This window comes from Sodalis sp. C49, assembly GCF_046352915.1.
GTDB lineage: Bacteria > Pseudomonadota > Gammaproteobacteria > Enterobacterales > Enterobacteriaceae > Acerihabitans.
In genome coordinates this window covers 3,630,421-3,744,317 of record NZ_CP163303.1, presented here as the reverse complement: position 1 = coordinate 3,744,317, position 113,897 = coordinate 3,630,421, and the positions used below count along the sequence as shown (strand labels likewise).

At 57.9% G+C, this 113,897-nt stretch carries 114 protein-coding genes (2 of these 114 only partly in view); 60 read left to right on the top strand and 54 right to left on the bottom strand.

Annotated elements, in window-relative coordinates; all coding sequences use genetic code 11:
* Positions 1 to 285 carry the 5' portion of a chromosomal replication initiator protein DnaA gene (gene dnaA / locus ABUK12_RS16875; RefSeq protein WP_410012934.1) on the bottom strand. 1,110 nt of this gene lie to the left of the window's left edge, so only the first 285 of its 1,395 coding nucleotides appear in the window; its start codon is at positions 283 to 285; the stop codon falls past the left edge of the window.
* 644 nt (positions 286 to 929) lie between these two features.
* On the opposite strand from dnaA, the gene rpmH reads away from it, so the two are divergent.
* From rpmH to ABUK12_RS16845, 6 genes are all read left to right on the top strand, one after another.
* On the top strand, positions 930 to 1,073 hold the full coding sequence (gene rpmH / locus ABUK12_RS16870) for a 50S ribosomal protein L34 (RefSeq protein ID WP_162368595.1): 144 nt from the start codon (positions 930 to 932) through the stop codon (positions 1,071 to 1,073).
* A gap of 17 nt (positions 1,074 to 1,090) precedes the next feature.
* The gene (rnpA, locus tag ABUK12_RS16865; RefSeq protein ID WP_162368594.1) at positions 1,091 to 1,450 is read left to right on the top strand and encodes a ribonuclease P protein component; all 360 of its coding nucleotides are present in this window, start codon (positions 1,091 to 1,093) and stop codon (positions 1,448 to 1,450) included.
* Complete coding sequence (yidD, locus tag ABUK12_RS16860; protein ID WP_410012933.1) at positions 1,414 to 1,671, top strand: membrane protein insertion efficiency factor YidD; 258 nt, start codon at positions 1,414 to 1,416, stop codon at positions 1,669 to 1,671. Before rnpA ends, yidD begins: the two co-directional genes overlap by 37 nt.
* A gap of 2 nt (positions 1,672 to 1,673) precedes the next feature.
* A complete protein-coding gene (gene yidC, locus ABUK12_RS16855) occupies positions 1,674 to 3,320 on the top strand; it encodes a membrane protein insertase YidC (RefSeq protein ID WP_410012932.1) in 1,647 nt (548 codons plus the stop codon).
* 95 nt (positions 3,321 to 3,415) lie between these two features.
* Positions 3,416 to 4,780 (top strand): tRNA uridine-5-carboxymethylaminomethyl(34) synthesis GTPase MnmE, encoded by a 1,365-nt coding sequence (mnmE, locus tag ABUK12_RS16850; RefSeq protein ID WP_410012931.1) that lies wholly within the window; start codon positions 3,416 to 3,418, stop codon positions 4,778 to 4,780.
* A gap of 16 nt (positions 4,781 to 4,796) precedes the next feature.
* Positions 4,797 to 5,081: a CopG family transcriptional regulator gene (locus ABUK12_RS16845; protein WP_410012930.1), complete on the top strand. Its 285-nt coding sequence runs from the start codon at positions 4,797 to 4,799 to the stop codon at positions 5,079 to 5,081.
* Between the two features lie 60 nt (positions 5,082 to 5,141).
* Here ABUK12_RS16845 and ABUK12_RS16840 read toward each other — a convergent pair whose 3' ends face one another.
* Positions 5,142 to 6,008: a LysR substrate-binding domain-containing protein gene (locus ABUK12_RS16840; protein ID WP_410012929.1), complete on the bottom strand. Its 867-nt coding sequence runs from the start codon at positions 6,006 to 6,008 to the stop codon at positions 5,142 to 5,144.
* Positions 6,009 to 6,116: 108 nt separating this feature from the next.
* On the opposite strand from ABUK12_RS16840, the gene ABUK12_RS16835 reads away from it, so the two are divergent.
* The 3 genes from ABUK12_RS16835 to ABUK12_RS16825 all read left to right on the top strand — a co-directional run bounded on the left by ABUK12_RS16835 (position 6,117) and on the right by ABUK12_RS16825 (position 8,103).
* Complete coding sequence (locus ABUK12_RS16835) at positions 6,117 to 6,716, top strand: LysE family translocator (RefSeq protein WP_410012928.1); 600 nt, start codon at positions 6,117 to 6,119, stop codon at positions 6,714 to 6,716.
* A gap of 193 nt (positions 6,717 to 6,909) precedes the next feature.
* Positions 6,910 to 7,287: an Rpn family recombination-promoting nuclease/putative transposase gene (locus tag ABUK12_RS16830; RefSeq protein WP_410012927.1), complete on the top strand. Its 378-nt coding sequence runs from the start codon at positions 6,910 to 6,912 to the stop codon at positions 7,285 to 7,287.
* A gap of 450 nt (positions 7,288 to 7,737) precedes the next feature.
* Positions 7,738 to 8,103 (top strand): hypothetical protein, encoded by a 366-nt coding sequence (locus ABUK12_RS16825; protein WP_410012926.1) that lies wholly within the window; start codon positions 7,738 to 7,740, stop codon positions 8,101 to 8,103.
* 147 nt (positions 8,104 to 8,250) lie between these two features.
* On the opposite strand, the gene ABUK12_RS16820 is transcribed toward ABUK12_RS16825, so the two are convergent.
* Entirely contained in the window at positions 8,251 to 9,111 is an 861-nt protein-coding gene (locus ABUK12_RS16820; protein WP_410012925.1) for an aldo/keto reductase family oxidoreductase, read from the bottom strand.
* Between the two features lie 96 nt (positions 9,112 to 9,207).
* Between ABUK12_RS16820 and ABUK12_RS16815 the strand changes: the two genes are divergently transcribed.
* Entirely contained in the window at positions 9,208 to 10,101 is an 894-nt protein-coding gene (locus tag ABUK12_RS16815; RefSeq protein WP_410012924.1) for a LysR family transcriptional regulator, read from the top strand.
* A 400-nt stretch (positions 10,102 to 10,501) separates the two neighbouring features.
* Positions 10,502 to 13,228, top strand: a complete 2,727-nt coding sequence (locus tag ABUK12_RS16810) for a cation-transporting P-type ATPase (protein ID WP_410012923.1) — start codon at positions 10,502 to 10,504, stop codon at positions 13,226 to 13,228.
* 209 nt (positions 13,229 to 13,437) lie between these two features.
* Here the strand turns inward: ABUK12_RS16810 and ABUK12_RS16805 are convergent, their stop codons facing one another.
* Positions 13,438 to 14,757 (bottom strand): ferric reductase-like transmembrane domain-containing protein, encoded by a 1,320-nt coding sequence (locus ABUK12_RS16805; protein ID WP_410012922.1) that lies wholly within the window; start codon positions 14,755 to 14,757, stop codon positions 13,438 to 13,440.
* Between the two features lie 474 nt (positions 14,758 to 15,231).
* On the bottom strand, positions 15,232 to 16,140 hold the full coding sequence (locus tag ABUK12_RS16800; protein WP_410012921.1) for an alpha/beta fold hydrolase: 909 nt from the start codon (positions 16,138 to 16,140) through the stop codon (positions 15,232 to 15,234).
* An 89-nt stretch (positions 16,141 to 16,229) separates the two neighbouring features.
* On the opposite strand from ABUK12_RS16800, the gene ABUK12_RS16795 reads away from it, so the two are divergent.
* The 8 genes from ABUK12_RS16795 to ABUK12_RS16760 all read left to right on the top strand — a co-directional run bounded on the left by ABUK12_RS16795 (position 16,230) and on the right by ABUK12_RS16760 (position 23,413).
* Positions 16,230 to 16,616, top strand: coding sequence for a MerR family transcriptional regulator (locus ABUK12_RS16795; protein ID WP_410012920.1), 387 nt, complete (start codon positions 16,230 to 16,232; stop codon positions 16,614 to 16,616).
* Positions 16,617 to 16,880: 264 nt separating this feature from the next.
* Positions 16,881 to 17,771 (top strand): glycine betaine ABC transporter substrate-binding protein, encoded by an 891-nt coding sequence (locus ABUK12_RS16790; protein WP_410012919.1) that lies wholly within the window; start codon positions 16,881 to 16,883, stop codon positions 17,769 to 17,771.
* Positions 17,772 to 17,790: 19 nt separating this feature from the next.
* Positions 17,791 to 19,365: a histidine ammonia-lyase gene (gene hutH / locus ABUK12_RS16785; protein WP_410012918.1), complete on the top strand. Its 1,575-nt coding sequence runs from the start codon at positions 17,791 to 17,793 to the stop codon at positions 19,363 to 19,365.
* Positions 19,340 to 19,987: an ABC transporter permease gene (locus ABUK12_RS16780; protein ID WP_410012917.1), complete on the top strand. Its 648-nt coding sequence runs from the start codon at positions 19,340 to 19,342 to the stop codon at positions 19,985 to 19,987. The genes hutH and ABUK12_RS16780 overlap by 26 nt, the downstream gene beginning before the upstream one ends.
* Positions 19,984 to 20,628: an ABC transporter permease gene (locus ABUK12_RS16775; protein ID WP_410012916.1), complete on the top strand. Its 645-nt coding sequence runs from the start codon at positions 19,984 to 19,986 to the stop codon at positions 20,626 to 20,628. The genes ABUK12_RS16780 and ABUK12_RS16775 overlap by 4 nt, the downstream gene beginning before the upstream one ends.
* A 5-nt stretch (positions 20,629 to 20,633) precedes the next feature.
* Positions 20,634 to 21,584 carry an ABC transporter ATP-binding protein gene (locus tag ABUK12_RS16770; RefSeq protein WP_410012915.1) on the top strand — a complete coding sequence of 317 codons (951 nt, stop codon included), beginning with the start codon at positions 20,634 to 20,636 and terminating at the stop codon, positions 21,582 to 21,584.
* Positions 21,585 to 21,605: 21 nt separating this feature from the next.
* Complete coding sequence (locus ABUK12_RS16765; protein WP_410012914.1) at positions 21,606 to 22,610, top strand: ornithine cyclodeaminase family protein; 1,005 nt, start codon at positions 21,606 to 21,608, stop codon at positions 22,608 to 22,610.
* The gene (locus ABUK12_RS16760; protein ID WP_410012913.1) at positions 22,607 to 23,413 is read left to right on the top strand and encodes a phosphate/phosphite/phosphonate ABC transporter substrate-binding protein; all 807 of its coding nucleotides are present in this window, start codon (positions 22,607 to 22,609) and stop codon (positions 23,411 to 23,413) included. The genes ABUK12_RS16765 and ABUK12_RS16760 overlap by 4 nt, the downstream gene beginning before the upstream one ends.
* Here the strand turns inward: ABUK12_RS16760 and ABUK12_RS16755 are convergent.
* The gene (locus tag ABUK12_RS16755; RefSeq protein WP_410012912.1) at positions 23,402 to 23,623 is read right to left on the bottom strand and encodes a DUF1127 domain-containing protein; all 222 of its coding nucleotides are present in this window, start codon (positions 23,621 to 23,623) and stop codon (positions 23,402 to 23,404) included. The two genes, ABUK12_RS16760 and ABUK12_RS16755, sit on opposite strands and share 12 nt — an antisense overlap.
* 193 nt (positions 23,624 to 23,816) lie before the next feature.
* Between ABUK12_RS16755 and ABUK12_RS16750 the strand changes: the two genes are divergently transcribed.
* Complete coding sequence (locus tag ABUK12_RS16750; RefSeq protein ID WP_410016680.1) at positions 23,817 to 25,232, top strand: PLP-dependent aminotransferase family protein; 1,416 nt, start codon at positions 23,817 to 23,819, stop codon at positions 25,230 to 25,232.
* A 13-nt stretch (positions 25,233 to 25,245) separates the two neighbouring features.
* Here the strand turns inward: ABUK12_RS16750 and ABUK12_RS16745 are convergent, their stop codons facing one another.
* Positions 25,246 to 25,770 carry a GNAT family N-acetyltransferase gene (locus ABUK12_RS16745; protein WP_410012911.1) on the bottom strand — a complete coding sequence of 175 codons (525 nt, stop codon included), beginning with the start codon at positions 25,768 to 25,770 and terminating at the stop codon, positions 25,246 to 25,248.
* A 162-nt stretch (positions 25,771 to 25,932) separates the two neighbouring features.
* The gene (locus tag ABUK12_RS16740) at positions 25,933 to 26,388 is read right to left on the bottom strand and encodes an ester cyclase (protein WP_410012910.1); all 456 of its coding nucleotides are present in this window, start codon (positions 26,386 to 26,388) and stop codon (positions 25,933 to 25,935) included.
* 102 nt (positions 26,389 to 26,490) lie between these two features.
* On the opposite strand from ABUK12_RS16740, the gene ABUK12_RS16735 reads away from it, so the two are divergent.
* Entirely contained in the window at positions 26,491 to 27,405 is a 915-nt protein-coding gene (locus ABUK12_RS16735) for a LysR family transcriptional regulator (protein WP_410012909.1), read from the top strand.
* Positions 27,406 to 27,467: 62 nt separating this feature from the next.
* Entirely contained in the window at positions 27,468 to 28,118 is a 651-nt protein-coding gene (locus ABUK12_RS16730) for an NUDIX hydrolase (protein WP_410012908.1), read from the top strand.
* A 57-nt stretch (positions 28,119 to 28,175) separates the two neighbouring features.
* Here ABUK12_RS16730 and ABUK12_RS16725 read toward each other — a convergent pair whose 3' ends face one another.
* On the bottom strand, positions 28,176 to 29,369 hold the full coding sequence (locus ABUK12_RS16725) for an MFS transporter (protein ID WP_410012907.1): 1,194 nt from the start codon (positions 29,367 to 29,369) through the stop codon (positions 28,176 to 28,178).
* A gap of 135 nt (positions 29,370 to 29,504) precedes the next feature.
* Between ABUK12_RS16725 and ABUK12_RS16720 the strand changes: the two genes are divergently transcribed.
* Positions 29,505 to 30,407: a LysR family transcriptional regulator gene (locus ABUK12_RS16720; RefSeq protein WP_410012906.1), complete on the top strand. Its 903-nt coding sequence runs from the start codon at positions 29,505 to 29,507 to the stop codon at positions 30,405 to 30,407.
* 18 nt (positions 30,408 to 30,425) lie between these two features.
* Here the strand turns inward: ABUK12_RS16720 and ABUK12_RS16715 are convergent, their stop codons facing one another.
* Positions 30,426 to 31,238, bottom strand: coding sequence for an NAD(P)H-dependent oxidoreductase (locus ABUK12_RS16715; protein ID WP_410012905.1), 813 nt, complete (start codon positions 31,236 to 31,238; stop codon positions 30,426 to 30,428).
* An 85-nt stretch (positions 31,239 to 31,323) separates the two neighbouring features.
* Here ABUK12_RS16715 and ABUK12_RS16710 point away from each other — a divergent pair, with 85 nt between their 5' ends.
* Positions 31,324 to 32,217, top strand: coding sequence for a LysR family transcriptional regulator (locus ABUK12_RS16710; RefSeq protein ID WP_410012904.1), 894 nt, complete (start codon positions 31,324 to 31,326; stop codon positions 32,215 to 32,217).
* A 208-nt stretch (positions 32,218 to 32,425) separates the two neighbouring features.
* A complete protein-coding gene (locus tag ABUK12_RS16705; protein ID WP_410012903.1) occupies positions 32,426 to 32,641 on the top strand; it encodes a DUF378 domain-containing protein in 216 nt (71 codons plus the stop codon).
* 117 nt (positions 32,642 to 32,758) lie between these two features.
* On the opposite strand, the gene ABUK12_RS16700 is transcribed toward ABUK12_RS16705, so the two are convergent.
* Entirely contained in the window at positions 32,759 to 35,101 is a 2,343-nt protein-coding gene (locus ABUK12_RS16700; RefSeq protein WP_410016679.1) for a TonB-dependent receptor domain-containing protein, read from the bottom strand.
* Between the two features lie 521 nt (positions 35,102 to 35,622).
* Here ABUK12_RS16700 and ABUK12_RS16695 point away from each other — a divergent pair.
* Genes ABUK12_RS16695 through ABUK12_RS16680 form a run of 4 tightly spaced genes read left to right on the top strand, consistent with a single transcriptional unit; the run spans position 35,623 to position 39,242 of the window.
* Complete coding sequence (locus ABUK12_RS16695) at positions 35,623 to 36,657, top strand: hemin-degrading factor (protein ID WP_410012902.1); 1,035 nt, start codon at positions 35,623 to 35,625, stop codon at positions 36,655 to 36,657.
* Entirely contained in the window at positions 36,654 to 37,469 is an 816-nt protein-coding gene (locus ABUK12_RS16690; RefSeq protein ID WP_410012901.1) for a hemin ABC transporter substrate-binding protein, read from the top strand. The genes ABUK12_RS16695 and ABUK12_RS16690 overlap by 4 nt, the downstream gene beginning before the upstream one ends.
* Entirely contained in the window at positions 37,469 to 38,470 is a 1,002-nt protein-coding gene (locus ABUK12_RS16685; RefSeq protein ID WP_410016678.1) for a FecCD family ABC transporter permease, read from the top strand. The genes ABUK12_RS16690 and ABUK12_RS16685 overlap by 1 nt, the downstream gene beginning before the upstream one ends.
* Positions 38,463 to 39,242 (top strand): heme ABC transporter ATP-binding protein, encoded by a 780-nt coding sequence (locus ABUK12_RS16680; RefSeq protein ID WP_410012900.1) that lies wholly within the window; start codon positions 38,463 to 38,465, stop codon positions 39,240 to 39,242. Before ABUK12_RS16685 ends, ABUK12_RS16680 begins: the two co-directional genes overlap by 8 nt.
* Before the next feature lie 160 nt (positions 39,243 to 39,402).
* Here ABUK12_RS16680 and tldD read toward each other — a convergent pair whose 3' ends face one another.
* From tldD to ABUK12_RS16655, 5 genes are read right to left on the bottom strand one after another with little or no spacing between them, the layout of a single operon-like run.
* Positions 39,403 to 40,860: a metalloprotease TldD gene (gene tldD / locus ABUK12_RS16675; RefSeq protein ID WP_410012899.1), complete on the bottom strand. Its 1,458-nt coding sequence runs from the start codon at positions 40,858 to 40,860 to the stop codon at positions 39,403 to 39,405.
* A 17-nt stretch (positions 40,861 to 40,877) separates the two neighbouring features.
* Positions 40,878 to 42,227, bottom strand: coding sequence for a TldD/PmbA family protein (locus tag ABUK12_RS16670; protein ID WP_410012898.1), 1,350 nt, complete (start codon positions 42,225 to 42,227; stop codon positions 40,878 to 40,880).
* Between the two features lie 27 nt (positions 42,228 to 42,254).
* A complete protein-coding gene (gene trxA, locus ABUK12_RS16665) occupies positions 42,255 to 43,508 on the bottom strand; it encodes a thioredoxin (RefSeq protein ID WP_410012897.1) in 1,254 nt (417 codons plus the stop codon).
* 18 nt (positions 43,509 to 43,526) lie between these two features.
* Entirely contained in the window at positions 43,527 to 45,242 is a 1,716-nt protein-coding gene (locus ABUK12_RS16660; RefSeq protein WP_410012896.1) for an ABC transporter ATP-binding protein/permease, read from the bottom strand.
* Between the two features lie 12 nt (positions 45,243 to 45,254).
* Positions 45,255 to 47,699 carry a TonB-dependent siderophore receptor gene (locus tag ABUK12_RS16655; protein WP_410012895.1) on the bottom strand — a complete coding sequence of 815 codons (2,445 nt, stop codon included), beginning with the start codon at positions 47,697 to 47,699 and terminating at the stop codon, positions 45,255 to 45,257.
* A 574-nt stretch (positions 47,700 to 48,273) separates the two neighbouring features.
* Here ABUK12_RS16655 and ABUK12_RS16650 point away from each other — a divergent pair.
* From ABUK12_RS16650 to ABUK12_RS16630, 5 genes are all read left to right on the top strand, one after another.
* Complete coding sequence (locus tag ABUK12_RS16650) at positions 48,274 to 48,792, top strand: sigma-70 family RNA polymerase sigma factor (protein ID WP_410012894.1); 519 nt, start codon at positions 48,274 to 48,276, stop codon at positions 48,790 to 48,792.
* Between the two features lie 18 nt (positions 48,793 to 48,810).
* Positions 48,811 to 49,770, top strand: coding sequence for a FecR family protein (locus ABUK12_RS16645; protein ID WP_410016677.1), 960 nt, complete (start codon positions 48,811 to 48,813; stop codon positions 49,768 to 49,770).
* A gap of 135 nt (positions 49,771 to 49,905) precedes the next feature.
* Positions 49,906 to 50,757, top strand: a complete 852-nt coding sequence (locus ABUK12_RS16640) for a TonB family protein (RefSeq protein WP_410012893.1) — start codon at positions 49,906 to 49,908, stop codon at positions 50,755 to 50,757.
* A 59-nt stretch (positions 50,758 to 50,816) separates the two neighbouring features.
* Positions 50,817 to 51,572 (top strand): MotA/TolQ/ExbB proton channel family protein, encoded by a 756-nt coding sequence (locus ABUK12_RS16635; protein ID WP_410012892.1) that lies wholly within the window; start codon positions 50,817 to 50,819, stop codon positions 51,570 to 51,572.
* A 21-nt stretch (positions 51,573 to 51,593) separates the two neighbouring features.
* Positions 51,594 to 52,019, top strand: a complete 426-nt coding sequence (locus ABUK12_RS16630; RefSeq protein WP_410012891.1) for an ExbD/TolR family protein — start codon at positions 51,594 to 51,596, stop codon at positions 52,017 to 52,019.
* Positions 52,020 to 52,030: 11 nt separating this feature from the next.
* Here the strand turns inward: ABUK12_RS16630 and ABUK12_RS16625 are convergent, their stop codons facing one another.
* Positions 52,031 to 52,822 (bottom strand): AraC family transcriptional regulator, encoded by a 792-nt coding sequence (locus ABUK12_RS16625; RefSeq protein WP_410012890.1) that lies wholly within the window; start codon positions 52,820 to 52,822, stop codon positions 52,031 to 52,033.
* A gap of 181 nt (positions 52,823 to 53,003) precedes the next feature.
* Between ABUK12_RS16625 and ABUK12_RS16620 the strand changes: the two genes are divergently transcribed.
* Positions 53,004 to 53,792 carry a sulfite exporter TauE/SafE family protein gene (locus ABUK12_RS16620; protein WP_410012889.1) on the top strand — a complete coding sequence of 263 codons (789 nt, stop codon included), beginning with the start codon at positions 53,004 to 53,006 and terminating at the stop codon, positions 53,790 to 53,792.
* A 15-nt stretch (positions 53,793 to 53,807) separates the two neighbouring features.
* Here the strand turns inward: ABUK12_RS16620 and ABUK12_RS16615 are convergent, their stop codons facing one another.
* Positions 53,808 to 54,527, bottom strand: a complete 720-nt coding sequence (locus tag ABUK12_RS16615) for an ABC transporter ATP-binding protein (RefSeq protein ID WP_410012888.1) — start codon at positions 54,525 to 54,527, stop codon at positions 53,808 to 53,810.
* A gap of 31 nt (positions 54,528 to 54,558) precedes the next feature.
* The gene (locus ABUK12_RS16610) at positions 54,559 to 55,338 is read right to left on the bottom strand and encodes an ABC transporter permease (RefSeq protein ID WP_410012887.1); all 780 of its coding nucleotides are present in this window, start codon (positions 55,336 to 55,338) and stop codon (positions 54,559 to 54,561) included.
* A gap of 277 nt (positions 55,339 to 55,615) precedes the next feature.
* Here ABUK12_RS16610 and ABUK12_RS16605 point away from each other — a divergent pair, with 277 nt between their 5' ends.
* The 3 genes from ABUK12_RS16605 to ABUK12_RS16595 are packed head-to-tail and all read left to right on the top strand — an operon-like array spanning position 55,616 to position 58,610.
* Positions 55,616 to 56,563: a glycosyltransferase family 2 protein gene (locus ABUK12_RS16605; RefSeq protein WP_410012886.1), complete on the top strand. Its 948-nt coding sequence runs from the start codon at positions 55,616 to 55,618 to the stop codon at positions 56,561 to 56,563.
* Between the two features lie 4 nt (positions 56,564 to 56,567).
* The gene (gene rfbB, locus ABUK12_RS16600) at positions 56,568 to 57,626 is read left to right on the top strand and encodes a dTDP-glucose 4,6-dehydratase (RefSeq protein WP_410012885.1); all 1,059 of its coding nucleotides are present in this window, start codon (positions 56,568 to 56,570) and stop codon (positions 57,624 to 57,626) included.
* A gap of 45 nt (positions 57,627 to 57,671) precedes the next feature.
* Positions 57,672 to 58,610: a glycosyltransferase family 2 protein gene (locus ABUK12_RS16595; RefSeq protein ID WP_410012884.1), complete on the top strand. Its 939-nt coding sequence runs from the start codon at positions 57,672 to 57,674 to the stop codon at positions 58,608 to 58,610.
* Positions 58,611 to 58,658: 48 nt separating this feature from the next.
* Here ABUK12_RS16595 and ABUK12_RS16590 read toward each other — a convergent pair whose 3' ends face one another.
* The 5 genes from ABUK12_RS16590 to ABUK12_RS16570 all read right to left on the bottom strand — a co-directional run bounded on the left by ABUK12_RS16590 (position 58,659) and on the right by ABUK12_RS16570 (position 63,057).
* Positions 58,659 to 59,939: a glycosyltransferase gene (locus ABUK12_RS16590; RefSeq protein WP_410012883.1), complete on the bottom strand. Its 1,281-nt coding sequence runs from the start codon at positions 59,937 to 59,939 to the stop codon at positions 58,659 to 58,661.
* Between the two features lie 6 nt (positions 59,940 to 59,945).
* Positions 59,946 to 60,812, bottom strand: coding sequence for an SDR family oxidoreductase (locus tag ABUK12_RS16585; protein WP_410012882.1), 867 nt, complete (start codon positions 60,810 to 60,812; stop codon positions 59,946 to 59,948).
* Between the two features lie 4 nt (positions 60,813 to 60,816).
* A complete protein-coding gene (gene rfbC / locus ABUK12_RS16580; RefSeq protein ID WP_410012881.1) occupies positions 60,817 to 61,380 on the bottom strand; it encodes a dTDP-4-dehydrorhamnose 3,5-epimerase in 564 nt (187 codons plus the stop codon).
* Complete coding sequence (gene rfbA, locus ABUK12_RS16575; protein ID WP_410012880.1) at positions 61,377 to 62,258, bottom strand: glucose-1-phosphate thymidylyltransferase RfbA; 882 nt, start codon at positions 62,256 to 62,258, stop codon at positions 61,377 to 61,379. The genes rfbC and rfbA overlap by 4 nt, the downstream gene beginning before the upstream one ends.
* 199 nt (positions 62,259 to 62,457) lie before the next feature.
* Positions 62,458 to 63,057: a DUF3313 family protein gene (locus tag ABUK12_RS16570; RefSeq protein WP_410012879.1), complete on the bottom strand. Its 600-nt coding sequence runs from the start codon at positions 63,055 to 63,057 to the stop codon at positions 62,458 to 62,460.
* Between the two features lie 293 nt (positions 63,058 to 63,350).
* On the opposite strand from ABUK12_RS16570, the gene ABUK12_RS16565 reads away from it, so the two are divergent.
* From ABUK12_RS16565 to ABUK12_RS16465, 21 genes are all read left to right on the top strand, one after another.
* The gene (locus ABUK12_RS16565) at positions 63,351 to 63,656 is read left to right on the top strand and encodes a PTS sugar transporter subunit IIB (protein WP_410012878.1); all 306 of its coding nucleotides are present in this window, start codon (positions 63,351 to 63,353) and stop codon (positions 63,654 to 63,656) included.
* Positions 63,657 to 63,684: 28 nt separating this feature from the next.
* Entirely contained in the window at positions 63,685 to 65,004 is a 1,320-nt protein-coding gene (locus tag ABUK12_RS16560; protein ID WP_410012877.1) for a PTS sugar transporter subunit IIC, read from the top strand.
* Between the two features lie 92 nt (positions 65,005 to 65,096).
* On the top strand, positions 65,097 to 66,491 hold the full coding sequence (locus ABUK12_RS16555; RefSeq protein ID WP_410012876.1) for a glycoside hydrolase family 1 protein: 1,395 nt from the start codon (positions 65,097 to 65,099) through the stop codon (positions 66,489 to 66,491).
* The gene (locus tag ABUK12_RS16550) at positions 66,488 to 66,823 is read left to right on the top strand and encodes a PTS lactose/cellobiose transporter subunit IIA (protein WP_410012875.1); all 336 of its coding nucleotides are present in this window, start codon (positions 66,488 to 66,490) and stop codon (positions 66,821 to 66,823) included. The genes ABUK12_RS16555 and ABUK12_RS16550 overlap by 4 nt, the downstream gene beginning before the upstream one ends.
* On the top strand, positions 66,807 to 67,736 hold the full coding sequence (locus ABUK12_RS16545) for a LacI family DNA-binding transcriptional regulator (protein WP_410012874.1): 930 nt from the start codon (positions 66,807 to 66,809) through the stop codon (positions 67,734 to 67,736). Before ABUK12_RS16550 ends, ABUK12_RS16545 begins: the two co-directional genes overlap by 17 nt.
* A 297-nt stretch (positions 67,737 to 68,033) precedes the next feature.
* Positions 68,034 to 68,423, top strand: coding sequence for a hypothetical protein (locus ABUK12_RS16540; RefSeq protein WP_410012873.1), 390 nt, complete (start codon positions 68,034 to 68,036; stop codon positions 68,421 to 68,423).
* A 272-nt stretch (positions 68,424 to 68,695) separates the two neighbouring features.
* The gene (locus ABUK12_RS16535; RefSeq protein WP_410012872.1) at positions 68,696 to 69,418 is read left to right on the top strand and encodes a beta-ketoacyl synthase chain length factor; all 723 of its coding nucleotides are present in this window, start codon (positions 68,696 to 68,698) and stop codon (positions 69,416 to 69,418) included.
* 73 nt (positions 69,419 to 69,491) lie between these two features.
* The gene (locus ABUK12_RS16530) at positions 69,492 to 70,223 is read left to right on the top strand and encodes a lysophospholipid acyltransferase family protein (protein WP_410012871.1); all 732 of its coding nucleotides are present in this window, start codon (positions 69,492 to 69,494) and stop codon (positions 70,221 to 70,223) included.
* An 18-nt stretch (positions 70,224 to 70,241) separates the two neighbouring features.
* Entirely contained in the window at positions 70,242 to 70,505 is a 264-nt protein-coding gene (locus ABUK12_RS16525; RefSeq protein WP_410012870.1) for a phosphopantetheine-binding protein, read from the top strand.
* 39 nt (positions 70,506 to 70,544) lie between these two features.
* Positions 70,545 to 70,790 (top strand): acyl carrier protein, encoded by a 246-nt coding sequence (locus ABUK12_RS16520; protein WP_410012869.1) that lies wholly within the window; start codon positions 70,545 to 70,547, stop codon positions 70,788 to 70,790.
* A 4-nt stretch (positions 70,791 to 70,794) separates the two neighbouring features.
* A complete protein-coding gene (locus ABUK12_RS16515; RefSeq protein WP_410012868.1) occupies positions 70,795 to 71,391 on the top strand; it encodes a hypothetical protein in 597 nt (198 codons plus the stop codon).
* A gap of 5 nt (positions 71,392 to 71,396) precedes the next feature.
* Positions 71,397 to 73,148 (top strand): AMP-binding protein, encoded by a 1,752-nt coding sequence (locus tag ABUK12_RS16510; protein WP_410012867.1) that lies wholly within the window; start codon positions 71,397 to 71,399, stop codon positions 73,146 to 73,148.
* Positions 73,139 to 74,878, top strand: a complete 1,740-nt coding sequence (locus tag ABUK12_RS16505; protein WP_410012866.1) for a glycosyltransferase family 2 protein — start codon at positions 73,139 to 73,141, stop codon at positions 74,876 to 74,878. Before ABUK12_RS16510 ends, ABUK12_RS16505 begins: the two co-directional genes overlap by 10 nt.
* Positions 74,879 to 74,882: 4 nt before the next feature.
* Positions 74,883 to 75,302, top strand: a complete 420-nt coding sequence (locus ABUK12_RS16500; RefSeq protein ID WP_410016676.1) for an acyl-CoA thioesterase — start codon at positions 74,883 to 74,885, stop codon at positions 75,300 to 75,302.
* Complete coding sequence (locus tag ABUK12_RS16495) at positions 75,302 to 75,913, top strand: LolA family protein (RefSeq protein WP_410016675.1); 612 nt, start codon at positions 75,302 to 75,304, stop codon at positions 75,911 to 75,913. Before ABUK12_RS16500 ends, ABUK12_RS16495 begins: the two co-directional genes overlap by 1 nt.
* Positions 75,885 to 78,215 carry an MMPL family transporter gene (locus ABUK12_RS16490; RefSeq protein ID WP_410012865.1) on the top strand — a complete coding sequence of 777 codons (2,331 nt, stop codon included), beginning with the start codon at positions 75,885 to 75,887 and terminating at the stop codon, positions 78,213 to 78,215. The genes ABUK12_RS16495 and ABUK12_RS16490 overlap by 29 nt, the downstream gene beginning before the upstream one ends.
* On the top strand, positions 78,215 to 78,781 hold the full coding sequence (locus ABUK12_RS16485) for a DUF3261 domain-containing protein (RefSeq protein ID WP_410012864.1): 567 nt from the start codon (positions 78,215 to 78,217) through the stop codon (positions 78,779 to 78,781). Before ABUK12_RS16490 ends, ABUK12_RS16485 begins: the two co-directional genes overlap by 1 nt.
* A gap of 3 nt (positions 78,782 to 78,784) precedes the next feature.
* A complete protein-coding gene (locus tag ABUK12_RS16480) occupies positions 78,785 to 79,969 on the top strand; it encodes a beta-ketoacyl-[acyl-carrier-protein] synthase family protein (RefSeq protein WP_410012863.1) in 1,185 nt (394 codons plus the stop codon).
* A 10-nt stretch (positions 79,970 to 79,979) separates the two neighbouring features.
* Positions 79,980 to 80,441, top strand: a complete 462-nt coding sequence (locus ABUK12_RS16475; RefSeq protein ID WP_410016674.1) for a 3-hydroxy-fatty acyl-ACP dehydratase — start codon at positions 79,980 to 79,982, stop codon at positions 80,439 to 80,441.
* A 4-nt stretch (positions 80,442 to 80,445) separates the two neighbouring features.
* The gene (locus ABUK12_RS16470; RefSeq protein ID WP_410012862.1) at positions 80,446 to 81,177 is read left to right on the top strand and encodes a 3-ketoacyl-ACP reductase FabG2; all 732 of its coding nucleotides are present in this window, start codon (positions 80,446 to 80,448) and stop codon (positions 81,175 to 81,177) included.
* On the top strand, positions 81,174 to 82,406 hold the full coding sequence (locus tag ABUK12_RS16465) for a beta-ketoacyl-ACP synthase (protein WP_410012861.1): 1,233 nt from the start codon (positions 81,174 to 81,176) through the stop codon (positions 82,404 to 82,406). The genes ABUK12_RS16470 and ABUK12_RS16465 overlap by 4 nt, the downstream gene beginning before the upstream one ends.
* Here the strand turns inward: ABUK12_RS16465 and ABUK12_RS16460 are convergent.
* The 5 genes from ABUK12_RS16460 to ABUK12_RS16440 form a co-directional block, all read right to left on the bottom strand.
* Positions 82,387 to 83,157 (bottom strand): hypothetical protein, encoded by a 771-nt coding sequence (locus tag ABUK12_RS16460; protein ID WP_410012860.1) that lies wholly within the window; start codon positions 83,155 to 83,157, stop codon positions 82,387 to 82,389. The genes ABUK12_RS16465 and ABUK12_RS16460 overlap by 20 nt on opposite strands.
* A gap of 165 nt (positions 83,158 to 83,322) precedes the next feature.
* Complete coding sequence (locus ABUK12_RS16455; protein ID WP_410012859.1) at positions 83,323 to 83,625, bottom strand: DNA-binding protein; 303 nt, start codon at positions 83,623 to 83,625, stop codon at positions 83,323 to 83,325.
* A 39-nt stretch (positions 83,626 to 83,664) separates the two neighbouring features.
* Complete coding sequence (locus ABUK12_RS16450) at positions 83,665 to 84,120, bottom strand: PTS sugar transporter subunit IIA (RefSeq protein ID WP_410012858.1); 456 nt, start codon at positions 84,118 to 84,120, stop codon at positions 83,665 to 83,667.
* Between the two features lie 2 nt (positions 84,121 to 84,122).
* Entirely contained in the window at positions 84,123 to 85,496 is a 1,374-nt protein-coding gene (locus tag ABUK12_RS16445) for a PTS galactitol transporter subunit IIC (protein ID WP_410012857.1), read from the bottom strand.
* 4 nt (positions 85,497 to 85,500) lie between these two features.
* Entirely contained in the window at positions 85,501 to 85,782 is a 282-nt protein-coding gene (locus ABUK12_RS16440) for a PTS sugar transporter subunit IIB (protein ID WP_410012856.1), read from the bottom strand.
* Between the two features lie 337 nt (positions 85,783 to 86,119).
* On the opposite strand from ABUK12_RS16440, the gene yieH reads away from it, so the two are divergent.
* On the top strand, positions 86,120 to 86,803 hold the full coding sequence (gene yieH, locus ABUK12_RS16435; protein ID WP_410012855.1) for a 6-phosphogluconate phosphatase: 684 nt from the start codon (positions 86,120 to 86,122) through the stop codon (positions 86,801 to 86,803).
* Between the two features lie 13 nt (positions 86,804 to 86,816).
* On the opposite strand, the gene phoU is transcribed toward yieH, so the two are convergent.
* The 25 genes from phoU to viaA all read right to left on the bottom strand — a co-directional run.
* Positions 86,817 to 87,581, bottom strand: coding sequence for a phosphate signaling complex protein PhoU (gene phoU / locus ABUK12_RS16430; RefSeq protein WP_410012854.1), 765 nt, complete (start codon positions 87,579 to 87,581; stop codon positions 86,817 to 86,819).
* A 14-nt stretch (positions 87,582 to 87,595) separates the two neighbouring features.
* Positions 87,596 to 88,372, bottom strand: coding sequence for a phosphate ABC transporter ATP-binding protein PstB (gene pstB / locus ABUK12_RS16425; RefSeq protein ID WP_410012853.1), 777 nt, complete (start codon positions 88,370 to 88,372; stop codon positions 87,596 to 87,598).
* A 44-nt stretch (positions 88,373 to 88,416) separates the two neighbouring features.
* The gene (gene pstA / locus ABUK12_RS16420) at positions 88,417 to 89,310 is read right to left on the bottom strand and encodes a phosphate ABC transporter permease PstA (RefSeq protein ID WP_410012852.1); all 894 of its coding nucleotides are present in this window, start codon (positions 89,308 to 89,310) and stop codon (positions 88,417 to 88,419) included.
* Positions 89,310 to 90,269, bottom strand: a complete 960-nt coding sequence (gene pstC, locus ABUK12_RS16415) for a phosphate ABC transporter permease PstC (protein WP_410012851.1) — start codon at positions 90,267 to 90,269, stop codon at positions 89,310 to 89,312. Before pstC ends, pstA begins: the two co-directional genes overlap by 1 nt.
* A 62-nt stretch (positions 90,270 to 90,331) precedes the next feature.
* A complete protein-coding gene (gene pstS / locus ABUK12_RS16410) occupies positions 90,332 to 91,372 on the bottom strand; it encodes a phosphate ABC transporter substrate-binding protein PstS (protein WP_410012850.1) in 1,041 nt (346 codons plus the stop codon).
* A gap of 156 nt (positions 91,373 to 91,528) precedes the next feature.
* Positions 91,529 to 92,761, bottom strand: a complete 1,233-nt coding sequence (locus ABUK12_RS16405; RefSeq protein WP_410012849.1) for an anaerobic sulfatase maturase — start codon at positions 92,759 to 92,761, stop codon at positions 91,529 to 91,531.
* 60 nt (positions 92,762 to 92,821) lie between these two features.
* Entirely contained in the window at positions 92,822 to 93,439 is a 618-nt protein-coding gene (locus ABUK12_RS16400) for a Crp/Fnr family transcriptional regulator (protein WP_410012848.1), read from the bottom strand.
* Positions 93,414 to 94,928, bottom strand: coding sequence for a sulfatase-like hydrolase/transferase (locus ABUK12_RS16395; RefSeq protein ID WP_410016673.1), 1,515 nt, complete (start codon positions 94,926 to 94,928; stop codon positions 93,414 to 93,416). The genes ABUK12_RS16400 and ABUK12_RS16395 overlap by 26 nt, the downstream gene beginning before the upstream one ends.
* Positions 94,925 to 96,616, bottom strand: coding sequence for a solute:sodium symporter family transporter (locus ABUK12_RS16390; protein ID WP_410012847.1), 1,692 nt, complete (start codon positions 96,614 to 96,616; stop codon positions 94,925 to 94,927). Before ABUK12_RS16390 ends, ABUK12_RS16395 begins: the two co-directional genes overlap by 4 nt.
* A 557-nt stretch (positions 96,617 to 97,173) precedes the next feature.
* Positions 97,174 to 99,006 (bottom strand): glutamine--fructose-6-phosphate transaminase (isomerizing), encoded by a 1,833-nt coding sequence (gene glmS / locus ABUK12_RS16385; RefSeq protein ID WP_410012846.1) that lies wholly within the window; start codon positions 99,004 to 99,006, stop codon positions 97,174 to 97,176.
* A 277-nt stretch (positions 99,007 to 99,283) separates the two neighbouring features.
* Positions 99,284 to 100,663: a bifunctional UDP-N-acetylglucosamine diphosphorylase/glucosamine-1-phosphate N-acetyltransferase GlmU gene (gene glmU, locus ABUK12_RS16380; protein WP_410012845.1), complete on the bottom strand. Its 1,380-nt coding sequence runs from the start codon at positions 100,661 to 100,663 to the stop codon at positions 99,284 to 99,286.
* Between the two features lie 338 nt (positions 100,664 to 101,001).
* On the bottom strand, positions 101,002 to 101,424 hold the full coding sequence (locus tag ABUK12_RS16375) for a F0F1 ATP synthase subunit epsilon (RefSeq protein WP_410012844.1): 423 nt from the start codon (positions 101,422 to 101,424) through the stop codon (positions 101,002 to 101,004).
* Positions 101,425 to 101,444: 20 nt separating this feature from the next.
* Positions 101,445 to 102,827, bottom strand: coding sequence for a F0F1 ATP synthase subunit beta (gene atpD, locus ABUK12_RS16370; RefSeq protein WP_410012843.1), 1,383 nt, complete (start codon positions 102,825 to 102,827; stop codon positions 101,445 to 101,447).
* 33 nt (positions 102,828 to 102,860) lie between these two features.
* Positions 102,861 to 103,727 carry a F0F1 ATP synthase subunit gamma gene (gene atpG, locus ABUK12_RS16365; protein WP_410012842.1) on the bottom strand — a complete coding sequence of 289 codons (867 nt, stop codon included), beginning with the start codon at positions 103,725 to 103,727 and terminating at the stop codon, positions 102,861 to 102,863.
* A gap of 50 nt (positions 103,728 to 103,777) precedes the next feature.
* Complete coding sequence (gene atpA, locus ABUK12_RS16360; RefSeq protein WP_410012841.1) at positions 103,778 to 105,319, bottom strand: F0F1 ATP synthase subunit alpha; 1,542 nt, start codon at positions 105,317 to 105,319, stop codon at positions 103,778 to 103,780.
* A 12-nt stretch (positions 105,320 to 105,331) separates the two neighbouring features.
* Complete coding sequence (gene atpH, locus ABUK12_RS16355; RefSeq protein WP_410012840.1) at positions 105,332 to 105,865, bottom strand: F0F1 ATP synthase subunit delta; 534 nt, start codon at positions 105,863 to 105,865, stop codon at positions 105,332 to 105,334.
* 14 nt (positions 105,866 to 105,879) lie between these two features.
* Complete coding sequence (atpF, locus tag ABUK12_RS16350; RefSeq protein ID WP_410012839.1) at positions 105,880 to 106,350, bottom strand: F0F1 ATP synthase subunit B; 471 nt, start codon at positions 106,348 to 106,350, stop codon at positions 105,880 to 105,882.
* 63 nt (positions 106,351 to 106,413) lie between these two features.
* Positions 106,414 to 106,653 (bottom strand): F0F1 ATP synthase subunit C, encoded by a 240-nt coding sequence (gene atpE, locus ABUK12_RS16345; protein ID WP_132924133.1) that lies wholly within the window; start codon positions 106,651 to 106,653, stop codon positions 106,414 to 106,416.
* Between the two features lie 49 nt (positions 106,654 to 106,702).
* On the bottom strand, positions 106,703 to 107,524 hold the full coding sequence (gene atpB, locus ABUK12_RS16340; RefSeq protein ID WP_410012838.1) for a F0F1 ATP synthase subunit A: 822 nt from the start codon (positions 107,522 to 107,524) through the stop codon (positions 106,703 to 106,705).
* An 8-nt stretch (positions 107,525 to 107,532) separates the two neighbouring features.
* Positions 107,533 to 107,913, bottom strand: a complete 381-nt coding sequence (gene atpI, locus ABUK12_RS16335) for a F0F1 ATP synthase subunit I (protein WP_410012837.1) — start codon at positions 107,911 to 107,913, stop codon at positions 107,533 to 107,535.
* 634 nt (positions 107,914 to 108,547) lie between these two features.
* Complete coding sequence (gene rsmG, locus ABUK12_RS16330; protein ID WP_410016672.1) at positions 108,548 to 109,168, bottom strand: 16S rRNA (guanine(527)-N(7))-methyltransferase RsmG; 621 nt, start codon at positions 109,166 to 109,168, stop codon at positions 108,548 to 108,550.
* Between the two features lie 42 nt (positions 109,169 to 109,210).
* Positions 109,211 to 111,100 carry a tRNA uridine-5-carboxymethylaminomethyl(34) synthesis enzyme MnmG gene (gene mnmG, locus ABUK12_RS16325; protein WP_410012836.1) on the bottom strand — a complete coding sequence of 630 codons (1,890 nt, stop codon included), beginning with the start codon at positions 111,098 to 111,100 and terminating at the stop codon, positions 109,211 to 109,213.
* 374 nt (positions 111,101 to 111,474) lie between these two features.
* Positions 111,475 to 111,933 carry an FMN-binding protein MioC gene (mioC, locus tag ABUK12_RS16320; RefSeq protein ID WP_410012835.1) on the bottom strand — a complete coding sequence of 153 codons (459 nt, stop codon included), beginning with the start codon at positions 111,931 to 111,933 and terminating at the stop codon, positions 111,475 to 111,477.
* An 89-nt stretch (positions 111,934 to 112,022) separates the two neighbouring features.
* On the bottom strand, positions 112,023 to 112,484 hold the full coding sequence (gene asnC / locus ABUK12_RS16315; RefSeq protein WP_410012834.1) for a transcriptional regulator AsnC: 462 nt from the start codon (positions 112,482 to 112,484) through the stop codon (positions 112,023 to 112,025).
* A gap of 43 nt (positions 112,485 to 112,527) precedes the next feature.
* A protein-coding gene (gene viaA, locus ABUK12_RS16310; RefSeq protein WP_410012833.1) for an ATPase RavA stimulator ViaA crosses the window boundary here: on the bottom strand, positions 112,528 to 113,897 show its 3' portion. 100 nt of this gene lie beyond the right edge of the window; the window shows 1,370 of its 1,470 coding nt (coding positions 101-1,470); the start codon falls outside the window, past its right edge; the stop codon is at positions 112,528 to 112,530.

The following is a 113,897-nucleotide window of genomic DNA, read 5'->3' as shown; positions in this document are numbered from 1 at the left end:
GCTGACCGGCTGCTGATGGGCGACCACCACCGATAACGGCGGCTTGCTGCCGACTTCAAAACGCAGCAAAGGCGCATCGGTGCCGCAAAAATCGTTTAACAACCCATTGATATTATTCAGATATTTATCGCGCACCCAATCCAGGACAAAACGATTCGGAGCATATAGCGCCAGCGTGTTGTCGTTGAGCTCCGCCTGCAAAGGGCGAATCCACATACTGAATTCTGTGGCAGGTAATTCATCCTGTAGTCGGGCAAGGCATTGCTGCCAAAGCGAAAGTGACACGGCGGACTCCAATCGAACAAGATCAACAAAAGAAAAGAAACACAACTGTATGATTCAGGATCATCTTTTTGACACCGGCTACCGCGATGGCAGCCCGCGAACCGCCTTTAACGGTTTACCGCGACGAAATCCCCGGAGGATCCCCGTCAGGGACTGCGGATCATAACGCAAAGCGCGTCCAAGATCCTCCTCTTCTACACAGTTTTGATCCTTTTTATCCACAGGCTCCCAGGGGCGCGAAAGAGTGTAACCGATTCTCCATTCGCTGGATAAAATGTAACTCTTATATCAGTGAAATTAAGCATAGTCTGATTTCCGACCACTGCCCGCCGCCGCGGGATCCTAATAATAATGCGCTTGATCCCGGCAGATCCTTGCGCTTTGCCCCGGAACCCGTATAATTCTCAGCCCTACGCGTGACACCTGGTCAGCTTGTCTGGTTAAGTTTGATTTTCAGACGGGGTTGCCGGGATGGACACGGGTATCCAGGTGGGTAAAACGTGATGAGAATTGACTCAGGACTGTACAATTATTACAATCCCCGCCTCTTTGTCCTTTGATGCGATTGAGGCGTCGGTCTTTTTCACGCCGAGTAGCCAAACGCGTTTACTGTGAAGTCACACATTTGTTAGGTATAAATCGCTATGAAACGCACTTTCCAACCGTCCGTCTTGAAACGCAACCGTACCCACGGTTTCCGTACTCGTATGGCAACGAAGAATGGTCGTCTGGTTTTGGCACGTCGTCGTGCTAAAGGCCGTACACGTCTGTCCGTATCTTCTAAGTAATAAAGCTAACCCCCCCGGTGGTTAAGCTAGCATTTCCCAGGGAGTTACGGTTGTTAACTCCCAATCATTTTACTTTCGTCTTCCAGCAGCCACAACGGGCCGGCACGCCGCAAATCACCATCCTCGGCCGCCTGAATACGCTGGGGCATCCCCGCGTCGGTCTGACGGTCGCCAAAAAACATGTCAAACGGGCCCATGAACGCAACCGGATCAAGCGGCTTACCCGCGAAAGTTTCCGGACGCACCAGCACGCCCTGCCCGCCATGGATTTTGTCGTCATCGCCAAGAAAGGGGTGCAGGATTTGGATAACCATGCCTTGACGGAAGCGTTGGAAAAATTATGGCGCCGCCATTGTCGCCAGTCTCCTGGTTGTTAATCGGGTTGATACGCGGGTATCAACTGTTTATCAGCCCGTTGCTGGGATCTCACTGCCGGTTCCAGCCCAGTTGCTCGCAGTACGGTATTGAGGCGATACGCCGGTTCGGAATGTTAAAAGGCAGTTGGTTGACATTGAAACGCGTATTAAAATGCCATCCTTTGAACCCAGGTGGCGATGACCCCGTGCCGCCGAAAACCAACGATAACAGAGAACATTAAAGATGGATTCGCAACGCAATCTTCTTGTCATCGCTCTGCTGTTCGTGTCTTTCATGATCTGGCAGACCTGGCAGACGGACCACAATCCGCAGCAGCAGGCCGTCACGACAACGCAACAGACAGCGAACACGGCAACCGGTGACGCAGCAGTAACTCAGGGACTACCCGCCAGCGGGCAGGGGCAACTGATCAACGTGAAAACCGATGTGCTTTCACTGACCATCAATACCCGCGGCGGCGATATCGAGCAGGCCCATCTGCTGACTTATCCGGATAAACTGGGTTCCGATCAGCCGTTCCACCTGCTGGAAACCTCCCCCGAGTTTGTCTACCAGGCGCAAAGCGGCCTGACCGGCAAAAACGGCCCGGACAACCCGGCCAACGGCGAGCGCCCGCTGTATAACATCAACCAGGACACCTATGTGCTGGCCGATAACCAGGGCGAGCTGCGCGTGCCGCTGACCTACACCGGCGCCGACGGCGTGGTGTACACCAAGACCTTTATCCTGAAACGGGGCGACTACGCGGTGGGCGTCGAGTACGCTGTTAAGAACACCGGCGATAAGCCGCTTGAACTGGCCCTGTTCGGCCAGCTGAAGCAATCCGTCGATTTACCCAAGCATCGCGATACCGGCAGCAGCAACTTTGCCCTGCACACCTATCGCGGCGCGGCCTACTCGTCCAGTGACACCAAATATAAGAAATACAGCTTCAGCGATATTAAAGACGGGCCGCTGAGCATCAATACCCAGGGCGGCTGGGTAGCCATGCTGCAACAATATTTCGCCACCGCCTGGATCCCGGGCACCCAGGGCACCAATACGTTTTTTACCACCCATATGGATAACGGCCAGGCCGCGGTGGGGTTTAAATCCTCGCCGGTCACCGTTGCCCCGGGCGGTGAAAGCACCCTGGACGCCACGTTATGGGTCGGCCCCGAAATCCAGGACAAGATGGCGGCCATCGCCCCGCATCTGGATTTGACCGTGGACTACGGCTGGCTGTGGTTTATCAGCCAGCCGCTGTTTAAGCTGCTGAAGTTTATCCACAGCTATGTGGGTAACTGGGGCTTCTCGATCATCGTCATCACCTTTATCGTCCGTGGCATCATGTACCCGCTGACCAAGGCGCAGTACACCTCCATGGCGAAGATGCGCATGCTGCAGCCGAAGCTGGCGGCCATGCGCGAGAAAATCGGCGACGATAAGCAGCGCATGAGCCAGGAAATGATGGCGCTGTATAAATCCGAGAAGGTCAATCCGCTGGGCGGCTGCCTGCCGCTGGTGGTGCAGATGCCGATATTCCTGGCGCTGTACTATATGCTGATGGGCTCCATCGAGCTGCGCGGCGCGCCGTTTATCCTGTGGATACAAGACCTGTCCGCCCAGGACCCGTACTATATCCTGCCGATCCTGATGGGCATCACGATGTTCTTCATTCAGAAGATGTCGCCGACCACCGTCGCCGATCCGATGCAGCAGAAAGTGATGACCTTCATGCCGGTCATCTTTACGGTGTTCTTCCTGTGGTTCCCCTCCGGCCTGGTGCTGTACTATATCGTCAGCAACATGGTGACCATTATCCAGCAGCAGCTGATTTATCGCGGCCTGGAAAAACGCGGCCTGCACAGCCGGGACAAAAAGAAATAACCCCAGTCGGTTTTCCGGACGCTAAACCCTGCCAAGGCGGTCATCTGACCGCCTTGGTTTTTTTAAGCGCGCCAGCGGCGCGAAGAGAGAACAGTATGAGCCAAATGGATACCATCGTTGCCCAAGCGACGCCGCCCGGACGCGGCGGGGTAGGCATGCTGCGCGTTTCCGGGCCCATGGCCGCGGAGGTGGCGCGCCAGGTGCTCGGCACGTTGCCCAAGCCCCGTTATGCCGATTACCTGCCGTTTCGCGCGGTGGACGGCACCACGCTGGACCAGGGCATCGCACTGTTTTTTCCCGGCCCCCATTCCTTCACCGGCGAGGACGTGCTGGAGCTGCAGGGCCACGGCGGCCCGGTAATACTGGATATGCTGTTAAAACGCATCCTGGCCCTGCCAGGGCTGCGTATCGCCCGTCCGGGAGAGTTCTCCGAGCGCGCGTTTCTCAATGATAAGCTGGATCTGGCCCAGGCCGAGGCCATTGCCGACTTAATCGACGCCAGCTCCGAGCAGGCGGCCCGTTCGGCGGTAAACTCATTACAGGGCGTATTTTCCCAGCGCGTGCATCATTTGGTGGAAGCACTTACTAACTTGCGCATCTACGTCGAAGCGGCCATCGACTTCCCGGATGAGGAAATTGATTTCCTTTCCGATGGCAAAATCGAAGGCAGCCTTAACCGCGTCATGGACGACCTGCGCCAGGTACGCTCAGAGGCCCGCCAGGGCAGCCTGCTGCGCGAGGGCATGAAGGTCGTCATCGCGGGGCGGCCCAACGCCGGCAAATCCAGCCTGCTGAACGCCCTGGCCGGGCGCGAGGCGGCTATCGTCACCGCCATCGCCGGCACTACCCGCGACGTGCTGCGCGAACATATCCTGCTCAACGGCATGCCGCTGCATATTATCGACACCGCCGGCCTGCGCGAAGCCGGCGACGAAGTGGAGCGCATCGGCATTGAACGCGCCTGGAGGGAAATCGAGCAGGCCGACCACGTATTGCTGATGGTGGACGGCGCCCGCACCGCCGTTAACGACCCTGACCAGCTGTGGCCGGAACTGATTGCCCGCCTTACGCCGGCCATGCCGCTGACGGTAATCCGCAATAAGGCCGACCTGACCGGTGAAGCACCGGGTATCACCGAAGTAAATGGCCACTCACTTATTACCCTTTCCGCCCAGTCCGGCGATGGCGTTGATCTGCTGCGCGCGCATTTACAGCAGAGCGTGGGCTTTAACGGCAGCCTTGAGGGCGGGTTCCTGGCCAGGCGGCGGCATTTACAGGCGCTGGATATCGCTGGCGCGCATCTGGTACAGGGTAAAGAACAGTTAGTAAGTGCTTACGCGGGGGAGTTGCTGGCGGAAGAACTGCGGCTGGCGCAGCAGGCGCTGAGCGAAATTACCGGGGAATTCAGCTCGGATGATTTGCTGGGGAGGATATTTTCGAGTTTTTGTATCGGGAAGTGAGAACGGAAAGGTAATCTTGGAAAAAATAACATCTTTTGCTTTGTTGGACGCCATCATGTCAACACCCGCTATCCCTCTCAAAATCGACGACAGGCTTAAAACGCGTGTCAAAGAGTGGGCGGATGCACGCGAGAGTTTTAAGCGGGAAGCCATCGACTCTTGGCATCACTACCAGGAGAGCGGTTTGCATCTGACCGGTGATGAAATCAACGCCTGGCTGCGTGATTGGGGAATAGAAGCGGGCAAGGATAGTCCTGAATGCCACAACTCATCATCGCAGAGCGAACCGCAACCCCGTTAATTCGCCGCCGTAAGTTTATTACCCGAAAATAAACTTTTAAATCAATTGCATATACATTTTTTAGCTTCTGTAAGAGGGGACGCCCACGCTATGGCGTATTTGCTGCGCGAGTTCGCTCACTGCACGTGGAAGCTGTCCTTTCGCGTGGTAAAGATTAATGGCGAACGGGGGAAGTTTGGGCAGGTTCTCGCCAAAGGGCAGGATGCTGAGATCGTTCGGAACGGTCGAGGCCAGCCACACCGTTACCGCCAAATCAGCCTGAACCGTGGCCCGTGTCGCATCAATGCTGCCGCTCTCGAACATCGTTCGCCAGGCAAGATCGCATGCGCTGAGCGCCTGCAAAACAACGGGGCGAAAAGCGCAGGTTTCCGCGACCATGGAAACCGGAAGCGGGTTCTTCAGATACGCCGCGCCGCCCTTCGCGCCGACCCAGACCAGACGATCCACCGCCAGGCATTCTCCCCCCGACGTCCCGACCGGCTCCTCGATCAGGGCGAGATCTATTGCGCCATCAGTAATGGCGGTCAACAGTTCAGGGGAAGCAAGACAAACAAGTTTGATATCCACCTGCGGATACGCTTGCGAAAAAGCCTTCAGGATCGGAGGTAGCCAGGTTCCGACCAGATCATAAGGCGCGCCAAGGCGGACGAGGCCATCTATGGGTCCTTCCGCCATCTCGGCCCACAGCTCGTCATTCAAAGTGATAAGGCGCCTTGCCTTTGCCAGGAACCGCTCTCCGTTTGAGGTCAGGCGAAGAGCCCTGTTCTGACGTATAAATAATGCGCCGGATAAGTCCTCCAGCCGGGCAATCTGCTGGCTGACCGCGCTCTGCGTAAGATGCAAAGCATTACCGGCCGCTGTCATGCTGGCGTGATCGGCGACGGCGACGAAGGTGCGAAGTAGAACGATATCGAGATTGCGAGCCATGGCATGCATTATGACTTGTAATGCATGCCATGCACAATATGAGATTCAATTATGCATGGCGCCGCGATAGAGTTCCCCAATACGTTTGAGATGCGTGGGGAGAATTGCATGTCCATCGCTGAGTTTCTGCCATTGGTTCTGTTTGTCATGGTCTCGACGATAACGCCGGGCGGCGCCACGACGTTAGCTACCGCGTCCGGCGCCCATTTTGGCTATCGCCGCTCCTTGCCATTGATGTGCGGGATCGCGGTGGGTCTTGCCGCCATGGCCGCCGGTGCCGCTGCCGGACTAGGAAGCGTTATTTTGGCGTTTCCATCTCTCCAGCTTGCCATGAAGCTCGTCGGCACCCTTTACCTGTTATGGCTCGCATGGAAAATGGCGCGCAGCGGCCCGCCACACCTGCATTCGAACATTGCCAGGCCCACGGGATTCTTCGGCGCGGTCTGGCTGGTCTGGCACAACCCGAAAGGCTGGGCGATGACCTTAGGCGCCGCCGCCTCCTTCGCCTCGCTGGCGGCCGGGCCAATTCATCTCGCTCTCACCCTCGGAGGTTCGTTCGGGCTGGCGGCGATCCTTTCCCTGTCCCTTTGGTGCATCGCCGGCTTGCTACTCGCCCGCCTGCTTCGGACAGATACGCAATGGCATGCGCTCAACGCTTTATTGGGCATTCTGCTCGCTGTGTCCATTATTCCGATGTGGCTAGAATGAATAATACTCTTCGCCTTGAGCGGCGCGGCAAAACACGAGCGGAATAACACTGTCTGTGTTACCGATGAAGAAATGACAAACCCACTAAAATCAAAAAAGCCGATCGAACGACGAAAGTCAGCTATTAAATAATGGCATTATCGCATTAATTTAAAAAATAATTATCAAACATAAAGGGGCGTTGCTGGAGTATGTGCAAAAGCATATCCGGGACAGGGATATTAACCTTCGGCTGCGGGATATCGCCTTATTGCTGGAGTTGGCGCCTCCCGGCAAAGAGCTGGTGGTATGCCTGATGCACTACCTGGCGCAGGAAGCGAATAGCCTTGACCCGGAGATTTTTTTCCGTAATCTGGGAAAAAATACGCCACGCTACAAGGAGGAGATGATGACCATCGCAGAGCACTGGGTATTGAAAGGACGACAGGAAGGACGAAATGAAGGACGCAGCGAGCGAGATAAAGAAATCGCCCGTAACATGCTGGCCATGGGCCTGGATCGGGCCACGGTATCACAGGTTACCGGCTTGAGCGACGCGGAACTTGATGCCCTGGTGGATTCAGCGGCATAACAATGAAAACCCTAAGCCAGACATAAGCGTAGAAAATCCTAATGGGATAAACAAGTCCCAGCGGCCTTACTAAACAACACAAGGTTTGTAATGCCACTCTGGGACTATAATTTAAGAATAATCAATATGCAGTATTTTAATTCGAGGGATTGTGCTTTTTTTAAATACCCTTTGCTGAAAATAACGCTGCGTAAACAGCACGCAATGATTGATGAAAAAATTTCAATGTAATACGGATATCAAATTCCTAATAACAACCTACTGTTACTTTGCTGGTGTAAACTTATTAGCTTTAAGGATAAAACGGCACAAACAAGTGCGTTCCATTAAAATGCGCACCTCCCCCAAAATTTATATCGGCCTCCCTCCCCCCGGAATAGCGTTTATATCCTGTATACCATAACGCCGCTACAGTACGCCGATGAAATCAAAACCCACCGTAAAGCGGCGTTGCTGGAGTATGTACAAAAGCATATCCGGGACAGGGATATTAACCTTCGGCTGCGGGATATCGCCTTATTGCTGGAGTTGACGCCTCCCGGCAAAGAGCTGGTGGTATGCCTGATGCACTACCTGGCGCAAGAAGCGAATAGCCTTGACCCGGAGATTTTTTTCCGTAATCTGGGAAGAAATACGCCACGCTACAAGGAGGAGATGATGACCATCGCAGAGCACTGGAAATTGAAAGGACGCAACGAGCGAGATAAAGAAATCGCCCGTAATATGCTGGCCATGGGCCTGGATCGGGCCACGGTATCACAGGTTACCGGCTTCGGCGACGCCGAGCTTGATGCCCTGGCGGACGCCGGGGCATAAAAGCGACATTTCCGCCCCGGGAACATGCCGCCAGCAGTCTGCCGCTGCCTCTTGATACAACTTATCATGGCGGCTCAATAACGTGAAAACGCCCCACGACCTATCCAGTAGTAAGATAAGCACAAGCCGCGTTTAGCCGTCGACCGCCTACTGCTCCAGCAGCGCGACATCTTCCGCCGATAGCCGCACTTCGGCCGCCGCCAGATTTTCCCGCAGATGCGCCGGCGACGACGTGCCGGGGATCAGCAAAATATTCGGCGAGCGCTGCAACAGCCAGGCCAAAGCCACCTGCATGGGGGTGGCATTCAGCCGGCGCGCGACATCATTGAGCGCCCCGGATTGCAGCGGCGAAAATCCGCCCAGCGGGAAAAACGGCACCAGGGGAATACCCTGGGCGGCAAGCGTATCAATGAGGGCGTCGTCCTGGCGATTAGCGAGATTATAGAAATTCTGTACACAGGCGATGGGGGTGATCTTCCGGGCATCGTCTATCTGCGTTGGCGTGACGTTACTCAGGCCGATATGGCGAATCAGGCCGCGCTGCTTTAACTCGGCCAGCGCGGTAAGCGGCGCTTCCAGGGAGCCTTCCACCGGATGCTGGATATCCAGCATACTGCGCAGGTTGACCACCTCGATCACATCCAGCCCAAGATGACGCAGGTTATCTTCGACCGCTTGAGTGAGCTCTTCCTTTGAAGAGGCCGGGTGCCAACCCCCCTTGTCATCCCGGCGCGCGCCTACCTTGGTAACAATACACAGATCGGCGGCATAGGGGTGGAGCGCGTCTTTGATCAGCCGGTTGGTGATGTGCGGCCCATAAAAATCGGAGGTATCAATATGGTTGACGCCGGCGGCCACCGCGTCTTGCAGCACGCGCAGGCACATGGCGGGATCCTTGGGTGGGCCGAATACGCCCGGCCCCGCCAGTTGCATGGCCCCATAGCCGATACGGTTGACCTGGCGGTGGCCGAGTTGATAAGTGCCGGCGGCGGTGTTGTTGTTTGTCATAGTGGCTCTCCTGTGCAATATATCCACCATTGTAGGCGCTGCGGTCCTGTGCGACTATAGGGTTAAATAGAGACGGGCTGTGCGGGATTCTGGACAATGCAAATCGATCTTGGGCTGCTGAACGCGGTAATGGCAGTGGCCAAAGCCGGCGGTTTCCGGGAAGCGGCCCGGGCCATCAACAGCAATCCCTCGCGCCTGAGCGATGCCGTGCGCCGCGCCGAGCAGCAGCTCGGCGTGCGGTTGTTTAATCGCACTACCCGTTCCGTGGCGCTGACCGCCGCCGGAAAGATGTTATTGGATCGGTTGCTGCCGGCAATGAACGAAGTGGAATCGGCGCTTGATGCCGTCAACGCCTTTCGCGATACCCCCAGCGGCACCCTGCGGCTGAATGTGCCCGTCAGCGTGGTGCGTTTGGTCTTACCCGGCATCATCCCGGCGTTTCTGGCCCGATATCCTGAAATACAGCTCGAAATAATGGCAGACAGCAATGTGGTGGATATCTTTTCCGCCGGCTGCGACGCGGGCATACGCTACGACGAAAAGCTGGAGCAAGATATGATTGCCGTCCCCATCGGCCCCAGGCGACAGCGTTTTGCCGTCGCCGCGGCGCCCGGCTACCTTGACCGCCGGGGCCGGCCGGCGCATCCCCGGGACCTGCTGCGCCACGCGTGCCTGCGCGGTAAATATGCCAGCGGCATCATGCCGGAATGGGAATTTGCCAAAGATGGCGAAAGGGTCAGGGTGCAGCCCTCGGGACCGCTTATCGTAAGCGTAGGGGCGGCGGTGGATCTGGCGGTGGAAGCGGCGGTGGCGGGCATCGGGGTGATCCAGCTGTTCGAAGAGTGGCTGCGTCCCCATCTCGCCAGCGGCGCGCTGGAGCCGATACTGGAATCCTGGTGGACGGATTTCTCCGGTCCTTATCTGTATTACCCGGACCGGCGGCTGGTGCCGGCGCCGCTGCGCGCCTTTATTGATTTTATTCGCGAGTAGCAACAGTAACTCTATATAGCGACATAATAAGTCAGACCATTAATTAATAAAAATTGATATTTAAGAGACTAAAGAATAAATTTATTTAATAAACAGCCGCCCATTTAATATTAATTGTGCTTTTACCGGCAAGCACCGTCCCCGTTCAACCAGGCTCACCGAAAAATATCCGGCCAATTAATTATTACACTCCTGTTAATAAGCTGACCGATCTCTCATTGATAACGGCATGAGGCTGTTATTATTAGGTTACTTTTCATCGCCTTTTTACTACCCAAACGCCGCCGTCGGCTGGGTGTGGCCACGCGGCGGGTCAATGTTATTTCGCTGCGGAATAAAACAACGCGTCATTGTCTTGTAAACATAATCTATTATTTGTTTGCCCTTTGGAGGTCATTACATGGCTACCGCACCGGTAAAACCATCTGTTTCACCAACGAACCCGGACCAAGCCTGGTACAGGCTGGATACGAAGGAAACGTTGCGCCAGCTTGACACCACCGATGCCGGATTAAGCGCGCACGAGGCCGCCGAACGCCTGCGCCGCCATGGCGCCAATGAACTGCCCGCGCGCAAAACCCGGCATCCGTTATTACAATTCCTGGCGCACTTTAATGATGTGCTGATTTATATACTGCTGATTGCGGCGGTATTAAAAGGGATTATGGCGCAATGGGTCGATATGGTCATTATCCTGGCGGTGGCGGTGATTAATGCGCTGATTGGTTTTGTGCAGGAAAGCAACGCTGAAAAATCGCTGAAAAGCATTCAGGGCATGCTGTCCAGCACGGCGGTGGTGATTCGCGCGGGGATTACCCAAACCATTGCAGCCCGGGATTTGGTGCCCGGTGATATCGTCACCCTGCGCCCGGGCGACAAAATTCCGGCCGACCTGCGGTTGTTGGAGGCCCATAACCTGCTGGTGGAAGAGGCCATTCTAACCGGTGAATCGACGGTGGTGGCCAAACATATCGGCGCGATTGATCGGGAGGTGACGATTGGCGATCGCGTTAATTTGCTGTTTTCCGGCACCACCATCAGCGCGGGCACGGCCAAAGGCGTGGTGATAGCCAGCGGCGGCGATACCGAGTTAGGCCATATTAACCAGATGATGGCCGCCATCGATCCACACCGCACACCGCTGTTGACGCAAATGGATCGCCTGGGCAAAGGCATTTTCATGCTGATCCTGGTGATGATGGGGCTGCTGTTTATCTTCGCTTTTTTCCTGCGCGATATGCCGTTCACCGACTTGCTGCTGGCGCTGATAAGCCTTGCCGTCGCCGCGGTGCCCGAAGGATTGCCGGCGATCATCTCCATTATCCTGTCGCTGGGCGTACAGTCCATGGCGCGGGCGCGGGCGATTATCCGCAAGCTGCCGACGGTGGAAACCCTGGGAGCCATGACCGTGGTCTGCTCCGATAAAACCGGCACGCTGACGATGAATGAAATGACGGTAAAAGCGGTGGTGGTGGCGGATCGCAGCTATCGGGTGGCCGGGGAAAGTTATGAGCCGGTGGGTAAAATTTACCCGCAGGAAAGCGAGCAGGCGGTGGCACTGAGCGAGGATGCCGCCCTGGCGCGCTTTATTACCGCGGTGGAATTGTGTAATGACAGCCAAATCCGGCAGGACGAACGGGGCCTGTGGGGCATTACCGGCGGGCCGACGGAGGGCGCGCTGAAGGTACTGGCCGCTAAGTCCGGCCTGCGGCTTGGCGAGGTCAGCCTGCTGGATAAAATCCCCTTTGACTCCGCGTATAAATATATGGCGACCCGCCATCAGATCGGCGATGAGACCCTGGTTTTCCTTACCGGCGCGCCGGACGTGCTGTTTACCTTCTGTCACCAGGAACTGGCGCAAGAGGGATTACGCCCGTTTCGCCGTGATTTCTGGGAAGAGGAAATGGCGCGCTATGCCAGGCAGGGATTGCGGATGGTGGCCGCCGCCTTTAAACACCCCATACCAGGAGAGACGGGCCTGGAGCATGCGGATATCCAGCGGGGCATGGTATTTGCCGGCATCGCCGGCATGATGGATCCGCCGCGTCCCGAGGCCATCGAAGCCATCGCCCTGTGCCAGCGTGCCGGCATCCGCGTGAAAATGATTACCGGCGACCATCAGGAAACCGCCATGGCCATCGGCGCCATGCTTGGGATCGGCAATGGGGTTGAATCCATTACCGGCAGCCAGCTGGAGCATATGGATGACAACCAGCTGGCCGGCGCCGCGGTGCATTATGATATTTTTGCCCGCACCAGCCCGGAGCATAAGCTGCGGTTGGTCAAAGCGCTGCAGGACAAAGGCGGGGTGGTCGGCATGACCGGCGACGGCGTTAACGATGCACCGGCGCTGAAACAGGCCGATGTGGGTATCGCCATGGGAATTAAGGGTACCGAGGTCACCAAGGAAGCGGCGGACATGGTATTAACCGATGATAATTTCGCCACTATCGCCAACGCGGTTAAAGAAGGGCGACGCGTTTACGACAACCTGAAAAAAACCATCCTGTTTATTTTGCCCACCAACCTGGCGCAAGGGCTGTTGATTATCTTCGCCATCCTGGCCGGCGCGGTGATCCCCCTGACCGCCCTGCAAATATTGTGGGTGAATATGGCCACGTCCACCACGCTGTCGTTCGGCCTGGCCTTTGAACCGGCGGAAAAAGGCGTGATGCTGCGCCCGCCGCGCGATCCCGCCCGGCATGTGCTGGACGGCCATGCCATCTGGCGTATCGCTTTTGTCGGCACGCTTATCGCCTGCAGCGCCTTTTGGCTGGAATCATTGCTGCTGCCGCGCGGCTACAGCGGCGAATTTATCCGCACGCTGGTCATGCAAACGCTGGTCACCGCGCAATGGATTTATATGTTCAATTGCCGGGTAATGGACCGCTTCCCATTGAACCGGGAAATATTCCTCAACCGGGGATTATGGCTGGTCACCGGCGTGCTGATAGTGCTGCAACTGGCCATTATCTACCTGCCGTTTATGAATCGGGCGTTCGGCACCGAGCCGCTGCCGGCTTTTTACTGGGGCGTTACCCTGCTGGTCAGCATCGGTATATTCATTATTGTTGAAATTGAAAAATGGGTGTTTGCCCGGTTAAGAACCACGGCTAACGCGGCCTAAGTCCAAAGGCCCGGCCATCGGCGCCGGGCTGGCATACCAAACACAGGATTAATCGGATCTTTTCGTCCCGGCCGTCACTGTAAAAGGGGCGTGCCGGGCAATCATCCATAGACCCGTAAACAGGCGAACAGTAGCGCCAGCATCACGATAATAAGCCCGCTGATCAAAGCCAACTGTTCGGCGACACGTCGTTGCATAATCTATGTTCCTCAAGCGAAGTTATAGCGTTCGGTATGGTATTTGGCCATCGGCACATCCATCTCGGACAAGGCGTGTTCAATGGCATCCATCATCACGTTCGGCCCGCAAATAAAGTATTCATGCAAATTATACGGCGGCGGCAGGTGACGCCTGAACAAGGCGGCGTTAATAAAGCCGGTCTCTCCCGTCCAGCCCTCATGGGGGTGGGACAGAACATGCACCAGCGTCAGATCAAGCCGTGCCCGCAAGGCGTCCAGCTCCTCGCGAAAAGTAATGGATTCCCAGTCCTTGCTGCCGTATATCAGTACCACCGGGCGTTTATCGCCACGATCGGCCAGGGTGCGCAACATGCTCATCATGGGGGTAATACCCACGCCCCCGGCAATCAGCACATGCATGTCGGCCGGGTTGCCGATGGTGAATGCTCCGTACGGACCGTCGAGATACACCCGTTGTCCGGCGGTAACCCGGGCGATTTTAGCGGTGAAATCGCCCAAGTTGCGGATCGACATCTCTACGCGTCCGCCTTCCGCCTCCGCGCTGGAGGAGAACGAGAAGGGATGGCCAGTAATATTAAACGGACCCTTCCACAGCGTCAGCCAGCCGAACTGGCCCGGCGTAAAACCAAACCCCTTATGTCCCTCCGGCATCATCACCAAGGTGGTGGTGGCGCCGCGTTCGGCTTTCACCTGCGTTACCCGGTAGGGCCGGCGTAGCATAAAAAGAGGTTTTACCAGGCGGACATACAGCAGCAACGCCAGCCAGAACAGCATCAGCCCGCACCACAACGCTTTTTTTACCGGGTCATTAAGATAAAAGCCCCATGCGGCCATATGCAAAAGTCCCGCCGCCACGGCCGCCACAGCCAGGATGATATGGGTGAGGTGCCACACCTCATAGCTGAGCCTGAGTTTCACCCGCCATAGCGCCATGACGATCAGGGCAATCAGCGAATAGGTGGATATCGCCGCCAGCCTGGCGCGCCAGGGGGCCGCGAAAAAATTAAGCAGCGCGAGCAGCTCCGGGCGGATAATAAACAAAATCAGCGGATGGGCCAGCACCAGGCCAAGGGCGATTAACGAGATGCGCCGGTGGAAATGATAGATAACATCCTCGCCCCAGGGTTTGGTTACCCAGCGAAAGCGCGCCGTCAGGCCGAATTGCAGCCCCATGATCGCTAATCCCGAATATCCCAGGGCCATGGATAACTCGGTCCAGAAATCACGCGCGGGCGGCAGCGAGCCTAACAGCAGGACAAACAGCGGAGCCGAAATAAAGAACAGATAAACCAGCAGCCACAGGCTATTACGCAGCGCAAAGGTAAGCATGGTTAACTCCCCGCACAGATCATTATTATCAGATTTCGGTCAGTATAAGCCTGTTTAACCTGGCAAAAATTGCGTCAGCTCTCCGTTTGTAAATAATCTCTATTAAAAAATAGAGTTCATCTCGAGTAAAAATTAAATTGTGATCGCGGTACGGAATAAGAGTAATTATTCTTAATATTCCAATGGCAGAGAGAGTTAAATAAATAACCTTGTTATTAATATTCCATTGATCATTTTATTTATAAGCTTTTTTTATCGTTTATCCGGGTGGCATAACGCATTTTTTATAATATTACCGCCGGACGCAATGATGGCGTCAGACGTCCCCGGCCAGCGCCGTTACCCGCTGGTAAATAACGAAGATACTTGCCGCTGAGCCAGAAACTAATACATGCCGCCGGGCATTTTAGCCCCGCGGCATGGCAGAACGTAATCACCCGCGCGTTGTTCATGCGGCCATCCCGTCAAACGGGCTTAGCGCGGCAACGTCTTATCGGTAAAGGCGGACAGATCGCGGTTAAAGCGCTCCGGCTCCTCGATAAAAGGCGCATGGCCCGAATTGGCGTAAAGCTTCTTTTGTATCGCCGGATTCAGCGCCTGCGCGCGGGCCATGGTCGTCGTTGGCCGCACCAGCGCGTCCCGGGCGCCATAAATCAGCAGCACCGGCACCCGGACCTTGCCCAGGGCCCTGGCCGCATCGACCGTTATCGACATCACGGCTCGCTGCATATCCCATGAGGCCATGGCGGCATTGGCGTATAGACGCCCGAAAGTGGCCGCGTCCGGCTGGGTATAGAAGCACAGGCTGAGGAAATCACGTACGGCGTCGAGGTGGGTCTTTAAATCAGGCGCATTCAAATCGCGATAGACCGCAGGATGCGGCGGTAGCTGATCGGGCTTAAGTTCAATCACACCGTCAACATAAACCGCGCCGGCGATAGGACTATCGCCGTACTCTTCCAGATAATTGGAGATAACGACCCCGCCCAGCGACCACCCCACCAGCACCGGTTTTCGCGCATGCGACGTTTTGATGACCGCGGCGAGATCTTCCGCCCAGCGCCGTCCGTCGGTGTAAGATGCGGCGTCGGTGGGCTTACCGGACAGGCCGTGGCCGCGCATATCGTAGGTAATCAGACGATAGCGCGCAAGCTGCGGGCTGTTGATTTGCCCCTCCCAGTTAAGATGGCTGCCAAGCAGGCCATGGATAAAAATAATGGCGGCGCCGTCGGGATTGCCCGCTTCCTGGACGGCTATTTTTACGCCGTCCGGCGCGGTAATAGTGTAGTTTTTCGTGTCGGCAAGCGCTGCCGGGGAAAAAGTGAACAGCGTGGCGGTCACCACCAGCGCGGACAAGATGCGGCTAAACGTAAATGTGGACATAAGCAATGCTCTTCGGTTGGACATGAGCCCACAGACTCAACCCTCACACTGATGTCAGGGTCAAGGTAAAAATGTGCTATGCTGTTGCCATGAATAAAACGATTCCGCCAGACTCGCTGACCGTTGGCCAGCTCGCGCGCGCAACCGGCGCCAGCGTCCGCTCTATCCGCCACTACGATGAGCAGGGGTTGCTCACGTCCATCCGCACCTGTAACGGCTACCGGTCATTTCCCCCGGCGGCGGTGGCTCAGGTCAGGCAGATCCAGCGCATGATCGCCACCGGCTTTAGCCTGGCGGAGATCCGCGCGTTCCCCGACTGCATGCGGATGATCGAAGGGGCGAGCGCCTGCCCCCAGACCACCGAGGTCCAGCGCAAGCGCCTGGATTCCATCGAGCGCCAGATAGCCGACCTCGAGCGCCGCCGCGCGCGCCTGCTCAAGACGCTGGCCGAGGGCGTTATCCCTCCCCTGGACTGATTTTCTTGCGGCTGGTCATCCCGACCGATCCGATCTGTCTTTGCTACTAACGCTATAACTTATGGCGAAAACGAATTTCACCCGCGCGGTGTTTATGCGCTACTTTCGAAGGGCCGTTCTCATATGCTGGTGCAATTGCGCGTGTTTACTCCGCGACAATAGCGGCTGATGGGCCTAAGCCAATGAGTATTGATGTTTTATATTGTTGGCATAGAAATTGTATATACCTGTCTATTCACACAACTCATTCTACTCTGGAAAAAAATGCGCATAACCCCCCTTAAGCAGATGGTATTTTTCATTGCCGGATTAAGCGCCTTAGCGTCAGCGGCCCAGGCAGCGGATTTTATCGTCGGCAGCAAGAGCTTTACCGAACAGTATATTCTGGCGGAAATCTATGCCTCGGCATTGGAGCAGGCGGGCATTCCGGTTGAACGCAAAATTAACCTGGGCGGCACGCTGATAGCGCAGGCGGCGCTGGTAAAAGGCGATATCGATATGTATCCCGAATACACCGGTACCGCCCTGAGCGCGGTGGTGAAAGGTGAATTGTCATCCGACCCGGACAAAGTCTACCAGCAGGTCAAAACCGCCTACGCCGAGAGATATCAGCTTACCTGGCTGGCCCCGGCCAGGCTGAACAATGGCTATGCTCTGCTGGTCAGTAAAGCCACCGCCGATAAATATCGCTTAAAAACCCTCTCCGATCTCGCCAAGGTGGCGCCGCAACTGACCATCGGCGCGGGGGCGGAGTTCGGCGATCGCCAGGACGGCCTGAAAGGACTGGAGCAGGTTTACGGCATTAAATTCAAATCCTTCCGCCAGTTCGCTAAAGTCGGCCTGCGCTATGATGCACTGGCCGCCGGACAGATCGATGTCGCCAACGGTTTCGCCACCGACTGGCAAATCGCCGATGGACAATATGTCTCGCTTGCGGACGATAAGCATCTCTTCCCACCGTATTTCGTCGCCCCGGTGGTCCGCGACCAGGCGCTAAAGGCCTATCCCAACGCGGAAGCGGCGCTTAATAAGGTCAGCGCGCTGCTTGATAACGCCACCATGCAAAAACTTAACGCCGCGGTGGAAAAAGACAAAGAAGAACCGGCCGACGTCGCGCAAGCGTTTCTGCGTGAAAAAGGCATTGTGAAACCCTGACAACCGGGCAAAAGTGATCATGACGTTTCATCTCGGTGGCGACAGTGCTTTAACCGTGGCAACGCTTGCGCGCATAGCGCGGGAAAATCAGCCGGTGGCGTTTAGTCCGGCGGCGCTTGAGCGCATAAAAAACGGCTTTTCTTTTCTTTACCAGCGCATAGACGCCGGCGATCGGATCTACGGCGTGACCACCGGCCTGGGCGCCGGCGTGGATACCGCGGTGCTCAATGGCGCCGACGGGCGCCAGGATAGCGCGCGCCTGCACGCCATCCAGCAGCGTATTCCACTGGCGCGCGCGGTAGGCGTCGGCCCGCTTGCCGATAGCGTACAGGTCAGGGCAATGATGCTGGCGCGGCTTGCCGGCATTGCCGAAGGGTATTCCGGCATCTCATTGCCGAGCGCGCAGGCCTTACTTAATTTATTAAATCTTGGCGTGCATCCGCAGGTGCCATTGCTGGGTTCGATCGGCGAAGCCGATCTGGCGCCGCTGGCGCATATCGGCTGCGCGCTGGCGGGCGACGGAGAGGCGGAATACCGGGGACAGGTCACCGATATCCGCGCGCTGGCGCGCACCCTGGGTTTCACCCTGCCGGCTCTGACCGGCAAGGATGGACTGGCGCTGGTTTCCTCCAATGCGGCAAGCGTCGGCCTGGCCGCCTTGCTGCTGGCCGATATTGCCCAACTGGTTAACGTCCAGGCCGGCGCCATTGCCCTGTCGTTTGAAGCGTTCCGCGCCAACATCTCCCCGCTGTCGTCATGGGCCAGCCGTATCCGCCGGCTGCCGGGAGGAGCGGAATGCGCGGCCCATCTGCTGTCGCTGCTGGCCGGCGGTGTTTTATGCCAGCCCGGCGGCGCGCGTCTGCTGCAAGACCCGCTGAGCTTCCGTTGCGCGGCGTCGGTGCTGGCAAGCGTCTATCAGGCCTTCAACCTGGCCCGGCAGGCGACTGAACTTGAGCTGAACAGCGCTGATGATAATCCGGCCCTGATAGCCGAGGCCGGGATGGTGTTGGCCAACGCCAATTTTGACGCCACGCATTTGGCGCTGGCATTTGAAGCCCTGGGTTTGGCGCTGGCGCGCCAGGCCAGCTGCGCCGCTGAACGCATGATGAAACTGATGTCCGAGGGGGCCAGCGGGCTGCCGCGCTTCCTGACGCCGCACCGCGGGCAGACGGGGTTTGCCACGCTGCAAAAAACCATTTCCGCGCTGACCGGCGATATTGTGCATCAGGCCAATCCGCTGTCCGCTATCACCATACCGGTGGCCGATCGGGTGGAGGACTACGCCTCGCAGGCCATGGCCGTCATCAGTAAAACGGCGCGCCTGGTGGAAAGCCTGCGCTATCTGGTAGCCATTGAATTGATGGTGGCGGCGCAGGCCGTCGATTTGCGCCAGGACCCACAGGCGCGGCTTGGCCAGGGCAGCGCGGCCGTTTATGCCCGCGTGCGCGGACGGGTCGCCGTATTGGATCAGGATCGCTCCACCGCCCGCGATATTGAAAATCTGGCTAAGGCCATTACCGCCCCCGGCTGGCTGAACGCCGGCGAACAGCTTCTGGAGACTGAGTGCCATGCGTTGGGCTCCCAAACACCTTGATGATATCGGCCTGGCCTTATGGCAACATCTTTACCTGGTGGGCATATCGATAAGCGGCGCCTTCATCATCGCCATGATATTAGGCATCTGGAGCGCCCGCCGGCCCAAAACCTATGCGCTGGTGCTGACCTTCACCGGCATGCTGTTTTCCATTCCCAGCCTGGCGCTGTTCGCGCTGTTTATTCCATGGCTGGGAATTGGCCTGCTGCCGGCGATTGTCGGCCTCACCGCCTACGCGCTGATGATCATGGTGCGTAATATCGCTACCGGCTTTCACGCCATTGCGCCCGACGTGCTGAATGCGGCGCGCGGTATGGGTTATGGCTACTGGCGCATGCTGTGGGAGATTGAGCTGCCGCTGGCGCTGCCGTTTATTATCACCGGGCTGCGCATCGCCACCACCACTCTTATCGGCATCGCCACGGTGGCCGCCTATATTAACGCGGGCGGTCTGGGCACCATTATTTTCGCCGGGCTGGACCAGCGTTATCCGGAAAAAATCCTGGTGGGCGGCGGCCTGACCTCTTTGCTGGCCATCGGTGTCGACGCGCTGTTCCTGCTGCTGCAACGGCGCCTGGCGCGACGCGTCCATGCCGTCGTTCGCGTGGAGGCAAACGCATGATTTTTTTGGATGCGTGGCGCTGGATTGCGGCTAATCCGGATCAGTTCCTCGACGCCCTGCGCCAACACCTGGTGATGTGCGGGCTGGCGCTGTTGTTTTCGCTGCTGCTGGCTATTCCGATTGGGGTGAAAGTGGCGGCCTCGCCGCGCGCCACGTTTATCGCCACCAATATCGCCAGCACCCTGAGAACCATTCCCAGCCTGGCGATCCTGGCGGCGGCGCTGCCGTTTTTGGGCATCGGGCTGCTGCCGTCGGTGGTGGCGCTGGTGATTCTCGCCCTGCCGCCGATCCTGCTGAATACCTGCACCAGCATTCAGGCGGTGGATAACGACACGCTCTCCGCCGCCAAGGGAATGGGGCTGACGCGCGCGCAAACAACGCGCCGGGTCATTCTGCCGCTGGCGGCGCCCGGCATTCTGGCGGGCGTGCGCACGGCCGCCGTGCAGGTGATCGGCGGCGCGGCGCTGGCCTCCTTTATCGGCGGCGGCGGGCTGGGTGATTTTGTCACCACCGGCATCGCCATTATGGATATGTCGCGCCTGCTGGTGGGCGCTATCCCCATCATCCTGTTGGCCATCGGCGCCGAACTGCTGTTCGGCGCCGTTGAAAAAATCGGGTTCAAACACGTCCCTAAAGGGTAAACCCCATGATCAGACTGGAAAATATTACCAAGATTTATCCCGGGACAACGGCAAAAGCGGTATTTGACCTGACGCTTGAGATTCCGGAAGGTTCCACCACCGCGCTGATTGGCCCCTCCGGCTGCGGAAAAACCACCACCATGCGGCTGATTAACCGGCTGGAGGACGCCACCCGGGGACGCGTCTTCGTTAATGGCGAAGATGTGACCGCCGTCGATCCCGTGCAACTGCGCCGCCAGATCGGGTATGTTATCCAGAACGTCGGCCTGTTTCCGCATATGAACATCGCGGACAATATCGCCACCGTGCCGCGTCTACTGGGCTGGGATCGCCGCAAAACCGACGCGCGTGTCGATGAGTTGCTGCATCTGGTCGGTCTCGATCCCGTCGATCGCGGCCGCTATCCGGCGGAACTGTCGGGCGGACAGCGCCAGCGCGTCGGGGTGGCCAGGGCGCTGGCGGCCGACCCGCCGGTCATGCTGATGGATGAGCCCTTCGGGGCCATCGATCCGCTGGTACGCGGCCGGTTGCAAAACGAATTTAAGCAAATCCTGCAGCGGGTTAAGAAAACCGTGGTAATTGTGACCCACGATCTCGACGAAGCCATCAAGATGGGCGATCGCATCGCCATTATGCGCGACGGTAAACTCTGTCAGTACGACACGCCCGCGGCTATCCTCAGCAAACCGGCCGATGACTTTGTCGCCGCGTTTATCGGCAGCGACGCGTCGTTAAAACTGCTGGCGCTGACGCCGGTCGGTCATGCGATGACGCCCGGCGCCCAAAGCGGCTATACCCTCTCGGTCAACGCCCGGGCGAGCCTGAAAGACGTGCTGGCCCTGATGCTGGCCCAGGATGCGCCAGGCGTGCGCATTACCGATGACCAACACCAGGTGCTGGGGGAATTAAACCGTCAGCAGCTTTTTCATTATCAGCAAACATTGCTTGCGGCCTGAGCGCCGGACTAAGGGAATTAAATGACTGCACACGTCAATATCAGTTACCTCAATGGCCCGGACATCCAGCAACTGGCGATGACCGACAGCGAAATCCTCGCCGCCGTCGAAGCCGGACTGCTGGCGCAGGGGCAAAACCAAACGGTCATCGAGCCCCGCATGCACCTGATCCCCGATCCGGCGTTTAACGGCCATTTCAACGTACTGCGCGGCTATATCGCGCCGCTTAACCTGGCGGGCGTGAAGGTGGTGGGCGACTACGTGAATAACTACCAACTGGGCCTGCCGTCCGAGATGGCGATGCTCAATCTATTTAACCCGCGCACCGGCATGCCGGTGGCCATCATGGACGCATCGGCCATTACCGATATGCGCACCGGAGCGATTACCGCGCTGGGCGCCCGCCATCTGGCGCGTAAAAACAGCAAAATACTCGGGCATATCGGCGCGCGCGGCACCGCTTACTGGAATGTACGCCTGCTGGACAGTCTGTATGACTTCGATGAAATCCGCGTTCACTCCCGCCGTCCGGAAAGTCGCAACGCCTTCGCGCAGCGCCTGGAACAGGATTTGGGCAAAAAGATTATCGTCACCGCCGATTGGGAAAGCTGTGTGCGCAATGCGGATATCGTGGTCGAGGCGTCACGGCTGGAAAAGCCGGCGCCCATGCTGAAAACCGCCTGGATCAAACCCGGCGCATTGGTCGTGCCCTACGGCACGATGAGCGCGGTTGAGCTGTCGCTGACCGACATCATGGATAAACTGGTGGTGGATGATTGGGGCCAGTGCAAAGGCGGCATGTTTGGCTCCCTGCGGGCGCACGTTGAAGCCGGCAAGCTTAGCGGGGAAACGCTGCATGGCGAATTGGGCCAGATCGTCGCCGGTGTTAAAAGCGGACGCGAGAACGACGATGAAACTATCCTGTTCTGGCATCGCGGTCTGTCGCTCAGCGATATTGCCCTGGGTCATGCGATGCTGGAAAAGGCGCGCAGGCTTGGTATCGGACAGGAGTTACGCTACGCATGATCGCCAACGGACGTATGTATTCGGTCACCGCGGCGGCGGCGGCGGGCTGGAAAACGCTGCTGCAGGCGGTCTACCGGCGCGCCGGCATCTCTGGGGAAGTGATTGATTATCCGGCCCCTGCCCCGCTGGAAGCGCTATGGCAACGTCCGGATCTGGCCGGGGTATTTATGTGCGGCCTGCCGTTTTCGCTCGGGCTGTTTCCCGTCGTGGCCATTGCCGCGCCGGTTCCGCTGCATTCGCTGCCCGATGGCCCCGGCAGCTACCGCAGCCGCCTGATCGTCGCCCGCGATGCGCCCTACCGGCAATTGCGGGATACCTTCGGCGGGCGCCTGGCGTTTACCAACCCGGAATCGCACTCCGGCTACAGCGCCCTGCGCTTTCACCTGCTGCCGTTCCTGCGCCCCGGGCAAACCACATTGTATCGCGAAACCACCGGCCCGCTGGTGACCCCGCGCCGGGTCGTGGAGGCCGTCGCCGGCGGCGACGCCGATATCGGCCCGGTGGACAGCTATGCCTATGAACTGCTGGCGCGCGACGAGCCGGCGCTGATAGAAAAAGTACGGGTGATAGATCACACCGCGCCGGCTCCGATGCCCCTGCTGGTGGCGTCGGCTTCACTGCCGCCGGCCGCGCTTGCCGCCCTGCAACGCGCGTTTATCGCCTTAGCCCAGGACAGTAACGGCTCCGCGCTGCTGGCGGCCCTGCAGCTGCAAGGATTTAAGATCCCCGACCCACGCGACTATCAGTTGCTGGCGCGGCGGGCAGCCGCCGCTGAACAGGCGGGATACCGGCTACTGCGCTGACGGGCCGCGCTCATCTTTATACGGCAGGTCATCACGGGTAAGGCCGATGTCCCGCAATTGCGCGTCATTAAGCGACCTCAGCGCCTTGCGGCTGCGGGAGTGTCGCCGCCACTGTTGATACCGGCCATATAACCGCCGCCACCAGCCGGTATTGCCGCAAGCGATGCGCTCAGGCGCGTTATCAGGGTCCGCCGTAATAAGATTCTTCATGGCTGTCGTCCATCCGCAATTGATGGCAACAGCATGAATCCTTTGCCTAAAAACGAGTAGATTCAACCGATTAATGGTTTGTCATAGACAGATGGCGTCACCATGACACATTATGTTATTTATAGAGGCCATCTGTATCCTTTTCCTGGCTGACCGCTACCAACATGGGTTAATTGACGACACGCATATGGCTATGACCCGCTACCACAATCTGGCCGCCCTGCTGGGCCAGCGTATTGAACAAGGTTTATATCCCATCGGTGTTCGCCTGCCCTCTATCAGGGTGCTCAGCAAAGAGCACGGGGTCAGCATCACCACCGTACAGCAGGCTTACCGCGAGCTTGAAGAACAACAGCTGGTCGAGGCACGGGCTAAATCCGGCTATTTTGTCGCTCACCGCAAACTGCGCCCCGGCCTGCCCGCCGGTTGTGATATGACCCAATGCTCGCTGGCCATCCCGCAGTGGGACCTGGTGCTTGGCATGGCCGGCCCGGCGCAGGCGGGCGAGACGGCCTTTGGGACCGCCGCGCCCGACGTTACCGCCAGTAGCCTCAAGCCGTTAACCCGGGCGTTGAGCCATGTGAGCCAGCGGCAACACCTGCGGACGTTCGATGACGAGGATATCCGGGGTAGCGTTGAGCTGCGCGGGCAAATCGCCCGGCTGATGATTGACGGCGGCAGCCGCATGGATGCCGGCAACATCCTGATTACCGACGGCGGCCGGGAAGCGCTGTCGATTGCGATTCGCTGCGTCTGCAAGCCAGGGGATCTGGTGGCGGTGGAAAAACCTTGTTTCCCGGCCGGTTTGCAACTGTTGCACGGACTGGGCATGCATATCCTGGAAATCCCCACCGACCCGGTAACGGGCATCAGCGTCGAGGCGCTGGAACTGGCGCTGGAGCAATGGCCGGTAAAAGCCATCCTGGTCACGCCCACGGGGCAAAACCCGCTGGGCTGCCATATGCCGATCGCGCGCCGCAAGGCGCTGCTGGAGCTGGCTCAGGGACATGATGTGGCCATCGTTGAAGACGATGTCTACGGCGAGCTGTCTTATCCCTATCCCCGGCCGGCCACGATTACGTCAATGGATTTTTCCGGCAATGTGCTGTTATGCAGCTCCTTTTCCAAAACCCTTGCGCCGGGCTTAAGGGTCGGCTGGCTTGCCCCCGGCAGCTATATGAACCGAGCCGTCCATATGAAATATATCGGCACCGGCCCCACCGCCAGCCTGCCGCAGCTGGCCATCGCCGATTTTATCAGGCAGGGGCATTACCTCAAGCATGTCAGGCGTATGCGTGGCCAGTACCAGCATAATCGGGATGTGATAACCGGATGGGTGACGGATTATTTTCCCTGCGGTACGCGGGTAAGCCGCCCGCAGGGAGGCTTTTTATTATGGATTGAGCTGGATCGCCGTATCGATGCCCAGCGACTGAACCAGGCATTATCAGACCAGGCGGTTTCCATAGCCATCGGCGCGGTGTTTTCCGCCGCCGGTAAATATGACAACTGCCTGCGGATAAATTACGCGCGCCCGCTTTCAGACGAGATAAAGCAGGCCATACGGCAGATCGGTATGAAGGTTCAGCAGTTGCTGGAGCACCCCTGATTTCGTCCGGACCTTAAACAGCCAATGATTTAGTCAGCGTGATAAGCGCCAGATCGTCGCGTAAAGGCACGCCCACGTTGGGATCATTATAGGGAAATGGCTCCGTATCACCGGTTTTGGCAAAACCGCGCCGTTCGTACCACGCAATCAGCTTATCCCGCACATTGATAACGGAAATCTTGAGGCTCCCGGCACCCGCGTCGCGGGCAAATTTCTCCGCGCCCGCCATGATGCTTTTGCCGAGACCGGCGCTTTGCGCATGCGGGCTTACGGCCAGCATCGAGAGATACCATTCGCCTTGATCCAAGGGCGTGAGCGCCACGCACCCGCATAATTCGCCGCGAGCGGGCTCCACCGCCAGCAGAATGATCGACGCGCCATTCTCTATCATGTCGGCCAGGTCGCGCCGGCTGGTGCGCGGCCCGTCGATCAGCCCGACTTCAGTGGTCCAATCCGGCGCCGAGAGGCCTCTGTAGGCCTGGTTAACCAGTTCCGCCACGCTGTCCAGTTCTTGTGCCCCTGCGATGGATAGCTCCATGTTTTCCTCTGCTTTCTGGCCATTTCCCAGTGCTTATTAAAGCCGCATTATCACCGGCCCGTCAATAAGCAGAGGCCGTCATGACGGCGCGCCCACCCGGTATGACGCCCCCTAGGCGGTCACATCAGCGCAGGCGCGCGGTTTTGCGCATTGTCGCCTGACTTACGGCTGTTCAGGCGTGGGAAACCGGCCCAACTGCTGAAACAAACCGAACCAGTCCTCGAGATGCCAGGTCCTCTTAATGCGCGCCCCTTCGAATTCGTGGAATTCATGGATAGCAAAACCGACCTGTTTGCCCGTCGCCGGAATGCCGAACAAAGGCCCTAGATGGGTGCCGGTAATCTCCGCCCGCACCCCCATGCGCCCGGCCGTCTGGATGACATCGAGGATAGTGATTTTGACGTCGGGCATCGCCGCGATAAAGGCGCGGATAATCGGCTTAAGACCATCGGGGCCGGGACCCTGGCCGGGCGCCAGGGGAATATCGTCCCAGTCGGCGGTGACGGCGATATCCAGCAAATCCGGGTTCTGGTCGTTAAACGCACGGTAGAGCATGTCGACCGTTTGCCGTTCAACACGCAGTTGTTCTGTTTCAGCGAGCGCGGTAGAGGATGTCATTTGCGGCCGTTCCTTTCTGATAAGTGGAAATATAAGGTTGGAGTCTGATGAATCCGCTATTATTTGTCCAACAGATATAAGATATGAATGAGTATTTGATTTATGGATTTCCACGGTATCGATCTGAATTTGCTGGCCGCCTTTGACGCGCTGATGGACGAGCGGAACGTCACCCGCGCGGCGGCGCGCGTAGGGGTAAGCCAGCCGGCGATGAGCGCGGCGCTGTCGCGTCTGCGCGCGTTATTTGGCGATCCGTTGTTCCTGCGCAGCGCCGAGGGGCTGCTGCCCACGCCGCGCGCCAGGGATATCGCGCAACCCATCGCTCAGGCGCTGCGGCAGATAGAAGCGGCCCTGGTGGCCAAACCGGCGTTCATGCCGGCGAAGGCGTCGCTGGCCTTTACCCTCGGGGTGCCCGACTATCCGGCCTTTGTGCTGCTGGCGGCCCTGGTCACGGCGCTGGAAAAGCAGGCGCCGGGCGTGTCGTTAAACGTGCGCGCCTTTACCGGCCGGGATAGCGCCGTCGATCTGCTGGACGCGGGCACTATCGACGTCGCGGTCGGGGTCATGCCCACCCGTCCGGAGACCCGGATAATGACCCGGCCCATCCTGCGGGACGAGTTTGTCACCATTACCCGCCGCGCCGGCGCGGCGGTGGAAGACGCGATGACATTGGAACGCTTCCTGGCCCTGCGCCATGTCCTCGCGTCCCCGGAGGACGACCGGCACGGCCTGGTGGACCAGGCGCTGGCGCAGATGGGCAGGCAGCGTATCCTGGCGCTGACGCTGCCCCAGATGTTCGCGGTGCCCGGCGTCGTGGCGCGGACCGCATTGACGGCAACCCTGCTGCGGCGGGTCGTGCTGAATTCGCCCGTCCGGCACGAACTGGCCTTGTTTGCGCCGCCGGTGGTATTGCCGCCGATAGAATTCCACCTGATCTGGCACCGGAAAAGCGATCAGCACCCGGCCCAGCGCTGGTTCAGGGAACTGATCGCGTCACATGCTTTAGCGTTGCAATAACCATTTGCCTGGCGGGCAAACCGGCGTTACGGTAATTCAGCGATTATTTTTCCCGCGAGGACATGATGACGGCAAAAAACAGTGAAAACGACAACCCCGCTTCCTTATCGGCCATCGCCCTGGCGCAAAAATTACAGGCTTTGGCGCAAACCGGGCTGACCTATACCAAAGATCGTTATGATATCGAGCGTTACCTGGAGCTACGGAATATCGCCGCGCAACTGACAGCCGACGTATTGGCGTTAGATAAGCCGCCGGTATTGGACATGTTCAAACAACAGGAAGGGTATGCCACGCCAAAGGTCGACACCAGGGCGGTAATTCTGCGCCAGGGTAAAATACTGCTGGTGAAAGAGGCCGATGATCGGCTGTGGAGCCTGCCCGGCGGCTGGGCCGATGTCGGCGATAGCCCGTCCGACGCGGTGTGTCGTGAGGTCTGGGAAGAAACCGGCCTTACCGCCAGCGTGGAGCGCTTGCTGGGCGTATGGGACCGTAATCAGCATGGCCATCCGCCTTATCCCTGGCATGTCTATAAGCTGATATTTCATTGCCGGGAACTGGGCGGCGAAATCCGCTTAAGCGAGGACTCGCTGGACGTTGATTTTTTCGACCCCCTCGACCTGCCGCCGTTATCGTTAACCCGCATCGTGCCGGTAGAAATTGCAACCAGCCTGGAGATTATAAAAAACAATAAAAGCACCTGGTTTGATTAGCGCCAGGGGAAGAATATCCGCGGGTAAACATCGCCACGGATTTCTTCCGGCGGGATATTATTCCCTATTTTCAGCGGTATTCCCGGCTTTGCGTTGCGATATTTTACCCGCCGGTTTCCGGCCCGTCTTCTGCCAATAAGGCGGTAGCAGAAAGCTGGCCACGGCAATAACGCCCAGCCCCGCCCCCGCCAGCAATAATGTTTGGGCGCCGTAATGGTCCATCCAGATTCCGCCCGACATGGCGCCGGCGCCGATGCCGATATTAAAGGTCATCACGTACAGCGCCGACGCCGCCTCCGCCTGCCCGGGCGCCAGCTCTATTACCCAGCTCTGCAGGCCGATAATCAGCATGGCGATGGATGCGCCCCATAGCGCCATTACCAGCCAGGAAATACCCGGCAGCCCGGCGAAGCACAGCATCAGCAGTTGGCTGATAACAATACCGATGGCGGAAACCACCGCCAGGCGCATCGGCCGCGGCCCCAGCCAGCCGGCCAGCAGCGTACCCGCGGCACCCGCCAGGCCGAAGACCAGCAACGCCAACGGCAGGCGCGCGCCGCGCATCCCCAGGGTCTCGGTCACCAGCGGGGTGATATAGGTATAGCCGTTAAAATGGGCGGTAATTATCAACAGCGTTATCGCGGCGGCCCCGTAGAGCGGCCAGTTGCGACGGGGAAACCCCGCGCCCTCGCCGCGCGCCGCCACGGCCATCGGCGGCAGCCAGAAATAGCCCATGATAAGGATTATCAGCCCGAACGCGCCGAAGATCGCGAAGCCCTGCTGCCAGTTAAAAGCCTGCCCCAGGGCGGTTGATAACGGCACGCCGGCCACGATGGCCAGGGAAATTCCCGAGAACACCCAGGCGGTGGCGCGGCTGGCCGCCATGCTCGGCGCAATTCTGACCGCGTAGGACGCCAGGCTGGACCAGAAGACGCCATGCCCCAATGCCGCCACGATCCGCAGTCCCATCAGCTGTCCCCAGGAATGGGTTATCAGGGCCAGGCCGTTGCACAGGGTAATAATCCCCAGCAGGACCAGAAATAGCGGCCGGCGATCAATGCGGTTGGTCGAGAGCGTCAGGGGGATTACCGTCAGGGTAATGATCCAGGCATACCCCGTCACCAGCGAGCCGACCGCGGCGTGGGAAACCCGCAGATCCGCGGCAATGCGCGACAGCAGTCCAATAGGCAGGTACTCGGTGGTTTGGGAAACAAACGCGCCCAACATCAATACCAGCAACGCACGTATCATCTTTTGGATATCCAGTAATGCACGGGAGGTGCGTAAAGACCGACGGATGGCGTTAACCATAACCGCTAAAGGATTAAAGAAAAATACGATACTATTCACTTCTCAGATGACATTTAAGTCATGAATGGAGGGAGCATGGGCTCTTTAAACGGCCTGGAACTTTTTGTCCAGGTGGTCAGAGCGGGCAGTTTTGTCGAGGCGGCCCGTCTTTGCGGCCTGTCGCCCTCGGCGGTGAGCAAAGGCATCGCCCGGCTGGAGGCGCGTTTAAGCGTCCGTTTGCTGAACCGAAGCACCCGCAGCGTCGCCCTGACGGCGGAAGGCGCCCGCTTTTACGACAGCAGCCAGACTATCCTGCGCGCTGTTGAAACCGCGGAAAATGAGCTGACCCAGATAAAGGAATATCCCCGGGGCAAGCTTAAGGTCAGCCTGGCGGATGAAAGCATGGTATTGCCCCGCCTGGCCGACTTTGCCCTGGCCTGGCCGGCGATAGAGCTGGAACTGGATTTTTCCGATCGCATGGTGAATGTTATCGCGGAAGGCTTCGACGTGGTGGTGCGCAGCGGCGCTATCCGTGATTCCCAATTGATGGCCAAAAAACTGGCGGTCTTCAGTTCAAAAGTGGTCGCCTCGCCCGCTTATCTTGCCAGGGCCGGCATTCCGCTGCATCCGGATGATTTACAGCGCCATGCCTGCCTGCATTACCGTTTCCCCCACAGCGGCAAACTTGAATCCTGGCAGTTGCTGGGCGTGGATCCGGCATCGGCCAACCCGCTGCCTGTCGCCATGGTGTGCAATAACATTCAGGGACGGCTGAGCTTTGCCCGGCGCGGCGCGGGGCTGGCATGGCTGCCGGATTATATTGTCCGCCCCGCGCTGGATGAGGGCGCCCTGGTCAGCGTACTGGATGAGTATGCCGTCAGGGCGGAGCCGTTATGGCTGTTATGGCCTTCCGGGCCGTACCTGCCGTTAAAGACCCGGGTTTTTATCGATTATCTGGCCGGGTGTTTCCAGCCCGGCGCGAACCTAGCCGGCGGATAGCGCTGTAATGCGCCAGGCTCAGGCCGCGCCGGGCTCGGAATCACCCGCCACGGTCGGACGCCGGTGCGCGGCAAAACCGGACTGCCCCGGCGCAATCTCAGGCCGCAGCGTCAGTTCGGGGATAATATACTCGCCGCCGTTCTGCGCACGAAAAGAGAGGGGCGGGGTGCGCCACAGGTTGTCCAGGCGTTGCGCGAGCGTGTCGCTGATAGCCGAAAACCGCGCCTCGTCCATGCGGCCGGTGCGATAGACCAGGAAGGGCGGCAAGACGTCGAACCCGGGATAATAGAGGATCCCGTGTTGGATCGGGAACAAAATATCCTCCATCGGGCCATTGATGCCGCGCGGGCTATAATGCGGCTCCCATCCCCCCGTGGTCACGATCAGCATCGCCCGTTTTCCCGCCATGGCGCCTTCCCCGTAGCGATCGCCCCAGCGCGCGTCGGAGTGTTCTCCCACACCGTAAGCGAAGCCATACGCATAAACGCGCTCCACCCAGCCCTTCAGGATGGCCGGCATCGAGAACCACCACAGCGGAAACTGCAAAATCACCGCATCCGCCCAGCGCAACTTGTCCTGCTCCTGGGCGATATCCGCGCTTTGCCGGCCGTTTTCGAAGGCGAGCCTGGAATCCAGCGAGGGATCGAAGCGCGCGCCGGCCGGTCCGTCCAGGCTATCGTTGGCATCAAGCGCGGCTTTCCACTTCATGGCATAGAGGTCCGATACCTGGACCCGGTGGCCCGCCTGTTCTAAATGGGTAACCGCGAAATTTTTCAGCGCGCCGTTTAAGGATTGAGGCTCGGGATGGGCATAGACGATCAGGATATTCATAGCAGGACCTTGGTGATGGCAAAAAGGCAGAATAGGCCGTATTCAGGTATAGTAGAAATTAATTTATTCTATTCCGGGTATAGCGATGATTAATCTCCAACGGCTGGATCTTAACCTGCTGGTGACGCTGGATGTGCTGCTCGCGGAACATAACGTTACGCGCGCGGCGCGGCGGCTGAACCTGTCGCAGCCCTCGGTCAGCGTCCATCTCGCCAAATTAAGGGAAACCTTTGGCGATCCCCTGCTGCTGCCGGGACCCAGGGGCATGATCCCCACGCCAAGGGCCGAGGAGCTGCGCGCGCCGTTACGGCAAGCGCTTGACGCGCTTTCGCATGCGATGTCGCCCGGCGCGCCCTTTGACCCCGCCACATCCAGCCATACCTGGCGCGTCGCCGCCTCCGACTACAGCGAATCGACGGCGCTGCTGCCCGCGCTGCCGGGATTACGCCTGATGTCCCCCGGCAGCAGGCTGGCGGTGCTCGCGCCGGTGCCGTCGCTTATCGCCCGGCAAGCGGAACAGGGTGAAATTGACCTGGCCTTTCATACCAGCGAAGGATCGCCGCCCGGCCTGCATCGCCGGGTGCTGTTCGCGGAGCGCTATGTACTGGTCGGCCGCGCCGGTCATCCGCGCTTGAAAAAACCGCCGACCCTGGCGCAGTTCTGCGAACTCGATCAGGTGATCGTATCGCCGGACGGCGGGGGATTTTACGGCATTACAGACAAAACGCTTGCCGATCTGGGGCTGGCGCGCCGGGTGGTGTTGTCGGTTCCCCATTTCCTGCTGGTGATGGCGGTGCTGGCCCGCACCGATCTGGTGGCCATGCTGCCTTCGCGCCTGGTGCGCGACGCCACCGCGCTGCGGGTGACCGAACCGCCGGTGGAGGTCGAAGGATTCGAACTGGCCATGCTATGGCACGATCGCGCCCATCACGACCCGGCGCATCAATGGCTGCGCGGCCATATCGCGGCGTCGGTGTAAACAAGGGCCTCGTCTCATCCGGCCGGATGTTTAGGGGGTTTATATCCCGCTGAAAAGTGATCTGTCGCAAAGGTTATTATGGCGATGGTTAAAGAATGTATACTGTAAATATAATCTATTAAATATAGATATTTTATTGAACCAACCCTATCTAGCCGTTTATTTATAAAAATTGTATTAGCCACAGTATTTACTTTTTTGCGGAGGAATGATGAAAATATTAACCACTGTTGTGCTGGTCCTGTTAATCATTGGTGGATTGAACTGGCTACTGGTCGGACTGTTTCAATATGATCTGGTCGCCGCCCTGTTCGGCGGACAGGCCGCCGTCGTATCACGGATTATTTATGCGCTGGTGGGGCTATGCGCTATTTACACGATCGCGCTGTTGCCGAAATTGCGCACCGCCTGCCACCACGCATAACAACACCGCCTCCCGTCCGCGGCGGGACGGGAACAATAATGACTCTCCCGCCGCGCAGGATGGAAAAACCGATAAATACCCCCGCCCATTCCGGGCCGGGGATATTATTATCACGATTTAAAAATCGACGTTGACCCCCACTTGGAACGAGCGTCCCGGCTCGACGGCCAGCGCCTGGTTGGCGAAATCCTGCCGGGTGACATTGGTTAACTGGCGGCTGCTCAGATAATCCCAGTATTTGCGATCGGTCAGGTTATAAATGCCGCCGCTGAGTTTGACGTTTTTCGCCACCTGCCAATAGGCGGTAAGATCCACCAGGCCGTAACCGGGAATACGCATATAGTCCGTGGTGGCGTCGGTTAATGCGCCACCGCTATTGGTATAGCTTTGGCGGTTGGTGGCGGTGGCCTTTTTCCCCTTCTGGAATGTCGAGGTAATGGCGGTGCCGTAGCGCCGGCCCGGATCGTCCCAGGCCAGTCCCACAATGGCTTTCATCGGCGCGACGCTGTCTAAATCGACATAGTCGTCGCCCATATAGCTGGATTTGGACTTGCCCTTATTATAACCGAACGCGACGGTGGCGCTTAAGCCATTGACCGATTCAAACCAGGTGCCGAAATTAAATTTGCTGCTGAATTCTCCGCCGTAGATATAGGCTTTGTCGCGGTTCTCAGCTTTATAAGCGACAAAAATATTACCCGGAACGCGGGTAAATTCCCCCGGATTGGCGCTACGGGTATAGCGGGTATTGGCAATAAAGTTTTTATAGGTGTTGTAGAACAGCGCACCGTTAAAGGTCACGCCGGGAGTAATATCGCCTTTCAGGCCCCATTCAAAGTTATTACTGGTCTCCGTTTTCAGATCGCTATTGCCAATCAGGGCATATTGCTGGCTGCCGGCATAGCTCGAGCCGAGATTCCACGACCCATATAACTGGCTGGCGTCGGGGAATTGCGCGCCGCGTTTATATTGCAGGTAGGTGGTCATGGCCGGGGTGAGATCGTACAGGAAACTCAGGGACGGCAGTATCTGGGTATCGCTGTTGGTCTTGCCGTACAGGGATTCCACTTCGCCCGGAGTGAGCACCGCGCTGCCCGAGGCCAGGCTGGACAGGTTGGTGGGTTTACTGTTCTGGTAGACCGCCCGCGCCCCGGGCACAATGGCAAAGCCGTGCCCGGCCAGGTCAAGGCTGATGCGGTCCTGAACAAAACCGCCCAGGGTGTAGGTGCGGCTGTCGGCCTCGGGCTGCATAATGGCGGTATAGATGCTCGGGGCCGGGAATTGCGCGAACGGCCGCTCTGTTTCTGATTGACGCGCATTAAGGCCGGCGCTCAGCGCATGAATGCCGACGGTTTTCAGCCAACGGCTATCAAAGCCCCAGGTATCGACATTGTAATCCGACTGCACCCGCTCGCGCGTGGCGGCGGTCAGCGGCATGTCGGTGTTGTCGTGGGCCTCGGCGTTCTGGTAATAGAGCTGCGTATCCAGCTGGTCTACCCAGCCCACGTCAATCGGCGTCCAGCGATCCTTCACGCTCAGGCTCCAGCGGCGGGTATCGCTTTGCTGCCGGGACGTGCCGATCACGCTGCTGCCCGCGCTGTTCCAGGTATCAAAGTGGGTATGGTTGGTCTTATCGTAATATTCCGCCGTCCCGGTGAACTGATGCTCTTCGTTGGGTTGCCAGATGCCGCTGGTCATGATGGCGGTGGAATGCCAGTTGGCCGGGAAGGCGTCGGCGCTGTCGCTATTGGTCCGCGTCTCCTGTCCGTCCCGGCGGCTTATCACCACCAGGCCCCGCAGCTCCTCATCGCCCGCCGCGGCGGTAATGCCGTTGTGCCAGGCGCGGTTGGCCGAATCATAATCGCTTTGATAACCAAAATAGGTGTTCTTTTTATAGCTCAGGTAATCGTCAGGCGACTTGGGCAGAAAGGATACCGCGCCGCCGATGGCGGTGTTGGCGCGCTCGGTGGGCGTGGCGCCGGAGGCGATATCCACCTGGCCGTACATATAGGGGTCGATATAGTCGCGGCCGATGCCGAAGGTTCCCAGGCCGGCGCGGCTGGCGTAGGCGCGGCCGGTGGCGTTGGGCAAGGGGATGCCGTCCACGTCGATGGCGACGCGGTTGCTTTCCAGTCCGCGGATGTTATAGCCGGTATAACCGCTGCGATCGAAGCCGCTTTTACCCGACGACGAACCGGCGCTTGAACCGGTGGCGCTGATTAACGGCTGGTAGCGCATAAGGGTACCGAAATCATTACCGCCGTGGCGTTGCATATCCTCCGCGCTGATGCGCGTAGCGGTGCCGGCCTGTTTCACCAGGCGAGGCGCATTGACCTTCATGACATCTTCAACGGCGGCCGGTTCTTTTGCCGGCTGCCCCTTGGCGTCATTATCCGAAGCGGCCGGCGGCATTTTGTTTTCCACGGCGCTTGCATGCCAGGCCGGCAGGATAAATAGCATCGCCGAAATAAGGGCGTTAAAAGGCCTGTTTCGCCTTTTTTCAGTGAACATAATAGAGCCTCAAAGCGGTCAAATTATAAGTTAATGCTCAACCATTGCCGGAGTATTAGTAAGGGAATAGCTATCCCAATTATTATTATTGCTAAAACGCGCTGCATTTAATGACGTAAAAACCCTACGGAAATAAGCAGTATTAGTCTGGCTACCCGTTATAAAAGTCAGGTTTTTGCTTTCCTATTCGCTGACGATAACATTATTTTAATTACGGTTATCTGACGGCTTCAGGCGTTGACGCTTGCTGGCGTGGTGTTATATCCCTAATAAAAAGTGGTGAGCCGAAGGCATATTCACAATTGATAACGATAATCTTTACGATAACAGAAATCATTATCATCTTTATACATTTTTAAGTTATATTTGCAACAGTTTCACTGCGAATGATTTACACGCCCGTTAAGCAGGCCCATTCGCAGCCGTATCCCGCTAACATCCGCTTTCGCCGGCACAAAAAGGAACCCTGAATGAACCAGCGTTATCAGCATTACCTTGAGCTAAAACAGCAGCATCCGAAAAAATATGCCCGGGAATTGGCGCAGTTGCTGAATATCAGCGAAGCGGAGCTGGCCTGGGCCAGGGTCGGGCATGACGCGCGGCGCCTGGACGGCGATATGCCCGCGCTATTGCAGGCGCTGGCCGCCGTGGGCGAGACAAAATCCATTACCCGTAATGAATATGCGGTACATGAACAGATCGGCCATTACGACAACCTGCGTCTCGGCGAGCACGGCGGCCTGGTGTTAAACCCGCGGGCGTTGGATCTGCGCCTGTTCGTCGGCCAGTGGAACTGCGCCTTTGCACTTATCGAATCGGGTCCGCGCGGCGAGCGCCAAAGCCTGCAGATTTTTGATCATCAGGGCGACGCGGTACTGAAAATCTATGCCACGGAGCAAACCGATCGCCATGCCTGGGAACAGCTTATCGCGCGTTTCGTCAGTGAAGATAATGCGGCGCTGGCGCTGGCGGCGGCGGCGGATAAACCGGCGCACAACGACAGTCCGGATAACCGGCGCATCGAACTGGACTGGCGCGCCATGACCGATGTGCATCAGTTTTTCCCCTTGCTTAAACGCCACAACATTACCCGGCAGCAGGCGTTTCGCGCGGTGGGCGACGACCTGGCCATACGTGTGGATAACCGGGCGCTGAGCCGGGTATTGCAAGCGGCGCTTGCGGATGCCAACGAAATCATGGTGTTTGTTGGTAACCGCGGCTGCGTGCAGATATTTACCGGCGCCATAGAGAAAGTGGTGCCGATGGAAAAGTGGATCAATATCTTTAACCGCCGGTTTACGCTGCATCTGGTGGAAGACGCCATTGCCGAAACCTGGGTAACGCGCAAACCGACCCGGGACGGCATGGTCACCAGCCTGGAACTGTTTGCCGCCGACGGCACGCAAATCGCCCAATTGTTCGGTCAGCGCAGCGAAGGGCAACCCGAGCAGACCGCCTGGCGCGGACAAATGGCCCTGCTGACGCAAAAAGGCCTACCGGCATGAAAAAATGGCTTATCGTATTGCTGGCCCTGCCGATGGCGGCGCTGGCGCAAACGCGGGTGGTCAGCATCGGCGGCGATGTAACGGAAATCATCTATGCCCTCGGCGCGGGCGACCAACTGGTGGCGCGCGACAGCACCAGCCAGCATCCCGCCGCGGCCGTCGCCTTGCCCGACGTGGGTTATATGCGCATGCTCAACGCCGAGGGCATCCTGGCCATGCACCCCGGGATGGTATTGGCCAGCGATCAGGCCAAACCGTCGGTGGCGCTGCAACAGGTAGCCGATAACGGCGTCACGGTGGTTACGGTGCCCGGTACGCCCGATATCGCCGTCATCGACAGTAAAATCGCCCGCATCGCCTCGGCGCTGGGCCGGCAAACGCAGGGCGAGACGCTGCGCGCGGATATCCGCCGCCAGATGGCGGCCATCCCCGCCACGCCGCTGCCGGTAAAAGTCCTGTTTATTTTCAACCATAGCGGCATGACCACCATGGCCGCCGGCCAGGAAACGGCGGCCGATGCGGCCATTCGCGCCGCCGGCCTGCAAAATGCCATGCAGGGATTTAAACATTACCAGCCGCTGTCGCAGGAAGGCGTCATCGGCAGCGCGCCGGATCTGGTGCTGATTACCACCGACGGGGTAAAAACCCTGGGCGGCGAGGAGAAGGTCTGGGCGCTGCCGGGGCTGGCATTGACGCCGGCGGGCAAGGCGCGACGGCTGTTGGTGCTGGACGATATGGCGCTGCTGGGGTTCGGCCTTGAAACGCCGGCGGCCATTGCCCGCCTGCGCCAGACCGCTGAAACGCTGCCATGATGCGCCAAGCCCGACCGGGACGGTTTTTACTGTTGCTGGCACTGGTGCTGCTGGCCATGGCGGCGCTGGCGGTAAATGTCGGCGCGATGCATTTGTCGCTGGTTAGCCTCTGGCGCCGGCCTTTTGACGCGGCGCTCTGGCATATCTGGTGGCATATCCGGCTGCCGCGCATCCTGCTGGCGGTGATCATCGGCGCGGCGCTGGCGCTGTCCGGCGGCGTGATGCAGGGGCTATTCCGCAATCCGCTGGCCGACCCGGGCCTGCTGGGCATCAGCAGCGGCGCGGCGCTGGCGGTGGCCCTGTCGGTGGTCCTGTCCGTGACGCTGCCGCCGCTGCTGGCGCTTTATTCTCCCATGCTGGCGGCTTTTATCGGCAGCCTGGCGGTGACGCTTATTATTTTTTCCCTCGGACGTCCCGGTCATCGCTCTTTGTCGCGCCTGCTGCTGCTGGGCATTGCCATTAACACCCTGTGCGGCGCTGCCATCGGCGTCTTGTCCTGGATAAGCGACGACCGGCAGCTGCGGCAGTTGTCGTTATGGGGCATGGGCAGCCTGGGGCAGGCGCAATGGCCGACGGTACTGGCCTGCGCCTCCCTGGTGCTGCCCGCCGCCCTGCTGGTGCAGCGTCAGGCGGCGCGGTTAAACCTGCTGCAACTGGGCGACGAGGAAGCTCATTATCTTGGCGTGGACGTGAAACGCACCCAGCGGCTGTTGCTGATGCTCAGCGCGCTGCTGGTGGCGGCGTCGGTGGCGGTCAGCGGCATTATCGGCTTTATCGGCCTGGTGATCCCGCATCTGGTGCGCATGTGCCTGGGGGCCGACCATCGCTGGCTGTTGCCGGGCGCCACCCTGGCCGGCGCCGCCCTGCTGCTGCTGGCCGATACCCTCGCCCGCACGGCGGTGGCGCCGGCGGAAATGCCGGTGGGATTGCTCACCAGCCTGCTGGGCGGCCCCTGGTTTTTGTGGCTTATCCTGCGCCGGCGCGGAGGCGAAAATGAATAAGGGCTTAACCGCCGAAGGCGTGGGCTATCGCGTGCCCAACCGGACGTTATTAGAGGATATCTCGTTATCGCTGGCCCCCGGCGAGCTGGTTGCGCTGATAGGCCCCAACGGCGCCGGAAAATCCACCCTGCTGCGCCTGTTGACCGGTTACCTGACGCCAAGCGTTGGGGAATGCCGCCTGCTGGGCCGCCCCCTGCGCCAATGGCCGGCGCAGGAACTGGCACGGCAGCGGGCGGTCATGCGCCAGCAAAGCCGTCTCTCCTTTCCGTTTACCGTGGCCGAAGTGGTGGCCATGGGCCGCGCGCCCTGGCAAACGCAGCCAAACCGCGACCGCGTGGCGGAAATCATGGCGTTTACCGGCTGCGATGCCCTGGCGGGGCGCGATTTCCGTCGTCTGTCCGGCGGCGAGCAGCAGCGGGTGCAGCTGGCCCGCACCTTGGCGCAGCTGTGGCAGGACGACGGCCCGGCCGGCTGGCTGTTTCTGGATGAACCCACCTCCGCGCTGGACTTATATCATCAGCAGCATATCCTGCGCCTGCTGCGCCGGCTTACGCAGACCGGCCGCCTGACGGTCTGCTGCGTACTGCACGATCTGAACCTGGCGGCGCTGTGGTCCGATCGGATTTTGCTGTTGCATGAAGGCAGGCTGGCGGCAAGCGGCGCGCCGGGCGATGTCCTGACCGAAGCGCGGCTAACGCGGTGGTATCAGGCGGATCTGGTGGTGCGGCCCCATGCGGAGTATGGGGTGCCGCAGGTTTCGCTGAAACGGTAAATAAGAACGCTCTGGCATCTATGACCAGTCATGACTCGCGCACAGATCCTGCGCCCTGTGCTCTACGATGTTTTCCCCTGCAAACGCTGCGTTATGAAAGCTCCGGCGACCAGCCGCGATGCCGGAGCGTTAGTCTGGACATCATAGCCGTCGCCTATCGTCAGCCCTGGCGGGTACCGCCCACCACCAGGTTATCCACCTTAAGCGTCGGCTGTCCCACGCATACCGGCACGTTTTGCCCCGCCTTGCCGCACACGGCGGTGCCGCGATCCAGCGCCAGGTCGTTGCCGACCATGCTGATTTGTTGCAGGGTTTCCGGGCCATTACCGGTCAGGGTGGCGCCCTTGACCGGCGCGGTGATTTTGCCATCCTCAATCAGGTACGCCAGGGCGGTCTGGAAACTGTATTGCCCGCTGACGATATCCACCTGCCCGCTGCCCAAATCAGCCAGATATAATCCGCGTTTGACCGAGGCGATAATCTCACCGGGATCATATTGCCCGCTGCGCATAAAGGTATTGGTCATGCGCGGCATCGGCAAATGCGCATAGGACTGGCGGCGGCCGTTGCCTGTGGGCGGCAGCTTCATCAGGCGCGCGCTCAGGCTGTCGTGCATATAGCCTTGTAAGACGCCATCTTCGATAAGGGACGTGCACTGTGTCGGCTGTCCCTCGTCGTCCACATTCAGCGACCCGCGTCGTCCCGCCACCGTGCCATCGTCGACGATATTGACCCCCGGCTGCGCCACCCGTTCGCCGATGCGCCCGGAATAAACCGAGGTACCCAATCGGTTAAAATCGCCCTCAAAGCCGTGCCCCATGGCTTCATGCAGCAACATGCCGGGCCAGCCGGCTGCTATCACCACCGGCATGCTGCCGGATGGTGCCGCTACCGCCTCCAGGTTAATCAATGCCTTTTCAACCATAGCGCGCAATGAGACCTGCAGCGCGACGTCATTGAACATGCCGAAATCCCCGCGCCCGCCTATGCCGGTACCGGCCGATTCCTTATTGCCGCGCTGCTCGACCACCACGCCGACATGCAACACCAGCATCGGCCTGATATCCGCTGCCTGATGGAAATCATGACGCAGAATATAATTGACAGAATGGGTTAATTCCAGGCTGGCGGTAACCTGGACGACCCGCGGATCGAGAGCCCTGGTCATGCGGTTAATTTTTTGCAGCAAGCCGATTTTCTGCGCCGCGTCGCACGCCAGCAGCGGGTCATCGTCGATAAAACGCAGCCGTGCCGGGGGGTAAGCCGCAGGCGCTGGCAAAGAGAGCCGGCCCGGCACCGCGATACTTTTTACCGAGCGGGCGGCCTCTTGCAAATACTTAAGATCAATATGCTGAGAATAAGCGAACGCGGTCTGGTCATGTTCGACCGCACGCAGGCCGAAGCCCTGGTCGACGTCAAAAGAGCCGAAATTCACCACGCCGTTCTCCATGGCCCAGCTTTCACGTCTCAGACTCTGTACAAAAAGATCGGCGTAATCCACCCGGTGCGACAGCACCTGATCCATCACCTCCTGTAGTTGCCCATCGGATATGCCATGCGATTCCAGCAACTGCTGTTTAGCCGGCGCCAGATGGGAGGTGGCTAGTGTTTCAATCATGATAAAACTCCTTTGGCTTAGCGTCCTGCCACCTGCAGGCTGTTGATTAACACGGAACCGCTGGTAAAGGCGCCCTGGGTGAAATTATCGGTGCCGACAGCGGCAATATCGCGGAATATATCCGCCAGGTTGCCCGCCACGGTCACTCCATCGACGGCATGGCGTATTTCACCGCCCTCGACCCAAAAGCCACGCAGGCTGCGGGAGTAATCACCGGTTATCAAACGCGCTCCGCCGCCGCTAAATCCGGTAATCAGAAGACCTGTATGCAGTTTTTTCACCATGGCGGCAAAGTCATCGCCAGGCTGGGTCAGGCTGCTGCGCAGCGTCAAATTGCCCGGTCCCCAACCGTTGCCGGTGGGCGTCATTCCGAGGCGCCGCGCCGCATAGGCCGACAGAAAAAAGCCTGTAAGGTGTCCGTCGTCCACCACCCGCCGCACCGCACCGCCGATACCGTCGCTATCGAACGCCCGGCTGGCGAGCCCCTGCGGGATAAAGGGATTTTCCTCAACGGTGATATGCCCGCTAAAGATCGCCTGGCCAAGCCGTCCGGCGAGAAAACTGTTACGGCGATACAACGCCGCGCCGCCGGCGGCCTGCACCAAATGATCAAGCAGCGTGAGGGCGCAAAGGGGATCGAACAACACCGGACAGCGTCGACTACCGGCCAGCGGCGCGCTATCCAGGGCGGCCAGCGCACCGCTCGCGGCCCGGCGCCCAATAGCTTCCGGCGTCATCATCGTCGAAGCAAGATGGGAATGGGAATTACAGAAATCCAGTTGGTTGTGGCCCTGATTTTTGGCCAGCGCCTTGGCGCTCATCACATGGTCGGTTTGCCGCTGGCCCTGGGCGAAACCACGGCTGTTCATCAAAAACCAATGGGACTGACCGGAACGTACCCAAACACCGTCACTCATCGCGCCCTTGCCCGCTGATGAAATACCGGACTCGATACGATGAGCCAGCGCTTGCGCACCGGGCTCGTCCAGATCCCAGGGATGCCATAAATCGAGCTGTCGCGGCTCCCGACATAACAACTGCTCCGGTGGCAGGCCGGTAAATTCATCCTCGCCGGTATAACCGGCGATACGACATGCCGCCTGCACCGTTTCGCGCAGGCTCGCGGGTGAAAAATCGGTGGAGCCGGTGGTGCCCTGATGCTGTCCGCGATAGACGGTGAGCGACATGCTGGACTGCGCATCGCGGGTGCGCGCCCGCAGCCGGCCCTGGCGCATTTCAATCAGCAAGCCGTTGCTTTCGGAAAATATCACCTGCGCATCGGATGCGCCTTCCCGGACAGCCTGCGCTATGACGCTATCGGCCAGTTCAGCCAATTGCTGCTGGCTGTGCGCAAAAGTATTCGGCATGGATGCCTCCTGGTCAAAGGTCATGGTTTAAAAGTCCGGCGCCTCGGCCAGCAGCCGGTTCAACGCCCGCTGGATCTGGGTATTTATTGGTTCGCTGAGCTGGTTGTAATTTTGATGAAAGGCCTTTTCTTTGGCGATAAACGCCGGATTTTGCGCCAGCCACTCCGCTCTTAACAAAGTGATTTCCTCCTGGCTAAGCTTGCCGGCCGGGGACAAACGCTCTTTTTCGGTAAACCAGGCGAAACGTATATCGGGCGTGGCGCGATCATCGTCGCTCCACCCTGCTAGGATCTGCAATTGCTGGAACTGGGCCCAGCTTACGCCAAGGGCTATGTTGCCCCATTTTTCGTCATCGCCGGCGGCGGGCAACGACGAGAGGTGCTGCAAAAGCGTGGCGATGATTTTTTCCAGCTGGCGTTCCGGCTGCTGGTAATCATGCAGCAGCAGATCCGCCTGCGCCTTGATGGCCGACCAGTCGCCCGGTGCCGTCTCACGCCCCGCGAGCCGCCCGGCGCTCAATGCCAGCCAGCGCATGAGCAATTGCCCCAGCCTAGGATCGCGCAGGTAATCAGCCCATGGCGCCGATTCCTCACTCAGCCACCAGTGCATAAATCGCTGCGGCACCAGCCGGTAATCCTTGCCTGGGCGTAACGCGGCGAACAAACCGCCGATCTGCTCCGGGGTCAGGTAGCCGCAGCGGTCCAGCAGCCTACCCAGAGCAATCGGTAACCCGGTAATACGTTCAAAGGCAACGCTATCCGGCTGATGAATCATGGCCGCCATAGTAGTGCCTTTGCCGTCAAGCCAAAAGCTCCCGGGGGCAACAGTAATATCCCCGGCCTTAGCATGTCCGAGGGTGCGTTGCGCGATAAAACCATGCAAGCCCTCATCGCCGTAAAAACTGCTCCACTCCAGCGCCTCCGTCTGACGTACCGGCGGTTGCGAAACGACGTCCACCTCATGAGCCGCCAGCCAGGCATTCAACTGGCCCAGGGATTGGGCACCCACCTGGCGTACCGGTTCCGCCTCGCCTCTGAACAGCAACAGGGTGGGAATGCCGCGCACGCCATAGCGCTCCATGATGGCCGGGTATTTTTCCACATCAATCTTGGCGACCACTAACTTGCCTTTGGTATTATTGGCCAGCTTATCGATAACGGGCGCCATGGCGCGGCAAGGTACGCACCAGGGCGCCCAGAAATCCACCAGCACCGGCAGTCGCGCGCCCGCCAGGTAATTATCAAAATTGCTATCGGTTAACTCGTTGGGTTTGAGCGACATACAGGTTCCTATAAAATGTTAGCGACCCTGATCGGGTGTCAGGGTTAAAATATGCTGGTGGAAGTGTTCCAGCTCTTTGCGATGGGCCACGCTGATAATGGTGCTGCCGGGCAATTGATCGATCAGCGCCTGGTATAAACGCCGCTCCGTTTCCGGGTCCAGGGCGCTGGTCGCCTCGTCGAGGAAGAGAACCTCCGGGCGATGCAGCAATACCCGCGCCATGGCCAGCCGCTGCTGCTCGCCGCCGGACAACACCTGCTGCCAGCGGTCGGACTGGGTAAGCGAATCGGCCCGTTCCGCCAGGCAACAGTCCGTCAGCGCCTGGCGGTACTGCCGATCGGTAAAAGCCTCCGGCTCATCGGGATAGGCCAGCGCGCTTTTTAATGTGCCCACCGGGATATAGCTCTTTTGCGGTATAAATAGACTACGCGCCGTATCCGGCCGGATGATGCTGCCTTCCCCAAAAGGCCATAACCCCGCGCAGGCCCGCAGCAAGGTGCTTTTGCCGCTGCCGGACTGCCCGCGAATCACCCAGCGTTCGCCGGCCTCGACCTGCCAGCGCGCCACTTGGCATAACGCCGCGCCGTCCGGACGCCGCAGGGTTAACGCCTCGCAGCAAAGCGCTGTGCCCTGGCGCATTAGCTGAATGCCATGGGGCTGGTCGCGGGCTTTGTTTAACGCCCACAGCATATCCCGCAGCCGATTGGCCAGCGCTATCCAGTTAGTAAAGGATTGATAAGCCTGCGGGAAAAAGGCCAGGGTGCTCAATAGCGTACCGTAAGCCATGGTGATCTGGGTCAGGCCGCCGAGGGTAATTTTTCCCGACAGCAGTAAGGGCAGCGCCAGCAGGGTGGGCAGCGGGGAAAATATCTGGGAGAAAATGCTCTGGAAGAAATTCAGCTTAAAGGTTTTACGCATCATCAATAGGGTATTATTCCGTACCCGTATAAAACGGGACAGTAATCTTTCCCCCTCGCGCTCGCCGCCGCCAAAAAAAGCGATTTGTTCGGCGTTTTCCCGCACCTGCATGCCGAGAAAACGAAAATCGGCTTCTACGGTTTGTTTATTCATATTCACGCCGATCAGCACCTTACCCAGCCAGTGGGCCAGGGCGAGATGGGCAAATGAATAAAGGTACACGGCAAACACCATATAGCCGGGGATAGACCAGGTCCTGCCGCCAAGAGGAAACGACAACGTGCCGGACAGTCCCCAAAGCATAATAGTGAAAGTGACGACGCTGACCACGACGTTGATAATATTGGTGGACAGGTTAATCGTCACATCGGTAAAGAGATTGATATCCTCGGCGATACGCTGATCGCCGTTGCTGATTAAATTGTCGCGCTCCAGTTGGTAATACGCTGGATGACGGGTCCAGCGTTCTACAAAGCGGGTGGTCATCCAGGTACGCCAGCGCAGCGTCAAGTAATTAATCGCCAACACGCTCACCAGCGGCAATAATACCGTTATAGTGCCAATGGCCAGGCTTCTTACCATCGTAGCGCTGATGAGGCTCCAATTCAGCGCCACCAATGCGTCGGTTAATTGCCCCTGCAGTTTATTTAAAGCCACAAACGCATAGGTGGTGGTGAAATTAATGGTCAGGATGACGGCAATTAATAATATGGCCAGCCACTTTTCCGGCGATACCCAGAAAGGACGGATTAATTGCCATATCCCCGGTCGATTACCATCATTGGGTATTTCTTTTGTAAACTTTTGAGCCGTCATAATGTCCATTGCTTAGAACGAATAGGTCACCGATAACCTGGCGGTACGGCCTGGCTTGACGCCGATATACGTTGGTGTGGTCGAGTAATAATACAGATCGCGGTCAAAGATATTTTTCACGCCCAGGGTGACGGTATATTTCGGCTGATGGTAAAAAATAGAGGCGTCGGTCTGGGCCCAGCCACCCATTTTGAAGTAATTACCCGTATAGCCGTTGACCGTGTTGCTGGCCGCCTCTACGCCTACGCCGGCGCCCAGGCCTTGCAAACTCCCCTGCTGTAGTTCGTAGGTAGTCCAGAGGCTACCGGAGTGTTTGGGCTGTGCGGTAACCTTGGTTTTATAGCCGGTAAGATCGGTGGTATCCGGATCCTTAGGCTGGGCAAAGGTGTAGCTGGTGGTGATATTCCATCCCGGTAAAATCTGGCCGTTTAAATCAAAATCGAAGCCTTTGGTTTCCCGCCCCTGCGCGCCGACCGCGTCGCCGGCGATATTGTAGACCACCACATTGTCCTGCACGATATGGAATACCGCTGTGGTAATGGTCAGGTTATCGTCCAGCAGGTTAAATTTAAACCCAGCCTCCTTGGATTTACCGGTCGACGGCGCCAACGGTTTACCGGTAAGGGTATTGATCGTGCCGACGGTTTCGAAGCTATTAAGCAGGTTGGCATAGACCGTCACTTCCGGCGTGATATCATAGCTGATGCCATAGCTGGGTATCCATTTGGTCTCATCTGAAAACGAGGTCACATGACGGGTGGCGGAGTAATTCGCCGTGCTTTGCATCGTCCATTCAGCCCGCTTAGCGGAAAGCTGGAGATGCAATTTTTTCCAGAAATCGATCTGGTCTTGCAATATCAGCCCCCTTTGATCCTGGGTGTTTTTATAGGATTTAAAGGTGGGGTCGGGGATATCGGGAAACGACAGGCTGTCGGGATCGTTGTAGTTGGCGGTGGTGAAAATCCTGCCGTCAGATAAATCCCAGCTGGTGGTTTTTGAATGCTGATAGTCGTAGCCGACCAAGATATTATGGGTTAACGGGCCCATATCAATCTTGCCGCGAATATCGTTTTGCAGGCTTAATGAATTTAAATCCTGTTTATTGCCCAGCTCATGAGTGACCAACGAGCCGTTGGGGTACGCCACGTAAGTCTCATGAATGCGATAATTAAGGGTATTATCAAGATAGGTGGCTTTACTGTTAAAAGACCAGTTGTCGCTTAAATTCTGGTTGAATTCATAATAGGCGGTTTTCGCATTGCCCGCAAAATGATTATCTTTATCCCCCAGACGATATTCCGGCAGGCGCTGAATACGGCCGTTGTTATACAGGGTCGCCGCAGGTCCTGAGGTTCTGCCGGTACTGAATTCCGCGCCTACTTTAAATTTGGTTTTATCCGTTACCCAGGCCAGCACCGGCGCAACATAATCGGCGCGCTTGCCGTTAAAATCAGGAAAGCTGTTATCTGCCCGCATAGTGGAAGCGTTAAAACGGTATTGAAAGGTTTTGTCATCGTTTATCGGGCCGCCGAGATCGATGGCGGTTTTCACTTCGCCATACTTGGCGACCTCGAATTTTAGCGTATGCAGCGGATCGGCCGTGGGGGCTTTACGCACTATGTTGACCGAACCGGCGGGAGAACTGTTGCCCGCCAGCACCGCCTGTGGCCCTTTCAGTACCTCGACACGCTCGATACCGTCGATATTGGAATAGCCGGTGGCGCTGCCGTTCATGGTGCTATTGGGGTTGGAAACGCCGTCCGTAGAGCCGGAGGTGACGTTAAATCCACGAATATTTATCGAATTAATACCGCGATTACCGCCCTGCATCGTGACGCCGCCGGCGTTGCGCAACGCATCCTCCACCGAGACCGCCTGGCGGTCTTCGATCAGTTTGCGGCTGACCACCTGCACCGACTGCGCGGTATCCTGCAATGATAAATTAGTGCGGGTGGCGGAACTGGACATTGAAGGATTATAGACCGTGGCGTCTTCGCTTTGCTCGGCGCCGCCGCTGACGGTAATAGTCGGCAGCGTCTGGCCGCTGTCCTGCGCCGCCTGTAAATCCGACGAGGCGGTGAGCGGCTTGGCCGTGGTGACGGCATCAATGGTCAGGGTGCCGTTGGCAGTGGTGGTGACAGACAGCGGCGTACCCTGCAACTGTTGTAAAATGACCTGTTCCAGGGTATAGCGGCCGTCAACGGGTTTAGCCTGGTAAGGGGCCACCAGTTTAGGATCAAATGAGATGGTCTGTTGGCTTTGCCGCGCTATGGTTAATAGCCCTTGCTCCAGGGAACCCGCCGGTACTGAATAATGTGCTAAAGCCGCCGGCGCGGCATAAGCCGTTTGCGGCAATATCAGCGCCATACCCGCCACGGCAAATGTTAAATCAATCGCCAACGCCAGCCGGCCTGGGGTAAAACGAGTTTTCCTTGCGCGTTGCAGTACTGCATTCATTGTTACGGCTCCCGGAGAAAAGGCAAAGGTTAAGCGACGCCAGTTTGGTAGGGGTCTGCGTTTCATCTCAGTGGGTATGTGCAATGAGGGAAAAAATGTGTCACCGGGTTATATTTATTTTTTTGCGACTTATCGGGATTTTTAACTTAATTTATTAATTACATTACTGTTTTTATTTTAACGGATAAAGTTGTTGCGCGTAGACTTTCGGTTAACGCTCAAAAGCTGAGGGTAAAATGGCTTCTGCGGTACTGAATTGGTGCAAAAAAACGTGCATTGATCGACAACAGTGCACGTTGGTTTTCGTTTGTTGTACAAAACGGCTTGCAGTTACGGCCTTATAACAAAAGCGGCCTTAGTTAATAAAAAAATATACTTATACTCTATGGATATAACCTAGATGTAAAAATTATTGGCTCGCTTATTGCTGGCCAGGCTTGAATGCTCATTCCACTCCCCCCGCGCTGACACGCAACGCAGGAAAGAGCGGCAAAACTGAGGATTGGCCGTAACGGTCCTTATTTGAAAGCCTGAGAAAGGTATTTACGTTAGATTTAGCAAGACGGACAAGACGATGCCTGGCGAATTTACCAACCGTTCAGATGTATTAACGTTTATTTTTCGCAGTGATTACCGTTGGCTCACTGACAAATTAAGACGGCGTATCAGCCATGGCACCGGCGCGGAGGATATTGCGTCCGAGGCGTTTGTACGGCTGGCGGCAATTCCTGAACTGCTCAATATCCGCGAGCCGCGGGCCATGCTCACCACGCTCGCCCAGCGGGTGTTGTATGAAAACTGGCGGCGCCGCGACCTGGAGCAGGCCTATCTGAAAGCGTTAGCGGGCAACCCGCAGCTCTGTCATCCTTCGCCGGAAGAACAGGAACTGGTAATTGAGTCTTTACTGGCCATTGACCGGGCGCTGGACGGTTTATCCATTAATGCCCGCAAGGCGTTCTTGTTTAATCAGCTTGACGGTATGACCTATGCGGAAATAGCACAAGAGCTGGGCGTCTCCACCAGTATGGTGCGCAAGTATGTGGCGAAAGCGCTCACCAGCTGTTATCTGATAACCGCTGGCCAACATGAATAACCGGTTGAACAACGCATGATAAAATTAACCCAGCATCCCGACGCCGCCGCCCAGCACGCCATTGAATGGATGGTGCTGCTGCGTTCCGGCGAAGCCACGGAGGAGGATTTCAGGGAATATGAACGCTGGCGTTATGCCGATGCCAGCCATGACGCCGCCTGCGCCAAAATTGAAACCACCCTGGGTAAAATCCAGTTCCTGACGCACGCCATGCCGCCGGAAAACGTGCGCCAGACTCTGCTGGCGCCTTCCAGCCGGCGTAAATTCCTGCAAAACGCGCTGGGCGTGGCCGCTATTGCCATGGTCGGCGGGACGGTGGTAAACCAAAAATACCCTTTGCCCTATCTGTTGACCGATGTGCATACCGACACCGGCCAACGGCGGCGTATTGAGCTCGATGACGGCAGCACCCTGGATTTGAACGCCCGCACGGCGCTGAATATTTCCCTCAGCGAGACCGTGCGCAGCGTTGAGTTACGCACCGGCGGCATTATTGCCCGCGTGGTGGGCGACGGCAATCGCCCGTTTAGCGTCAATACCGCCATGGGACAAATCCTGGCCGGGGAGGGACTTTTTCACGTACGCCAGGAATCCGGGGGTATTCATCTGGCGGTGCTGGAGTCGGTGGTAAAGGTGACGAACCGGCGCGGCGGCAGCCAACAAGTCGGGGCCGGCCACGGCCTGTGGTTTAATCAGCATACGTTGATGCCGGTGGGCATTTCCCCTTACGCGGAAATAGCCTGGACCCAGGGCAGGCTGGAAGTGAGGGATACGCCGTTAAGCTCGGTGATCGCTGCGCTGAAAAATTACAGCCCGGCGGTTATCCGCCTGGATCCGGCGATAGCCAATCTGCGCGTCAGCGGCAACTTCCCGCTGGACGATGTACCCTATGCGCTCGACGCCTTGGCTCAGACCATGCCGATTGCCATTACCCGCACCACCGGCTATTGGATCCGCATCACCGCGGCCGACGCATGATTTTTTTCAATTCTGCGCTTTTTTTTGCCAACGCCGGTGTCACTTTTTATTCCTCGTTGCACATAGAAAATAAGTCTTCCAGAGATTGCTGGTAATACATATTTGCGGGCAGTCAGGATTTATCACGAGGTAGGGGTGAAAGCACAGCACCGGATGTTGAAAGATAAAATCGAAGTGCCTGCACTGACGGCGACGGCGACGCTGTTGTCCGCGCTCGCCTCGGCGCCGAAAAAAAATCATCAGCCTAAATTAACCATTGCCGCCGTGGTGCTGGCGCATTTGGCGCTGATTGCCGTGGCGATTACCCATACCACGCAATATCGACCGCTGGACATCATCAATCCCGCCGAGCAGACCAGCGTCGAGGTGACCATGGTCGAAGCGCCGCAGCCCGAGGCGCCGCCGGTGCCCCAGGTTACTGAAACGCCGCCGGTGCTGACCGCGGATAACGGCGAACGCGACGTGGCGCAAACCGAGGCGGCTCCGGTCGTGGCCGCGCCGGACATCACGCCGCAAACGCCACCGCCGCCAAAACCGCTGCCCAAGCCGAAACCCAAAATCATCGTAAAACCCAAGCCTGGGCCGGTGATACCCCGTCCGAAAGCGCAGGCAAAACCTTCACCGCTACAAAATGCCAAGGTCGCCGACCAGGCGGCCCTGCCGGCGACCTCTCAGGGTGAAATGCTGAAAAGCGTGCCCAATGCCGTGCCGAAGACGGTTTCCACCGTCGGCTGCCAGGTACCGGCGCCAGACTATCCGCGCAAGGCAAAACGGCTGCAGGAGGAAGGCGAGGTACTGATCCGGCTGGTGATCAACGCCAACGGCACCCTGGGCCGCAGCGACGTTGCGCGCAGCAGCGGTTATGACGACCTGGATCAGGCGGCAATGGCGGCAGTATCCCGGATACGCTGCAACCCCTATGTGGAAAACGGCCAGGCGATCGCTGTTATGACGGTGCAGCCCATTACGTTTAAATTAACCCGCTAGCTCTCACGGGCGGCGCATGAATATTACCGATAGCCTTTTTTGATAATCGAGGTAGCAAAATGAATGAGTTTGGCATTGAGCACGTTTGGCAGCAGGGCGACATAATCACCCGCGCGGTGGCCCTGGTGCTGCTGGTCATGTCCGTAATGTCCTGGTCGGTGATTGTGATTAAATGCATCCAGGGAGCGGGACTGCGTAAAATCGCCCAGCGCACTAAAAACCGGTTTTGGAGCGAAAAGAATTTACCGTCCGCCATTGATTCATTGGGCGACGGCGGCAACAATCCGTTTCGCGAACTGGCGATCGCCGGCCATGCCGCGATATCTCACCAATACAATGTAGAGACCAGTATCAGTAATAATCTGGATATCAGCGACTGGCTGGCGCGCGGCCTGAAAAACAGTATCGACGACAGCAGCGCGCGTCTGCAAGCGGGCCTTGGCATCCTTGCCTCCATCGGCAGCACCGCGCCGTTTGTCGGGCTATTAGGTACCGTCTGGGGCATCTATCATGCGCTGCAGTCCATCAGCCTGGCGGATCAGCCGGATCTGGCCCACGTCGCCGGCCCGGTGGGCGAAGCGTTGATCATGACGGCGTTCGGCCTGTTCGTCGCTATTCCGGCGGTGCTGGGATTCAACACCATCAGCCGGCGCAACCGCGGCCTGCAGCATGCCATCGCCCGCTTCGCCCACGATCTGCATGCCTACTATCTCACCGGCTCGCGTATTACCACCGGCGATGTCACCGAACTGCGGGCCGGCGATGCCACGGCCGATAATCGTGTCCAACCGTTTCGCGCCGGTCAGTCGATGTAAAGGCGGGTGAGAGGAGTAAAAATGAGCATATCCGGTAATTCACAATTCGAGATAGACGAAGATCCCCTGGTCAACGATATCAATATGACGCCGTTTATCGATGTCATGCTGGTGCTACTGATTGTATTTATGATCACCCTGCCGGTGATCAATCACGCGGTAAAGGTAAATCTGCCCAAAGCCAATGCCAGCGTGGTGGATAAAGACGTTAAATCCGTCGATATCTCGGTCATGGCCGACGGCAGTATCGCCTGGGATAAGCAGGCGGTGGATGACGCCACCTTTAAAATCCGGCTGGAAGAGACGGCAAAACTCCCGCAGTTGCCTCACCTGCGTATCTACGCCGATAAAGCGTCGGAATATGGCCGCGTCTCATTTGTCATGACCAGCGCACAGAGCGTCGGTCTGACCAAGTTTGATTTTATCGTCGATAAACACGGCGCCTGAGCGCGCCGCCGTCAGCTTTGCGCCAACCCCATCCGCTGCGGGAAATAGATCGACGGCGCATGCCCCAGTTCGCGTCTGAACATGGTGGCGAACGCGGCGCTGCTTTCGTAACCGAGATCGAAGGCGATGGCGGTGACCGGTTCGCCGTCGGCGAGCCGGGCCAGCGCCAGTACGACACATGCCCTGCGGCGCCATTGCGCGCAAGCCATGCCGGTTTGCTGGCGGAAAAAACGCCTGAAGGTGCTGATGCTCATAAAAAACCGCGCCGCCCATTCTTCCGACGGCTGGTGGATGGTCGGGTGTTCGAGGAACTGCCGGCACAGCGCCAGCAGGCGCGCATCCTCCGGCAAGGGAATATCAAACGGTACGCCGGGCATTAGCGCCAGCTCATGCAGCAACAGGTTAATCAACTGTCCGTCGCGCCCCGCCGGATCATACAGCGGCGTTACGGCCACCGCCTCGATAAGCAGCTGGCGCAGCAAGGGGGATACCGTGACGATACGGCAACGGTCTATGGCAAACAGCGGCCGGACCGATTCCGGTTCGATATACAGGCTGCGGGTGGAAACCCCCTCGAAACGTACGCTGTGCTCCATCTCCGGCGGCACCCAGACCGCATGCTGCGGGGGCACGATCCAACTGCCGGTACGGGTGCGGACATGCATCACGCCCGACGCGCCGTACAGCAGCTGCGCGCGCCGGTGCCGGTGGGCGGGCAGGAAAAACCCCCGCGGATAATCAGTGCCGATGGCGACGACCGGACGCGCCACATGATCGACATCGTTTATGGCAATATTGTACATTCACCGCCCGGCATGACGTGAAATGACCGAATCTCGATGATAGTTGATTGGTAATATCAAGTAAACGCCGCCACGGACGCCTATTATCCCCCTGCCCCGTATAAACCCGCCCGGAATAACCCCAAGCCTTGCTTATTCACCGCCAGGGCTATCAGGCATCATTAACCGCAGGAAATAGGATATGAACGAAATCATCATCATACTCGCCGCCGGCTTGCTCACCGGTATTACCACCATTATGTTCGGCTTCGGCGGCGGTTTTGTGGTGGTGCCCTTCGTTTATCATCTGGTATCGGCCACGCCCGGGCTATCTCATGAGGCTATGCATATCGCGGTCGCCACCTCGACGGCGGTGATGGTGGTGAATTCAGGTTATGCCACTATCATGCAATGGCGCGCGGGGGGCCTGCTAAAAGAAACCGTATTGCCCATGATCTATTTTATTGCCGCGGGTGCGCTGGGCGGCGCGCTATTATCCTTAATATTAACGGATCGGATCATCCGGGTATTGTTTATTCTCTATATGCTGCTGACCCTAATGGATTGTGTTTTTCGCCGCGGTTTTCTCGACCGTCCGTCGGAAAAACGCTTGTCAGGCACCGTCTCGGCGGGAGCGGGTCTCGGCATCGGCGCCGTTGCCGCCATGCTGGGCGTGGGCGGCAGCGTTATGACGGTGCCTTTACTGCGCCGGCACGGCTACGCGATGAAGCATTGCGTCAGCGCTGCCAATCCTTTATCCCTGCCGGTGGCGCTGGCGGGTTCGGCGATATACGCCGTTGCGGCGTGGGGCCGCGACCGGGGCCTGGATTATATCGGTTTTATCAATCTCAAGATCCTGGGTTTGCTGATTATCGCGGGTTTTAGCGGCATCTGGCTGGCGAAAAAGTGTATCCCGCCGGTAAACGACGCGCTACATGCCGGGATATACGTCGGTTTACTGGCGGCGGTGCTGCTGGCCATCGCGCTCTAGGATGCGCGGCGACCGTCAGAGCGCCTGGATATCCTCCTCATGGATAGCGCCGTGCTCCAGGCGGAAAAGGCGATTGCACAACCGTTTGACCAATCCCAGGTCATGGGAGGCAAAAACAAAAATATCGGTCCCGGCAATCCAGTCCTGCATGCGCGTCTCGGCCTTATGCCGAAAAGCGGCGTCGCCCGTGCCGAACATTTCGTCAATCAGCAGGATATCGGGCCGCACCGAGGTGGCCACGGCAAACATCAGCCGCATGGTCATCCCCGATGAATAGGTGCGCACCGGCAGGGCCAGAAAGTTGCCCAGTTCGCTAAAATCCTCGATATCCGCCACGGCGGCCCTGGCCTGTGCCCGGGAATGCCCCATCAACAGCAGCATGCGCATGATATTTTCATAACCGGACAGTTCGGGGTCCATGCCTGCGCCCAGCTCGAACACCGTCGCCACCGACCCCGTGCGCGTCACCACGCCGGCGGTAGCGCTGTAAATGCCGGCCATGGTTCGCAGCAGGGTGCTCTTGCCTGCGCCGTTATGTCCAATCAACCCCACGGCATCGCCGCTCTGCAAGCGAAAACTCACCCGATCCAGCGCGGTCACCGTGACGATGGCGCCGGCGCCCTTGCCGATGCGGCCGCCGGTGCCGATCCTGACCAGCTGATTACGCAGGGATTGCGCATGGGCGTTGTAAATCGGATACGCGACCGTGACATTATCAAAGACAAGAGATGCCATAAGAAGAGTTCCACCCCAAAGAACCGCGCGGTTAAATCCAAAATGCCAGACGCGGAGCGCGGCGGTTAAACAGTATCAGCGTCGCCGTCCAGCCCAGCACGGCCATGGCCCCCGCCGTCAGGTAGACAAAGGCCCCGGGCGCCGCGCCGAAAAGAGGTTCACGCACCAGGGCGATAAAATAGGTAAAAGGATTCATCCAGATAATCGCCTGGTTCACGCCGGCATGGCCCGCCTTATAGATAACCGGCGTCAGGAAAAAGACTATCGGCATCAGCGACTGCACGATTTGCTCCACGTCGCGGAACCGGGCGCCGATTAACCCCAGCAGCACCGACATCCACAGCAGGTTAACCAGCACCAGCGCCAGGCCGGGCAGGCAGAGCAACGTGACCCATCCCGCCGGCTGGGGATAGACCAGCAGCACCAGGACCAGCACTATCAGGTTATGCAGCAGCGTAATGGACTGGCGCGCCATCAGCTGGATGGGATGGATAAAAAAAGGCAATTGCAGGTTGCGGATAATCTGCGCCTGGCGCACAAACACCGAGGTGCTTTCCGTCACGCAGCCTGAGATGAATTGCCATAACAGCAATCCCACGGTCAGCGAAGGGATAAGCTGGCTGCGCTCCTGGTTGAGCAGCTGGCTCCAGACCAGGCCCAGGCCGACCACGCCGATGGCCGCGCCAAGCGTGAGCCACAGCGGCCCCAGCATGCTGCGCTTATACCGCGCTTTGGTGTCGCTGTAGGCCAAATGGCCGATCAGCGGCAGGTGGCGCAGACTGTTAAGCAAGTCGTTAAAAGCAAAGTCCATTGCGGCGGCTCATCCTAAAGCGCGGTGGTAGAAAGGATAAAAATTCACGTCCGGCATTGCCCGGACCCGGGGGCGTCATCAGGTCCCGCCTCCGTGGCACCCAGTGTAGTGATTTACCGGCACGCCACCAATTGCTACAGCCGCAATATCTTTTTCACCCGGGTAAACACTCTATTCCCTGCGCCGGCGACCATTCCTGTACTAGCATTTCCGCAATGGATGCCTGCCTCATCGCCGTATCGAGGCCATTATTTGCCGGAGAGGGAGAGGGACTCGTTTGGATACCTTGCAGCCGCAGAACGCCGACAGGAATAAGGTCGCAATAGTGATGGGCACCTACAACGCCCAGGAATTTCTTGCTATGCAATTGGAATCCATTGCTCGGCAAACCTGCAATGATTGGTCGTTATGGATTTCCGACGACGGCTCGCAGGACGCAAGCCTGGCGATAATTTCCACCTTCGCGCAACGCTGCGGCGCGCGCAGGCTTACCCTGCTGGCGGGTCCGCGCCAGGGCTTCGCCGGCAATTTCCTGTCGCTGATATGTAACCCGGCAATCAAGGCGGATTATTATGCTTACGCCGATCAGGACGATATCTGGGAGCCGGATAAACTGGCGCGGGCGCTGGCTATTCTCGCGCCCAAAGGACAGACGGAACCTGCCATGTACTGCTCCAGAACCCGGCTGGTGGATGAATGCAACCGTGAAATCGGTTTTTCGCCGTTATTTCGCAAGCCGCCGAGTTTTGCCAACGCGCTGACGCAAAGCCTGAGCGGCGGCAATACCATGATATTTAACCACGCGGCGCGCGGCCTGCTGCTGGAAGCCGGGCGGGTCAATATTGTCTCCCATGACTGGTGGACCTATCTGCTGGTCACCGGCTGCGGCGGCTGCGTGATTTATGACGACTATCCGTCGGTACGCTATCGCCAGCATGCCAATAATCTGGTGGGCACCAATAAAGGCGTTAACAACAAAATACGCCGCCTCAAGATGTTATGGCGCGGCGAATTTCGCCAGTGGGTCGATCGCAATATCATGGCGCTGCTGCTGGCCAAAAATCAATTGAAGCGGGAAAACATCGGGCTGCTGCATACCTTTATCCGCGGCCGTGATGTGCCCTTGTTCGCCAGGTTGAAAGTGTTAAAGCAGACCGGCATCTATCGTCAGACTCTATTGGGAAACATAGGGTTATTTTTCGCCGTGATTTTCAGGAAGATTTGAGGCTATGAGTATATTGGTAACGGGCGGGGCGGGATTTATCGGCGCGAACTTTGTCCTGGATTGGTTGGCGCAGCACGACGAACGGGTAATCAACCTCGACAAGCTGACCTATGCCGGCAACCGGCAAAACCTGGCGGGACTGGCCGACGATCCGCGCTATATCTTTATCCGTGGCGATATTGGCGATCGCGATGTGGTCGACAGTCTGCTGAAAATCTATCAGCCCCGGTGCGTGGTCCATTTTGCCGCCGAAAGCCACGTCGATCGCTCCATTCTCAACCCCGGCGAGTTTATCCAGACCAATGTGGTCGGCACCTTCAATTTACTCGACAGCGTGCGGTTATACCTGGACTGCGCCGATAGCGCCGTCAGGACCGGTTTTCGTTTTATTCACGTGTCCACCGACGAAGTCTACGGCACCCTGGACGCCGGCGCGCCGGCCTTTCGTGAAACCGATAACTATCTGCCCAATAGCCCCTATTCCGCCAGCAAGGCGGCAAGCGATCTTTTGGTGCGGGCCTATTGCCATACCTACGGCCTGCCGGCGATTACCACCCATTGTTCGAACAACTATGGCCCGTATCATTTTCCGGAAAAGCTGATCCCGCTGGTGATCCATCAGGCGCTGGCCGGCAACCCCCTGCCGGTCTACGGCGACGGACGGCAAATCAGGGACTGGCTATACGTGAAGGATCACTGCGCGGCCATTCGCTGCGTCCTGGCCTCCGGCCGGGTGGGGGAAACCTATAACATCGGCGGATGGAACGAGCATAGCAATATCGATGTAATAACTAAAATCTGCTTCCTGCTTGATACGCTGCGGCCAAGGGCGGACGGCAAGCCTTACGCCGGGCAAATCCGCTTTATCAAAGACCGGCCGGGGCACGATCGCCGTTATGCCATCGACGCCACGAAGATCGAGGCCGAAGTGGGCTGGCGGCCGGCGGAAACCTTCGAGACCGGCATCCGCAAGACCGTACAATGGTATCTGGACCATCAGGACTGGGTCGGCAACGTCGTCAACGGCGCGTATACCCGCTGGGTGGAGAAACAGTATTTATGATGTTGCCCCTGATGTCCGTGGATACGCGTCGGGACGTATAGAACAATGGCTTCGCCTTGTGTTGGCGCGGTAATCGTCACCTATCATCCCGACCCGGACGTGCTGTCCGAACTGCTCGCCGCCGTCGGCGGGCAGGTACAGGAAGTGGTGATCGTCGATAACGGATCCGCCGCCGCATGCGTAGCGGGCCTGCTGGCATTCGCCCACGGCTCGCCGCGCCGGCATATCCTGCCCCAGCCCGGCAATCTCGGCATCGCCGCCGCCCAGAACCGTGGCATCAGGCGGGCGCTGGACCTGCATTGCACCCATGTGTTGCTGCTGGATCACGACAGTATCCCGGCCGCCGATATGGTGGCGCAGCTGTTGCTGCTGGAAACCCGGCTCTTAGCCGACAATATCCAGGTCGGCGCGGTCGGTCCGACCCAAGTGGACAGACGCACCGCCACCCGTTCAGGCTTCGTGCGCAAACAAAGCCTGTTTATTCGCCGCCGCTATCCCCGCCGCGGGGGCTACGCGGAAACAGATTTCCTTATCTCCTCCGGCATGCTGATCCGCGCCACGGCGCTGCGGGAGATTGGCCTGATGAACAGCGGCTTTTTTATCGATCACGTCGATACCGAATGGTGCTTTCGCGCCGCTCACCGCGGCTACCGCCTGTTTGGCGCGCAGCAGGCGGTTCTGCGCCATACGTTAGGCCACGGGGTAGTCAAAATCTGGTGCGGCCGCTGGCGCGAGGTGCCGCAACATAACCCGCTGAGAAATTATTATCTCTTCCGCAATACCCTTGTTATGGTACGCCGCACGCCGATGAGCATGACCTGGCGTCTCGCCCATCTTTATCGCCTGGCGCTGTTCCTGGTCTTCTTCCTGCTTGCCGGCAAGCGTCGGGCGCGGCGCCTGCGCATGATGCTGCGCGGCATCCGGGACGGCGTAATGGGGGTGGAGGGCATGATTGACCGCGGCAAGATTACGCCGGGCGAATAGGCCCGGCGCGGTTGTCCCGCGCCAAGCCGGGTGGGAAAACAGGCTCTGTCATCCGCTATTAGCCGCGACGTACTCATAGATGTCCGTCATCTGCCCTTCCCAGTCCAGCGGCGCCATGGCGGCCAAACCGCCGTCCGCCAGGGTTTGCCGCAGCATGCGATCGTGATAGAGCGCGGTAAACGCCTCCAGCATGGCCTGCGGGGTGGGATCCGCCAGCCAGGCGTTGACGCCATGGCGGCAAAACCACTCCACCTGCGGTCCATTATTGGAAATAACCGGCACGCCGCAGGCCATTAACTCCACCGGCAGGTACGACAGATTAGTACCGGAGAACGCCATGCCCAGATCGCAGGTGCGATACAGATCCCCGGTATCTTTAAGGGTCATATTGCCCAGCAGGGTGGCCGGGAACGGCGGGCGGGCTTTTAAGTCCAGGCCGGCAATCACGATGTCGACATCGGGGAAATGGCGGGCGATTTTCTTCAGCGACGCCATACCCAAATCGAAGCAGCGGCGCTCCGTAGACGGCCGGCCGTAAAAGAACAGCCTAGATACCGTCTTGCGCACCCTCGGTTCGCCCGCCGCCGGATAAAAGATGTTGCGATCGGCGGCAAACACATAGTTCCGCGCGCGGCCGCCATGGGACTCGTAACATTGCTTAAGCCAGCCCCCGCCGGTAATACCGGTAAAACCAAAACCATAAGTGGCGTTGGCCTGCATGGACGCCGTGCCATAGGCATAAAACAGGCTTTCATAATCCTGCATAAAATAGAATTTCTGGCGCGCGAAAGGAAATGCCCGCACCTGGTATGCGGATTGCCAGGTGGTGGCGATAGCGCCGGCGCACGCGGGAAGCAGGGCGGGATCGGTAATCACTTCCAATAAACAGCCTGGCAAGGCTTGCATTAGCTCGTCCTGCAATTGCGCCGGAGAAGCGTGGCGTTCATTGTTATAAATAAATATAATATTCCGGGTATCATATTTAGCAAAATGGTTGGCAAAACGAAATAAGGTATAATGGCCCCCGCCCCAGACATTAGACCAATCAGGGACAAACCAGATAAAGGCCGGCCGTTCCTCTTTACTGCGGGCGGCAACCGGCGCGCCGCCATAGGCGGTCCAGGGGATATAATCCAGCACGGCGCTAGCGGAAACGACAGGGTCCACCGTCGCCATTTCCGGCCACACCGTATTCGTGCCGGCATTGACTTTTTGATGCAATAAAACAAAAAAGCGGGGACAGAGCTTGAATAACGAAAATATCAGCGCGTTGCCATAGCCAAATTCACGGGCATAGTGAAAAAAATAGTGCATTTTACTTTTTATCATGCCGTTTCATCCCTGAAATGAGGCAACATAGCTTGCCAGATCATCCTTCCAATAACCCGGTGCGCACGCAGTATCCAACGACGGAAGATAAATGGATTGGATGCCCTCGGAAAAGGGACGCGGCGCGGACAAAGGGAATCGGGACGACTCCACCGGCACGATATCGCCCTGGAACTTTAATATATCGCCGATGGCGCGCGCGATATCAAAACGACTGATGGTACCGTGGCTGGCAAAATGAAAGGTTCCCGTCTGGCGATGGGCCATCGCATTCATAATAAAAGCGCTCAACTGACCGGCGGAGGTAATACTGCCCAGACGATCGCTGACCGCTTTAAGTTCGGTAGCGCCTTCCTTGATTTGCCGGACAATCTTGCCGACAAATTTATGATCCTTCCCCGGACCGCCACCTATCATCCAGCCGGCGCGCAATATCAGGTGATTATCCGGACAGTTGGACCTGACCGCCTCTTCGCCGTTAAGTTTCGAGCGTCCGTAATAATTGGTCGGCAGGGGGATATCCAGTTCGTTATAGCTTATCTTGCCCTCGGCGCCAAAAACGTTCGACGAGGAAATATATAACATCCAGGCACCGCAGGCCTGGGCCGCCCTGGCGATTTGTTCCGTTGCCAGGTGATTGCAGATGCCGGCCCGCGCCGGTTCGCGCTCACAGAGATCCACATCGGTTTCGGCGGCAAAATGCAGGACCACATCCGGCGCGATCTCTTTTACGTAGTCATAGATGGCCTTGTGATTGGCTAAATCGAAATGGCGGCGATCGGCAACGATAATCTCGTAGCCGCGATCGTTAAGCGTGACGGTGACATAGCTACCGAGCATGCCGGTACCGCCGGTAAGGAATATTTTTTCCATAACGTTAAAATACCTCGGCATCGGCCAGCAGGTTGCCGCGCTGGTCCTTGGCGGATAATGTCGGTTCAACGGGTCCGCCGTCGGGCGCCGTGATCTCCCGCCATGTCACCCGGATATCGGGATCGTCGAAACGGATGCAGCGGTCGTATTGCGGACACCAGTAATCGGTCACCATATATTGCAGTTTGGCCGTGGCGGACATGACCTGGAATCCGTGGGCAAACCCCTGCGGGATCCACAGCTGGTGGTGATTGTCCGCGGACAGCAGCGCTCCCGTCCAGCGGCCGAAAGTCGGTGACTGGCGGCGCAAATCCACCGCCACATCAAACACCTCTCCCGCCACCACGCGCACCAGTTTGCCCTGCGGCCGGTGAATTTGATAATGCAAGCCGCGAATCACATGCTGCCCGGAAAAAGATTCATTGTTCTGGACAAAACACAGGTCGCGCTTAACGGCCCATTGGAATTTCTCCAAATTAAAACTTTCATAAAAATAACCGCGTCCATCTGCAAATAACGTGGGTTCAATTAACACGACGTCGGAAATAGACTGGGGAGTGAATTTCATGGCGTATTTTCTTCCAGTAAAAATTTCAGATATTGTCCATAACTATTTTTCATTAACGGCCGGGCCAGCGCGGCAAGCTGCCGTTCGTCGATCCACCGTTGTTTGTAAGCAATTTCCTCCGGGCAAGATACTTTTAATCCCTGCCGGCTTTCAAGCGTGGCGATAAATTGCCCCGCCTCCAATAATGCCGTATGAGTGCCCGCGTCCAGCCAGGTGTATCCCCGGCCCATGACGTGCACCGTCAGCGCCTCTTTTTCCAGATAGAGCCGGTTTAAATCGGTAATTTCCAATTCACCGCGCGGTGAAGGTGTTAACGTTTTAGTTAATTCACAGACCTCCTCATCGTAAAAATACAGTCCGGTTACCGCGCAGGTGGAATTAGGATTGATCGGTTTTTCCTCGAGACTGACGACTTTTCCTCCCGGGCCGAATTTTACGATACCGTAGCGTTGCGGGTCATGGACGTGATAAGCGAAGGCGCAGGCCCCCTTATCGCAACCCATGGCTGTATTCAGTAGTTTTGGCAAATCATGACCGTGAAAGATATTATCCCCCAGGATCAGCGCGCAGGGGTGGCCATTCAAAAATGATTCCGCCAGGATAAACGCCTGCGCGAGGCCATCGGGGGAGGGCTGTACCTGGTAATTCAGATTGATTCCCCATTGTTCCCCGCTGCCTAACAATTGTTGGAAGCGTGGCGTATCCTGCTCGGTGGAAATAATTAATATATTTTTTATACCGGCAAGCATCAGGGTGCTTAGCGGATAATATATCATCGGTTTATCGAATACGGGCAAAAGCTGTTTAGAGATGGCCAAGGTGGCAGGATGCAGGCGTGTGCCAGCGCCGCCGGCGAGAATGATTCCTTTCCGTTCCATTTAAATAGTCCTCAACGCTCGGAGCGCACCCTGCCCAGGATATGGGGATAGAGTTTACGGAAATATTGCAAAAAAATTGACGATTAACTATTCGTTACCTATTTTCTTTGAATACAATTTTATTGGTTGCGGTGCAATTCCCTTAATATAGCGTATTTGGCGAGAATAAATACCCGCGCGCCGGAAACTTATTATTATCTCAATCGGCCGGACGTAATAACGGACCGAATTCCGCGGCCGCCTTATTCAGCGCAATGGATGCCGGGGCGAGGGCGCTGAACCGCGCCTTGAGATCGCTAAGCGGGGCAAAATAACCGATGCTGATGGCCGCCAGCTGCTGACGGGAGCCGGGATCCAGCGCCTCGATTTCCACCGACGCCCCGCCCCGGTCCAGGGGCGCGGCAAACATCGCCACGCTCAGCACGTTTAACGAGGGGGATACGGTGGCGATATCGGTGATCGCGGCGCGGATTTCCGCCGGGTGGCCGTCAGCCGCCGCCGGCAGGCGGTTGATCTGCGCCTGGAGTCCCGCGCGCAGTTCGTTGAGCAGCCTGGCGCGCTCGAGCGGGGACAGCGAGTCGCCCTTCTTTACCCGCCATTCCACCGTGGCGATAACCGTATGCGCCGGATCCAGCGCATACGGCGTGCGCAGCCTGCGTTGGCTGCCGTCGGGCGATGGCGCCAGGCGATCGTAGGAACCGAGAAACCCACTGGCTTTGGTCGGCATGGTGGTGCTGCAGGCCGATAACAGCAGGACCGCCGCTGCCAGGCTTAATGTCCGCTGACGCTGATAACGCATATTGACTCCGGTGATAATGCCTGGCCGCTTGCCGCGCCGATGCCCACCAAATTATCATCCGCCGCCGGAGAAAGCGACCCCGGCCGCCGGCGCCGGCGAATTACCGCCATGGGGCGCGTCCGGCCAACCCCTGGCACCCGCCAGGCATTGGCCGCGTGAGCTGTTTCACACATTCCCACCCGCCCCGCCCCGTTTACTTGAGTGGCCTCACAAAAGCGGCGCAAATGAATGGAAACCGGTTTCCGTTTTGTGTCCAATGGCGCTCGTAACTTCCCTTTCCCCAGAGGCTGAAAATGAAAAGCATTATGTTGTGCTGTTCCGCCGGGATGTCCACCAGCATGCTGGTGAGAAAAATGCAGGCCGAGGCTGAAAAACGCGGGCTGGATGTGAAAATCGACGCCTACGGCGTGAGCGAATTCGACGGGCAGTTCGCCCGCTACCAGGTGGTGCTGCTGGGTCCGCAGGTCAAATATATGTTGGCTTCGCTTTCGGCCAAAACGGCGGCGCAGGATATCCCGGTGGCCGCCATCGATATGATGGATTACGGCATGCAGCGCGGCGACAAGGTGCTGGATTTCGCCCTTTCCCTGATTAAATAACCGCGCATAATCAAAACAGGACGACACCATGAGTACTCTTTACCAAGCTATGGTCGAGGTCATTGAGCGTTATATCACCCCCATGGCCGGTCGCGTCGGCCAGCAAAAACACATTATCGCCATCCGCGACGGCTTTCTGGCCGCGCTGCCGTTTATGATTATCGGCTCGTTTATGCTGGTGTTTATTTTTCCGCCGTTTTCACCCGACACCCAGTGGCGTTTCGCCCGCGGCTGGCTGGATTTTTCCGTGCGCTATCGCGACCAGCTGATGCTGCCGTTTAATCTCAGCATGGGCGTGATGACGTTTTTTATCTCGGTGGGCATCGGCGCCAGTCTCGGCAAGCATGATAAGCTTGACCCCATCATGACCGGCCTGCTGTCTTTTATGGCCTTCCTGCTGGTGGCCGCTCCCTATCACGACAAACAGATTTCGGTGGCCTATTTCTCCGGCCAGGGCATTTTTACCGCCATTCTTGCCGCCGTCTACGCCAGCGAAATGTACGCCTGGCTAAAACGCCGCCATGTCACCATCCGGCTGCCGAAAGAGGTGCCGACCGGCGTGGCGCGCTCGTTTGAAATCCTGATCCCGGTGGTGGTCATCGTCGCCACCCTGCATCCGCTGAACCTGCTGGTGGCGCATTTCACCGGCATGATCATTCCCGAAGCCATTATGCAGCTGCTGGCGCCGCTGGTGTCCGCGTCGGACTCGCTGCCCGCCATGCTGCTGTCGGTGCTGGTATGCCAGATCCTGTGGTTTGCCGGTATCCACGGCGCGCTGATCGTCACCGGCATCATGAATCCCTTCTGGATGACCAACCTGGCGCTGAACCAAAGCGCCCTGGCCGCGGGCACCCCCTTGCCGCATATCTACCTGCAGGGGTTCTGGGATCATTACCTGCTGATAGGCGGCGTCGGGTCCACCCTGCCGCTGGCGTTCCTGCTGCTGGTCAGCCGTTCGGTCCATCTGCGCACCATCGGACGCATGGGCGTGGTGCCGAGCTTCTTCAATATCAACGAACCCATTTTGTTCGGCACGCCGATTATCATGAACCCGGTGATGTTCCTCCCGTTTACCCTGGTGCCGATGATTAACGCCACCTTCGCCTGGACCGCCACCAGACTGGGCTGGGTCGCGCAGGTGGTGCAGTTGACCCCCTGGACGACCCCGGCGCCCATCGGCGCGTCCTGGGCCGCCAACTGGACCCTGAGCCCGGTGATCATGTGCCTGTTTTGTATGGTGATGTCGGCGGTAATGTACTACCCGTTCCTGAAAGCCTACGAACGCGCGCTGCTGAGAAAACAGGACGAGAGCCTGGCCGCGGACGCGCGCATGGCGCTGGATTCGTGACGGCGTGACGCCATAAACCCCGGCAGATCCAGCCGGCGGGAAGGGAGCAGGCAAGACGCCCGATGCCGCCGGCATGACATGGAGACCTTTTTATGCAGTATCAATTTCCGGATGATTTTTGGTGGGGCAGCGCCAGCTCGGCGCCGCAAACCGAGGGGGAGAGCCTGGGCCACGGCAAAGCCGCCACCGTCTGGGACCACTGGTATGCCTTGCAGCCCGAACGTTTTTTCCAACGGGTCGGGCCGGGGGATACCTCGACCTTTTACCGCCACTGGCGCGACGATATCGCCCTGCTCAAACAAACCGGCCATAACAGCTTTCGCACCTCGATATCCTGGGCGCGGCTGATCCCGGACGGCCGGGGCGACTGCAATCCGCAGGCGGTGGCGTTTTATAACCAGGTTATCGACGAACTGCTGGCGCAGGGCATTACGCCTTTTATTAACCTGTTCCATTTCGATATGCCGATGAGCATGCAGGCGCTGGGCGGCTTTGAAAACCGCCAGGTGGTGGACGCCTATGCCGATTATGCCGCCCGGTGTTTTGCCCTGTTCGGCGATCGGGTCAGGCACTGGTTTACCTTTAACGAACCGATCGTGCCGGTGGAAGGGGGGTATTTATATGATTTCCACTATCCCAACGTGGTGGATTTCAAACGCGCCGCCACCGTGGCCTATCACACCATGCTGGCGCACGCCGCGGCGGTACGGCGTTTTCGCCAGGACGGCCGGGACGGCGACATCGGCATTATCCTCAACCTGACCCCCTCCTATCCCCGCTCGCAGCACCCGGCGGATCTGGCGGCGGCGAATAACGCCGATCTGCTGTTTAACCGCAGCTTCCTCGACCCGGCGCTGCGCGGGCATTATCCGCAGGAGCTGATCGCGCTGCTGGCGCGTTACGATCAACTGCCGGCCTGCCGTCACGGCGACGACGAACTGCTGGCCGCGGGCATCGTGGACCTGCTCGGCATCAATTATTACCAGCCGCGCCGGGTGCAGTGCCGGATGAACCAGGTCAACCCCGACAGCCCGTTTATGCCCGAATGGCTGTTCGATCATTACCAGATGCCTGGGCGTAAAATGAATCCCTGGCGCGGCTGGGAAATCTACGAGCGCGGCGTCTACGATATTCTCACCAACCTGCGGGAAAACTATCATAACCCGCGCTGTTTTATTTCCGAAAACGGCATGGGCGTAGAGGATGAACTGCGTTTTATGCAAAACGGCAGGATCGAGGATGACTATCGCATCGATTTCGTACGCGAACATCTTATCTGGGTACACCGCGCGCTGGCGGAGGGCAGCCGCTGCCTCGGTTATCATATGTGGACCTTTATCGATAACTGGTCCTGGAGCAACGCCTATAAAAACCGTTACGGCCTGGTGCAGCTCGACCTCGCCACGCAGCGGCGCACGGTGAAAAAAAGCGGCCGCTGGTTTGCCGGCGTGGCGCGCAATCACGGCTTTGACGGAGAAAGTACATGATAGATATGGAAACCACGATAATGACCCTGCTGGTCAACGCCGGCGAAGCCCGCAGCCTGTGCATGACGGCGCTGGCCTGCGCCCGCGACGGCGATGTCGACCGCGCCGGGATGCTGCTGGCGGACGCGGATAACTTTATCAAAGCCGCCCATCGCCTCCAGACCGGCCTTATCGGCGCGGACCAGGGCGAAGGCAAAATCCCCATGACACTGATTTTGGTGCATGCGCAGGATCATTTAATGAATGCCATCTTGGCGCGGGAATTGATTAATGAGATGGTGATACTTTATCAACGGCAACAAGCACAGCAGGATTATGGCGACCATAAATGATGTTTCCCGTTTGGCGCGGGTATCAAAAGCCACGGTATCCCGTGTGCTCAGCGGTAATCGCGGCGTCAGGGAAGAGAGCCGCCAGGCGGTGCTGAAGGCCGCCCAGGCGCTGAACTACCAGCCCAACCTGATTGCCCAGTCCCTCAGCGCCCAGTCCACCGGTTGCGTGGGGGTCATCTGCGCGATGGAGTCCATGCAGCATGCGGTAAATTACCTGCCGGCGCTGGAAAAACAGTTCCGCCGCCATAACAAGCATCTGCTGCTGCGCTTTGCCGACAGCGCCGCCGGCGTCGAGAGCGCCGTATCGTCGCTGGGACGGGGGTTATGCGATGCCATGATTGTTATCGGCGCGCGTTTCGAACTGCCGCCATTGGACGGCAGCGTGGTGCTAATCGACTGCCTGAACGCGCCGGGCGCGCTCAGCATCAGCTTCGATCACGCCTTTGCCGCCGAAACCGCCTGCCAGTACCTGATAAGCCACGGCCGCCGCCAGTTGGCGCTGCTGAACTACCCCGACGGCGAAACCGCGGAAAACGTACTGCACGGCTACCGCCAGGGGCTCGAATACCATCTGGTGCCCTATAACCGCCGGTTGGTCGCCTGCCGCGCGCCCTCGCCACGCGCGGCGCTCCAGGCGCTGATCAACAGCGGTACCCCGTTCAACGGGCTGGTCGTCATGAACCAGGCCGACGCCCAGGAGGCCATCTCGGTACTGCACGCCTACCGGCGCGACGTACCTGAGCAATTGGCCATCATCAGCCTGGATGGCGCCACGCCCCTGCCCGGATCCCTGCGGCCGCTGCCGGCCATTGAATACCCCCTGGAAAAACTGGCGGAACAGGCGCTGGCGATGATAACCGATGCCGACGGCCGCGGCCCGCTGGTGATCCGCGGCGATCTGGTGGCCGGATAAAACGCCCGCGCCGGCGGCGGCGGGCCTGCATCGGTTATCACCTCGTTATTGAAAATACCCGTACCTGTAAATGATAACTGTTAATTGCGGGCGGTCCTTCACCCCTAAATAGCGATATTTACATCCCCGGCCCGGTTGTTTATGATGTTTACGCCGCAGCGGACATCATCAGGATAAAACTATTTCTTTAGCGGCTTTCCATCAGCACGTTAATTTTTTTATTAGTCTAATAAACTGACCTAAAGAAATTTTACCGACACCATTAATACTTAAATCATTTACAGGGAAATGTAGAAAATGAATCTTTTAAAACCGGCCGTTGTTTTTTTTGTGTGCATTCTCGCCCTGGCCGGCTGCGCCCGCACCGCCGCCATCGCCAACGTCACTACCCCGCTGGCGGCCCACTATTCCGACGATCGGGTAAAAAACGCTATTTTACAAGCGGGCCTGGCGCGGCAATGGAAAATGACCCCGGTCCAGCCCGGTATCATTAACGGCCGGCTTGACCTGCGCGGCCATCAGGCCGATATTCAAATCGTCTACAGCGCTACCGGTTATAAGATCAATTATATTACCAGTAAAAATCTGTTGGCAGACGGCAAAGGCCATATTCACCGCAATTATAATAACTGGATAAATAACCTCGATAAGGATATCCAGTTAAAATTGTCCGCAACCGCGCAATAAGTCAAGCCAGTGATTTCAGGGCCGGTCTATAACCGGCCATTTTTGCAGGCCTTGACCTTTCCTGGTTTCTCATCACGGCAAGCTGCCCGACAGTCCGGCTAATTCTCGCCGGAGCGGCCGGATTGCGCCAAACAGCCATGCTATCCTGCCGTCGGCATGCGCGGGTTGGCGGCCAACGGCGCATTTATGCATTGTAAACAAATGTAAACGTGGCATCAACGTATCGGCTATGATAGATAAGAGACCTGAAAGGGTGATGCCAGTGAGATTATATGCAAATATCGTTAAACATCCTTGACTGGCAGGCCTCGGCGCCCGGCTTGTCCGGGCGGGACGACTGGCGGCGCTGGAGCGTTGCCGCGCCGCTTATCGCCCGCGATGCGCCGCTGCCGGACTGCCCTCACCTGCCGATGATGACGGCCCGGCGCCTGAGCGCGGGCAGCCGGCTGGCGGTAGACAACGGCCTGGCGTTGTTGCAGCGCCATCAGCCCGATGCGGTAATTTTTTCCAGCCGTCACGGCGAGCTGGAGCGCAACCAGCGTATACTCGAGGCGCTGGCGGGGCTCACGCCGCCGTCTCCCACCGATTTCGCCATGTCGGTACACAATGCCGCCGTCGGCAGCCTGACGATAGTGGCGAAGGCGCCGCTGGCATCCGCCTCTCTTTCCGCCGGGGAAGACAGTTTCCAGCAGGGCCTGGTTGAAGCGCAGCTATTTTTGCACAGCGGTTATCAGCGGGTGCTGCTGGTGGATTTCGATAATACCATCCCGGCATTCTACCGCCCGTACCTGGCGGAACAGACCCCGGATTATCCTTATGCAGTGGCGCTGTTGCTGACGCCGGGCGCTACGCTGCGCTGCCAATCGCAGCGCCTGGATAAGCCCATTTCTCCCGGCATGCTGCCGCAAAGCCTGGCTTTCCTGCACGGCTGGTTAAGCGGCGCGCCGGCGTTTACCCTGACCAGCGAGCGCCTGAGCTGGCACTGGAGTTGTTAATGAGCACCCGCGCTGCGCCACACCCGCCGTCCGCCGGCCCGATAATCAACTGAAGTTTGTCTGGCGCATGCTGATGACCGGCTGTTGCTTCGCTTTATTCGGAATCGGCGGATTGCTGCTGACGGCGTGGTTTCATATCCTGTGCCTGCGGCAAAAAGATCCGCATGCGCGCACCCGCCGCGCGCGCGCGGTCATTTCCGGCAGCTTCCGGTTATTCCTCGGGGTCACGCGGCGGCTGGGCGTTCTGGATTACCATATCCACGGCGCGCATCTGTTGCGCGAAGATAGCGGTAACCTGGTACTGGCGAATCATCCGACGCTGCTTGATTACGTACTGCTGGCCTCGGTCATGCCGCAATGCGATTGCATCGTCAAGCGGGCGCTATTGGATAACATCTATGTCCGCGGGGCCATCAGGGCGGCGGATTACCTGATTAATACGCAGGCGGAGCTGCTGCTCATGGAAAGCAGTAAACGGCTGCACGCGGGGAGCAGCCTGCTGATTTTTCCGGAAGGAACGCGATCGCGCCCCGGCGTACCGATGAAGCTGCACCGCGGGGCGGCGAACCTGGCGGTGCGCAGCGCATGCGATATCCGTATTGTCCATATCCACTGCAGCCAGCTGTTTCTCAGCAAGGGCAGCAAGTGGTACCAGATCCCGCGGACCAAGCCGCTGTTCACCGTTGAGGTCAAGACGCGGTTTTCCGCCGGTGATTTTTTTGCCGGTGGGGACCCGTCGCCCGCGCTGGCGGCGCGGCGTCTGACCCGGCATTTGGCCGGGATCCTGGCACCGGAACATTGCTAAATTTTTTGAGATAACATCATGGAACAGCTTAACCAGGAAATTAAACAGTTGATAATCGACACCCTGAATCTGGAAGGGATCGGCAGGGACGACATCGACACCGACGCACCGCTGTTTGGCGATGGGCTGGGCTTGGACTCTATCGACGCCCTGGAATTGGGGCTGGCGGTAAAAAACCGTTATAACGTCGTACTTTCGGCGGAAAACCAGGAAATACGCAGGCACTTTTTTTCGGTGGCTACCTTGTCGGCGTTTATTCAGTCGCAACGCGCCGCCGGATAAGTATTCTTCAAAGCAGTGCTTATAAAAACAGGTCCAAAGATGGATAAACACGCAATTTACCAAGACGTGACGCAACTGCTGATCGCATTATTTGAAATCGACCCGGCACTTATCACGCCACAGGCGCGCCTGTATGAGGATTTGGATCTCGACAGCATCGACGCCGTGGATATGGTGGTGCATTTGCAGAAAAAAACCGGCAGGAAAATCAAGCCCGAGGCATTTAAATCCGTACGCACGGTGCAGGATGTGGTGGATGCGGTGGCCATACTGCTGGCGGAATAACGCCGTGACTGCCCGTTGCGCGGCTGTCCCGGCCCGCTTCCTGGCGCTCGGGGCGGCCCGCCTGTTCAGCCTGGGGGGGATGATACTGTATCCGTTCGCCGTGTGGTACGGCAGCGCCCACGGGCGACCCGGCCTGACGGCGCTGGCGCTGGCCGCCGTTTTCCTGCTGCGTCTGCTGGTGCTGCGGGGCCTGCTGCCGGCGCTGGACTGGCTGGCCAAAGCGCTGGCGCTGTTCGGCATCCTGCTGTGCGCGGCCAGTTGGCTGCTGCGAAGCCATCATTTACTGCTCTGGTATCCGGTGATGATGAACCTATTGATGCTGCTGCTGTTTGGCGCATCGCTGCTCAGCCGGGCCAGCGTGGTGGAACGTCTGGCCCGGCTGCGGCGACCCCGGCTGCCGCCGCGGGCGATAGCCTATACACGGCGGGTGACGCAGGCCTGGTGCCTGTTTTTTATGATTAACGGCGGCGTGGCGCTGTTTACCTGCCTGTACGGGAATATGTCCTTATGGGCGCTGTATAACGGCGTCATCAGTTATCTGCTGATGGGGCTGCTGATGGGAACGGAATGGATAATCAGGAAACGGACACAAGCCGGCTAGCGCCTTTGCCATTTTTCCCTCCCGCGCGCTGGCTGAGCCGGGAGCGCCCCGATGCCACGCCTGTCGCCTGGCAGGGCGATCGATGCCTCGACCTGGGGCAATTGCGCCATGACGTCACGGTATTATGGCATGCCCTGGCCGATGCCGGCGGCACTCGGTGGGCGCTGTGCTTCGACGATGCCTACGGCTTCCTGGTGGCGCTGCTCGCGCTGTGGCATAGCGGCAAAACGCCGGTCATTCCCGGCCATAACCGGCAGGCGCTGCTGGCGGAGCAACGGCATTTATTCGACGGCGTCATCAGCACCCTGCCGCTGGCCCTGGACTGCCCGCTGCTTGACCCCCGGCAGCATCAACAGCCCGCCGCCCTGCCCCTGCCGCCGCTGGCGGAAGACGCCCGTCTGGTACTGTTCACCTCCGGTTCCACCGGCCGGCCGAAAGAGGTGACCAAAACGCTGCGCGCCATGGAAACCGAATCCCGCTGGCTGGCGGCGCTGATGCGCGACCAGGCGGGCGGGGATACGCTTGCCGGGTGCCGGGTGATCTCAAGCGTTACCCATCAGCATTTATACGGACTGACCTTCGCCCTTTTTCTACCGATGAGCCTGGGCCTGCCCTTTACCCTGGAAATCGCGCGTTATCCGGAACAATTTATCCGCCAGTGCGCCGGGCACCCGGTGCTGTTTATCAGCAGTCCGGCCTTTCTGGCGCGCATCGACCTCCGGCTGCCCGCGCCGCGCTGTATTGCGCTATTTTCCGCCGGCGGGCCGCTGTCCTGGCCCGACGCACGGGCCGCCAGTCAATGGCTGTCGGCCGCGGTGACCGATATTTACGGCGCCACCGAAACCGGAATTCTGGCCTGGCGGCGCCGCTTTGGCGAGACTGATTTATGGCAACCGTTCGACGGCGTTGAATTTCATGCCGCCGCGGGCGGGATCAGGGCGACTTCGGCGCTGATAGCCGGGCCTGAAGGGCAATTACTGGACGATCGGCTGGTATTCGGCGAAGATGGCCGTCAGTTTTCCCTGGCGGGACGCGACGATCGGGTGGTCAATATCGAAGAAAAGCGGCTGTCGCTGGCCGACATCGAGCAGCGCCTGAACGCGCTGCCGGATATCGCCGAGGCGGTGGCGCTGCCGCTGACCAGGCACGGCCGCCACACCCTCGGCGCGGTGATAGTGCTGTCGCCGGCGGGAAAAGAACGCCTGGCCGCAGGCTCCATGCCGGCGCTGGTGCGGCAATACCGGCGCGCGCTCGGCGCCTGGCTCGAACCAGTGGCCGTGCCGCGTTACTGGCGCGTGGCCGGCGCGCTGCCGCGTACGGCGCGAGGCAAATACGACTGGGATCGGCTCAAGGAGTTGTTTTTTATTATGCTTCCCACTGAGATTTCCCGCCTGACGCCGGACTGGAACCGGGCCGAACTGCTGCTGCGGCTGGATCCGGCTCTGTTCTGGTTTCGCGGCCATTTTCCCGCACGGCCGATATTACCGGGGGTGGCGCAGGTAGATTGGGCGCTGCACTATTTCCGGGAACTGCTGGCACGTGAAGCGCCGGGCGGCGATCAGCCGGCGCCCGCCGTTCAGTTCAGCGGCATTGAGAACGTTAAGTTCCAGCTTCCGGTTAAACCGGGCCAAACGCTGCGCCTGCATCTGGAGTGGCAGGCGCCGCACCGGTTATTACGCTTTCGCTATACGCTTTGCGATGCCGATCTCATGGACGGGCCCACGGTCAGCAGCGGGAAAATAATGCTATGTCCCTGACCGATGCCCGCGCCGCGGAGCCGACGACCTGTGTCATCATCCCCTGTTTCAACCATGGTCCCATGCTGACCGGGGTACTGACGCGCCTGCGGCCCTACGGCCTGCACTGCTTTATTATCGACGACGGCAGCGGCGCCCCTACCCGGAACATCCTTGAGCGGCTTTGCGCCGGGCAAGACGGCATCACCCTGCTGCGCCTGGCGGCAAACCAGGGTAAGGGCCGGGCGGTAATGACGGGACTTGCCGCCGCGGCGGCGGCCGGTTATACCCATGCGCTGCAGGTGGACGCCGACGGCCAGCATCAGCTGGAGGACATCCCCCTGCTGCTGCGCGCCGCCGCCGCCGCGCCGGATAAGCTGATTTCCGGCCGGCCGGTATACGATGATTCGGTGCCGCGCGCCAGGCTGTATGGCCGCTATATTACCCATGTCTGGGTATGGATCGAAACGCTGTCGCTGTCGCTGCAAGACAGCATGTGCGGCTTTCGCGTCTATCCCATCGCCGCCACCCTGTCGCTTGGCCGGCGGGTTACGCTTGGCGCGCGCATGGACTTCGATACCGAGGTGATGGTCCGCCTTTATTGGCAGGGCAACGAGAGCCTGTTTGTGCCGACCCGGGTCATCTACCCCGTGGACGGATTATCCCATTTTGACGGGCTGCGCGATAACTGCCGCATTTCCTGGATGCATACCCGGCTGTTTTTCGGCATGTTGCCGCGTATTCCCGCGCTGTTGCGGCGCAACTGGCGGCGGCGCCCGCCGTCCCTGCATTGGTCCGGCATGGCCGAGCGGCACGGCGCCATGGGTATGCGTTTTATGCTGGCCGCCTACCGTTGCGGCGGCCGCAGGCTATTTAACGCCTTGCTCTATCCGGTTATCGGTTATTTTTGGCTCACCGGCCGGGCCCAGCGCCGCGCGTCCGGGCAGTATTTGCACCGGCTGAGACAGACCGCCGCCCTCCAGGGTATTGAGCTGCCGGGCCGCTTGTCCAGTTTTCGCCATTTTATGCGCTTCGGCGACGCGATGCTGGATAAGCTGGCCGGCTGGCAAGGCGATATCAGGCTCGGGGAGCAGATTGATTTTGCCGAACAGTCCCCGGCGCAGCCGGATATCGACCGCCAGCGCGGCCTGCTGATCCTGGCCTCCCACCTGGGCGATATTGAAGTCTGCCGTGCCCTGGCGCAGGGCGGCGGCCGGGTCAGGATCAACGCGCTGGTGTTCAGCGCCCATGCGCAGCGCTTCAGGGGGCTGCTGGAACAGATCAATCCGGATGCGGGCATCAACCTGATCCCGGTGACGGATATCGGGCCGGAAACCGCCATCCTGCTGCGCGAGAAGCTGGATCTGGGGGAATGGGTGGCCATCGTCGGCGATCGCACGCCGGTACAGGCGCAGCAACGGGGCGCCGGACGCCGGGTAATATGGAGTGAATTCCTCGGCCGGCCCGCGCCGTTCCCCCAAGGCCCGTTTGTGCTGGCGGCGGCCCTGCGCTGCCCTGTAGCCCTGATGTTTGCCCTGAAAGAGCAGGGCAAGCTACGTATTTATTACGAACATTTCGCCGACCGGCTCGAGCTGCCGCGCCAGCAGCGGCAGCAGGCGCTGCAGCAAACCGTCGACAGGTATGCGGGGAGGTTGCAGCACTACTGCCTGCGCTCGCCGCTCGACTGGTTTAATTTTTTTGATTTCTGGCGCCTGCCCGACGAGCAGGCGCCGCAGCCACCCGAGGCCTGATATGCTGTTAACCGATCCGCGGTTTAGCGCGGAAATAGAGATAACCGTCCCGTTTCATGATGTCGACGCCATGGGCGTCGTTTGGCACGGCCACTATTTGCGGTATATGGAGATCGCGCGCGAGGCGCTGCTTAATCAGTTCGATTACGGCTACCGGCAGATGGAAGCTTCCGGTTATCTGTGGCCGGTAGTGGATGCGCGCGTCAAATACCGCGCGCCGCTGACCTTTGAGCAATCCATCCGCGTTCAGGCGCGCATTGAGGAATACGAGAACCGCCTGCGCATCGGCTATAGCATTTTCGACCGGCCGAGCGGTAATAAAACCACCACCGGCTACACCATCCAGGTGGCGGTGGAGCGCCACAGCCGCGAGCTCTGTTTTGTCAGCCCGCAGGCACTGTTGCAACGCATGGGGATAGTATGATGAAAAAGCTGTTGCCGGGCCTGCTGCTTTGCTGCCTTGCCGCCGTCAACGCCCGGGCGGTTACGCTTGATGCGCTGCAGCAGCGTTTCGCCGGGCAGCCGGTGGTGCGCGCGCATTTTGATCAGCAGCGCAGCATCAGCGGCATCGCCCGCCCGCTGCGCTCATCGGGCGAGCTGCTTATCGCCCGGCAAAACGGTCTGTGGTGGCAGCAGCAGCAGCCGTTTCTGCTAACCCTGATCCTCAATGACAGCAAAATGGTGCAAATCACCGGCAACCAGCCGCCTGAGGTGGTCACCGCCGCCGGTAATCCGCAGATGTTCCGCTTTAATCATCTGCTGCGCGCCCTGTTCCAGGCCGACCGCGCGGTGCTGGAGCAAAACTTTACCCTGCAATTCACCGATAAAGGCCAGGAAAACTGGCAACTGGTGCTGGTGCCAAAGACTTCGCCGCTGGATAAGCTCTTCACGGCCATCACGCTTACCGGCCAAACCTATCTTGATCATATCCTGCTGGAGGATAAGCAGGGAGACAGCACCGCCATTACCTTCAGCCGGCAGCGCACGCAGCCCGGGGTACTGAGCCATGACGAGCAGCAGCGCTTTGAGCAGTGAATCCTTCAGTAAATTCTACCTGCGCGCGGCGGCGGCCTGGCTGCTGATCTGCCTGGGGCTGTTGCTGGCGTTGGCGCTGCTGCTGCCGCGCAGCCAGATTAACAGCAGCGTATTGGCGTTGCTGCCGCGCCAGGCCATGGGCCCGTTGCCGCCGGCGGTGTACGACGGTTTTATGCAACGCCTCGACCGCCAGCTGGTCTGGATGGTCAGTCCCGCCGACGGGCAGGGATTGGCGCCGGTGCAATGGTGGGCGCAACAGGTGGCTGCCCTGCCCGGCATGGGCGCGGTGAAAGGCCCGATGACCGAACAGCAGCAGCAGCAATGGGGCCGGTTTTATTTCCAGCATCGTAACGCCATGATTGACGACCAGACCCGCGCGCGGCTGCAACGGGGCGGCGGCGCGCAGGCCGATTGGATTGCCGGCCAGCTTTACTCCGCGTTTGCCGGGGTCGGCGGCCAGGAACTGCAGCACGACCCGCTGCTGCTGGTGCGCGGGTCCCAGCTGGCGCTGCAACAGTCCGCCGGCCGCCTGACCCTTGACCAGGGCTGGCTGATGAGCCGGGACCCGCAGGGCGCCGCATGGTATCTGATCCACGCAGAGCTGGCCGCCTCCTCCTATGATATGCAGTCCTCCCATCAGGTGGCCCTGCGGCTGGCGCAGCTGCGCCAGCAATTGGAAACGCGCTGGCCGGGCGCGCGGCTGTTATCCCGCGGTACGCTGTTTTACAGCGACTACGCCAGCCAGCAGGCCAGGCATGATATTTCCACCCTGGGACTGGCGACGGTCATCGGCGTGCTGCTGCTGATCGGGCTGGTATTCCGTTCGCCGCTGCCCCTGCTATGCTGCGCCCTGTCGGTGGCCGTCGGCGCGCTGGCGGGCACCGTGGCCTGCCTGCTGCTCTTTGGCGAGCTGCATGTCATGACGCTGATGATGAGCATCAGCATCGTCGGCATTTCCGCCGACTACACGCTCTACTACCTGACCGAGCGCCTGGTACACGGCCGGCAAAATACACCGATGGCCAGCCTGCGCAAGGTACTGCCGGCGCTTTCGGCGGCGCTGGCGACCACGGTGGCGGCCTACCTTATCATGGTGCTGGCCCCCTTCCCCGGCCTGCGTCAGCTGGCGGTGTTCGCCGCCGCCGGGCTGAGCGCCGCCTGCCTGACGGTGATCTGCTGGTACCCGCTGCTCACCAGGCGTTTGCCGGTGCGGCCCACCCCGGCGTTGCCGCTTATCCGCGCCTGGCTGTCCGCCTGGCGGCATCGTAAGGTCCTGCGCATCGGCCTGCCGCTGGCGCTGGCCGTATTTACCCTGGCCGGGCTGCTGCAACTGCGGATTGACGATGATATCGCCCAATTGCAGGCGCTGCCGCAGCAGATTCATCAGCAGGAAGAAGACATCGCCCGGCTCTCCGGCCAGGAACAGGATCAAAAATGGTTGGTGGTTACCGGCGCCAGCGCGGAGCAGACGCTGCAGCGCATGGAGCAACTGGCGCCGGCCCTGGCGCAGGCGCAAAGCCGGGGCATTCTGGCGGGCTACCGGATGCCGCCGTTGTCGTCGCAGCGGCGCCAGCGCGAGGATCTGGCCTTGCTGACCCGGGCGGCGCCGGCGGCGGTTGAGCGCCTGGGGCAAATCGGGGTGGGCGCCGCGGCGCCCGATCTCAGTCCGATGCCGGTATCGCCCACGGACTGGCTGGCGAGCGTGGTCAGCGAAGGCTGGCGCCTGTTATGGCTTAGCCTGGCCGACGGGCAAAGCGCGGTACTGATCCCGGTAAGCGGCGTGACCGACAGTGCGGCGCTGCGACACCTTGCCCAATCCCAGCCCGGCGTCAGCTGGGTGGATCGCAAGGCGGACTTCGATGCGATGTTCGCCGCCTACCGGCATAAGCTCGGCTGGCTGCTGCTGGCCTCGATTGGGGTGATTGCCGCGAGCTTTATCGCGCGCCAGGGCTGGCGGCAGGGCCTGCTAAGCCTGATCCCGACGCTATTATCCCTGGGGGCGGGCCTGTCGGTGCTGGCGTTAAGCGGCCATACGCTGAATTTATTTTCCATGCTGGCGCTGGTATTGGTGCTGGGCATCGGCATCAACTATCAGCTGTTTTTCGCCAATCCGCGCGGCACGCCCTCCACGTCGATGCTGGCGGTGACCCTGGCGGTGATGACCACTTCCTTGACCCTGGGCATGCTGGTGTTCAGCCATACCCAGGCCATCGCCAGCTTCGGCATCGTTCTCTGCAGCGGTATTTTCACCGCCTTTTTATTGTCGCCGCTGGCTTTGCCGCCCGGGCGGGGGGATTATTGATGAAAGCATTATCCGCACTGGTGCTGCTGCCGGCCCTGCTGCTTGCCGCCTGCGCCGCCGGACCGAAAGCGCCGTCGGCCTGGCTAAAACCCGGGGTGTCCGTAAGGCTGCCGCAGCCCGGCATAACACCGGCCATCAGCGAACAGCAGTTACTGACCGCCACAGTACCGGGACACGGTGCGCAATCCCTGTTGGTGCTGCTGAATGCCGATGGGCAGCGGTTAACCCTGGTGGGGCTGTCATCGCTCGGTATCCGCCTGTTTAAAGTCGCCTACGACCGGCAGGGGATCCATACCGAGCAATCGGTGGTGCTCCCGCAGCTGCCGCCGGCGAGCCAGGTTTTGGCGGATATCATGCTAAGCTATTGGCCGGCCGCGGCCTGGCGCGAGGTGCTGCCGCCAGGCTGGACGCTGGTGGACCAGGCCGACCGGCGGGTGCTGGCGGATCCCGGCGGCCATAGCGTAACCGAGATACGCTATGGGTTAATTGCGGGCCGGCGTCAGCCGGTCGAGCTGCATAACCTGGTTTTCCATTACCAGATCGCCATTCAACATCTGGACGACTAAACGATGATTTCAATTTCAGCGGTCGGCATGCTAAATGCCCTGGGTAACGATATGGCGGAGATCGCCGCCAATCTTACGCGCGGCGTGGCGCCGGGGATGAAACTGAGCCATGACTGGCTATTGCGGGGGCGTCCCTGCTGGCTGGGAGCGGTTACCAGCCCTCTGCCGCCGATACCCGCCCGGCTTCAGCGCCACGATAGCCGTAATAATCGCCTGCTGCTGGGGGCGCTGGCGCAAATCCGCGCCCAGGTGGACGACGCCGTGGCCGCCTTCGGCGCGGAGCGCGTGGCCATCGTGCTGGGCACCAGCACCTCGGGCCTGGATGAATGCGATCGGCAGGTTACCGCCGCCGCGCGCGGGGAAACATCGCCAGGATATTATTATCAGATGCAGGAATTAGGGGATCCGGCGCGTTTTCTCGCCGCGTTCCTGCAATTGGAGGGCCCGGCCTATACCTTATCCACCGCCTGCTCTTCCAGCGCGCGGGCGATTATCAGCGGACGCCGGCTGATTGAAACCGGCATGGCGGACGCGGCCATCGTCGGCGGCGCCGATAGCCTGAGCCGGATGCCGATCAACGGGTTCGACAGCCTGGAATCGTTATCCGCGGAACGCTGCCGGCCGTTCAGCGCCGAACGCGACGGCATCAGCATCGGCGAAGGCGCGGCGCTGCTGCTGCTGACCCGGGCGCCGGGCGCCGTTGCCCTGCGGGGCATCGGCGAATCCTCCGACGCCTGGCATATGTCAGCGCCCCATCCCGAAGGCAGCGGCGCGATCCGCGCCATTGAAATGGCCCTGGCGGACGCCAATCTCGCGGCGTCGGATATCGGTTACATTAATCTACACGGTACCGCCACCCCGCTGAACGACCGCATCGAAGCGCTGGTGATTCACCGTCTGTTCGGTCAACAGGTTCCCTGCAGTTCAACCAAACACCTGACCGGCCATACGCTGGGCGCCGCCGGGGCAATTGAGGCGGCGCTTGGCTGGTTATTGCTGACCGACTCCCTGCCGCTGCCGCCGCAGGATTTCTCCGCCGCCACCCTCGATCCCGGCCTGGCGGAGTTCGGCCTGCTGACCGCGCCCGCCCGCCTGGCCCGGCGTTATATCATGTCCAACTCGTTCGCCTTCGGCGGCAATAATACCTGCCTTATTCTGGGCGATAACGAGGTAAGCCATGTTGCCTGAAACACCCGTCATGCCCGATGCCTTGCCCGCCGCGCACTATCTGCCGCACGACACGCCGATGGTGCTGATCGAACACGTCTGCGCTATCGACGATCTGCATGCCCGCTGCCGGGTCGCCGTCGGCCGCGAAGGCGTGCTGGGTCCCTTTCTGAATATGCACGGCGATTTGCCCGCCTGGTACGCACTGGAGATGATGGCGCAAACCATCGGCGTCTGGTCCGGCTGGCATGGGCGGCAGCGCGGCGAGCCGCCCCGTCCCGGACTGCTATTGGGCGCGCGCGCCTTACACTGCGCCCGGCCGGTATTCCCCCATGGCAGCGAGCTGGATATCAGTATCAGCCTGTTGCTGCGGGATGAGCGTATCGGCAGCTTTGAATGCCGGATAGAGTGCGCCGGCGACACCCTTGCTTCCGGGCGGCTGAATACTTATCAGCCCGATGAAAATGAAATTAACCCATTATTACAGGAATAAGACGATGACACGCTCGGTATTGGTGACGGGAGCCAGTAAGGGAATAGGACGCGCGATAGCCTGCCAGCTGGCGCGGGACGGCTTTACGGCAATCGTTCACTATCATCATGACCGGGCAGGGGCGGAGGAAACGCTGCTGCGGATAACGGCGCAGGGCGGCCGGGGACGGATTATCGCCTTTGATGTCGCCGACCGCGACGCATGCCGTCAGGCGATAACGGCGGATATCGACCGGCACGGCGCGTATTACGGCGTGGTCAGCAATGCCGGCATGACCCGCGACGGCGCCTTCCCGGCGCTGGACGGCGAGGATTGGGACAGTGTAATGCATACCAATCTCGACAGTTTCTATAACGTGTTGCATCCCTGCATCATGCCGATGATCGGCCTGCGCGACGGCGGGCGCATCATCACCCTGTCCTCGGTATCCGGTCTCATCGGCAACCGGGGACAGGTCAACTACAGCGCGGCCAAGGCCGGCATTATCGGCGCCACCAAGGCGCTGGCGGTTGAGCTGGCGAAACGGCATATCACCGTTAACTGCATTGCGCCGGGGCTGATTGATACCGGCATGATCGACCTGGACGCGCGCGCCCTGGACCAGGCCATGGGCCTTATCCCGATGAAACGCATGGGGCAGGCGGATGAAGTGGCGGGACTTGCCGGCTACCTGATGTCGGACATGGCCGGTTATATCACACGCCAGGTCATCTCCATTAACGGAGGCATGCTATGAACCGCCGCGTGGTGATTACCGGCATGGGCGGCGTCACCGCCTTTGGCGAAAGCTGGCAGGCGGTGGCGCAAGGCCTTAAGCGCCTGGAAAACGCCGTGGTCGCCATGCCGCAGTGGCGCGAGTTCGACGGGTTGAATACCCTGCTGGCCGCCCCGCTGCCCGCCTTTGCGCTGCCCGAACATTATACCCGCAAGCGCATCCGCTCCATGGGCCGGGTATCGCTGCTGGCGACCCGGGCCACCGAACTGGCGCTGGAACAGGCGGGGCTGCTGAATGATGCCATCCTGACCGGCGGCGAAACAGGCATTGCCTACGGCTCGTCCACCGGCAGCACCAAACCCATCAGCGATTTCGCCACCATGCTGACGGAGAAACACACCCACAATATCACCGGCACCACCTATGTGCAGATGATGCCGCATACCACGGCGGTCAATGCCGGATTGTTCTTCGGCCTGCGCGGCCGGGTAATCCCCACCTCCAGCGCCTGCACCTCCGGCAGCCAGGCCATCGGGTATGCCTATGAAGCCATCAAGCATGGCTACCAAACGGTCATGGTGGCCGGCGGCGCCGAGGAACTCTGTCCTTCCGAGGCGGCGGCCTTCGATACGCTGTTTGCCACCAGCCAGCTTAACGACGCGCCTAAGCTCACACCCGCCCCCTTTGATGTCAACCGGGACGGACTGGTCATTGGCGAAGGCGCGGGCACGCTGGTATTGGAAGCGCTGGATTTTGCCCGGGCCAGGGGCGCCACTATTTATGGCGAGCTGGTGGGGTTCGCCACCAACTGCGATGCCAGCCATATTACCCAGCCGCAGCAGTCCACCATGCAAATCTGCATGGCGCAGGCGCTGCAAAACGCCGGCGTATCCAGCGGGGACATCGGCTATATCAGCGCGCACGGCACCGCCACGGAACGCGGCGACATTGCCGAGAGCCGCGCCACCGCCGCGCTATTCGGTAATACCACGCCGATATCCTCGCTGAAGAGCTATTTCGGCCACACGCTGGGGGCCTGCGGCGCGCTGGAAGCCTGGATGAGCCTGGAAATGATGCGCGAGGGCTGGTTTGCCCCAACGCTTAACCTGCGCCAGCCGGACCCGGAATGCGGCGATTTGGACTATATCACCGGCCAGCCCAGGCTCATCGACACCGGTTATATCCAGTCCAATAACTTTGCCTTCGGCGGTATTAATACTTCACTGATTATTAAACGCTGGGCACACTGACGCCGCCCGCGCGCTCATCCACCAAGCCGATGCCCGTTCCATTGGTGCCGCCGGTCGCGGCATTGGCAAGAATATAGCCCCATAACACGGCCATGGCATGCAGTGAATCGCCATATTCTTTAGAACCGGAACACGACAAATCCATACGCCCTATTTCCATGGCCAGAACGAGCAGCGACACGGCAAAACTTTTCTGCCCTTTGCAGCTGCTATCTATATGCCTCAGCATACCGATGCCCGGATGGTCATCACCCTTATTTATTATTTCACATGCCTTTTTCTTTGCGCGGCCATGAATTAAGTTCTGCGCTTTCGATTTAGCCAGCCGTATAACGGCAATCCCGATAAAATAAACCTTTTCTTCAACTGTCTGTTGTTTATCTCCCAGGGACGGCAAAGGGACCATAAGGTCGTTAATGATAAGGGTAGCTCTTGCCATTGACGGCTCATCAAGTAATGGTACGATAGCGCCCATCTTGGGGTGAGAACTGTTTGTGGCGCCAAAAGACCACTGTTGGTCGCCATGATGAAAATAATTGCCGACATAAGCCAGCATATCGGCCATGCGCTGCATTACGCGCCGGAAAAAAGGCTTGTGAACGGGCATATTAGTAGCGCTAGCATTTATAGATATTTGACTATTACTGATCGAGTTTACCTCGGATATAAGCGGTTGATTGGCCTCCTCAGCATAATCAAGGTAATCATTATTTATATCATGCCGTATATTGGTTGCCGAAAAATACCACATAACCTTCCTTGGTAACGATAAATTAAATATAAGCACCTTTTCCCGGCCCATTTAATGATAAACCAACGCGGTTGTACATGTACTTTTATGCAATGATAATTTGACGATCCTTGCTTAATATCGCTTAAACCAAACAAACCGGGACAGCAGGCGAACACCGGACGCCTATTTTTTAGGTTTTGCCGCGATCATCTCCACCTGAACGGAAGGATCCATGGCCTCCACCGCCTTTTGCAGCTCCGCCAGGGCGAATTTCAGGGAGGCGATCTCCTGCTGCAGCGCCCGCACTTCGAGCGAAGTGCGGTTGGCTTTGGGAAACGCGTCAAGCACGTCATGTTCATGAAACATGCGCACCTGACGGTTATCCAGGTTAACCATCTGATATTTCAGGCGGCCGCTGTTGATGGCGTTATAAACCGTCTTGCGGCTGACCATTGCTATCTCAATCACCTGGCTTATTCTTAACATCGCATTTCTCTGAAGGCGTAGGGAGATTCCGGCTTCATTCTAACGGGTAGTGATGGATTCAGTGAACAGTTTCGCGATGCCCTCCGGCGAGTTTCCGCCGATTTTGTTAACCTGCTCAATATCCCCCAGCAATGCAAACAGGGATTGGATAATGGCCACTTTTTCGCACGACGGATCGATGGCCATTAACACCACGACGGCCGGTTTTACCACCGCTTGTGGCTCATCGGTGCGATGGAACTCCACCCCCGCCTGGTTTACCGCGACGGCAAAGCCGGTGGCGAGCACATGTTCAAACTCGGTATGGGGTATGGCGATACTGTGCGTCTCCATATCGATGCCGGTGGGATAAACCGCTTCCCGATCAAGCACGCCCTGGCGAAAGCTTGCTTTGACCAAGCCGTCCGCGTACAGGCTGTCCGCCATCAGGGTCAGCAGTTCATCCCGGCTTATCGGCTGGGTAATGGTGAAGACGCGCTCGGCGCTGAACATCATGATTATTCTCCCATCTCTGTGCCGGCGGCGCCCGTTTGCGCCGCCAACCGGTCCTCACGGAGGATTTTTTTGCGGTTCCATAGCGCCAGCAGCAGCGCCAAGAGGATCAGCACGCCGACGCCGATGGCCTTGAAATAGAACCCCTGGATAATGACCCAGGGCAGCATTGCGCCGGCATAATCAACGCTGCTGATACTGGTTGCGCCATGGGGTAACGAGAACCCGGTGCTGACGGCCGTACTGGTCACCAGCGGCGCCAGGCTGGTGCCGATTAACAGCGCCAGGCTCAGGGTGAGCAGGCCGGTGAGCAGGGTGCGGAACATATCGCCCCGGCATACGGCGGTCACCAGCACAAAGGCAAACGGCAGGCCCGTCAGCGAGGCGAACGGCAGAAACTGATTACCGGGGATAATCGCCGCCAGCACCAGCATAATCGGGATCATCAGCATCGACACCGACAGGGTAACCGGATGGCCGACGCTGACGGCGGAATCCAGCCCGATGGAAATTTTGCCGAACGAACCGGCCCGGGACTGCGCAATTTCCTGGATACGCTCGCTGATGGGATAGACCCCTTCCATCAACATCTTGGCCATGCGGGGGATAATGGTCATCACCGCGGCCATGGTGATGGCGGTTTGCAGGATGGCCTTCACATCAACCCCGGCGATAACGGCCAGGATGGCGCCGATAATCGCGCCCAGGCAGGCGGGATCGCCTAATATCGATAAGCGCTTTTGAATCACATCGGTATCGATTTTAATATCGCGCACGCCGGGGATACGATCGACTATCGCGTTAACCAGCCAGGCGGCGGGCACAAACGACGCGGAAAAACCATGCGGCACCGAGATACCCGGCAAATTGAGGTATTTTTCCACATCGGCGGTGGTGCGATCGGCTATCACCATGGTGACGATACAGTTCAGCCCGGCGGCCAGCACCCCCAGCCAGAGGTTACCGGTGATAATGGCCACCAGCGAGCCGGTAAACGCGTGATGCCACAGGTTCCAGATATCCACGTTCAGGATACGGGTGGTCTTGGTATAGAGCATCAGGACATTGATGGCGACGCACACCGGGATCACCAGCGCGCCGACCCGGGTACCCATGGCCACGGCGGCGGCGGCGGGCCATCCCATGTCCAATACCGTCAGGTTCAGGCCGAACCGCTCGACAATGGCATGGCTGACGGGCGTTAACGAATCAATCATCAGGTTAACGGTAATGCTTAATCCGATAAAACCGATCCCCACCATCAGCCCGGCTTTAATCGATTTGGCGATGGATAAACGCAGCAGCAATCCCAGCAGAATGAAGATCAGGGGCATCATGACCGAGGCCCCCATGCTCACGATATAATCGATAACAAACATGGTATTAACCCTCGGCGAGAATCAATTCTTTAACGCTGCTGAATACTTTGTCGGTCCCCATGCCGGTCAACAGGGGCAAAGCGTTAATGACCGGTACGGACACTTTCACCGGCGAGGTGGAAACGATAAAGTCCACATCGTCGCGGGTGGCGGCTTCCGCCACGGTACCCTGTGATATGCGCACCTTATCCAGCAAGTTTTCCCCCTGCAGGTAAGCTTCCAGTTTTTTCAGCGCCACGGTGCTGGTGGCAACGCCGGCGCCGCAGCAAATCATCATATGTTTCATAGTCAGTTCCCAGTCGAAGAAGTGGGATGATTAAAACATGTTAATGAATCGCTAAATGTGATCGATGTGTAATTTTACACACTGAGATGACAATATATTTTTAACTACACTATTATCCTTATATATGTTGTTGATATATAATTGTTTATATTATAAAAAACATTATGGCCGTGTGTTCCACTGTGTAACACCCACCAGCCGGGTTAAGCGGGTATCCACCGCTGCCCGCGGCCGGGGCCAAAAAACAGGCGCGGCAACGGGTTAAGCGATCGCTTGTCCGCCCTGATCGGGTAAAGTAAGAGCGGATATTCCCGGCAACGGTATAAGGACAGGGTTAATGACGGACAAAACATGCGTATTATTTGATTGTGACGGCACGCTGGTGGACAGCGAGATCTTGTGTTGCGAGGCCTATGTGCTCCTGTTCGCCCAATACGGCATTGCGCTGACGCTTACCGATGCCATCAGGGATTTCAAAGGCGTAAAACTCAATGACATCTTCGATCGTATGAGGGAACAGCACGGCCTGCGCCAGCGGGCGGATATCCTGGAAGCCGAGTACCGCGCGCATGTAGCCCGGCTGTTTGATGAGCGGCTGGTTGCCATCGAGGGCGTGCGCGAGCTTTTGCAGCGGATCGTCGTACCGATGGCGGTGGTGTCCAACGGTCCGGTCAGTAAAATGGAGCACTCGCTTGGCCTGACGTCGCTGCTGCCGTTTTTTGCGCAACGTCTGTTCAGCGGTTACGATGTGCAGCGCTGGAAGCCCGACCCGGCGGTGATCCATCATGCCGCCGCCCAGCTGGGGGTACCGGTGGCGCAATGCATTTTAGTCGAGGATTCGGTGTCCGGCGTCCAGGCGGGCATCGCCGCCGGCATGCCGGTATTTTACTATTGCGCCGATGCGCATAATCCGCCGATTGACCACCCGCTGGTCACCCGCTTTGATGATATGGGTCAGCTGCCGGCGTTATGGCGCGCGCGGGGATGGACGTTGACCGGCGCACCGGAAGTATTGGTATGATCGGCCAGGATTATTATTCCTTCGGCGGACTGGCCTCGCCGCCGGCATCCGCGGCCTTATCTTTACCCGTGCCCGTCAGCAGCGTTTCCAGCGCGTCGCCGCCCACATGGCGGAAGTCCTGTCCCTTAACAAAATAGAAAATATATTCGCAGATATTCTGGCAGCGATCGCCGATACGCTCGATGGAGCGGGCGCAAAACAGCGCCGTCAGCACGCTGGGAATAGTGCGGGGATCTTCCATCATATAGGTCATCAGCTGACGGACGATACCCTCGTATTCCTGGTCGACTTTTTTATCCTCGCGATAAATCCGGATCGCCTCATCCAAATCCATGCGCGCAAAGGCGTCCAGCACGTCATGCAGCATCTGCACCGTATGGCGTCCAAGCGACTCCAGGCTGACCAGCATCTGCAAATGCTGCTGGGAGTATTTTTCCAGCGCGGTACGGCAGATTTTATCCGCGCCGTCGCCGATACGCTCCAGTTCGGATATGGTTTTGATGATCGATATCACCAGGCGTAAATCGCTGGCGGTAGGCTGGCGCTTGGCAATAATACGCACACAGGCCTCATCAATGGCCACCTCCATCGCATTCACCTTGACGTCCCCGGCGATGACCCGTTTGGCCAATTCTTCATCCTGGCTGTGCATCGCGCTGATGGCGTCGGTAAGCTGTTGCTCCACCAGGCCGCCCATCGCCATCACCTGGGTGCGTATGTGTTCCAGTTCGGCGTTAAACTGGCCGGAAATATGCTTATTGAGATTCAGGTTTTCCATGATATATCCCGTTATTAACCATAGCGGCCAGTAATATAATCTTCGGTTTGTTTGTTCTTCGGTGCGGTGAAAATGCTATCCGTATCGTTGAATTCAATTAACTCGCCGAGATACATAAATGCCGTGTGATCGGAGCAACGCGCCGCCTGCTGCATATTATGCGTCACTATCACCACGGTATAATCCGCTTTCAATTCTGAAATCAGCTCTTCGATACGTCCGGTCGAGATCGGATCCAGGGCTGAACAGGGCTCATCGAGCAACAGCACATCGGGGCGAATGGCGATGCCGCGCGCGATACATAAACGCTGCTGCTGGCCGCCGGACAGGCTATAACCGCTCTGGTGCAATTTGTCCTTGGTTTCGTTCCACAGCGCCGCTTTGGTCAGCGACCACTGCACGCGCTCCTCCATCTCGCTGCGCGACAGTTTCTCAAACAGGCGCACGCCGAACGCGATATTGTCATAAATAGACATCGGAAAGGGGGTCGGCTTCTGGAACACCATGCCGACCCGGGCGCGCAGCAGGGAAACATCGCGCTTATCGGTGAGGATATTGTCCCCGTCCAGCAGGATCTCCCCTTCGGCGCGCTGCTCCGGATAAAGCTGGTACATTTTATTAAAGCAACGCAACAGCGTGGATTTACCGCAGCCGGACGGGCCGATAAAAGCCGTCACCTGGTTACGGGCAATATCCAGGCTGATATTTTTCAGCGCATGAAATTTACCGTAATAAAAATTCAGATCGCGAACCTGTACTTTGCTGTCGTTGGCGTTGTTGATCCCGCTCATGCAACACTCTCTCTTTCGATCAAAGACGCGTCGGCGCCTGACGCTTAATAGGTTTTTTTGGCGAAAATAATCCGCGCGATAATGTTCAGCAACAGCACGCACAGGGTAATCAGCAGCACGCCGGCCCAGGCCAGCTGTTGCCATTCGGCAAACGGGCTCATGGCGAATTTGAAAATCGTCACCGGCAGGTTGGCGATGGGCTGCATGAGATCGGTACTCCAGAACTGGTTGGAGAGCGAGGTAAACAGCAGCGGCGCCGTTTCGCCGGCAATGCGCGCCACCGCCAGCAATACGCCGGTGATGATGCCGGAAACCGAGGCCTTAAGCGTGATGGCGGAAATCATTTTCCATTTCGGCGTACCCAACGCATAGGCAGCCTCACGCAGCGTATCGGGCACCAGCCGCATCATGTTTTCCGTGGTACGGATAACAATCGGCACCTGCAGCAGCGCCAGGGCGATCACCCCGGCCCAGCCGGAGAAATGCTCCATTTTCGCCACCACCAGCGTATAGACAAACAAACCGATAACGATGGACGGCGCGGACAGCAGGATATCGTTAATAAAACGGATCACTTCCGCCAGCGCGGACTTACGCCCGTATTCCGCCAGGTAAATCCCGGCCATGATGCCCAGGGGCGTGCCGAAAACAGTGGCCCAGAGAATCAGCAATCCGCTGCCGGCCAGGGCATTGGCCAGCCCTCCGCCGGCGGTATTGGGCGGCGGCGTCATTTCGGTAAACAACGCCAGCGACATACCGTCAAAACCCCGGCTTACCGTGGTCAGCAAGATCCAGCATAACCAGAACAGGCCGAAGGCCATGGTGATCATGGATAATAACAGCGCCAGACGGTTCTTCTGCCGCCGCCAGGACTGCATTTTACGCCGCGCTTCCATTTGTGGCGCGGTATGGGTCATTTGGTGCTCGACGGTCGCCATTATTTGACCCCCTCGTTTTTCGCCAGGCGCATTATCATGAATTTGGAGCAGGCCAGCACGATAAAGGTAATCACAAACAGGATTAACCCCAGCTCCATCAGCGCGGCGGTATGCAGACCCGCCTGGGCTTCGGCGAACTCATTGGCCAGCGCCGAGGTAATGCTGTTGCCCGGGCTAAACAGGGAAATGCTGTCCAGCTGGTTGGTATTGCCGATGATAAAGGTCACCGCCATGGTTTCGCCCAGCGCCCGTCCCAGGCCCAGCATCACGCCGCCGATCACGCCGTTTTTGGTGAAGGGCAGCACGATACGCCAGATCACTTCCCAGGTGGTGCAGCCGATACCGTAGGCCGACTCCTTCATCAACACCGGCGTTTGCTCAAACACATCGCGCATCACGGCGGCAATATACGGGATGATCATGATAGCCAGGATAATACCGGCGGCCAGGATGCCGATACCAAACGCCGGCCCCGAAAACAGGACGCCGATAAAAGGGATGGTCGACATCACATCGCCCAGGGGCTGTTGAAAATACTGGGCGAACAGGGGAGCAAAAACAAACAACCCCCACATGCCGTAGACAATGCTTGGGATGGCCGCCAACAGCTCAATGGCGACGCCAAGGGGACGCTTCAACCAGTTGGGGGCAAGCTCGGTAAGGAACAGGGCGATGCCGAAGCTGACCGGAACGGCAATCAGCAACGCGATAAAAGAGGTCACCAGGGTGCCATAGATAGGAACCAGCGCGCCGAATTTTTCACCGGGCGGATCCCACTCCTTGGTCCACAGGAACGCGAAGCCGAACTTTTCCATGCTCGGCCACGAAGCGACAATCAGCGAAACGATAATTCCGCCCAACATCAATAAGGTAATCAATGCGGCCAACCTGACCAACGTACCGAATATCAGGTCGCCTTGTTTACCGGGGGCATGCCGTGCCGGCGTATTGTCAGCCATAGAGTACTCTTTTTGTTGGTTCGTAATCCCTTCCCGTAAGGGAAGGGACGAAACACAAGGACTTAGTAGAGCGCTTTACCGTTACTGTCTTTGATATTGGCCTTCCAGGCGGCGCGGATCTGTTCGACCACGTCCTTTGGCAAGGTGGCGTAGTCAAGGGCGTTAGCCTGGTCGGCACCCTTGTTGTAGGCCCAATCGAAGAATTTCAGGGTTTCGCGGCCCTGCTCAGGCTTGGTTTGGGTAGTATGCAACATAATAAACGTGGTGGAGGTGATCGGCCAGGCATTGTTGCCCTTCTGGTTAGTCAGATCCTGGGCAAAAGATTGCTGCCAGTTGACGCCTTTCGCCGCCGCGCTGAAGTTATCCTGCGTCGGCATTACCGGCTTGCCGTCGGCGGAAATCAGCTTGGTGTAGGCCAGGTTGTTCTGCTTAGCGTAGGCGTACTCCACATAACCGATGGAACCCGGCAAACGCTGGACAAAGGCGGCGATGCCGTCATTGCCCTTGCCGCCCAGTCCGACCGGCCAGTTAACCGTGGAACCGGCGCCGATTTTTTCTTTCCAGGTCGCATTCACCTTGGACAGATAGCTGGTGAAGACAAACGACGTGCCGGAACCATCGGCGCGGCGTACCACGGCGATATTCTGATCCGGCAGCTTCAGGCCCGGGTTCAGCTTGGTGATGGCCGGGTCGTTCCATTTTTTGATGTTGCCCAGGTAAATTTCACCCAGGGTATGGCCGTCCAGGGTCAGTTCGCCGCTTTTGATTCCCGGTACGTTGATGGCCAGCACCACGCCGCCAATCACGGTCGGAAATTGGAATAAACCTTCTTTCTTCAGGTCGCCATCGCTTAAAGGAGCATCGGACGCGCCGAAATCAACGGTATTGGCGATAATCTGTTTAATGCCGCCGGAAGAACCGATGCCCTGGTAGTTAACTTTCACGCCGGTTTCTTTTTGATAGGTATCAGCCCATTTAGCATAAACCGGGGCGGGGAATGTGCCGCCGGCACCTGTCAGGTTGGCGGCAGCGAACGAAGAAATACTCGCCAGGGCGAACGTAGCTGCTACAACACTGGCAACGGTGGTATGCATCAGTCTCATAATCCCTCCTGTGGGATATTTAAAATCGGCCCATGGCCGTTTTCTTCAATTATTATAATTGCTGCAGGAGGGAAAATAGGACAATTAGGTTACAGATACATGTCGGTAATATGACATTTTTATGACACCGGGATGGGTACCTATTTTAATGGCATATTAGCCTTTTTTTTCAATCCCCGCCTCCGCAATCCGATCAATTTCGCGCATAATGCCGGCGGCCGGCCGATGGTGCGCCAGTTCGCCGGCCATATACGCCATATAGGGCGCGATATGGGAAAAAATAGCTTTATAGCCGGGGCAAAGATGATTATGCCACTGGCCCCCGATGCGGTGAATACGGTGCTTAGGACAGCCGCCGTGACAGGCAAACCGATAGTCGCATGACAAACACGGCGTCGCCACATTGGCTTTTAGCTGGCCGAACTGGCGCTGTTTTTTCCCACCGGCCATGGCGGCCAGGTTCCCTGTCATCAGATTGCCCAGTCTATGCTCAGGGTAGACGAAATGATCGCAGCTATAGATATCGCCGTTCTGCTCGACGACCAGGCCCTGGCCGCAGGTGGGCTGCATCACGCACAGGCTTGGCATCACGCCGCACCAGGCGGCCAGGGCATTATCGAATAGCTGCACAAACACCGTGCCGACATCATGCCGTACCCAGTAGTCAAACAGGGTATTGATAAACGTGCCGTAGGCTTCGCCGCTCACCGACCATGGCGTCAGCGTTTTATCCGCCGTCGACCGGGGATAAATCAATTCCCCCCGCGCGGCTCCGGACAACCTTTGTTCCACTGCCGGGATAAATTGCACATACTGCGCGCCCAGCTCTTGCGTGATAAAAAAATATATTTCCAGCGGCGCCTGGGCGGTTTTATCGTTCACCACGCTCAATACGTTGTAATCTATATGATATTCCTTAAATATCCGGATGGCGTTGATCACGCTGTCAAATACCGGCCGGCCGCTGGCGGTATGGCGATAATGATTATGCAGCCTGGCGGTGCCGTCCACGGAAATACCCAGCAGGAAATGATTATCGGCAAGAAAACGGCCCCATTGATCGTTTATCAATACGCCGTTGGTTTGCATGCTGTTGGTAATCCTTTTTCCCCGGGCGTAACGCTGCTGATAGCGCAGCGCGGCGGCATAAAAGTCAATTCCGGCCAGGGTCGGCTCGCCGCCCTGCCAGGCAAACATGACCTCGTCGCCAGCGCTGGCGTCAATATACTGCTTAATAAATTCCCTGAGCACATCGTCGGCCATATGCTTCGACGCCGATGCTCCGGCGGGTAACAGGGTATTTTTTTTGTCCACATAAAAACAATAATCGCAGTGAATATTGCATTGATAACTGGTGGGTTTCGCCATCAGGGAAAACGGGCGTTTCATAACCGCGACTCCAAACAATATTGCGCGTCAAATACCATGCCGCACCGGCAGCGGCGGCAGTTAACCGGTAAATTCATCCGGCAACAGTCCCTGTAGCTTGAGCTCACTGCCATGGCGGATAGCGGTTTCCGTTTCGCAACCCGCGTATTCGGCAATTTCACGCCAGGTCCATTCATAGCCCGGCCATTGCCGGTATAAATAGTGAATGCCCAGTAATACCCGTTGCTGGGATTTATCGTAGGCCATGCTGGCCAGCCTTTTTTCCGCCTCGCCCAGATCACGCGCCAGCCGCATGAACAAATAGACATTCAGGCGCGGATAGCGGCATAAAAACCGCTGCGGCTGATAGGGGGTAATGCGCGTTACCGTAGCGGTGCGCTGCACGCGCGAGGAACAGTGGTAAAACGTATTACCGAACAGGCTGCGGTAGCCGAAAAAATCACCGGGGCCAAACAGGCGGATCAGGCACACCTTACCGTTCTCCAGCATATGGTACAGCCCCACCAACCCACTGTGCAGGTAATAAAAAGAGAGGGCCTCATCCTCCTGGGGATAAATGCGCGTTTGCTTCGGCAACTGATCCAGCCGGGTAAACATGGCGTGTTCGCTGCCGGACAATTCTGCGAATACGGCGCGGCCCTCGTCCCCATCCTCAGAATTTTTGTCTTTTTTCCTCAATTTTTACTCCCTTGGTCGGCAGGCCGGTATCGTAATCCCTGACCACCGGCGAGACGTAATCATCCGGTTTAGGACGAAACGCGCCCAGCCATTGCTCATGCCTGTCGGGCCGCCACGGGCGCATGGCCCAGCGATAGCTGCGAAACGGATCGCGAATACGATCCATAAAGTCTAATAAGCTATCATGCAATGCATTACGCCGTTCCGCATAGTCGTCCCGGCCAATCAGGTTTATCAGTTCCTCGGGATCGTTGCGCCGGTCATAGAGTTCATCATCGTCAAACAGATTAATCACCAGTTTTAAATCATTGGTGACCCAGGCGCGCATCGGGATAAAACCGCCGAAGCTGTCATGTTCTATTTCATAACGGTTAAATTCCACCATGACCGACCGCTCCCGTTCCCGCTCCGCCGACGACAGCATAGGCAGCAGGCTTTCGCCGTGCAGCGACGGCGGCACCGGGATACCGGCAATCGATAATAACGTCGGCAACAGGTCGATATGGCTCACCGGTGTATCAATCTCCCGCGCCGGCAGGCCGGGCCCGTGGATGATAAAGGGAATGCGGCAGATGTCGTCATAGCCTGCCGAGCCTTTGCTGATAAGTTGATGCGCTCCCATCATTTCACCGTGATCGGAGGTATACACTATCCAGGTATTTTCCCATTCGTCGGGGGTAAGGTGGTTCAGCACGCGTCCTATCTGGTCGTCGACAAAATCATTGCAGGCAAAATAAATCGGATGATGATAGGTGGCGCCATCCGTTACCGGCGACGGCATCGCCCTGGCCCACAAACGCTGGTGCATCGGTTTATCGCTGAGATCATCGGTTCCTTTTGCGCCCAGCGGGTAATGGAAATCGGCAAAACGGTCGAGATAACGCGGCGGGCAGGTAAAGGGATGATGCGGCTCATCGTAAGAAAGCACCAGCAGGAACGGTTTCTCGCGCCGCAGGCGCTGCTTATCGATAAAATGTATCGCGCGCTGGCTGATGCGATAGCCCCAGGTAAATTCATCATCAATCTGATGTTGTTCAAGTTCTTCCTTTGAATTCAGCCCGTTGCGCCATAAGCTGATTTTTTCTTCCGGCAGGTCATGCAGGTAATTAGCGCCATCGTACCAATATTCCGCCGCCCATTCCGGCGGACAGATGCCGGTGCCGAAATAGTCGTGGCCATCAAGATGCCATTTACCGATATAGGCGGTTTGCCAGCCGGCATCCTGAAAATAGTTGCCCAGGGTGCGCATATTCTTACCCGGCGCCAGATTATTGGTCCAGGGACCGCTTTGGTTGGAATACAGGCCGGTGAACAGTCCCGCGCGCGCCGGGGTGCACAGCGGCGCGGTGGTAAATGCCGAATTGAATTTGGCCCCGCGCCCGGCCAGCGCATCGATATGCTCGGTATGCAGGGGAAGGCCGGTATAGCACCCGACCATATTGGTGGCCTGCGTATCGGTCATGATAAAAATTATATTAGGTTGCATCAGGCGATTTCCTCCCTGGTTTTGGTTTTTCTCAAACCGGCGAATATCAGCCAGCCGGAAATGGCGACAACGGTTATGCCCGCGATCCAGCATAACCAGAGGCTGTGCCAGCCGCCGAAGCGGGCGAGAAAGGCATAAATAAATATCATCGCCGCAATAACGCCGACGGAGGCGATTTTTACCGACCGCCACGGCGACATATCCACCGCCAGGGAATCATGGAAGACAAACGGGGTGGCGCGCGGCGCAAGTTTACCGATAACCAGCATCACCAACGCGTTCAGGCAAAACGTTATCGCCAGCACATACAGGAAATGAATAGGGAAATGGAAAACGTAATTGATCAGGATATAGCTGACGATACCTAACAGCAGCGCCAGCTTGGCCGCCATGGCCGGGATACGCGGGAAAAAGAACCCCATGATGATAATGGTGACCAGGGGAACGTTGTACACCCCGTTAAGCTGCTTCATCCAGCTGTATAATCCTTCGGGGGCATTGGCAATGCCGGGGGCTACCACCACCGACACCAGCGCCAGGATCAGGGCGAAATAACGCCCCACCAACACCTGTTTTTTGGACGTGGCGTCAGGATTGATAATACGGCTGTAGATACCCATGCTGAATAAAGTGCTGGCGCTGTTTAAAAACCCGTTGAACACGCTGATAATGGCGCCGAACAGCACGGCGCCGAAAAAACCGACCAGGGGCGCGGGCAGGATCTGGTTGACCAGCACCGGGTAGGCCATATCCGCCTTGGGCAGCCCTTGATACAGGTGATAGGCGATAACGCCGGGCAGGACCAGGATTATCGGGTCGAGCATTTTCAGCAGCGCCGTCAGCAGCGCGCCTTTTTGCCCTTCGGCCAGGTTCTTGGCGGCCAGGGTACGCTGGACGATGCCCTGGTTGGTACACCAGTAAAAGGTATTCACCAGCACCAGGCCGGTCAAGGCGGCGCCGATGGGCACCGGGTCATGGGCGCCACCGATGGAGTTGAGGCGCTCGGCATGATCCGCCGTCAGTGTATTCAGGCCGGCGATAACACTGCCGCCGCCAAGCGCCATCAGCCCGAAAAACGGCACCATCAGCCCGCCAATCACCAGGCCGATGCCATTGACGACATCGGCGACGGCAATCGCGCGCAGTCCGCCGATAACCGCGTACAGGGTGCCTATCACGCCAAGGGCTATCACCATGACTATCGTCGCGCTGCCCTGGCTCAGCCCGGTAAGGTCGCTGAAATGAAACAGGCTGTTCAGCGCCAGCGAGCCGGAATAGAGTACTATGGGCAGAAAACAGACGCCGGTGGCGATTAAAAAACAGCAGTCCACCATAATACGCGTGGTTTTGTCGTAGCGTTCTTCGATAAAATCCGGAATGGTAATAATGCCCCTCTGCAAATAACGCGGTAAAAACACCAGCGCCAGCAGGACCAGGGGAATAGCTGAAATCACCTCCCATGCCATCACCGACATGCCGAATTTATAGGCCTGTCCGCTCAGGCCGACCAATTGTTCCGTTGAAAGATTGGTCAGCATCAGCGATGCGGCAATTATTGGCGCTTTAAGGGAACGACCGGCCAGGAAATAGCCCTGCTGGGTATGGGTATCGTTTTTCCTTACTTTCCACCAGGTAACAATAGCGACAAGGCACGTAAAAAATACAAAAGAAAATATCTGTAGGCTATTCATAAATCGCACCTTTTAGTTATAAAAATATCAGCATAGATGTGACCCTTCCAATAAAATCAGAATAGTGGGCGGTCGATTAATGAGAGAAATGCGCAGCTTAAGCCGTTACGATTATTCCGTTCGGTACAGGCAAGCGGCGAGCGGAGCCATGCCGCACGTCAGGCGGCATTTCCCGCGGTAAAAACCCAGGAGAAAGTCGTCGCAGGCCAGACAAGCCGGTAATAGTGTATTGTTGACATGACAGATGTTTTACACTTTTCAGCACCCTATTTTTATGACCGTTGTCATAAGCCGGCATGACCCCGCTCACATAATCATTATTGTTATATTCCGGGTGGGGACAAGAAGTTTCTCGTAAATAACCATGCGTAAATTAATTAAGCTTATTTGAATTACGCATTTGCAATATCAATATAAGGAAAAGGATTTATTGGGGTGTGATCGGGCAAAAAAAAAATCCGCTGGGGCTTTGCCATCCCCACCGGATCCGATTAACGCTGTGTCGGTTTTTGCGATCACTTTGCAAGCGGCGGCTTAGGTGCCGCCGCAGACGCGGGTTACTCCACCGTCACCGATTTTGCCAGATTACGCGGCTGGTCGACATCGGTGCCTTTGATCAGCGCAATATGATACGCCAGCAGCTGCAACGGCACCGTGTAGAATATCGGCGCCACAATCTCTTCTACGTGCGGCAGCGGGATGATTTTCATATTTTCGCTGTCGGTAAAACCGGCGTTCTCTTCGGCAAAGACATATAACAGGCCGCCGCGGGCGCGCACTTCCTCGATGTTCGACTTGAGTTTTTCCAGCAATTCATTATTGGGGGCAATAACGATTACCGGCATATCGGCGTCGATCAGCGCCAGCGGGCCGTGTTTCAGCTCGCCCGCCGCATAGGCTTCGGCGTGGATATACGAAATTTCCTTGAGCTTCAGCGCGCCTTCCATGGCGATGGGGTAAAGCTCGCCGCGCCCGAGAAACAGGGCGTGATGTTTATCAGAGAACCCTTCCGCCAGCTGTTCAATCGGCTTATCCAGCGCCAGCATTTGCTCGATACGGGCCGGCAGGGCCTGCAGCGCATGCACAATCTGCTGCTCGACCTGGCTATCCATGCCCTTCAGGCGGCCCAGGCGCGCCACCAGCATCAGCAATACCGTTAACTGGGTGGTGAAGGCCTTGGTGGAAGCCACGCCGATTTCCGTCCCGGCGCGGGTCATCAGCGCCAGATCGGATTCGCGCACCAGCGAGGAGCCGGCCACGTTACACACCGCCAGCGAGCCGAGGTAGCCCAGGGTTTTGGTCAGGCGCAGGGCCGCCAGGGTATCGGCGGTTTCGCCGGATTGCGACAGGGTAATGATCAGGCTGCCCGGCCGCACGGCGGATTTGCGATAGCGGAACTCGGAGGCGATTTCCACATCGCAGGGCACGCCGGCCAGCGCCTCGAACCAGTATTTCGATACCATGGCCGAATGGTACGAGGTGCCGCAGGCGATGATTTGCACATGCTGTACCTGCTCCAGCAAACGATCGCCGGCCTCGCCCAGTTCGGATAACGTGATCTGGCCGTGTAAAAAACGGCCCGCCAGGGTGTTTTTAATCGCCTGCGGCTGTTCAAAAATCTCTTTTTGCATGTAGTGGCGATAGATGCCCTTATCGCCGGCGTCGTATTTTACCTGGGACTCAATCTCCGCCCGTTGCACCGGGTTGCCGCGCGTATCCCATACGCGCACCGTGCGGCGGGTAATTTCGGCGATATCGCCCTCTTCCAGGAACATAAACCGGCGGGTGACCGGCAGCAGCGCCAGCTGATCGGACGCCAGGAAGTTTTCGCCCACGCCCAGGCCAATCACCAGCGGACTACCGGATCGCGCCGCCACCAGCACGCTTGGGTCCTTGCTATCCATGATAACTGTGCCATAGGCGCCGCGCAGGTGCGGGATCACGCGCAGGATCACTTCAGCCAGCGTGCCGCCGCCCTGGCGCTGTTCCCAATGCACCAGGTGGGCGATAACCTCGGTATCGGTTTCGGACGCGAATACATAGCCGCGCTCCACCAGCAGTTTACGCAGCGGTTCATGGTTTTCGATGATACCGTTATGCACCACCACGATATGCCCGGAGACATGGGGATGGGCATTATTCTCCGAGGGTTCCCCGTGGGTGGCCCAACGGGTATGGGCGATGCCCGTGCCGCCGGTCAGCGGATGCTCCGCCGCCGCCTGCGACAACGCGGCAACCTTGCCGACCCGGCGCAGCCGTTGCAAATGCCCCTCGTTATCCACCACCGCCAGGCCGGCGGAATCATACCCACGATACTCTAGCCGGCGTAATCCCTCTAACAGGATTTCGGCAATATCACGCTGCGCAACCGCGCCTACTATTCCACACATCAGTGTTATTCCTAAATGAACGGCATGCTCCGCCGTATCGATGTCTTTGACCTGACAGAGACCGGTTTTTCCGGTTTCCCCGAGCCTGTAGAACTGGGGATTATTATGTTTTGTCAGCCACTCTCGTGAAAATGGCTGACAAAACCATGATAACGGGCATGATGGGCAAGATGGTAAAGACGCCCTATCTCTCTTCCCGGCGCCAGGCTTTACTCTCATTGCGCATCATACCCGCGGCAAGCTCATGCCCAGATTTGACAAACTGCGCGTAATACCATTAACGATGCTTCTTTACCGGCCGTTGCCAGCCGGTGATATGCACCTGCCGCACCCGGCTAAGCACCAGTTCGTTTTCCGCCACGCTGCGCGTAACTGTGGTGCCGGCGCCGATGGTGGCGCCGTTGCCTATGGTAACCGGCGCCACCAGTTGGGTATCCGAGCCGACAAAGACATCATCGCCGATCACGGTCTGGTGTTTATTGGCGCCGTCATAATTGCAGGTAATGGTGCCGGCGCCGATATTCACACCGGCGCCAATTTCCGCATCACCCAGATAGCTCAGGTGCCCGGCCTTGGATCCGCGCCCCAGGCGCGCTTTTTTCATCTCGACAAAATTGCCGACATGGGCGCCCTCTTCCAGCTCCGCCCCGGGCCGCAGGCGGGCGAACGGCCCGACGGTACAGTCCGCACGCAGCCGGGCTTGATCTATGACCGTGTAGGGGCTGACCACCACGTTATCGCCAATGTCGCAGTCTTTTAATACGCAGCCGGTACCGATAACCACATTGTTGCCCAAGGATACCCGGCCCTCAATAATGACATTGGTGTCAATGGTCACATCACGGCCGTGCGTCAGCTCGCCGCGCAAATCAAAACGCGCCGGGTCGAGCAGCATGACCCCGGCCAACAGCAGATTTTCGGCCTGCTGGCGCTGATAAACCCGCTCAAGGGTTGCCAGCTGCAAACGATTATTCACGCCCTCCACTTCGCTTAGGCGATCGGGGTTAACGGTATTGATACGCCGGCCCTCGCCCCAGGCCAGGGCGATAATATCGGTAAGGTAATACTCTCCCTGAGCGTTATTGGTGGTCAGCCGGCTTAACCAGCGCTTCAGGTCGGCGCCGTTGGCCACCAGGATGCCGGTATTGATTTCGCGGATGCCCCGCTGCGCCTCGTCGGCGTCTTTGTGCTCGACGATACCGCATACATTGCCGTTTTCCCGCACGATGCGGCCATAGCCGGTAGGATCGTCCAGGGTAACGGTCAGCAGGCCGATACCGCCCTCGGGCTTGGCGGCCACCAGGCGCTCAAGGGTTGACGGCGCTATCAACGGCACATCGCCGTACAGCATCAGGATATCTTCATCATCCTGGAAAAACGGCGCCGCCTGCTGCATGGCATGGCCGGTGCCGCGCTGTTCGGCCTGCAATACCCAGCTCAGTTCCGGACCAGGGCCGGCCAACGCCTGCCGCAGTCGCTCGCCGCCGTGGCCGTAAACCAAATGGATACGCGCCGCGCCCAGGGCGGCGGCGGCGTCAATAACATGCCTGACCAGCGGTTTGCCAGCCAACGGATGCAAGACCTTGGGCAGATCGGAATACATGCGGGTGCCCTTGCCGGCGGCAAGGATCACTACGCTCATCAATCGATTCGACATAACCATCCTGATGAACCTGATTCAATAGACGAAAGTAAACCCGTTCAGAGAAGGGATTACCACATATTTTGGGCCGAAAAACACATTATGGCCGCATAATGACGTAAGCCGGGATCATTTTACCCGGTTTAGGACGCAATGCGGAAATAGTGGGCGTTTCGGGGCCAATTACCGCAGGTACAGGCTGGAATTAGTGGTTTAAGTAGGCGAAGAAGGTGAAACTTATTTCAGATCGAAAAATAAGAGCGTCAAGTTGTGACACTCTATGCTTGGAAGAGAATGAATTCCAATAAAAAAGCCAGTCACAAAGGACTGGCTTTTTAATCACACTAGCTTGATTACATTGCTTTTCTGGTCAATTCAATGACCCGCAGCTTGGCGATGGCCCTGGACAGTTCGGCCGAGGCCTGAGCATAATCCACGTCACCATGTGAATTATTGATATGCTCTTCCGCCATGCGCTTGGATTCCATTGCGCGCGCTTCATCAAGATCTTTGCCACGAATGGCGGTATCGGCCAAAACGGTAACGATGTCCGGTTGCACCTCGAGGATGCCCCCCGACAGGTAGATATACTCTTCTTCGTTATGTTCTTTGACGATACGCACCATACCGGGCTTAATGGCAGTGAGCAGCGGGGCATGGCCGGGAAAAATCCCCAGTTCGCCTTCGCTTCCCGTCACCTGGATTTTTTCCACCAGCCCGGAAAACATTTTCTGTTCCGCGCTGACGACATCCAGATGGTAAGTATTTGCAGCCATATCACCCTCCTATCACAGCGTTACAGTTTCTTGCCTTTTTCCACTGCTTCATCAATGGAACCGACCATATAGAACGCCTGCTCGGGCAGGTGATCGTATTCACCGTCCATGATGCCTTTAAAGCCGCGGATAGTGTCTTTCAGGGAAACATATTTACCCGGCGAACCGGTGAACACTTCGGCGACGAAGAACGGTTGCGACAAGAAACGCTGGATCTTACGTGCGCGGGACACCACCAGTTTGTCATCTTCTGACAGTTCGTCCATACCCAGGATGGCGATAATATCTTTCAGCTCCTGATAACGCTGAAGGATGGACTGCACGCCACGGGCCACGTCGTAGTGTTCCTGGCCGACAACCAACGGATCCAGCTGACGGCTGGTGGAGTCGAGCGGGTCAACCGCCGGGTAGATACCCAGTGAGGCGATTTGACGGCTCAATACCACGGTGGCGTCAAGGTGGGCGAAGGTGGTCGCCGGCGACGGGTCGGTTAAGTCATCCGCAGGCACATATACCGCCTGTACCGAGGTGATGGAACCGGTTTTGGTGGAGGTGATGCGTTCTTGCAGCACGCCCATTTCTTCCGCCAGCGTCGGCTGGTAGCCTACCGCTGAAGGCATACGGCCCAGCAGCGCGGATACTTCGGTCCCGGCCAGGGTATAACGATAAATGTTATCGATAAACAGCAGGACGTCGCGGCCTTCATCACGGAATTTTTCCGCCATGGTCAGCCCGGTCAGCGCCACGCGCAGACGGTTTCCCGGCGGCTCGTTCATCTGGCCGTACACCAGGGATACTTTGTCGATAACGTTCGAATCGGTCATTTCGTGGTAGAAGTCGTTCCCTTCGCGGGTACGTTCGCCCACGCCGGCAAACACCGAATAACCGGAATGCTCGATGGCGATATTACGGATAAGCTCCATCATGTTGACGGTTTTACCCACGCCGGCGCCGCCGAACAGGCCGACTTTACCGCCTTTGGCAAACGGGCACATCAGGTCGATAACCTTGATGCCGGTTTCCAGCAGTTCCTGCGAACTGGACAAATCTTCATAGCTCGGCGCCGGACGATGGATGGACCAACGTTCTTCCTCGCCGATCTCGCCTTTCATATCGACCGGTTCGCCCAGCACGTTCATGATGCGGCCCAGCGTGGCTTTACCCACCGGCACTTCGATCGAACGTTCCAGGTTGGTCACTTTCAGGCCGCGACGCAGACCGTCGGACGAGCCCATGGCGATGCAACGGACAACGCCGCCGCCTAACTGCTGTTCTACTTCCAGCACCAATTTGGCGGCGCCGTTTTCCACTTCAAGGGCGTTGTACACCTTAGGTACAGCATCCTGCGGGAACTCGACGTCAACCACGGCGCCGATAACCTGGATAACATTTCCAGTAGCCATCTTGAATCCTCTACGTAATTCGTAACCCTAAACCTAAACCGCGGCGGCTCCCGAAACGATCTCGGTGAGTTCCTGAGTGATGCTGAATTGACGAGCCTTATTGTAAACAAGTTGCAACTCTTTGATCAGGTTGCCACCGTTATCCGTTGCGGCTTTCATCGCTACCATTCGCGCGGCCTGTTCGCTGGCCAGGTTTTCAACGACGCCCTGATAAACCTGCGATTCCACATAACGGCGCAACAATGTATCCAGCAGCGCCTTGGGATCGGGTTCATACAGGTAATCCCAGGTTTTCTTCTTCAGCTCTTCCCCATCTTCCGCGGGCGGCAAGGGCAGGACCTGAAGCAGTTGCGGTACCTGGGACATGGTATTAACGAATTTGTTGCTGACAATATAGAGCTTATCCAGGCGGCCTTCGTCATACGCCTGCAGCATGACTTTAACCGGCCCAATCAGTTCAGACAGCGTGGGGTTATCCCCCATGCCGGTGACCTGGGCAACCACGTTGCTGCCGACGGCGTTGAAGAACGACACCGCCTTGGAGCCAATCAGCGCCAGTTCCGCATCAACGCCCTTTTCGCTCCAGGCTTTCATGTCCGTCAGCACTTTTTTGAACAGGTTAATGTTCAGGCCGCCGGCCAGACCACGGTCGGTGGCCACCACCAGATACCCGACGCGCTTGACGTCGCGCTCTTCCAGGTAAGGATGTTTATATTCCAGATTTCCCAAAGCAAGGTGACCAATCACATTACGCATAGTTTCTGCATAAGGACGGCTGGCCGCCATACGCTCCTGCGATTTGCGCATTTTGGATGCGGCAACCATCTCCATCGCTTTGGTGATCTTCTGCGTGTTTTGCACGCTGGCGATCTTAGTACGTATTTCTTTGGCGCTGGCCATCTCTGCTTCTCCTCATGGCGTCATGGCCTGCCGAAACAGGCCATAGCGCGTTACCAGGACTGGGTTGCCTTGAAGTTATCGAGGATGCCTTTCAGCTTGCCTTCGATTTCATCGTTATAAGCGCCGGTCTGGTTGATTTGTTGCATCAAATCGCCTTGCTCGCGGTCTACGTAGGCCAGCAGCGCGGCCTCGAAGTCGCCGACCTTTGCCAGTTCGATGTCTTCCAGGTAACCACGTTCAGCGGCGAACAACACCAGAGACTGCTGCGATACCGACATGGGAGCATATTGTTTCTGCTTCAACAGTTCGGTCACTTTTTGTCCATGATTCAGCTGCTTACGCGTTGCTTCATCCAGATCGGAAGCAAACTGGGAGAACGCGGCCAGCTCACGGTACTGAGCCAAAGCCGTACGAATACCGCCCGACAGTTTTTTCATAATCTTCGTCTGGGCTGCGCCGCCCACACGGGATACGGAAATACCGGGGTTAACGGCGGGACGAATACCGGCGTTGAACAGGCTTGATTCCAGGAAGATCTGGCCATCGGTGATGGAAATCACGTTGGTCGGAACAAACGCGGAAACGTCGCCCGCCTGGGTTTCGATGATCGGTAATGCGGTCAGCGAGCCGGTCTTGCCCTTCACTTCACCCTTGGTAAAGGCTTCTACGTATTCGGCGTTGACACGCGACGCACGTTCCAGAAGACGGGAGTGAAGATAGAATACGTCCCCGGGATAGGCTTCACGTCCAGGCGGACGACGGAGCAACAGGGAAATCTGACGGTAAGCCACGGCTTGTTTGGACAAATCATCATAGATGATCAGCGCATCTTCGCCGCGATCGCGGAAATACTCGCCCATGGCGCAGCCTGAATACGGCGCCAGGTATTGCAGGGCGGCGGATTCGGACGCGGTGGCAACCACGACAATGGTATTGGCCAGGGCGCCGTGCTCTTCCAGCTTGCGCACGACGTTCGCCACGGTGGAGGCTTTCTGGCCGATGGCGACATAGACGCACTTGATGCCGGATTCGCGCTGATTGATAATCGCATCGATCGCCAGAGCCGATTTACCGGTCTGGCGGTCGCCGATGATCAGCTCGCGCTGGCCGCGGCCGATGGGAATCATGGCATCCACGGATTTATAACCGGTCTGTACCGGCTCATCCACGGATTGGCGTTCAATAACGCCCGGCGCAATAGCCTCGACGGCGGAAAAACCGTCGTTCTCTACCGGACCCTTGCCATCGATGGGCGCGCCCAGCGTGTTGACCACGCGGCCCAGCAGGCCACGGCCAACCGGCACTTCCAGAATGCGGCCGGTGCACTTGACCTTCATGCCTTCGGCCAGATCTTCATAGGGTCCCATCACCACGGCGCCGACGGAGTCGCGTTCCAGGTTCAGGGCGATAGCGAAGCGGTTGCCCGGCAGGGCGATCATTTCACCCTGCATGACTTCGGCCAGGCCGTGAATACGGATAATCCCGTCACTCACGGAAACGATAGTACCTTCATTGTGAGCTTCGCTCACCACATTGAACTGAGCAATGCGCTGCTTGATCAGTTCGCTGATTTCGGTGGAATTCAGTTGCATGCTCCAGTCCCCTTAAGACTGCAATACGTCTGCCAGTCGTTCGAGACGACCGCGTACGCTGCCGTCTATCACCATATCGCCCGCGCGAATAATCACGCCGGCAATGACAGACTTATCAATTTTGCAATTCAGCTTAACTTTGCGTGACAGACGTTGTTCCATCGCGGCAGTAATTTTCGCCAGTTGCTCGTCTTTTAGATGGCTTACGGAAATGACGTCCACTTCCACAGTCGATTCGTGCGCGGCGCGCATCTCCATAAACTGTTCCAGCACATCCGGCAAAACTGCTAATCGTCCGTTTTCGGCCATGACCTTGATAAGATTCTGGCCCGCCTGGTCGAGTTGATCGCCGCATACCGCGATAAACGTTTCCGACAGTGTTTCTGGTGCAACCGCACCGGATAACAGTTCAGCCATCTGATCGTTGCGGCTAACCTCGGCGGTAAACGACAGCATAGCCTGCCACTGTTCAACGCTCTGATGCTCGACGGCAAAGTCAAAAGCTGCTTTGGCGTAGGGGCGAGCTACCGTTACTAATTCAGACATCAGCCCCTCCCTCCCTACAGTTCAGCGACCAGTTTATCTACGATGTCGCTGTTGGCAGCTTCATCCACGGAACGTTCGATGATCTTCTCGGCACCCGCTAAAGCCAGCAGCGCGACCTGTTTCCGCAGCTCTTCACGAGCCCGTTTGGTTTCGGCCTGAATTTCTGCCTGAGCCTGCGCTACGATTCTGTTACGTTCGTCTTCCGCTTCCGCTTTCGCTTCGTCCATAATCTGAGCTTTGCGCTTGTTGGCTTGCTCGATGATTGCCTGGGCTTCGGCTCTGGCCTTCTTCAGTTGATCGGTCGCATTGGCTTGCGCTATATCCACCTCTTTTTTCGCCAGATCCGCAGAAGCGAGGCCATCAGCAATTTCTTTCTGACGCTTCTCTATGGCTGCGATAAGCGGCGGCCATATGTATTTCATGCAGAACAGGACAAACAGGATGAACGCGATGGCCTGGCCGAGGATTGTTGCGTTAAGATTCACAGCACAATGCCTCTTATAAAGTTAACGGTTTGATGTTGTATTAATTTCACGCAATGCTACACACTACGCTACGGCAAACATCACGTACAGTCCCAGACCCACGGCAATCATCGGGATGGCGTCGACCAGACCCATAACGATAAAGAACTGAGTACGCAGCAGAGGGATCAGATCCGGCTGACGCGCTGCACCTTCCAAAAATTTACCACCCAGGATGCCGATACCGATCGCAGCACCGATTGCCGCCAGACCCATCATCACAGCGGCAGCCATGTACAGCAGATCGAGATTCAGGTTTTCCATGACAGTCTCCAGTTTGTTTCAGATTAAACGCAACAGTATTGTAAAAATATCAGTGTTCTTCGGACGCCATCGCTAGATAGACAATCGTCAGCACCATAAAGATAAAGGCTTGCAACGTAATGATCAGTATGTGGAAAATGGCCCAGGGCACATTCAGGATCCACTGCGACCACCACGGTAACAGACCGGCAATCAGAATGAAGATCAACTCACCCGCATACATATTGCCGAACAACCGAAGGCCTAAGGAAACTGGTTTGGACAGTAAGCTCACGCCTTCGAGAATCAGGTTGATGGGTATAAACGCCCAATGGTTAAACGGCTGCATGGTGAGTTCTTTGACAAAACCACCGATCCCTTTCATCCGCACGCTATAGATGAGAATGAGGATAAAGACCCCCAGCGCCATGGATATGGTGATATTCACGTCGGCGGAAGGCACCACGCGCAGCGCCGGTAGTCCCATATAACGCTCGGCGATGGTCGGCAGCAGATCGATAGGCAGCAAATCCATCAGGTTCATCAGGAAAACCCAGACGAAGATGGTCAGCGCCAGCGGCGCGATAAGTTTGCTTTTACCGTGGAACATATCCCGCACGCTGCCGTCGACAAACCCGATAATCAGTTCAACCGCCGTCTGCAGTTTACCGGGAACGCCGCTGGTAGCCCTTCTGGCGACGCGCGAGAAAATCGTAATAAAAATCACGCCGAGCAGAACGGAAAAGAACATGGAGTCAATGTTCAGCGTCCAGAATGTTGCCGGGCCGTTATGGGGATTAACCAGTTCAAAAGTACGCAGGTCCAACTGAAGGTTGTTCAGGTGGTGGCCTATGTATTCCTGTGGAGTAGAGATTTCTCCTGATGCAGACATGATGCCTCTTACCCTTTGTTGTTAATTACGGCCGGTGCCAATATCTGCACAATCAGCACCGATAAATAGGTCAGGCCCAATGGAACAAACGCGGCCCTGAACATCCCAAGCGCTACGATAAGCAAAGCTATGGTAGCGACGACCTTGAGCGCCTCTCCGATGGCAAAAGACCAGGCAACACGCCCCGCGGCCGGAACTTTCACCTGATGGCGCCAGGTAAAGAGTACAAACAACACGTTCGGCAGCCAGGCCGCCAATCCTCCGCCCAGGGCGGATGCGGCCCACTGCGGGCTGCGCAAGGCGAACAACGCGCCCAGCAGGCCCAACGTCAATAACTGGATAAACAACACTTTTCCAGCAACTTTCCCACTGTAGAGGGAAAAGGACATTATTTCACTTCCCCCATACCTGTTCCGGTCAGGCTGAAGGTGTATAAAACTGCCTTTAGCGCGATGAGTCAAGTAGCGAAAAACGTGCAAATTATACGGGTAGACACTACGAATTCAATGCATAAGTAGCGAAAAGGTGAACAATAATTTAAATTCCTTCGTTTTACCCGTTTTCCCCGCTAAAGCGCGGGAATGATACCATGCATAACTTTATACTGCTTGGGCAATTATTGCTTCTGAAACTGTGCGTCTGATCACGTTATAGTTCGCTAATTTTTATGGCTTGTCGGCGGGCTTTTTTTGCCTCTCATTAAAATAACTATAAAAACACATTAATTTTCAAACAGTTATATATTAACGTGTCCTAAAAAAGCCTTATATCATCACAATCGCGCCGGAGTGTGATGAGGCGGCTTATTCTCTGCCAAAGCCGGCGGTAATATCACTGACATTTTTGGACACATATATTTTACACAGTGACTATTAGCCTTAGAACTAAATGAGCGACAATACAATATGATAAAATAATGTAAAATTTAAGTAACCGAGATTTGAAATTACACCGCCGGGAAATGCGGCCGTCCGGCAAAAACCGCGATAATTCTATTCAATCTTTTATTGATAAAAAACAAATTTAACGCACCCCGATCACCACTAAATGCCGCTCGCCCTGCAATTGCGGCACGGACAGCGTAATCACTGATTCCAGCACGTATTTTTCCGGCAACGCGGACAATTCCTCCGCCGGCACCTGCCCTTTCAGCGCATAAAAACGGCCTGCCGGCACGGCGGGCAAATGATGACACCAGGCCAGCATATCGCCCACCGAAGCAAAGGCGCGGCTGATAACGCCGTCAAAACCCGTGACCGGCGCATAGTCCTCCACCCGGCTCTGCACCGGTTCGATATTGTCCAGCCGCAGTTCGTGTTGCACCTGGCGCAGGAAGCGAATGCGCTTGCCCAGGCTATCGAGCAGGGTAAAGCGGGAATCGGGGCGGACGATGGCCAGCGGAATGCCGGGCAAGCCGGCGCCGGTGCCCACATCGATAAAATGCCGGCCGCGCAGATGCGGATCGACCACGATGCTATCCAGAATATGGCGGATCAGCATTTGCGCGGGATCGCGCACTGACGTCAGGTTATACGCCTTGTTCCATTTATCCAGCAGTTCAACGTAGCGTACCAGCTGCCGCTTTTGCCCATCGGGCAGCGCAATGCCGGCGGCGTTGAGTAAGACTTCCAGTTTGGCCAGCATGGCGGGATCCTTAAAAATAAGCGGGGTGGCGGACATGTCATCTCAGGCGCTGCGGCGCAGCATGCCCTGCTTTTTCAGCCATACCAGCAAAATGGAAATCGCCGCCGGGGTGATGCCGGAAATGCGTGAGGCCTGCCCAATGGAATTGGGTTTGTGATCGTTAAGCTTGGCGATCGCTTCATTGGACAAGCCTGATACCTGCCGGTAATCCAGCTCCGCCGGCAGCAGGGTATTTTCATTACGCAGCTGGCGGTCGATCTCTTCCTGCTGACGGGTGATATAACCCGCATATTTAATCTGGATTTCCACCTGCTCCGCCGCCTGCGGATCGGTAAGCGCGGGCGAAAACATCGGTAGCCCGGTCAGGACGCCGTAAGTCATCTCCGGACGCCTGAGCAGTTCTTCGCCGCTGGCTTCGCGTGACAAAGGCGCCTTAAGCAGCAGGTTGATCTGTTCAACCTCGGCGGTGCGGGGATTAACCCAGACGTCGCGCAGGCGCTGGCGCTCCCGCTCGATATTGTCCAGTTTCTCGCTAAAGCGCGCCCAACGCTCATCGTCCACCAGCCCCAGCTGCCGGCCGGTTTCGGTCAGGCGTAAATCCGCGTTATCCTCGCGCAGCAGCAGCCGGTATTCAGCGCGCGAGGTAAACATACGATAGGGTTCCTTGGTGCCCAGGGTGCAAAGATCATCCACCAGCACGCCCAGATAGGCCTGATCGCGGCGTGGGAACCACCCTTCCTGGTCATTGGCCAGGCGGCCGGCGTTGATGCCCGCCAGCATGCCCTGGGCGGCGGCTTCTTCGTAGCCGGTGGTACCGTTGATCTGCCCGGCGAAGAATAATCCGGCAATGTATTTGCTCTCAAGCGTCTGCTTCAAATCGCGCGGATCAAAAAAATCATACTCGATGGCATAGCCGGGCCGAACGATGGCGGCGTTTTCCAGTCCTTTCATCGAATGCACGATTTTCATCTGCACATCAAACGGCAGGCTGGTGGAAATGCCGTTGGGATAAACTTCATTGCTGGTCAGCCCTTCAGGTTCAAGGAAAATCTGATGGGAGTCGCGATCGGCAAAACGCATGACCTTGTCTTCGATGGAAGGACAATAGCGCGGTCCCACGCCTTCGATGACGCCGGCGTACATCGGGCTGCGATCCAGGTTCTGCCGGATCACCTCATGGGTGTTCTCATTGGTGTAGGTAATATAACAAGGCACCTGGCGCGGATGCTGTTCAACCGAGCCCATAAACGAGAATACCGGTAACGGCACATCGCCCTGCTGGGTCGCCAGCTGGCTGAAGTCGATGGTTCTGGCGTCCAGGCGCGGCGGGGTGCCGGTTTTCAGGCGTTTTACCCGGAACGGCAGCTCACGCAGACGTTTGGACAATGAGATCGACGGCGGATCGCCCGCCCGGCCACCGCTGTAATGATCCATGCCGATGTGGATCTTGCCGTCCAGGAAAGTCCCGACGGTCAGTACCACCGCCCTGGCCCTGAATTTCAGGCCCATCTGGGTCACCGCCCCGACCACGCGATCGTTTTCGACGATAAGATCTTCCACCGCCTGCTGGAAGATCATCAGGTTGGGCTGGTTCTCCAATGCGGTTCGGATCGCCAGGCGATACAGCAGCCGATCCGCCTGGGCACGGGTGGCGCGCACCGCCGGCCCTTTGCTGGCGTTTAGTATCCTAAACTGTATCCCCGCCAGGTCGATCGCCTTGGCCATCAGGCCGCCCATGGCGTCGATTTCCTTGACCAAATGGCCTTTGCCTATCCCGCCGATTGCCGGATTACAGGACATTTGTCCAAGCGTATCAATATTATGCGTCAACAGCAGGGTCTTGCGGCCCATCCTGGCCGCCGCCATGGCAGCTTCGGTGCCGGCATGGCCGCCACCGATGATGATGACGTCAAATTGATCGGGATAAAACATGATAACTCTTCCTCGCATGGGGCCATCGCCTGGGGCGAACGATCGTCAAGGGCGGTTGGGAAAGTGGATTCTACTCAACTTTGCGGGTGATACAAGCCCTGGGGATCCGCAGGTAATTAAAGAAAGATCTTTTTATTTAAAGATCTCTTTATTATGTCTACTACTATGATCGCGATCCTCTGTGGATAAGCCTTTAAACAGCCGCAATATCAGATCGTTGCTGACGATCGTTTGCTGTGAATGATCGGTGATCCCAAACGGTATAAGCTGGGATCAAGATCGGTACTTATCCACTGATTGAAAAACGCACAAGGGTTATACAGTGGATAAGTACCGGTTATAGGCGGGTTTTAAGCATACTTATACACAAAAAATCAGCGATCTTTTTTAGTTTTTATTAAGTCGATCCAGCTTTCCGCCCATTCTTCCGCCGGATCCTCGGGAATTTCATGTTGCGTGATATCGATCTTTAATATTTCGCCGATGCGCACCGCGCCGCGCGCGATCATGTGACGATCGATAGCGTCGATCGCCCCGCAAAAGGTATCGTATTCACTGCTGCCGATGCCGACCGCGCCATATCTAACATTGGCCAGCGACGGCTGCTCGGTTTCCAGTTGTTCAAACAGCGGCTGCAAATTATCCGGCAGATCCCCGGCGCCGTGCGTCGAGGATACGATCAGCCACAGGCCTTCCAAAGTTATCTCTTCCAATTCGGGACCGTGCAGCACAGTGGCGGTAAACCCCTGATTTTCAAGAATACCGGCAAGGTGTTCCGCCACGTATTCGGCGCTGCCCAGGGTGCTGCCACTGACGATCGTTATATCGGCCATATTCTTTCCGTCTGATCAAAGAGCCGATATTGTACGCTGTGTATCGCCTGGGATCTACCTGTGGACAATAGGGGTATAACAATTTGCCGTCAGGGGACGATCGTACGGCTGATGGGGTTTTGCAGCGAGATCAGCGTTTCCGTGGATTGGATTTCATCAATGGTCTGGATCTTGTTGATAAGTACTTCCTGCAAGGCATCGATGGAGCGGCACATGACTTTGATAAAAATGCTGTAATGCCCCGTGGTGTAATAGGCTTCCACCACTTCCTCCAGCGCATCGAGTTTTTTCAGCGCCGACGGGTAGTCCTTGGCGCTCTTGAGAATGATGCCGATAAAGCAGCAGACGTCATAACCCAGGTGCTTGGCGCTGACGTCTACCCGGGCGCCGGTAATAATACCCGCCTGCTTCATTTTCTCCACCCGCACATGAATGGTGCCGGCGCTGACCGCTAATTGCTTGGCAAGCTCGGCATAGGCGGTACGGGCATTGGCCATCAGCGCCTGCAAAATGGCGCGATCGAGCGCATCTATCTGATAATTTTCCGGCATTATTTCCTCTTTGGTGACAACAGGCGACCCCTGCTGCCGGCGGTCAGTCCTGACGGCGCCAGCGTCGTAGCAAACGGTTTTTCAGGCCGGTATCGAAGCGCCAGATATGATCGAATATCTTCAGGATACCCGGTTTTCCCAGGGACGACAGCGCAACGGCATGAAACCGCTGAAGCTGCCGCTGCCGCTGCTGTTTTATCCTGGCGGCCAGGTTGTCCGGCAAACGCTGGGCGATAAAATCGGAGATCACTACCGCGTCCGCGTCCCGCCACTCGGGCGTATCCAGCCGATCGGCCAGGGCGGCGATGCAGGCGGTCAAGTCGGTGCCGCCGCTAAAGCGCTGGCCGAGAAAACGGATCGCCTGTTCCAGCCCGGATAGGGCGCTAAGCTCATAGCTGACCATGCCGGTGGAGAACAGCGTAATATAGCAGCGCCGGTTATCCGCCAGCGCAATACGCATCAGCGCCAGGCAGAACGCCTTTGCGCATTGCTCGTTAAATCCGCCCATCGAACCGGACGTATCGACGCAGACGATAAACGGCCCCCGCGGCTGCGGTTGCCGCTGCTCGCCCTGCGCCGACTGTTTTACCACCCGCTCCCGCCAGCCCTCGCCCTGCAGGCGATAGGTCAGCAAGCGTTTCTCCAGCAACCGCCGGTAGAATTCATACTCCAATTCATCAATACCCAGTGTTGCCAGCTCGGTGGGCAGCAACCGCAACAGATCGTCGCTTTGGTGAATACCGCCGACTTCCTCGGGTTGTACCATGGGTTCGCGCACCCGCAGTCGCATCCATTGCTGCGGCGCCTCGGGAGCGGCGGCGGCGTGGGCTTCCCGGCTGCGTCCCAAGCTTTCGGCCAGCCGGCGTAATTCCGGTTGCCGACGTAAAAACTCGCCGTAATGGACCAACTGGCGGTAATCCTGCTGCTGCCTTTGCGCGGCGGCCATGTCCCACAAACGTCCGGCCGCGGCTTCGTTTTCCGCCATCAGGGGCGCCAGCGCGCCGCTGGTCGCCAGCTGCTGCGCGAGCTCGTCAAGCAGCAGCTCGCGTTCCGTATCCAGCAACTGATGGTGCAGGGTGACCGCCCTCAGCGTCAGGTCGATGCGCCAGCGCTGTAAAAACAGGGGATGAAAGCTTTCCTGCGGGCGCGCCCGGGCAAAGGTCGCCGCCGCGGCCAGGCTTGCGGCCTCCGGATAAAAAGGCGAGGAAAGCCGCTGCAGCAGTTCCAGGGTGGGGGCAAGCGCGTCCCTGAACTCGCCTGGCGATAGCAGTTGGCAGTGTTGGAAGTGGTAAAACTCCGTGGCCAGTTCGGATGAAACCCGGGTTTCCATCAATACCCGTGCCAAACGTTGCCGGATAACCGGCATGCGCTTGAGCAAAACGGTTTTGAACAGCGGGTATTTTTCCATGAACA

Bases quoted from the DNA above. Each gene is read 5' to 3' on its own strand.
- pstC (WP_410012851.1), bottom strand. From the start codon at position 90,269: ATGGCTGACAATACGCCGGCACGGCATGCCCCCGGTAAACAAGGCGAC.
- asnC (WP_410012834.1), bottom strand. From the start codon at position 112,484: ATGCCGGAAAATTATCAGATAGATGCGCTCGATCGCGCCATTTTGCAG.
- ABUK12_RS16735 (WP_410012909.1), top strand. From the start codon at position 26,491: ATGGATTTCCACGGTATCGATCTGAATTTGCTGGCCGCCTTTGACGCG.
- ABUK12_RS16815 (WP_410012924.1), top strand. From the start codon at position 9,208: ATGCAAATCGATCTTGGGCTGCTGAACGCGGTAATGGCAGTGGCCAAA.
- ABUK12_RS16630 (WP_410012891.1), top strand. From the start codon at position 51,594: ATGAGCATATCCGGTAATTCACAATTCGAGATAGACGAAGATCCCCTG.
- ABUK12_RS16540 (WP_410012873.1), top strand. From the start codon at position 68,034: ATGAATCTTTTAAAACCGGCCGTTGTTTTTTTTGTGTGCATTCTCGCC.
- ABUK12_RS16535 (WP_410012872.1), top strand. From the start codon at position 68,696: ATGCAAATATCGTTAAACATCCTTGACTGGCAGGCCTCGGCGCCCGGC.
- ABUK12_RS16770 (WP_410012915.1), top strand. From the start codon at position 20,634: ATGATCAGACTGGAAAATATTACCAAGATTTATCCCGGGACAACGGCA.
- ABUK12_RS16760 (WP_410012913.1), top strand. From the start codon at position 22,607: ATGATCGCCAACGGACGTATGTATTCGGTCACCGCGGCGGCGGCGGCG.
- ABUK12_RS16450 (WP_410012858.1), bottom strand. From the start codon at position 84,120: ATGATGTTCAGCGCCGAGCGCGTCTTCACCATTACCCAGCCGATAAGC.
- mnmE (WP_410012931.1), top strand. From the start codon at position 3,416: ATGAGCCAAATGGATACCATCGTTGCCCAAGCGACGCCGCCCGGACGC.
- ABUK12_RS16480 (WP_410012863.1), top strand. From the start codon at position 78,785: ATGATTTCAATTTCAGCGGTCGGCATGCTAAATGCCCTGGGTAACGAT.
- ABUK12_RS16655 (WP_410012895.1), bottom strand. From the start codon at position 47,699: ATGAATGCAGTACTGCAACGCGCAAGGAAAACTCGTTTTACCCCAGGC.
- ABUK12_RS16740 (WP_410012910.1), bottom strand. From the start codon at position 26,388: ATGACATCCTCTACCGCGCTCGCTGAAACAGAACAACTGCGTGTTGAA.
- ABUK12_RS16545 (WP_410012874.1), top strand. From the start codon at position 66,807: ATGGCGACCATAAATGATGTTTCCCGTTTGGCGCGGGTATCAAAAGCC.
- ABUK12_RS16725 (WP_410012907.1), bottom strand. From the start codon at position 29,369: ATGATACGTGCGTTGCTGGTATTGATGTTGGGCGCGTTTGTTTCCCAA.
- ABUK12_RS16610 (WP_410012887.1), bottom strand. From the start codon at position 55,338: ATGGACTTTGCTTTTAACGACTTGCTTAACAGTCTGCGCCACCTGCCG.
- ABUK12_RS16690 (WP_410012901.1), top strand. From the start codon at position 36,654: ATGAAAAAATGGCTTATCGTATTGCTGGCCCTGCCGATGGCGGCGCTG.
- ABUK12_RS16745 (WP_410012911.1), bottom strand. From the start codon at position 25,770: ATGGAGCTATCCATCGCAGGGGCACAAGAACTGGACAGCGTGGCGGAA.
- hutH (WP_410012918.1), top strand. From the start codon at position 17,791: ATGACGTTTCATCTCGGTGGCGACAGTGCTTTAACCGTGGCAACGCTT.
- ABUK12_RS16455 (WP_410012859.1), bottom strand. From the start codon at position 83,625: ATGTTAAGAATAAGCCAGGTGATTGAGATAGCAATGGTCAGCCGCAAG.
- atpH (WP_410012840.1), bottom strand. From the start codon at position 105,865: ATGTCTGAATTAGTAACGGTAGCTCGCCCCTACGCCAAAGCAGCTTTT.
- ABUK12_RS16490 (WP_410012865.1), top strand. From the start codon at position 75,885: ATGACGAGCAGCAGCGCTTTGAGCAGTGAATCCTTCAGTAAATTCTAC.
- ABUK12_RS16570 (WP_410012879.1), bottom strand. From the start codon at position 63,057: ATGCGTTATCAGCGTCAGCGGACATTAAGCCTGGCAGCGGCGGTCCTG.
- rfbB (WP_410012885.1), top strand. From the start codon at position 56,568: ATGAGTATATTGGTAACGGGCGGGGCGGGATTTATCGGCGCGAACTTT.
- ABUK12_RS16470 (WP_410012862.1), top strand. From the start codon at position 80,446: ATGACACGCTCGGTATTGGTGACGGGAGCCAGTAAGGGAATAGGACGC.
- ABUK12_RS16685 (WP_410016678.1), top strand. From the start codon at position 37,469: ATGCGCCAAGCCCGACCGGGACGGTTTTTACTGTTGCTGGCACTGGTG.
- ABUK12_RS16670 (WP_410012898.1), bottom strand. From the start codon at position 42,227: ATGCCGAATACTTTTGCGCACAGCCAGCAGCAATTGGCTGAACTGGCC.
- ABUK12_RS16650 (WP_410012894.1), top strand. From the start codon at position 48,274: ATGCCTGGCGAATTTACCAACCGTTCAGATGTATTAACGTTTATTTTT.
- ABUK12_RS16835 (WP_410012928.1), top strand. From the start codon at position 6,117: ATGTCCATCGCTGAGTTTCTGCCATTGGTTCTGTTTGTCATGGTCTCG.
- ABUK12_RS16590 (WP_410012883.1), bottom strand. From the start codon at position 59,939: ATGATAAAAAGTAAAATGCACTATTTTTTTCACTATGCCCGTGAATTT.
- ABUK12_RS16625 (WP_410012890.1), bottom strand. From the start codon at position 52,822: ATGTACAATATTGCCATAAACGATGTCGATCATGTGGCGCGTCCGGTC.
- mnmG (WP_410012836.1), bottom strand. From the start codon at position 111,100: ATGTTTTATCCCGATCAATTTGACGTCATCATCATCGGTGGCGGCCAT.
- atpB (WP_410012838.1), bottom strand. From the start codon at position 107,524: ATGTCTGCATCAGGAGAAATCTCTACTCCACAGGAATACATAGGCCAC.
- ABUK12_RS16520 (WP_410012869.1), top strand. From the start codon at position 70,545: ATGGATAAACACGCAATTTACCAAGACGTGACGCAACTGCTGATCGCA.
- atpG (WP_410012842.1), bottom strand. From the start codon at position 103,727: ATGGCCAGCGCCAAAGAAATACGTACTAAGATCGCCAGCGTGCAAAAC.
- pstS (WP_410012850.1), bottom strand. From the start codon at position 91,372: ATGAGACTGATGCATACCACCGTTGCCAGTGTTGTAGCAGCTACGTTC.
- ABUK12_RS16700 (WP_410016679.1), bottom strand. From the start codon at position 35,101: ATGCTATTTATCCTGCCGGCCTGGCATGCAAGCGCCGTGGAAAACAAA.
- ABUK12_RS16810 (WP_410012923.1), top strand. From the start codon at position 10,502: ATGGCTACCGCACCGGTAAAACCATCTGTTTCACCAACGAACCCGGAC.
- ABUK12_RS16405 (WP_410012849.1), bottom strand. From the start codon at position 92,761: ATGAAACGCCCGTTTTCCCTGATGGCGAAACCCACCAGTTATCAATGC.
- ABUK12_RS16715 (WP_410012905.1), bottom strand. From the start codon at position 31,238: ATGAATATCCTGATCGTCTATGCCCATCCCGAGCCTCAATCCTTAAAC.
- ABUK12_RS16775 (WP_410012916.1), top strand. From the start codon at position 19,984: ATGATTTTTTTGGATGCGTGGCGCTGGATTGCGGCTAATCCGGATCAG.
- ABUK12_RS16695 (WP_410012902.1), top strand. From the start codon at position 35,623: ATGAACCAGCGTTATCAGCATTACCTTGAGCTAAAACAGCAGCATCCG.
- ABUK12_RS16495 (WP_410016675.1), top strand. From the start codon at position 75,302: ATGAAAAAGCTGTTGCCGGGCCTGCTGCTTTGCTGCCTTGCCGCCGTC.
- ABUK12_RS16460 (WP_410012860.1), bottom strand. From the start codon at position 83,157: ATGTGGTATTTTTCGGCAACCAATATACGGCATGATATAAATAATGAT.
- ABUK12_RS16660 (WP_410012896.1), bottom strand. From the start codon at position 45,242: ATGACGGCTCAAAAGTTTACAAAAGAAATACCCAATGATGGTAATCGA.
- ABUK12_RS16390 (WP_410012847.1), bottom strand. From the start codon at position 96,616: ATGAATAGCCTACAGATATTTTCTTTTGTATTTTTTACGTGCCTTGTC.
- pstB (WP_410012853.1), bottom strand. From the start codon at position 88,372: ATGAGCGGGATCAACAACGCCAACGACAGCAAAGTACAGGTTCGCGAT.
- ABUK12_RS16755 (WP_410012912.1), bottom strand. From the start codon at position 23,623: ATGAAGAATCTTATTACGGCGGACCCTGATAACGCGCCTGAGCGCATC.
- yidC (WP_410012932.1), top strand. From the start codon at position 1,674: ATGGATTCGCAACGCAATCTTCTTGTCATCGCTCTGCTGTTCGTGTCT.
- ABUK12_RS16565 (WP_410012878.1), top strand. From the start codon at position 63,351: ATGAAAAGCATTATGTTGTGCTGTTCCGCCGGGATGTCCACCAGCATG.
- ABUK12_RS16615 (WP_410012888.1), bottom strand. From the start codon at position 54,527: ATGGCATCTCTTGTCTTTGATAATGTCACGGTCGCGTATCCGATTTAC.
- ABUK12_RS16635 (WP_410012892.1), top strand. From the start codon at position 50,817: ATGAATGAGTTTGGCATTGAGCACGTTTGGCAGCAGGGCGACATAATC.
- ABUK12_RS16595 (WP_410012884.1), top strand. From the start codon at position 57,672: ATGGCTTCGCCTTGTGTTGGCGCGGTAATCGTCACCTATCATCCCGAC.
- ABUK12_RS16445 (WP_410012857.1), bottom strand. From the start codon at position 85,496: ATGTTTGTTATCGATTATATCGTGAGCATGGGGGCCTCGGTCATGATG.
- glmU (WP_410012845.1), bottom strand. From the start codon at position 100,663: ATGTCGAATCGATTGATGAGCGTAGTGATCCTTGCCGCCGGCAAGGGC.
- ABUK12_RS16765 (WP_410012914.1), top strand. From the start codon at position 21,606: ATGACTGCACACGTCAATATCAGTTACCTCAATGGCCCGGACATCCAG.
- phoU (WP_410012854.1), bottom strand. From the start codon at position 87,581: ATGGAAAACCTGAATCTCAATAAGCATATTTCCGGCCAGTTTAACGCC.
- pstA (WP_410012852.1), bottom strand. From the start codon at position 89,310: ATGGCGACCGTCGAGCACCAAATGACCCATACCGCGCCACAAATGGAA.
- glmS (WP_410012846.1), bottom strand. From the start codon at position 99,006: ATGTGTGGAATAGTAGGCGCGGTTGCGCAGCGTGATATTGCCGAAATC.
- ABUK12_RS16795 (WP_410012920.1), top strand. From the start codon at position 16,230: ATGAATAAAACGATTCCGCCAGACTCGCTGACCGTTGGCCAGCTCGCG.
- ABUK12_RS16730 (WP_410012908.1), top strand. From the start codon at position 27,468: ATGATGACGGCAAAAAACAGTGAAAACGACAACCCCGCTTCCTTATCG.
- mioC (WP_410012835.1), bottom strand. From the start codon at position 111,933: ATGGCCGATATAACGATCGTCAGTGGCAGCACCCTGGGCAGCGCCGAA.
- ABUK12_RS16620 (WP_410012889.1), top strand. From the start codon at position 53,004: ATGAACGAAATCATCATCATACTCGCCGCCGGCTTGCTCACCGGTATT.
- tldD (WP_410012899.1), bottom strand. From the start codon at position 40,860: ATGATTGAAACACTAGCCACCTCCCATCTGGCGCCGGCTAAACAGCAG.
- atpI (WP_410012837.1), bottom strand. From the start codon at position 107,913: ATGTCCTTTTCCCTCTACAGTGGGAAAGTTGCTGGAAAAGTGTTGTTT.
- rpmH (WP_162368595.1), top strand. From the start codon at position 930: ATGAAACGCACTTTCCAACCGTCCGTCTTGAAACGCAACCGTACCCAC.
- rfbA (WP_410012880.1), bottom strand. From the start codon at position 62,258: ATGGAACGGAAAGGAATCATTCTCGCCGGCGGCGCTGGCACACGCCTG.
- ABUK12_RS16440 (WP_410012856.1), bottom strand. From the start codon at position 85,782: ATGAAACATATGATGATTTGCTGCGGCGCCGGCGTTGCCACCAGCACC.
- ABUK12_RS16840 (WP_410012929.1), bottom strand. From the start codon at position 6,008: ATGGCTCGCAATCTCGATATCGTTCTACTTCGCACCTTCGTCGCCGTC.
- ABUK12_RS16805 (WP_410012922.1), bottom strand. From the start codon at position 14,757: ATGCTTACCTTTGCGCTGCGTAATAGCCTGTGGCTGCTGGTTTATCTG.
- ABUK12_RS16790 (WP_410012919.1), top strand. From the start codon at position 16,881: ATGCGCATAACCCCCCTTAAGCAGATGGTATTTTTCATTGCCGGATTA.
- ABUK12_RS16560 (WP_410012877.1), top strand. From the start codon at position 63,685: ATGAGTACTCTTTACCAAGCTATGGTCGAGGTCATTGAGCGTTATATC.
- ABUK12_RS16475 (WP_410016674.1), top strand. From the start codon at position 79,980: ATGCCCGATGCCTTGCCCGCCGCGCACTATCTGCCGCACGACACGCCG.
- atpD (WP_410012843.1), bottom strand. From the start codon at position 102,827: ATGGCTACTGGAAATGTTATCCAGGTTATCGGCGCCGTGGTTGACGTC.
- ABUK12_RS16750 (WP_410016680.1), top strand. From the start codon at position 23,817: ATGACCCGCTACCACAATCTGGCCGCCCTGCTGGGCCAGCGTATTGAA.
- ABUK12_RS16550 (WP_410012875.1), top strand. From the start codon at position 66,488: ATGATAGATATGGAAACCACGATAATGACCCTGCTGGTCAACGCCGGC.
- yieH (WP_410012855.1), top strand. From the start codon at position 86,120: ATGACGGACAAAACATGCGTATTATTTGATTGTGACGGCACGCTGGTG.
- atpE (WP_132924133.1), bottom strand. From the start codon at position 106,653: ATGGAAAACCTGAATCTCGATCTGCTGTACATGGCTGCCGCTGTGATG.
- ABUK12_RS16530 (WP_410012871.1), top strand. From the start codon at position 69,492: ATGACCGGCTGTTGCTTCGCTTTATTCGGAATCGGCGGATTGCTGCTG.
- ABUK12_RS16680 (WP_410012900.1), top strand. From the start codon at position 38,463: ATGAATAAGGGCTTAACCGCCGAAGGCGTGGGCTATCGCGTGCCCAAC.
- trxA (WP_410012897.1), bottom strand. From the start codon at position 43,508: ATGTCGCTCAAACCCAACGAGTTAACCGATAGCAATTTTGATAATTAC.
- ABUK12_RS16820 (WP_410012925.1), bottom strand. From the start codon at position 9,111: ATGACAAACAACAACACCGCCGCCGGCACTTATCAACTCGGCCACCGC.
- ABUK12_RS16465 (WP_410012861.1), top strand. From the start codon at position 81,174: ATGAACCGCCGCGTGGTGATTACCGGCATGGGCGGCGTCACCGCCTTT.
- ABUK12_RS16720 (WP_410012906.1), top strand. From the start codon at position 29,505: ATGGGCTCTTTAAACGGCCTGGAACTTTTTGTCCAGGTGGTCAGAGCG.
- ABUK12_RS16375 (WP_410012844.1), bottom strand. From the start codon at position 101,424: ATGGCTGCAAATACTTACCATCTGGATGTCGTCAGCGCGGAACAGAAA.
- ABUK12_RS16485 (WP_410012864.1), top strand. From the start codon at position 78,215: ATGAAAGCATTATCCGCACTGGTGCTGCTGCCGGCCCTGCTGCTTGCC.
- rfbC (WP_410012881.1), bottom strand. From the start codon at position 61,380: ATGAAATTCACTCCCCAGTCTATTTCCGACGTCGTGTTAATTGAACCC.
- atpA (WP_410012841.1), bottom strand. From the start codon at position 105,319: ATGCAACTGAATTCCACCGAAATCAGCGAACTGATCAAGCAGCGCATT.
- ABUK12_RS16800 (WP_410012921.1), bottom strand. From the start codon at position 16,140: ATGTCCACATTTACGTTTAGCCGCATCTTGTCCGCGCTGGTGGTGACC.
- ABUK12_RS16525 (WP_410012870.1), top strand. From the start codon at position 70,242: ATGGAACAGCTTAACCAGGAAATTAAACAGTTGATAATCGACACCCTG.
- ABUK12_RS16555 (WP_410012876.1), top strand. From the start codon at position 65,097: ATGCAGTATCAATTTCCGGATGATTTTTGGTGGGGCAGCGCCAGCTCG.
- ABUK12_RS16780 (WP_410012917.1), top strand. From the start codon at position 19,340: ATGCGTTGGGCTCCCAAACACCTTGATGATATCGGCCTGGCCTTATGG.
- ABUK12_RS16505 (WP_410012866.1), top strand. From the start codon at position 73,139: ATGTCCCTGACCGATGCCCGCGCCGCGGAGCCGACGACCTGTGTCATC.
- ABUK12_RS16710 (WP_410012904.1), top strand. From the start codon at position 31,324: ATGATTAATCTCCAACGGCTGGATCTTAACCTGCTGGTGACGCTGGAT.
- yidD (WP_410012933.1), top strand. From the start codon at position 1,414: ATGGCGCCGCCATTGTCGCCAGTCTCCTGGTTGTTAATCGGGTTGATA.
- ABUK12_RS16585 (WP_410012882.1), bottom strand. From the start codon at position 60,812: ATGGAAAAAATATTCCTTACCGGCGGTACCGGCATGCTCGGTAGCTAT.
- ABUK12_RS16705 (WP_410012903.1), top strand. From the start codon at position 32,426: ATGATGAAAATATTAACCACTGTTGTGCTGGTCCTGTTAATCATTGGT.
- rsmG (WP_410016672.1), bottom strand. From the start codon at position 109,168: ATGCTGGCCAAACTGGAAGTCTTACTCAACGCCGCCGGCATTGCGCTG.